This window comes from Brevundimonas sp. Leaf363 (assembly GCF_001424025.1).
In the GTDB taxonomy this organism is placed as follows: Bacteria; Pseudomonadota; Alphaproteobacteria; order Caulobacterales; family Caulobacteraceae; genus Brevundimonas.
On record NZ_LMPZ01000002.1, the window covers coordinates 162169 to 275375 of the forward strand.

Annotated in this window: 104 protein-coding genes (1 of these 104 running past the window's edge); 47 read left to right on the forward strand and 57 right to left on the reverse strand. The window is 69.5% G+C overall.

The window, feature by feature from the left end; genetic code table 11:
- Positions 1-74 precede the first annotated feature (74 nt).
- The 3 genes from ASG17_RS03945 to ASG17_RS03955 are packed head-to-tail and all read left to right on the forward strand — an operon-like array spanning position 75 to position 1545.
- A complete protein-coding gene (locus tag ASG17_RS03945; protein WP_056099494.1) occupies positions 75-479 on the forward strand; it encodes a pilus assembly protein N-terminal domain-containing protein in 405 nt (134 codons plus the stop codon).
- A gap of 8 nt (positions 480-487) precedes the next feature.
- Complete coding sequence (locus ASG17_RS03950) at positions 488-1018, forward strand: TadE/TadG family type IV pilus assembly protein (protein WP_056099496.1); 531 nt, start codon at positions 488-490, stop codon at positions 1016-1018.
- Positions 1018-1545, forward strand: a complete 528-nt coding sequence (locus ASG17_RS03955) for a TadE/TadG family type IV pilus assembly protein (RefSeq protein WP_056099499.1) — start codon at positions 1018-1020, stop codon at positions 1543-1545. Before ASG17_RS03950 ends, ASG17_RS03955 begins: the two co-directional genes overlap by 1 nt.
- Before the next feature lie 10 nt (positions 1546-1555).
- Here the strand turns inward: ASG17_RS03955 and ASG17_RS03960 are convergent, their stop codons facing one another.
- On the reverse strand, positions 1556-2887 hold the full coding sequence (locus ASG17_RS03960; protein WP_082496102.1) for an anthranilate synthase component I family protein: 1332 nt from the start codon (positions 2885-2887) through the stop codon (positions 1556-1558).
- A gap of 52 nt (positions 2888-2939) precedes the next feature.
- Between ASG17_RS03960 and ASG17_RS03965 the strand changes: the two genes are divergently transcribed.
- Positions 2940-3680: a cyclopropane-fatty-acyl-phospholipid synthase family protein gene (locus ASG17_RS03965; RefSeq protein ID WP_056099502.1), complete on the forward strand. Its 741-nt coding sequence runs from the start codon at positions 2940-2942 to the stop codon at positions 3678-3680.
- A gap of 237 nt (positions 3681-3917) precedes the next feature.
- Here ASG17_RS03965 and ASG17_RS03970 read toward each other — a convergent pair whose 3' ends face one another.
- The 3 genes from ASG17_RS03970 to ASG17_RS03980 form a co-directional block, all read right to left on the reverse strand.
- Positions 3918-5375 (reverse strand): AMP nucleosidase, encoded by a 1458-nt coding sequence (locus ASG17_RS03970; protein WP_056099503.1) that lies wholly within the window; start codon positions 5373-5375, stop codon positions 3918-3920.
- A gap of 41 nt (positions 5376-5416) precedes the next feature.
- Positions 5417-6310 (reverse strand): alpha/beta hydrolase, encoded by an 894-nt coding sequence (locus ASG17_RS03975; RefSeq protein ID WP_056099506.1) that lies wholly within the window; start codon positions 6308-6310, stop codon positions 5417-5419.
- 65 nt (positions 6311-6375) lie between these two features.
- A complete protein-coding gene (locus ASG17_RS03980) occupies positions 6376-8421 on the reverse strand; it encodes an AsmA family protein (protein ID WP_082496103.1) in 2046 nt (681 codons plus the stop codon).
- A gap of 200 nt (positions 8422-8621) precedes the next feature.
- Between ASG17_RS03980 and ASG17_RS03985 the strand changes: the two genes are divergently transcribed.
- The gene (locus ASG17_RS03985) at positions 8622-8957 is read left to right on the forward strand and encodes a hypothetical protein (protein WP_056099510.1); all 336 of its coding nucleotides are present in this window, start codon (positions 8622-8624) and stop codon (positions 8955-8957) included.
- Between the two features lie 182 nt (positions 8958-9139).
- Here ASG17_RS03985 and ASG17_RS03990 read toward each other — a convergent pair whose 3' ends face one another.
- On the reverse strand, positions 9140-11248 hold the full coding sequence (locus ASG17_RS03990) for a S9 family peptidase (protein WP_056099513.1): 2109 nt from the start codon (positions 11246-11248) through the stop codon (positions 9140-9142).
- Positions 11249-11397: 149 nt separating this feature from the next.
- On the opposite strand from ASG17_RS03990, the gene ASG17_RS03995 reads away from it, so the two are divergent.
- The 9 genes from ASG17_RS03995 to ASG17_RS04035 all read left to right on the forward strand — a co-directional run bounded on the left by ASG17_RS03995 (position 11398) and on the right by ASG17_RS04035 (position 23625).
- Positions 11398-12264, forward strand: coding sequence for a GNAT family N-acetyltransferase (locus tag ASG17_RS03995; protein ID WP_056099516.1), 867 nt, complete (start codon positions 11398-11400; stop codon positions 12262-12264).
- Positions 12261-12719, forward strand: coding sequence for a tRNA (adenosine(37)-N6)-threonylcarbamoyltransferase complex ATPase subunit type 1 TsaE (gene tsaE / locus ASG17_RS04000; protein WP_056099519.1), 459 nt, complete (start codon positions 12261-12263; stop codon positions 12717-12719). Before ASG17_RS03995 ends, tsaE begins: the two co-directional genes overlap by 4 nt.
- On the forward strand, positions 12706-13806 hold the full coding sequence (gene amgK, locus ASG17_RS04005; RefSeq protein ID WP_056099521.1) for an N-acetylmuramate/N-acetylglucosamine kinase AmgK: 1101 nt from the start codon (positions 12706-12708) through the stop codon (positions 13804-13806). Before tsaE ends, amgK begins: the two co-directional genes overlap by 14 nt.
- Positions 13807-13832: 26 nt before the next feature.
- Positions 13833-14540 carry an N-acetylmuramate alpha-1-phosphate uridylyltransferase MurU gene (murU, locus tag ASG17_RS04010; RefSeq protein ID WP_082496193.1) on the forward strand — a complete coding sequence of 236 codons (708 nt, stop codon included), beginning with the start codon at positions 13833-13835 and terminating at the stop codon, positions 14538-14540.
- A complete protein-coding gene (gene addB, locus ASG17_RS04015; protein WP_056099528.1) occupies positions 14540-17545 on the forward strand; it encodes a double-strand break repair protein AddB in 3006 nt (1001 codons plus the stop codon). Before murU ends, addB begins: the two co-directional genes overlap by 1 nt.
- Positions 17542-21021, forward strand: a complete 3480-nt coding sequence (gene addA, locus ASG17_RS04020) for a double-strand break repair helicase AddA (RefSeq protein WP_056099530.1) — start codon at positions 17542-17544, stop codon at positions 21019-21021. Before addB ends, addA begins: the two co-directional genes overlap by 4 nt.
- A gap of 114 nt (positions 21022-21135) precedes the next feature.
- Positions 21136-21471, forward strand: coding sequence for a thioredoxin TrxA (gene trxA, locus ASG17_RS04025; RefSeq protein ID WP_056099533.1), 336 nt, complete (start codon positions 21136-21138; stop codon positions 21469-21471).
- Positions 21472-21648: 177 nt separating this feature from the next.
- Entirely contained in the window at positions 21649-22071 is a 423-nt protein-coding gene (locus tag ASG17_RS04030; RefSeq protein WP_056099536.1) for a DUF2141 domain-containing protein, read from the forward strand.
- An 81-nt stretch (positions 22072-22152) separates the two neighbouring features.
- Positions 22153-23625 (forward strand): carotenoid oxygenase family protein, encoded by a 1473-nt coding sequence (locus ASG17_RS04035; RefSeq protein ID WP_056099539.1) that lies wholly within the window; start codon positions 22153-22155, stop codon positions 23623-23625.
- A gap of 39 nt (positions 23626-23664) precedes the next feature.
- On the opposite strand, the gene ASG17_RS04040 is transcribed toward ASG17_RS04035, so the two are convergent.
- On the reverse strand, positions 23665-24420 hold the full coding sequence (locus ASG17_RS04040) for a LytTR family DNA-binding domain-containing protein (RefSeq protein WP_056099544.1): 756 nt from the start codon (positions 24418-24420) through the stop codon (positions 23665-23667).
- Positions 24420-25175: a TetR/AcrR family transcriptional regulator gene (locus ASG17_RS04045; RefSeq protein ID WP_056099547.1), complete on the reverse strand. Its 756-nt coding sequence runs from the start codon at positions 25173-25175 to the stop codon at positions 24420-24422. The genes ASG17_RS04040 and ASG17_RS04045 overlap by 1 nt, the downstream gene beginning before the upstream one ends.
- Positions 25176-25336: 161 nt before the next feature.
- On the opposite strand from ASG17_RS04045, the gene ASG17_RS04050 reads away from it, so the two are divergent.
- The 7 genes from ASG17_RS04050 to sucD all read left to right on the forward strand — a co-directional run bounded on the left by ASG17_RS04050 (position 25337) and on the right by sucD (position 32568).
- On the forward strand, positions 25337-27550 hold the full coding sequence (locus ASG17_RS04050; RefSeq protein WP_056099550.1) for a TonB-dependent receptor: 2214 nt from the start codon (positions 25337-25339) through the stop codon (positions 27548-27550).
- 114 nt (positions 27551-27664) lie between these two features.
- A complete protein-coding gene (locus ASG17_RS04055) occupies positions 27665-29020 on the forward strand; it encodes an MFS transporter (protein WP_056099553.1) in 1356 nt (451 codons plus the stop codon).
- 200 nt (positions 29021-29220) lie between these two features.
- Positions 29221-30411: an ADP-forming succinate--CoA ligase subunit beta gene (gene sucC / locus ASG17_RS04060; RefSeq protein ID WP_056099556.1), complete on the forward strand. Its 1191-nt coding sequence runs from the start codon at positions 29221-29223 to the stop codon at positions 30409-30411.
- Positions 30411-30932, forward strand: a complete 522-nt coding sequence (locus ASG17_RS04065; RefSeq protein ID WP_056099559.1) for a hypothetical protein — start codon at positions 30411-30413, stop codon at positions 30930-30932. Before sucC ends, ASG17_RS04065 begins: the two co-directional genes overlap by 1 nt.
- Before the next feature lie 45 nt (positions 30933-30977).
- Positions 30978-31232: a hypothetical protein gene (locus tag ASG17_RS04070; RefSeq protein WP_056099563.1), complete on the forward strand. Its 255-nt coding sequence runs from the start codon at positions 30978-30980 to the stop codon at positions 31230-31232.
- Entirely contained in the window at positions 31222-31647 is a 426-nt protein-coding gene (locus ASG17_RS04075; protein WP_056099566.1) for a PIN domain-containing protein, read from the forward strand. Before ASG17_RS04070 ends, ASG17_RS04075 begins: the two co-directional genes overlap by 11 nt.
- Positions 31648-31665: 18 nt before the next feature.
- Positions 31666-32568 (forward strand): succinate--CoA ligase subunit alpha, encoded by a 903-nt coding sequence (gene sucD / locus ASG17_RS04080; RefSeq protein WP_056099569.1) that lies wholly within the window; start codon positions 31666-31668, stop codon positions 32566-32568.
- Positions 32569-32668: 100 nt separating this feature from the next.
- On the opposite strand, the gene ASG17_RS04085 is transcribed toward sucD, so the two are convergent.
- Complete coding sequence (locus ASG17_RS04085) at positions 32669-33889, reverse strand: DNA recombination protein RmuC (protein WP_056099571.1); 1221 nt, start codon at positions 33887-33889, stop codon at positions 32669-32671.
- Between the two features lie 168 nt (positions 33890-34057).
- Between ASG17_RS04085 and ASG17_RS04090 the strand changes: the two genes are divergently transcribed.
- Positions 34058-35890 (forward strand): DEAD/DEAH box helicase, encoded by a 1833-nt coding sequence (locus ASG17_RS04090; RefSeq protein ID WP_056099573.1) that lies wholly within the window; start codon positions 34058-34060, stop codon positions 35888-35890.
- Positions 35891-35893: 3 nt separating this feature from the next.
- Here the strand turns inward: ASG17_RS04090 and argF are convergent, their stop codons facing one another.
- From argF to thrC, 4 genes are all read right to left on the reverse strand, one after another.
- A complete protein-coding gene (gene argF, locus ASG17_RS04095) occupies positions 35894-36808 on the reverse strand; it encodes an ornithine carbamoyltransferase (protein ID WP_056099576.1) in 915 nt (304 codons plus the stop codon).
- 147 nt (positions 36809-36955) lie between these two features.
- Positions 36956-38149 (reverse strand): aspartate aminotransferase family protein, encoded by a 1194-nt coding sequence (locus ASG17_RS04100; RefSeq protein WP_255353995.1) that lies wholly within the window; start codon positions 38147-38149, stop codon positions 36956-36958.
- A 270-nt stretch (positions 38150-38419) separates the two neighbouring features.
- The gene (locus tag ASG17_RS04105; RefSeq protein WP_235560352.1) at positions 38420-39832 is read right to left on the reverse strand and encodes a response regulator; all 1413 of its coding nucleotides are present in this window, start codon (positions 39830-39832) and stop codon (positions 38420-38422) included.
- A gap of 26 nt (positions 39833-39858) precedes the next feature.
- The gene (gene thrC, locus ASG17_RS04110) at positions 39859-41250 is read right to left on the reverse strand and encodes a threonine synthase (protein WP_235560353.1); all 1392 of its coding nucleotides are present in this window, start codon (positions 41248-41250) and stop codon (positions 39859-39861) included.
- Between the two features lie 113 nt (positions 41251-41363).
- Between thrC and ASG17_RS04115 the strand changes: the two genes are divergently transcribed.
- Positions 41364-42329 (forward strand): aspartyl protease family protein, encoded by a 966-nt coding sequence (locus tag ASG17_RS04115; protein WP_056099585.1) that lies wholly within the window; start codon positions 41364-41366, stop codon positions 42327-42329.
- A 160-nt stretch (positions 42330-42489) separates the two neighbouring features.
- Here the strand turns inward: ASG17_RS04115 and ASG17_RS04120 are convergent, their stop codons facing one another.
- Complete coding sequence (locus ASG17_RS04120; RefSeq protein ID WP_056099587.1) at positions 42490-43338, reverse strand: neutral zinc metallopeptidase; 849 nt, start codon at positions 43336-43338, stop codon at positions 42490-42492.
- A 78-nt stretch (positions 43339-43416) separates the two neighbouring features.
- A complete protein-coding gene (locus ASG17_RS04125) occupies positions 43417-43779 on the reverse strand; it encodes a hypothetical protein (protein WP_162238769.1) in 363 nt (120 codons plus the stop codon).
- Positions 43780-43889: 110 nt separating this feature from the next.
- Between ASG17_RS04125 and ASG17_RS04130 the strand changes: the two genes are divergently transcribed.
- A complete protein-coding gene (locus tag ASG17_RS04130; RefSeq protein ID WP_056099593.1) occupies positions 43890-44486 on the forward strand; it encodes a type 1 glutamine amidotransferase domain-containing protein in 597 nt (198 codons plus the stop codon).
- A 55-nt stretch (positions 44487-44541) separates the two neighbouring features.
- Here the strand turns inward: ASG17_RS04130 and ASG17_RS04135 are convergent, their stop codons facing one another.
- Positions 44542-45186 (reverse strand): methyltransferase, encoded by a 645-nt coding sequence (locus ASG17_RS04135; RefSeq protein ID WP_200935060.1) that lies wholly within the window; start codon positions 45184-45186, stop codon positions 44542-44544.
- A gap of 175 nt (positions 45187-45361) precedes the next feature.
- Between ASG17_RS04135 and ASG17_RS04140 the strand changes: the two genes are divergently transcribed.
- From ASG17_RS04140 to ASG17_RS04150, 3 genes are read left to right on the forward strand one after another with little or no spacing between them, the layout of a single operon-like run.
- On the forward strand, positions 45362-45763 hold the full coding sequence (locus tag ASG17_RS04140) for a hypothetical protein (protein WP_056099600.1): 402 nt from the start codon (positions 45362-45364) through the stop codon (positions 45761-45763).
- On the forward strand, positions 45763-45960 hold the full coding sequence (locus ASG17_RS04145; RefSeq protein ID WP_056099603.1) for a helix-turn-helix transcriptional regulator: 198 nt from the start codon (positions 45763-45765) through the stop codon (positions 45958-45960). Before ASG17_RS04140 ends, ASG17_RS04145 begins: the two co-directional genes overlap by 1 nt.
- Positions 45961-46007: 47 nt before the next feature.
- Positions 46008-46901, forward strand: a complete 894-nt coding sequence (locus ASG17_RS04150; protein WP_235560354.1) for an alpha/beta fold hydrolase — start codon at positions 46008-46010, stop codon at positions 46899-46901.
- Positions 46902-47089: 188 nt separating this feature from the next.
- Here the strand turns inward: ASG17_RS04150 and ASG17_RS04155 are convergent, their stop codons facing one another.
- The 4 genes from ASG17_RS04155 to ASG17_RS04170 all read right to left on the reverse strand — a co-directional run bounded on the left by ASG17_RS04155 (position 47090) and on the right by ASG17_RS04170 (position 51442).
- Positions 47090-47929: a DUF3298 and DUF4163 domain-containing protein gene (locus tag ASG17_RS04155; protein ID WP_056099608.1), complete on the reverse strand. Its 840-nt coding sequence runs from the start codon at positions 47927-47929 to the stop codon at positions 47090-47092.
- Between the two features lie 23 nt (positions 47930-47952).
- Entirely contained in the window at positions 47953-48975 is a 1023-nt protein-coding gene (locus ASG17_RS04160; protein WP_056099612.1) for a UbiA family prenyltransferase, read from the reverse strand.
- 169 nt (positions 48976-49144) lie between these two features.
- A complete protein-coding gene (locus ASG17_RS04165; protein WP_056099614.1) occupies positions 49145-50257 on the reverse strand; it encodes an acyl-CoA dehydrogenase family protein in 1113 nt (370 codons plus the stop codon).
- A gap of 3 nt (positions 50258-50260) precedes the next feature.
- The gene (locus ASG17_RS04170) at positions 50261-51442 is read right to left on the reverse strand and encodes an acyl-CoA dehydrogenase family protein (RefSeq protein WP_056099617.1); all 1182 of its coding nucleotides are present in this window, start codon (positions 51440-51442) and stop codon (positions 50261-50263) included.
- A gap of 127 nt (positions 51443-51569) precedes the next feature.
- Between ASG17_RS04170 and ASG17_RS04175 the strand changes: the two genes are divergently transcribed.
- A complete protein-coding gene (locus tag ASG17_RS04175) occupies positions 51570-52115 on the forward strand; it encodes a hypothetical protein (RefSeq protein WP_056099619.1) in 546 nt (181 codons plus the stop codon).
- Positions 52116-52135: 20 nt separating this feature from the next.
- On the opposite strand, the gene ASG17_RS04180 is transcribed toward ASG17_RS04175, so the two are convergent.
- Positions 52136-53395 (reverse strand): alpha/beta fold hydrolase, encoded by a 1260-nt coding sequence (locus ASG17_RS04180; protein WP_056099621.1) that lies wholly within the window; start codon positions 53393-53395, stop codon positions 52136-52138.
- A 104-nt stretch (positions 53396-53499) separates the two neighbouring features.
- Positions 53500-53757, reverse strand: a complete 258-nt coding sequence (locus ASG17_RS04185) for an Lrp/AsnC ligand binding domain-containing protein (protein ID WP_056099624.1) — start codon at positions 53755-53757, stop codon at positions 53500-53502.
- Positions 53758-53789: 32 nt separating this feature from the next.
- On the opposite strand from ASG17_RS04185, the gene ASG17_RS04190 reads away from it, so the two are divergent.
- Complete coding sequence (locus ASG17_RS04190; RefSeq protein WP_056099628.1) at positions 53790-54593, forward strand: alpha/beta hydrolase; 804 nt, start codon at positions 53790-53792, stop codon at positions 54591-54593.
- 69 nt (positions 54594-54662) lie between these two features.
- Entirely contained in the window at positions 54663-55334 is a 672-nt protein-coding gene (locus ASG17_RS04195) for a bifunctional 4-hydroxy-2-oxoglutarate aldolase/2-dehydro-3-deoxy-phosphogluconate aldolase (RefSeq protein WP_056099631.1), read from the forward strand.
- Between the two features lie 158 nt (positions 55335-55492).
- Here the strand turns inward: ASG17_RS04195 and ASG17_RS04200 are convergent, their stop codons facing one another.
- The 16 genes from ASG17_RS04200 to ASG17_RS04275 form a co-directional block, all read right to left on the reverse strand.
- The gene (locus ASG17_RS04200) at positions 55493-56002 is read right to left on the reverse strand and encodes a periplasmic heavy metal sensor (RefSeq protein ID WP_056099633.1); all 510 of its coding nucleotides are present in this window, start codon (positions 56000-56002) and stop codon (positions 55493-55495) included.
- On the reverse strand, positions 55999-56421 hold the full coding sequence (locus tag ASG17_RS04205) for a hypothetical protein (RefSeq protein ID WP_056099636.1): 423 nt from the start codon (positions 56419-56421) through the stop codon (positions 55999-56001). Before ASG17_RS04205 ends, ASG17_RS04200 begins: the two co-directional genes overlap by 4 nt.
- The gene (locus ASG17_RS04210; protein ID WP_056103055.1) at positions 56418-56996 is read right to left on the reverse strand and encodes an RNA polymerase sigma factor; all 579 of its coding nucleotides are present in this window, start codon (positions 56994-56996) and stop codon (positions 56418-56420) included. Before ASG17_RS04210 ends, ASG17_RS04205 begins: the two co-directional genes overlap by 4 nt.
- 61 nt (positions 56997-57057) lie before the next feature.
- Positions 57058-57705, reverse strand: a complete 648-nt coding sequence (locus tag ASG17_RS04215) for an EF-hand domain-containing protein (protein ID WP_056099639.1) — start codon at positions 57703-57705, stop codon at positions 57058-57060.
- A gap of 58 nt (positions 57706-57763) precedes the next feature.
- Positions 57764-60673, reverse strand: a complete 2910-nt coding sequence (locus tag ASG17_RS04220) for a bifunctional [glutamine synthetase] adenylyltransferase/[glutamine synthetase]-adenylyl-L-tyrosine phosphorylase (protein WP_056099641.1) — start codon at positions 60671-60673, stop codon at positions 57764-57766.
- Positions 60670-62085, reverse strand: a complete 1416-nt coding sequence (locus tag ASG17_RS04225; protein ID WP_056099643.1) for a HAMP domain-containing sensor histidine kinase — start codon at positions 62083-62085, stop codon at positions 60670-60672. The genes ASG17_RS04220 and ASG17_RS04225 overlap by 4 nt, the downstream gene beginning before the upstream one ends.
- A gap of 199 nt (positions 62086-62284) precedes the next feature.
- On the reverse strand, positions 62285-62956 hold the full coding sequence (locus ASG17_RS04230) for a response regulator transcription factor (RefSeq protein WP_056099647.1): 672 nt from the start codon (positions 62954-62956) through the stop codon (positions 62285-62287).
- Between the two features lie 82 nt (positions 62957-63038).
- The gene (locus ASG17_RS04235) at positions 63039-64625 is read right to left on the reverse strand and encodes a Do family serine endopeptidase (protein ID WP_056099649.1); all 1587 of its coding nucleotides are present in this window, start codon (positions 64623-64625) and stop codon (positions 63039-63041) included.
- Between the two features lie 79 nt (positions 64626-64704).
- Positions 64705-65229 carry a cytochrome c-type biogenesis protein gene (locus ASG17_RS04240; protein ID WP_056099651.1) on the reverse strand — a complete coding sequence of 175 codons (525 nt, stop codon included), beginning with the start codon at positions 65227-65229 and terminating at the stop codon, positions 64705-64707.
- The gene (locus ASG17_RS04245; RefSeq protein WP_056099653.1) at positions 65226-67214 is read right to left on the reverse strand and encodes a heme lyase CcmF/NrfE family subunit; all 1989 of its coding nucleotides are present in this window, start codon (positions 67212-67214) and stop codon (positions 65226-65228) included. The genes ASG17_RS04240 and ASG17_RS04245 overlap by 4 nt, the downstream gene beginning before the upstream one ends.
- A 10-nt stretch (positions 67215-67224) precedes the next feature.
- The gene (ccmE, locus tag ASG17_RS04250) at positions 67225-67707 is read right to left on the reverse strand and encodes a cytochrome c maturation protein CcmE (protein ID WP_056099656.1); all 483 of its coding nucleotides are present in this window, start codon (positions 67705-67707) and stop codon (positions 67225-67227) included.
- Positions 67704-68510, reverse strand: a complete 807-nt coding sequence (gene ccmI / locus ASG17_RS04255; RefSeq protein ID WP_056099659.1) for a c-type cytochrome biogenesis protein CcmI — start codon at positions 68508-68510, stop codon at positions 67704-67706. Before ccmI ends, ccmE begins: the two co-directional genes overlap by 4 nt.
- 20 nt (positions 68511-68530) lie before the next feature.
- Entirely contained in the window at positions 68531-69877 is a 1347-nt protein-coding gene (locus tag ASG17_RS04260; protein WP_056099662.1) for a hypothetical protein, read from the reverse strand.
- A gap of 76 nt (positions 69878-69953) precedes the next feature.
- Complete coding sequence (locus tag ASG17_RS04265) at positions 69954-71390, reverse strand: sensor histidine kinase (RefSeq protein ID WP_369796648.1); 1437 nt, start codon at positions 71388-71390, stop codon at positions 69954-69956.
- The gene (locus ASG17_RS04270) at positions 71387-72067 is read right to left on the reverse strand and encodes a response regulator transcription factor (protein ID WP_056099664.1); all 681 of its coding nucleotides are present in this window, start codon (positions 72065-72067) and stop codon (positions 71387-71389) included. The genes ASG17_RS04265 and ASG17_RS04270 overlap by 4 nt, the downstream gene beginning before the upstream one ends.
- Positions 72067-72387: a hypothetical protein gene (locus ASG17_RS04275; RefSeq protein WP_156367722.1), complete on the reverse strand. Its 321-nt coding sequence runs from the start codon at positions 72385-72387 to the stop codon at positions 72067-72069. Before ASG17_RS04275 ends, ASG17_RS04270 begins: the two co-directional genes overlap by 1 nt.
- Before the next feature lie 210 nt (positions 72388-72597).
- Here ASG17_RS04275 and ASG17_RS04280 point away from each other — a divergent pair, with 210 nt between their 5' ends.
- The 5 genes from ASG17_RS04280 to ASG17_RS04300 all read left to right on the forward strand — a co-directional run bounded on the left by ASG17_RS04280 (position 72598) and on the right by ASG17_RS04300 (position 77103).
- The gene (locus tag ASG17_RS04280) at positions 72598-73029 is read left to right on the forward strand and encodes a hypothetical protein (protein WP_056099667.1); all 432 of its coding nucleotides are present in this window, start codon (positions 72598-72600) and stop codon (positions 73027-73029) included.
- Between the two features lie 159 nt (positions 73030-73188).
- Positions 73189-74016 carry a bifunctional hydroxymethylpyrimidine kinase/phosphomethylpyrimidine kinase gene (gene thiD / locus ASG17_RS04285; protein WP_056103062.1) on the forward strand — a complete coding sequence of 276 codons (828 nt, stop codon included), beginning with the start codon at positions 73189-73191 and terminating at the stop codon, positions 74014-74016.
- Positions 74017-74855: 839 nt separating this feature from the next.
- Positions 74856-76073: an acyltransferase family protein gene (locus ASG17_RS04290; protein ID WP_056099669.1), complete on the forward strand. Its 1218-nt coding sequence runs from the start codon at positions 74856-74858 to the stop codon at positions 76071-76073.
- A 75-nt stretch (positions 76074-76148) separates the two neighbouring features.
- Positions 76149-76793 (forward strand): hypothetical protein, encoded by a 645-nt coding sequence (locus ASG17_RS04295; protein ID WP_056099672.1) that lies wholly within the window; start codon positions 76149-76151, stop codon positions 76791-76793.
- Positions 76794-76797: 4 nt separating this feature from the next.
- Complete coding sequence (locus ASG17_RS04300; protein ID WP_056099675.1) at positions 76798-77103, forward strand: transcriptional regulator; 306 nt, start codon at positions 76798-76800, stop codon at positions 77101-77103.
- A gap of 3 nt (positions 77104-77106) precedes the next feature.
- On the opposite strand, the gene ASG17_RS04305 is transcribed toward ASG17_RS04300, so the two are convergent.
- Entirely contained in the window at positions 77107-77370 is a 264-nt protein-coding gene (locus ASG17_RS04305; RefSeq protein WP_056099678.1) for a hypothetical protein, read from the reverse strand.
- A 9-nt stretch (positions 77371-77379) separates the two neighbouring features.
- On the opposite strand from ASG17_RS04305, the gene folP reads away from it, so the two are divergent.
- Positions 77380-78192 (forward strand): dihydropteroate synthase, encoded by an 813-nt coding sequence (folP, locus tag ASG17_RS04310; RefSeq protein WP_056099681.1) that lies wholly within the window; start codon positions 77380-77382, stop codon positions 78190-78192.
- Between the two features lie 36 nt (positions 78193-78228).
- A complete protein-coding gene (locus ASG17_RS04315) occupies positions 78229-79356 on the forward strand; it encodes an acyltransferase family protein (protein ID WP_056099684.1) in 1128 nt (375 codons plus the stop codon).
- Positions 79357-79463: 107 nt separating this feature from the next.
- Here ASG17_RS04315 and ftsH read toward each other — a convergent pair whose 3' ends face one another.
- The 10 genes from ftsH to ASG17_RS04365 all read right to left on the reverse strand — a co-directional run bounded on the left by ftsH (position 79464) and on the right by ASG17_RS04365 (position 88881).
- Positions 79464-81401, reverse strand: a complete 1938-nt coding sequence (gene ftsH, locus ASG17_RS04320; protein WP_056099687.1) for an ATP-dependent zinc metalloprotease FtsH — start codon at positions 81399-81401, stop codon at positions 79464-79466.
- On the reverse strand, positions 81388-82692 hold the full coding sequence (tilS, locus tag ASG17_RS04325; RefSeq protein WP_235560355.1) for a tRNA lysidine(34) synthetase TilS: 1305 nt from the start codon (positions 82690-82692) through the stop codon (positions 81388-81390). The genes ftsH and tilS overlap by 14 nt, the downstream gene beginning before the upstream one ends.
- Positions 82680-83531 (reverse strand): tol-pal system protein, encoded by an 852-nt coding sequence (locus ASG17_RS04330; protein ID WP_156367723.1) that lies wholly within the window; start codon positions 83529-83531, stop codon positions 82680-82682. Before ASG17_RS04330 ends, tilS begins: the two co-directional genes overlap by 13 nt.
- Before the next feature lie 116 nt (positions 83532-83647).
- Positions 83648-84196, reverse strand: coding sequence for a peptidoglycan-associated lipoprotein Pal (gene pal, locus ASG17_RS04335; RefSeq protein WP_056099688.1), 549 nt, complete (start codon positions 84194-84196; stop codon positions 83648-83650).
- 140 nt (positions 84197-84336) lie between these two features.
- Positions 84337-85704: a Tol-Pal system beta propeller repeat protein TolB gene (gene tolB / locus ASG17_RS04340; protein ID WP_056099691.1), complete on the reverse strand. Its 1368-nt coding sequence runs from the start codon at positions 85702-85704 to the stop codon at positions 84337-84339.
- 112 nt (positions 85705-85816) lie between these two features.
- Positions 85817-86617 carry a TonB C-terminal domain-containing protein gene (locus ASG17_RS04345; RefSeq protein ID WP_056099693.1) on the reverse strand — a complete coding sequence of 267 codons (801 nt, stop codon included), beginning with the start codon at positions 86615-86617 and terminating at the stop codon, positions 85817-85819.
- 3 nt (positions 86618-86620) lie between these two features.
- Entirely contained in the window at positions 86621-87085 is a 465-nt protein-coding gene (locus ASG17_RS04350; protein WP_056099696.1) for an ExbD/TolR family protein, read from the reverse strand.
- The gene (tolQ, locus tag ASG17_RS04355) at positions 87085-87840 is read right to left on the reverse strand and encodes a protein TolQ (protein ID WP_056099699.1); all 756 of its coding nucleotides are present in this window, start codon (positions 87838-87840) and stop codon (positions 87085-87087) included. The genes ASG17_RS04350 and tolQ overlap by 1 nt, the downstream gene beginning before the upstream one ends.
- A gap of 127 nt (positions 87841-87967) precedes the next feature.
- The gene (locus ASG17_RS04360; protein ID WP_056099702.1) at positions 87968-88387 is read right to left on the reverse strand and encodes a hypothetical protein; all 420 of its coding nucleotides are present in this window, start codon (positions 88385-88387) and stop codon (positions 87968-87970) included.
- A gap of 29 nt (positions 88388-88416) precedes the next feature.
- Positions 88417-88881 (reverse strand): YbgC/FadM family acyl-CoA thioesterase, encoded by a 465-nt coding sequence (locus tag ASG17_RS04365; RefSeq protein ID WP_056103070.1) that lies wholly within the window; start codon positions 88879-88881, stop codon positions 88417-88419.
- A 93-nt stretch (positions 88882-88974) separates the two neighbouring features.
- Between ASG17_RS04365 and ASG17_RS04370 the strand changes: the two genes are divergently transcribed.
- The 3 genes from ASG17_RS04370 to ASG17_RS04380 all read left to right on the forward strand — a co-directional run bounded on the left by ASG17_RS04370 (position 88975) and on the right by ASG17_RS04380 (position 90997).
- Positions 88975-89643, forward strand: coding sequence for a DNA-3-methyladenine glycosylase (locus ASG17_RS04370; RefSeq protein WP_056099705.1), 669 nt, complete (start codon positions 88975-88977; stop codon positions 89641-89643).
- On the forward strand, positions 89640-90302 hold the full coding sequence (locus tag ASG17_RS04375; protein WP_056099710.1) for a trimeric intracellular cation channel family protein: 663 nt from the start codon (positions 89640-89642) through the stop codon (positions 90300-90302). The genes ASG17_RS04370 and ASG17_RS04375 overlap by 4 nt, the downstream gene beginning before the upstream one ends.
- Positions 90303-90436: 134 nt before the next feature.
- Positions 90437-90997 carry an HNH endonuclease gene (locus ASG17_RS04380; RefSeq protein ID WP_056099713.1) on the forward strand — a complete coding sequence of 187 codons (561 nt, stop codon included), beginning with the start codon at positions 90437-90439 and terminating at the stop codon, positions 90995-90997.
- Here the strand turns inward: ASG17_RS04380 and ASG17_RS04385 are convergent.
- On the reverse strand, positions 90994-91746 hold the full coding sequence (locus ASG17_RS04385) for an energy transducer TonB (protein ID WP_162238770.1): 753 nt from the start codon (positions 91744-91746) through the stop codon (positions 90994-90996). The genes ASG17_RS04380 and ASG17_RS04385 overlap by 4 nt on opposite strands.
- 396 nt (positions 91747-92142) lie before the next feature.
- Positions 92143-93573 (reverse strand): metalloprotease TldD, encoded by a 1431-nt coding sequence (tldD, locus tag ASG17_RS04390; RefSeq protein ID WP_056099718.1) that lies wholly within the window; start codon positions 93571-93573, stop codon positions 92143-92145.
- Between the two features lie 156 nt (positions 93574-93729).
- Between tldD and ASG17_RS04395 the strand changes: the two genes are divergently transcribed.
- Positions 93730-94638: a DMT family transporter gene (locus ASG17_RS04395; RefSeq protein WP_056099721.1), complete on the forward strand. Its 909-nt coding sequence runs from the start codon at positions 93730-93732 to the stop codon at positions 94636-94638.
- 22 nt (positions 94639-94660) lie between these two features.
- Here the strand turns inward: ASG17_RS04395 and ASG17_RS04400 are convergent, their stop codons facing one another.
- The 3 genes from ASG17_RS04400 to ASG17_RS04410 form a co-directional block, all read right to left on the reverse strand.
- On the reverse strand, positions 94661-94864 hold the full coding sequence (locus ASG17_RS04400; protein ID WP_056099723.1) for a cold-shock protein: 204 nt from the start codon (positions 94862-94864) through the stop codon (positions 94661-94663).
- Positions 94865-95061: 197 nt separating this feature from the next.
- A complete protein-coding gene (locus ASG17_RS04405) occupies positions 95062-95841 on the reverse strand; it encodes an extensin family protein (protein WP_056099725.1) in 780 nt (259 codons plus the stop codon).
- Between the two features lie 66 nt (positions 95842-95907).
- On the reverse strand, positions 95908-97017 hold the full coding sequence (locus ASG17_RS04410; protein WP_056099727.1) for a serine hydrolase: 1110 nt from the start codon (positions 97015-97017) through the stop codon (positions 95908-95910).
- 70 nt (positions 97018-97087) lie between these two features.
- Between ASG17_RS04410 and ppk2 the strand changes: the two genes are divergently transcribed.
- Positions 97088-97834 carry a polyphosphate kinase 2 gene (ppk2, locus tag ASG17_RS04415; protein WP_056099730.1) on the forward strand — a complete coding sequence of 249 codons (747 nt, stop codon included), beginning with the start codon at positions 97088-97090 and terminating at the stop codon, positions 97832-97834.
- Positions 97835-97982: 148 nt separating this feature from the next.
- The gene (gene acs / locus ASG17_RS04420; RefSeq protein ID WP_156367815.1) at positions 97983-99902 is read left to right on the forward strand and encodes an acetate--CoA ligase; all 1920 of its coding nucleotides are present in this window, start codon (positions 97983-97985) and stop codon (positions 99900-99902) included.
- A 160-nt stretch (positions 99903-100062) separates the two neighbouring features.
- On the opposite strand, the gene ASG17_RS04425 is transcribed toward acs, so the two are convergent.
- On the reverse strand, positions 100063-102030 hold the full coding sequence (locus ASG17_RS04425) for a glycoside hydrolase family 97 protein (RefSeq protein WP_056099733.1): 1968 nt from the start codon (positions 102028-102030) through the stop codon (positions 100063-100065).
- Between the two features lie 195 nt (positions 102031-102225).
- On the opposite strand from ASG17_RS04425, the gene ASG17_RS04430 reads away from it, so the two are divergent.
- The 3 genes from ASG17_RS04430 to ASG17_RS04440 are packed head-to-tail and all read left to right on the forward strand — an operon-like array spanning position 102226 to position 108810.
- A complete protein-coding gene (locus ASG17_RS04430) occupies positions 102226-103860 on the forward strand; it encodes a DUF5597 domain-containing protein (protein ID WP_056099735.1) in 1635 nt (544 codons plus the stop codon).
- Positions 103861-103888: 28 nt separating this feature from the next.
- Positions 103889-106816 (forward strand): TIM-barrel domain-containing protein, encoded by a 2928-nt coding sequence (locus tag ASG17_RS04435; protein ID WP_082496108.1) that lies wholly within the window; start codon positions 103889-103891, stop codon positions 106814-106816.
- The gene (locus ASG17_RS04440; protein ID WP_156367724.1) at positions 106816-108810 is read left to right on the forward strand and encodes a sialate O-acetylesterase; all 1995 of its coding nucleotides are present in this window, start codon (positions 106816-106818) and stop codon (positions 108808-108810) included. Before ASG17_RS04435 ends, ASG17_RS04440 begins: the two co-directional genes overlap by 1 nt.
- Here ASG17_RS04440 and ASG17_RS04445 read toward each other — a convergent pair.
- The 3 genes from ASG17_RS04445 to ASG17_RS04455 are packed head-to-tail and all read right to left on the reverse strand — an operon-like array spanning position 108807 to position 112993.
- The gene (locus ASG17_RS04445; RefSeq protein ID WP_056099738.1) at positions 108807-109103 is read right to left on the reverse strand and encodes a hypothetical protein; all 297 of its coding nucleotides are present in this window, start codon (positions 109101-109103) and stop codon (positions 108807-108809) included. The two genes, ASG17_RS04440 and ASG17_RS04445, sit on opposite strands and share 4 nt — an antisense overlap.
- Entirely contained in the window at positions 109104-110726 is a 1623-nt protein-coding gene (locus ASG17_RS04450) for an alpha-L-fucosidase (RefSeq protein ID WP_056099740.1), read from the reverse strand.
- Between the two features lie 11 nt (positions 110727-110737).
- Positions 110738-112993, reverse strand: a complete 2256-nt coding sequence (locus ASG17_RS04455; RefSeq protein ID WP_200935024.1) for a xyloglucanase — start codon at positions 112991-112993, stop codon at positions 110738-110740.
- Positions 112994-113122: 129 nt separating this feature from the next.
- On the opposite strand from ASG17_RS04455, the gene ASG17_RS04460 reads away from it, so the two are divergent.
- On the forward strand, positions 113123-113207 hold the start of the coding sequence (locus ASG17_RS04460; RefSeq protein ID WP_235560356.1) for a 2-dehydro-3-deoxy-6-phosphogalactonate aldolase. It continues 548 nt past the right edge of the window; the window shows 85 of its 633 coding nt (coding positions 1-85); it begins with the start codon at positions 113123-113125; the stop codon falls past the right edge of the window.

The window sequence follows — 113207 nt, forward strand, 5'->3', positions numbered from 1 at the left end:
CTTTCTTGAGGTTTGCGCGCGACCTTGCGGGCCTCGCGTTCGCGCGCGCCCTCGTTTCAAGGTCGACGATGTCCATGACCCGCCTGATCGCCGCCGCCCTCGCCGTTGCGGCCATCGCCACGCCCGCCTTCGCCCAGTCCGGCACGCTGTCGGTCGAGATCGACCACACCCAGCGCGTGCAGTTGCGCGGCGCGGCGGCCTCGGTGATCGTCGGCAATCCTCAGATCGCCGACGTCCAGGTGGTGGACGCCAACACCCTGTACATCGTCGGCAAGGGTTACGGCGTCACCGACATCGCGGTGGTCGACTCGATCGGCCGCACCCTGTTCCAGAACCAGGTCGTGGTCACCGGCGGCGCCACGGGCGCGGTGCGGGTTTGGCGCGGCGGGCAGATGACAGAGATGGCCTGCGCCGCTTCGTGCGCGCCCAGCGTTCGTTCCGCCGGGGGCGACGCCGCTCCCGCCACGCCGACCCCCTGATCCGGCCCATGCAGTCGCGCCGCTTCTTTCGTGTGATCAAACGTCGTCGCGGCGCCGAGGAAGGCTCGGCGGCGGTCGAGTTCGCGATCGTCGCCCTGCCGTTCTGCTTCATGATGTTCGCCGTGCTCGAGCTGGGCCTGGTGTTCGTGATCGACTCGGTGCTCGAGAACGCGGTGATCTCGACCGGGCGCCTGATCCGTACGGGCCAGGCGGAACAGCAGGGGCTGACCGCCTCGACGTTCAAGACCAAGCTGTGCGCCAACATGAGCATCTTCTCGGGCGACTGCTCCAGCCGCGCCTATGTCGACGTTCGCACCATCACCCAGTTCAACACCACCCTGCCGGACCCGATGGCGACCGGGACGTTCAACAACGCGTCGCTGACCTACAACCAAGGCGGCACGGGCACGATCACCGTGGTGCGGGTCTGGTACAAGCAGCCGCTGCTGACCCCCTTCCTGTCGCAGGGCCTGTCGCGGCTGAACGACGGGTCGGCCATGCTGATGGCCGTGACCGCCTTCAAGAACGAGCCGTGGTGATGGGCCTGCTGACACGGCTCGGCCGCGACCGGCGCGGCGTTTCGGCGGTGGAGTTCGCCCTGCTGGCGCCCGTCATGATCGCCTTCTATTTCGGCATGGCCGAGTTCTGTCAGGGCTATATGGCCCAGAAGCGGATGGGCCACGTGGCCGCGACGGTGGCCGACCTGGTGGCGCAAAGCTCGACCCTCAGCGGGTCCAACGTCGACGACTTCTTCACGGTCGGGGCGCTGGTGATGAAGCCCTTCTCCGCCAATCCGCTGAAGCAGCGGGTCAGCAATATCACGGTCAACAGCTCGGGCGTGGCCAAGGTCATCTGGTCGCGCGGAACGGGCCTGACCGCGCGTCCCGTCGGGTCGAACGTGACCCTGCCGACGGGCCTGCTGGCCAATGGCGAGAGCGTCGTCATGGCCGAGGCGACCTACGACTACGATTCGCCGGTAGACTATCTGATGCCGTCGATCACCAAGTTCTCGCACAGCTATTACCTGAGGCCGCGGAACGTGGAGACGGTGGCCTACACCAACTAGCGGCCAGGGCTCAGGCGCCCGAGAGCGCCTCCCGCAGCGCCCGGATCTTGGCGTCTACCTCCAGCCGCTCGGCTTCGGGATCGCTGTCGGCGGTGATGCCCGCGCCGGCGAGCGCGCGAAAGCGCCAAAGTCCTTGGGACATCCGGAAGCTGGCTGTGCGGATCAGGACCGAGGCGGTCAGGCGGCGGTCGTCGTCGATGTGGAACAGGGCTCCGCACCAGGCGCCGCGCGGCGGTTCGTGCGCGGCGATCACCTTCATGGCCTGACGCTTGGGGGCGCCGGTGATCGAGCCGGGCGGGAAGGCGGCGGCCAACAGATCGGCGGCGTCGACGCCCGGCGCGGCGCGCCCGGAGACCGTCGAGACCAGATGGTGGACGGTCGGCAAGGTCTCGATCTCGAACAGTCGATCGACCCGCACGGAACCGGGCTGGGCGACGCGCGCCAGGTCGTTGCGCATCAGATCGACGATCATCAGGTTTTCGGCCCGATCCTTGGCGCTGAGCCGCAGGGTCTCGGCCTCACGCGCATCGCTGATCGGATCGGCGCCGCGCGGACGGGTGCCCTTGATCGGCCGCGTCTCGATGCGGCCGGTCGCGGCGTCATATGTCAGGAACAGCTCAGGCGAGTTTGACACTAGCGACCGGTCGCCCAGTCGCCAGCAGGCGCCGAACGCCGACGCCCGCCCGGCCTGCAGGCGCAGCATCACGTCGAATGGGTCGCCCCCGGGGTTCAGCGCGCCCGACCACGCGCGGGCGATATTGGCCTGGAACAGTTCGCCTGAGCCGATGCGGGCCACCACGTCGCGGACGGCGGCGCGATAGGACGCGTCCGAGCTCTCGGCGACGAAGGCGCGGGCGGGCGGGGCCGGCGTGGTCGCGGCTGCGGCCGCGGCCGCTTCGGCGAAGGCGACCGCGCGCTCCAGGGCGGCGTGGGCCGAGGCCGCATCGACGCCGCGCCCGACGGCGGTCAGCCGCTGCTCGGCGTGGTCGAAGCGCAGGCGGGCCGGATAGCGGGCCAAGGTCAGGTCGGGCCAGCCGTCACCGGCCGGCGGGCGTGGTCCGGTGGCCGCCCGCGCCCCGCCGTCGTAGGCAGCCAGGCCGACGACGCCTTGGCGCCAGCCCGGCCGGGCCAGCGATGCGAAACCCTCGCCGCCTTCCCAGACCGCATCCGGTTCCGCCGCGACATGGGAGCGCCCTGCCGCGCCGTCGGACAGCAGGGCGACGGCGCCTGGCGCATCGCGCAGCCCCGCCGCGACCGCCAGCGGGTCGCGCCACGGCAGGACCGCCTCGGCCTTGGCGGCGAAGGGGGCGGGATCGGGATCGATCGGCAGGGCCGGCGTCATGCGCGTCTCTTAACCCACTGACGGCGTCCGCGCGAACGGCTAGACCTCGGCCGTGCGCACCAGTTTTCACCGCATCGCCTATGAGGCGCTCGACGTCTGCAACGCGCTGGAGATGGCGGCGGTGGACCGCGCCGTGACGCTGAGCGGCCTGCGGCCCGGTGCGCGGGCGCTGGACATCGGAACCGGCAACGGCGCCGTCGCCGGGCGGCTGGCCCAGCGCTTCGGCATGGCGGTGACGGCGGTCGAGCGCGATCCGGCCATGGCCGATCTGGCGCGTGAGCGGACCGCCGGGCTGGACGTGCGGGTCGCCGAGATGACTTCGACGGCCGCGATGGACGCCGAGGGGCCGTTCGACCTGATGGTCGTGATCGGCGCCACCGATCCGGCCGGACCGGGCTCGCGCGAGCCGGAGGCGGCGATGGAGCGGCTGCGCGAACATCTGACTCCGGGCGGCTTCATCCTGTGGGGCGACCTGGTCTGGACCGACACGCCGCCCGAGCCGCTGCGTCTGATCGTCGAGGGATCCAACACCTATCATACCGACGCGGGATACCGCCGAGCGGCCGAGGGCGCCGGGCTGGAGGTCGTGTCGGCTGAGATGTCGTCCGACGCGACCTGGGACCGCTATGTCGCGACCATGGACGGCGCGGCGCAGGCCTGGCTGTCGGCGCACCCGGATGCGCCCGAGGCCGGGGCGGTGCGAACCTCGGCGGACCGGGTGAAGGCGATGTTCGACTTCGGCCGCGAGTTCATCGGGTTCGGGCTGTACCTGTTGCGGCGGCCGCAGGAGTAGTGGCGGACGCCTCGTCCCACTCCCGTCATCCTCGGACTTGATCCGAGGATCAGGCGTTGGTCGTGCGGACCTTCGAATGGCTTGAAGCGCGGCGTCTGAGCCTGCCCCGATTGCCCACCGGACAACCCGATCCTCGGATCAAGTCCGAGGATGACGGGAGTAAAGGGGACAGGGCTGACCCCGCTCCCTGTCGCTCAGGCAGCGAGCCGCCGCGCGGCGAGCGGTAGCGACCCCTGCTTATCTGAAAGGCGGCTCGTCGAAGGCGCGTAGCTTGCGGGAGTGCAAACGCGGGCCTTCCTGGCGCAGCAGGTCCACCGCCTGGATGCCGATCTGCAGATGCTCCGAGATCGAGCCCTCGTAGAAGCGATTGGCCTGGCCCGGCAGCTTGATCTCGCCGTGCAGCGGCTTGTCGGAGACGCACAGCAGCGTTCCGTAGGGGACGCGGAACCGGTACCCCTGGGCCGCGATGGTGGCGCTTTCCATGTCGATGGCAACGGCGCGCGACTGGTTGAAGCGCAGGGCCGATTTGGAGTAGCGCAGCTCCCAGTTCCGGTCGTCGGTGGTGACCACGGTGCCGGTGCGCAGGCGCAGCTTGACCAGATCGCCCGGCATGCCGCTGACCGACTTGGTGGCGTCGTAGAGGGCGCGCTGGACCTCGGCGATCGACGGGATCGGGATGTCCGGCGGCAGCACCGCGTCCAGCACGTGGTCGTCCCGCAGATAGGCGTGGGCCAGGACGTAGTCGCCGATGGACTGGCTGGCGCGCAGGCCGCCGCAGTGGCCGATCATCATCCAGGCGTGCGGCCGGGTAACGGCCAGGTGGTCGCAGATGGTCTTGGCGTTGGACGGGCCGACGCCGATGTTGACCAGGGTGATGCCCGTATGGTCCGGCGCCGTCAGGTGGAAGGCCGGCATCTGGTGCTTCTTCCAGGCGTCGTTGCCGATGGCGTTCTGGGGATCGGGGGTGTCCTTGTCGATGACCACGCCGCCGGCGCAGGACAGGGTCTTGTAAGGGCTATCCGGCCGCTTCAGCTGCTCGATGGCCCAACGCACGAACTCATCGACGTAGCGGTTGTAGTTGGTGAACAGGACGTAGGACTGGACGTCGTCCACCGGCGTGCCGGTGTAGTGGCGCAGCCGGGCCAGCGAGAAGTCGGTCCGCAGGCCGTCGAAGTGGCTCAGCGGCAGGTCGCCGGCAGGGTCGAACAGGCCATCGGCGATCTCGTCCCCGATGTTCGCCAGGTCGGTCGTCGGGAACCAGCGCGCCAGCGCCGCCGTCAGCGACCTGTCTGGCGCGATCTCCAGCTGGTCCAGCACATAGGGGAAGGGAATTTCCTGTTTGGAAGGCGCCACCTCGAACACCGCGCCGTATTCGGCGGCCAGCAAGTTCAGCTGTTCCGTGAGATAAGGACGAAACAGGTCGGGGCGGGTGACGGTGGTCGCATAGCTGCCGCGCTTGGACAGGCGGGCATAGGCGCGGGGCGCCAGATCCTCGGGCCGATCGCCGTGCCACGACAGGCGCAACTCGGGATAGGCGAACAGGCCGTCGGCGCGGGCGCTGGGGTCGGGGCGTTCGCCCGTGTCGATGAACCGGCGCACCGCCTCGCGAAGATTGTCGACGGCGGCGGTGTAAAGGGTCTGGATGAGATCGAGCGCTTCGGACGCGCTCAGGTTTTGCGTTTCTTGTTCTGTCATGGCCTCAGATAGCGAAGCTTCATGGCATTGGCGAGACAGCGCTACCCCAGAACGCGGTGCAGGAAGCCCGTAACGTCGTCCAGCACCGGCGCCTTCTTGCGGAACAGGGGCGAGAAGGTCGCGATCAAGTCGGCGTGGCTGAGGCCGGGGTAGAGCTTGGCCTCGACGGGGGCGCCCACGGCCGTCAGGCGGTCCGACAGGATGACGGTGTCGTCGTCGTGGACAACGGTGTCGGCCGTGCCGTGACCCAGCCAGATCGGCGGGGCGTCGGGCCGCACGAAGGTGACCGGCTGGGTCAGCGTGGGGTCGGGCGCCCGGCCAAAGGCGTTCTTTGAGGCGTCCACGTCGAACGGGAGGAAGTCGTACGGCCCGGCCAGGCCGAAGGCGGCCTTGATCCGGTCGCGGTCGCCGACGGCCGTCATGTAGCGACGGTCCAGGGTGATCATCAGCGCCAGATGGGCGCCGGCCGAGTGGCCGCCCACAGCGACGCGGTTGGGATCGCCGCCGTACTGGGCCGCGATCCTCGCCGCATGGGCGGTGGCGGCGGCGGCGTCCTCGATGAAGGCGGGGAAGACTACCTGTGGCACCAGTCGGTAGTCGGGCAGGGCGACGACGAAGCCGCGCGCGGCCAGCGCCTGGGCGGCCCAGCCATAGAGGTTCTTGGACCCCTCGTCCCAGCCGCCGCCATAGAAGAAGACCACAAGCGGCACGGGCCGCTGCATTCCGCCTTCCTGGGCGCCGTCAGGGGCGTAGATGTCCATCGTCTGGCGGGGATCGGGTCCATAGGGGACGTCACGGGCGACCCGGCGCGCCATGCGATCGCGCGGCCCGACCGCGTTCAGAAGGCCCAGAGGCGTGCAGGCGGCCAAGAGGGTGCCGGCGGCCGGAATCAGCAGCCCCCTGCGCGTCATGCTCGCCGTCCAGTCGATCGCCATCCGGCCAGCTTCAGCATGGTTCGTATCCGCCTCTCAACATCCGTCTGAAGCGGATACGATTCAAATCAGCGGGCGGAGGCGATCAGGGCGCCGCAGTTGGCGTCCTTGGCCAGGCCGGGATCGACGAAGGCGAACAGGGCGCCGATCGGACTGATGACCGCGCCCAGCGCGGCGGCCAGACCGCCCTGGGCCACCACCTGGCCGACATCCACGCCGATGCGCGGGGAGGTAAATCCGCCGGCGACCGTGATCGGGGCCCAGACCCGCAGCAGACGCGGTTTCTTGGTTTCGCCGTCGATGCGCAGGGCGAACGTCTCGGCCCCCAGGTTTATCGTGCCCGTGCCCTTGGCCAGCACCACACCGGTGTCGATGGTCAGGGTCTGGGCCCGCGCGACGCCGCCCGAGACATTGAAATCGGCGACGGCGCAGCGGATTTCGGTTGTCGATTCGTCGCCGGAGAGCAGCTTTCTGAGACCTGCGCTGGCGTTGATGCCCAGAAGCTCGGCGAAGGCGGCGCGCATCTGGCCCTGTGGCACCACCAGGCTGAGTGAGCCCTTGGAGGCGCCGGCGAAGTCGTGGATCGAGGCGCCGGGCCCTTCCAGACGCGCCCGGCCGAGCGCCCGCCCGCTGAGCGGGACCGAACCGTTGGCGGCCGGGATGATCGACTCCAGCGGATAGCCGGCCAGGCGGAAGTCGATGGTGCTGTAGGGCGTATCCTTCTGGGCGTTGATCCGGGCCGTGCCGTTCAGCTCGCCGCGGTTGAAGTTGAACGAAACGGGGGCGAGGTTGAGGATGCCGTTCTCAAGCTCCGCGCCCAGATTGACCTGACGGATATCCAGGTCGTTGGCCTTGACCGACTGGGCCCGGTAGGTCAGCGAGCCGTCCATGGCGCGCAGGCGCTCGACCTGCAGGGGCGCGTCGGGCAGCAGCTTGCCGGGCACGCCGGAACTGACAGTGGTTGTGTCGCCCGCCGCCGTCGTGCGGGTGCGGGCGCCGAAGATGGCCAGCATGTCGTCCAGGTCCAGGCGGCGCGAAACCAGTTGGGCCTCGACCCGCATGCGGTCGTTGACCTTGCCCACCTTCAGGTCGCCGGACAGATCCGAGGCGCCCACGCGGCCGGAGAAGTCGTTGAAGGTCCAAAGCGCGTCATCGCGGCTGAGCGCGCCTGACAGACGGTAGGGCGGGGTGTTCGGCGTCGCGATGCCGGTCAGGGTGTAGAGGTCGGCCAGATCCTGGCCTTCCAGCGTCAGAGTGGCCTGAAACCGACCCAGGTCGAACGGCCGCGTCACCGAGCCGTCGGCCGCGAGATGCGAGCGCGAGCCGCGCAGGTCGGCGGTGAAATGATAGGGCGTGTCGCGGCGGATGTTGACGAAGGCCCCGCCCTCGATCCGCAGCGTCAGGGGCGCGCCGTTCAGAGCGCCGCGACCGTCCAGCAGAAAGCCCGCCTGGTCATCCTGTGCGCCCACGGCGTCGCGGGCGGTGACGGTGGCGTCCAGCGTCATGCCGCGCTTCTGCTCGTCCAGGGTGACGTGGCCCTCGGTGATCAGCAGCTGATTGATCACGGGCAGGCGGGCCGGAGAGCCGGTCGCGGGCTTGTCGGGCTCGAGCTCCCAGCTTTGGCGGCCGGTCTTGTCCGCGATCAGGGTGACGTCGGGCCGGGTGATGGCCAGACGCGGAATCTCGATCTGGCCCGCGAACAGTTTGCGCAGCCGCACTGAGGCCTCAATCTTCTCGACGTTCGCGGTGTCCTTTTCGCGCGCCCAGGTCGGGCCGCCGAACTTCAGGCCGTTGACGGTGGCCGACGGCGTCCAGCTGAACAGATTGACGTCCAGATCGCCCTGGATCGCGACCTCGCGGTCGTACTTGGCCGAGGCCCAGCGGCCGATCGGGCCGCGCAGCCAGTTCCAGTTGAACAGGGCCAGGAAGATCACCACCGCCGCGATCAGCAGGATGGCGCCGACGCCGGCCCCGATCTCCAGTCGGCCCGGGCGGCGCGCGGCCTTGTAGACCGGGTCGTTATCGTTGAGCCAGCCGCCCCACTGGACAGCGCGACCCCTGAGGGCGGGCCACGAAAGGTTTTCGGTCAGGCCGTTGGGGAGAGCGATCCGCATAGGGGCTGACAACGCGCGACCGCCGAATTGGAGCCCGAAGCCCCTGGAATCGCTTCACCGGGCATCAAGAATATCGTCAGAAAACGGACCATTAGTCGTGTTCGTGTCACGAAGTTGTCGCGACCGCTTTACAAACCGCCGGTTCGGCGCATTATTCGTCCTAACCCTGACGTTTTTCGGGGACTGGAGGATTTAGAAAGATGAACAAGACCGCCTTGATCGCTTGCGCCGCCCTGATGGCCGCGACGACCGCGCCCGCCTTCGCCGGCGACGCCAACCGTGCGACCTCGGCCTCGCAAGAGCCGATCCGCGTGCAGCTGTGCGACGTGGACGCCCTCAGCCAGCCGGCCTTCCGCTCGGTTGACGGTTCGCGCCCCGCCTTCGTCACCGCCGATGAAGTGCTGGCCGCCCGCGCCTCGGGCGCTCGCTGGGACGGCGCCCGCTGCATGAACGCGGTGCAGCACCAGCGTCTGACCAATGCGCTGCGCGAACGCGTCGTCTATCGCGCCGAAGCCCCGGCCGCGCGCTACCGCTAAGCCGGCCTCACCGGCCAAAGAAAAAGGGCGCGGCCAGCGATGGCCGCGCCCTTTGTCGTTTCGGTCCGTCCGCTCATCCCCTCGGACGAGGGGATTAAGTCCTTTGGCCAAGGTCGCAATGGCCGACCGTGCGCGCGGGGTTCTCACTGGATCCCCGCGCCCGCGGGGATGAGCGGAGGGGGTTACTGGCCCGCCGCGTCGTCCCCGATGTAGCGGTTCAGCCAGCCGAACACCTCATTGTGCCATTGCAGGCTATTGGCCGGCCGCAGCACCCAGTGGTTCTCGTTCGGGAAGAATAGCAGGCGGCTGTCGATGCCGCGCCGTTGCAGGGCGTTGAAGGTCGACAGGCCCTGCGCGGTCGGGATGCGGAAGTCCTTGTCGCCCTGGACCACCAGCATCGGCACGCGCCAATCCTGGACGTGGTTGGCCGGGTTGAATTCTTGATAGCCGCGCGGGTTCTGCCAGGGCGTGCCGCCGTTCTCCCACTCGGTGAACCACAGCTCCTCGGTCTCGTGGCCCATGGCGAAGGTGTCGAAGACGCCGTCGTGATTGACCAGGCACTTCCAGGGCTGGTTCCAGTTCCCGGCGATCCAGTTGACCATATAGCCGCCATACGAGGCGCCGAGGGCGCAGGCCTTATCGCCGTCCAGGAAGTCGTAGGCCGAAAGCGCATGCGCCCAGCCCTTCTGCAGGTCTTCCAGCGGGCGATCGCCCCAGTGCTGGCTGATCGCGTCGGTGAAGGCCTGGCCGTAGCCGGTCGAGCCATGGAAATCGATCATCACCACCGCGAAGCCCGCGCCCGCATAGGTCTCGGGGTTCCAGCGATAGGACCAGCCGTTGCCGAACGAGCCCTGCGGTCCACCGTGGATCAGGAAGGCGACCGGATATTTGCGGCCTTCCTCATAGCCGGCCGGCTTGATGACATAGCCGTGGACCTCTTCGCCGTTCCAGCCGGCGAAGGTGAACTGCTCGGCCTCGCCGAAGACCTTGTCGTCGAAGGACGGGTTCACGTCGGTCAGCTGGCGCGGCATCTCGCGGCCCAGATACGTCTTGAACCACAGATCCGACGACGTGGTCAGGGTGTCCTGCGCGAAAACGAAGCCGCCCTCGGCTTGGACGAAGGCCGAGACGTGGCCCGGGCCGGTGATCGGCACGACCATGCCGTTGCGGACGTCCACGCTGAACAGGCGGGTCTGACCGACGTCGCCGGCGGTGGTGTAGAGCTTCGAGCCGTCCTTCGACCATTGCAGGGTGTCGGCCGAGCGGTCCCAGTTGGCGGCGACTTCGCGGACTTCGCCCGTGGCCATGTCGCGCAGACGGATCTGATAGCGGTCGGCCTCGAAGCCCGGGCGGGCCATGGCGCGGTAAGCCAGGGTCTTGCCGTCCGGAGAAAAGACCGGACCGGCGTCCCAGGCGTCATTGTCGTCGGTAAGGTTGGTGAACTGGCCCGAGCCGGACAGGTCGGCGCGGTAGAGGTCGAAGTTGGTGCTCCACGGCTCGGTCTTGCCGGCCTCGCGGGCCGAGAAGACGATGCCGTCACTGCCGGGCGTGAAGACGAAGTCGGCCTCGTCACCGAACGGCTTGGAGGGGGTGTCGCCGTCGAAGCCCTTGGTGACCCACACGGGATCGCCCGAGGCCGCGCCGTCTGCCCCGAGGGTGACGACGAAGAGGTGGTTCTGGGTGTGGTCGTTCCAGGTATCCCAGTGGCGCACGAAGGTGCGGTCATAGACCTGGCCGGTCGTGGCGACGCCCGCGACCTCGGCCTTGCGCGCGACGGAGGCGGCCAGGTCGGCGGCGTCCGGATAGACCGCCAGCGACACGGCCAGCTTGCTGCCGTTTGGGCTGATGCGGAAGGCGCTCACGTCCAGCGGCAGGGTGGTGATCGCCCGGGCGCCCGTGCCATCGGCGGCGGCGCGCCACACCTGCGAGGTTCCGTCCACTGCGGCCAGGAACAGCAGCGAACCGTCCGGCGCGAAACGGGCGGTGTTGGCGCCGGCCGGCAGGGCCAGCTGGGTGGCTTCACCCTCGCCCACGGGCCGCGACCAGATCGTCGAGGCCCGCTTGTTGGCGGCGACGTCGGTGGTGGTCAGGGAATAGAGCACCGTCTTGCCGTCCGGCGAGACCTGCGGATCGCCCAGCCGGTTGGCGGCGATCATGTCCTGATAGGTGAAGGCGTTGGCGGTCGCGGGACCGGGCGGCTGGGGCGCCGGCGGGGTCTGGGCCAGCGCCGGGGCGGCGACGGCCAGAACGAGGGCGGATACGGCGGCGGACAAGGTCGCGCGTTGACGCATGGAAGCGATCCTTCACTGAAACTGGCGAGGGCGTAGCACCGGGCAGGGGTGGGGAAAAGGCGGCGTCCCGGTGACGCCCCTTCCAACCCACCGCCGTCATCCTCGGATCAAGACCGAGGATGACGGCGCGTGTGAGGGCGCCACGCGGCATGCCGCCCCTTGCCGCGCAGCCGCCGAGCGGCGACAAGCGGGCGATGCACATCGTCGACGAACTGATCGCCGAGCGCGCGCCGCGCCTGACCGGTTCGGCGGTCTGGCCGCTGGTCCGGCCGGGGCTCTACAAGCTGCTGAACTACGGCCGGGCGCGCCGGATGGCCGACGCGGTGGCGCCGCTCAGCGGGGCGGATGCGCTGAATCATGTGTCGGAACTGCTGGATCTCAAGGTCTCGACGCTGAACCTGGATCGGCTGCCGGAGACGGGGCGCTGTCTGGTGATCTGCAACCATCCGACCGGCATCGCCGACGGCCTGGCCGTCTATGATGCGATCCGCAAGCGCCGGGGCGACGCCATCTTCTTCGCCAACGCGGACGCCCTGCGGGTCGCGCCGCGGCTGGCCGAGAGCATCATTCCGGTCGAGTGGGTCCACGACAAGCGCACCCGCGAGAAGACCCGCGCCACGCTGGCGGCCGCAAAACAGGCCTTCGAGGCCGAACGCTGCGTCGTCATGTTCCCGGCCGGACGGCTGGCGCGCATGGAGAACAAGACCCTGACCGATCCGGAGTGGGCACCGACCGCCGCCTCTCTGGCCCGGAAGTACGGCGCGCCGATCGTGCCGATCCATGTGACGGGGCCGCACAGCCGGCTGTTCCACTGGTTCGACCGGATCTCGCCAGAGCTGCGGGACATCACCCTGTTCCATGAGATGCTGAACAAGCGGAAGCAGGCCTTCCGCCTGACCGTGGGCCTGCCGATCCCGCCGTCGCGGCTGGATATCGACGCCGCCCGCGCGACCTATGCGCTGAAGGCGTTCACCGAGCGGGTGCTGCCCGGCCAGCCGGACGCGGTCTTCGCATGAGGATCGCGCTGGAGGACACCGAAGAGACCGGGCGACTGGGCGCCGTGATCGCGCCCCTGCTGGCCCCCGGCGACGCCGTGCTGCTGCTGGGTCCGCTGGGCATGGGCAAGTCGACGCTGGCGCGCGGGCTGATCCGGGCCCTGACGCGGCCGGACGAGGATGTGCCGTCGCCCACCTTCACCCTGGTGCAGTTCTACGAGACCGCGCCGCCCGTGGCGCACTTCGACCTCTACCGCCTGACGCGGCCGCAGGAGGCGTTCGAGATCGGGCTGGACGAGGTGCTGGACGCCGGCGCCGCCCTGATCGAATGGCCCGAGCGGTTGGGCGACGATCAGGACGACATCCTGGGTCCGAATCGCCTGACCATCACGCTGGAAGAAGCGGGCGACGGACGCGTTGCGACCGTTTCCGGCGCAGGCTCCTGGGAAACCCGACTGAACCATGTCCGTCTCTGACGCCCACCGCGAAGCCCTGCGCCTGGACCTGCTCGAGCGGGCGGGGCTGAAGGACGCCGACCGCGCGTCCCTGCCGGGCGACGCCTCGACGCGCCGCTATGAGCGGGTGACGGCGGCGGACGGCCGCAGCTTCATGCTGATGGACCAGGCCCCGGCGGCCGAGAGCCCGCCGTGCGATCCGGCCTGGTCGCCGGAGGAGCGCAAGGCCAAGGGCTGGAACGCCGTCGCCCGCCTGTCGGCGGGACGGGTCGACGCTTTCGCGGCTGTGGCGGGCCAGCTGCGCGCGGCCGGTCTGTCGGCCCCGGACATTCCAGCGCTGGACGCGCCGCAGGGACTGGCGGTGCTGGAGGACTTCGGCGACGACCTGTTCGCCCGGGTGATCGAGGCGGGGCAGGACGAGACGCCGCTGTATCTGGCTGCCGTCGAGGCGCTGGCGCGGCTGCATCAGACGCCGACGCCGGACGTGCTGGAAGGGCCGGCCGGGGACTGGCCGCTGCTGGTCTATGACGAGACGGCGCTGCAGGGCGGCGCGGATCTGTTCGTCGAATGGCTGCCCAAGCTAGAGCCGCGCCTGTCGTTCGATGATGCGGCCATCACGGACTGGCGCAAGGCCTGGGCGCCCGTGGTGGCGTCGGGCGTGGCCGGGGCCTCGGTGATGGCGCACCGCGACTATCACGCCGAGAACCTGATCTGGCTGCCGGAGCGGGACGGCGCGGCGCAGGTCGGGATGATCGACTTCCAGGACGCGGTGCGGGCGCATCCGTCGTGGGACCTGCACTCCCTGCTTCAGGACGCGCGTCGCGACGTGCCGGGCGACGTGGAGGCCGAGGCGCTGGAGCACTATTTCAGCCTGCGCCCCGACCTGGATCGCGCCGCCTTCCTGCGCGACTACGCCGGCCTCGCGGCCCTGAACGAGGCGCGCATCCTGGGCATCTTCGCCCGGCTGGTGTCGCGCGACGGCAAGCCGCGCTACCTGAATTTCATGCCCCGCATGTGGGCGCATCTGAACGCCAACCTGACGAAGCCGGGGCTCGAGACAGTGGCCCGCTGGTTCGACCGCCACGTTCCGCCTGAGGTGCGCGCATGACGGCCTATCCGACGCCGAAGACCGCCATGGTGCTGGCCGCCGGCCTGGGCACTCGCATGCGGCCCCTGACCGACGACCGGCCCAAGGCGCTGGTGGAAGTCGGCGGCCGGGCCCTGATCGACCATGTGCTGGACCGGCTGGCCGAGGCGGGCGTCGAGGAGGCGGTGGTCAATGTCCACTGGTTCGCCGACCGTCTGGAGAGCCATCTGGCCGGGCGGATGACGCCCCGCATCGTCATCTCCGACGAGCGCGAGGAACTGCTGGAGACCGGCGGCGGGCTGAAGAAGGCGCGCGAGCTGGTCGGCGATCAGCCGGTGTGGGTCGCCAATATCGATAGCGTGTGGATCGACCGGGCCAATGCCCTGGCCGACCTCGCCGAAGCCTGGGACCCGGCCAGGATGGACGCCATCCTGCTGCTGGCGCGGCGCGAGGGGTCGATCGGTTTCGAGGGGGCGGGCGACTTCTTCCTGGAGGAGACCGGTCGTCTGCGCTTCCGGGGCGACGCCGACAGCGCGCCCTATGCCTATATGGGGGTGCATATCACCCGACCTCAGGTCGTGGACGGCGGGCCGGACGGGCCCTTCTCGCTCAGCCCCATCTGGCGGCGACTGGCCGAGGAAGGCCGGCTGTTCGGCCGGGTCCTGGACGGCGACTGGATGCACGTCGGCGATCCGCAGGCGCGTGACGAGGCCGAAGCGCGCCTGAAGTCCGGCACGTCCTCGACAGGGGCCTGATGGCCGGCTGGTTCACCATTCCGGCGCATCGGCCGTTCCTGGCCGATCTGGCGCGCGGCGTGCTGGCCGGTCTGGACCCGGCGGCGCCCGAGCGGCTGGCCGACGGGGTGATCCTGCTGCCCAACCGCCGCGCGGCGCGGGCCCTGTCGGACGCCTTCGCCGAGATCGGCGCGGACCGGCCGCTGCTGCTGCCGCAGATCCGGCCGCTGGGCGACATCGAGGAGGACGAGCCGCCCTTCGCGCCTGGCGACATCGGCCTGGACCTGGCGCCGGCCATCGCACCCCTGGCCCGGCGGTTCGAACTGGCGAAGCTGGTGATGGCGCATCACGCCCCCGCCCACGGCCGCCCACGCCTGGCGCTTGAGATGGCTGAGGCGCTGGGGCGCTTTCTCGACAGTTGCTGGATCGAGGAGGTGAAGGATCCATCGCGTGTCGCCGATCTGGTCGACGCCGATCTGGCCGAGCACTGGCAGGCGACCGCCGCCTTCCTGGCCATCGCCGTCGAGACCTGGCCGAAGCGGCTGGCCGAACTGGGCCTGATGGACCCGCAGGCCAGGAAGGTCGCCCTGCTGAGCCGTCTGGCCGAGCAGTGGGACGCCCGCCCGCCCGCAGGCCCCGTGCTGGCGGCCGGATCGACCGGGACGGTCCCCGCCGCCGGACGCGTGCTGGCCGCCGTCGGTCGGGCGCCGGAAGGGGCCGTGGTGCTGCCGGGTCTTGATCTGGGTCTGGACGACCGCGCCTGGGACGCAGTGGACGACCAGCATCCGCAAGGGGCGATGAAGCGTCTGCTGATCCGGTCCGGCGTGATTCGCGACCGGGTCGCCGTCTGGGGCGGCGCTGCGCCGGACACGGCCCGCGTGCGGCTGATCTCCCAGGCGCTGAAGCCGCCGGAGGTCACGGATGACTGGCGCGACACCATCGACCGGATGGGCCGCGCCGGGCTGGACGAGGGGCTGGCCGGGCTGACGGCCGTTTCCGCCCGCACCGAGGACGCGGCCGCCGCGACCGCCGCCGTCCTGATGCGCCAGACGCTGGAGACGCCGGGCGCCACCGCGGCGCTGGTGACGCCCGATCCGGTGTTCGCCCGACGGGTGCAGGCGCGGCTGTCGCGCTGGGGATTGACGGCCGATTCCTCGGCCGGGACCGTGCTGACCGAACTGCCGGTCGGCGTGCTGATGGGGCAGGCGGCGGCCCTGATGGGACGCGGCTTCAGCGCCGTGGCGCTGCTGGCGCTGATCAAGCATCCACGGGTCGAGCTGGGGCTGGAGCCCGGCGATCTGGCCGGACGACGGCGCGATCTGGAACGCTGGGGCCTGCGCGGCCCGCGCCTGACCGGATGGGCCGCGCTGGAAGCCCGCTTGATCGAGGCGCGCGACGGCAGGGGCGAGCGGGACGACGGCCGCCGCCGCGTCGAGCCGGAGCGGGCGGCGGCGGTCTTCGATCTGATCGCGCGCGTGCGTGACGCGCTGGCGCCCCTTGAGCGCGCGCCGTCGCAGGCGTCGCCGGACGTTCTGGCCCGCGCCCTGGTCGAGGCGCTGGAGCGGCTGGCGCCCGCCGACAGCCTGTGGCGCGGCCCGGACGGCGAGGCGGCGGCGGGACTGCTGGCCCAGATCATCGAGGACGGCGCGGCGCTCGGCCCCGTCGACGCCGACTGTTTCCGGGATCTTCTGGAGCGGCTCGCGGGCGCAGTCGTGGTGCGGACCGGCGGCGACGTGCATCCGCGGCTGCGCATCCTGGGCGCCATCGAGGCGCGGCTGGTGCGGGCCGACCGGATGATCCTGGCGGGACTGGAGGAAGGCGTCTGGCCGGGCGGCTCCGGCGTCGATCCCTTCCTGTCGCGGCCGATGCGGACGAAGCTGGAACTGCCGCCGCCCGAACGCCGCATCGGCCTGTCGGCCCACGACTTCGCCCAGGCCGCGTCAGGGCCCGAAGTGATCCTGCTGCACGCCGAACGGCGCGGCGGTCAGCCGTCGGTGAAGTCACGCTGGCTGTGGCGGCTGGAGACCCTGGCCAGGGGCGCGGGCCTGGACGGCCTGCCCGGACGCGAGGGTCTGGAGGCCTGGACCGCCGCGCTGGACGCGCCCGATCCGGCGCCGCCGATGAGCCTGAAGCCCGCGCCGCGCCCGGCGCCGACGCCGCCCGTGGAGGCCCGGCCGCTGCAGTTGTCGGTCACCGGCGTCGAGACCTGGGTGCGTGACCCCTACGCCATCTACGCGCGGCGCATCCTGGGCCTCAGCGTCCTCAACCGCCCCGACGAACAGGTCGACGCCATGCTGCGGGGCCAGGCCATCCATAAGGCGCTGGAGCTGTTCGCCGAGGGCTGGGACGCGCGCGCCATCAAAGCCGCGCCGGCCCGGTTCGCGGACCTCTATCGCACCGAACTTCTGAAGGCCGGTCTGCCCGAGGCGGCGCTGGCGCGCGAGGCGACCCTGGGCTCCGCCATCGGCGTCTGGGCCACCGACTTCGAGACCCAGCGGCGGGCCGGCGGGGCCCATGTCTATCAGGAGCGCGAGGGCCGGATGACCCTGGCGACGACGCGCGGCGACTTCGTCCTGACCGCCCGCGCGGACCGGCTGGAGGTCGATGACGGCCGCATCTCGGTGATCGACTTCAAGACCGGCGCGGCGCCGAGCTGGAAACAGGTCAACAGCGGCTTCTCGCCCCAGCTGTCGCTGACCGCCGCCATCGCGCGGGCGGGCGGGTTCGCCGAGCTGGGGTCGGTCCAGCCCAAGGACCTGCTCTACATCTCCGTCACCGGCCGCAATCCGCCCGCGCGCATCACCGACGTCGGCGGGCCCGGCCAGCGCGAACCGCAGCCGGTCGAGCAGACGGTGGACGAGGCGCTGGAGGGGCTGAACCGTCTGATCGGCGACTATGAGAGGCGCGAGCGGGCCTATGTCTCGCGCTCGGCCCCGCCGTTCGCCCAGCGCGCCTACAGCGACTACGACCACCTGGCCCGCGTGCGCGAATGGTCGGTCGCCGACGAGGCGGAGGGCGAGGGATGAGCGCGCCCAATCCGCAGGCCACCGCCGCCGATCCCGGCGTCAACGCCTTCGTCATGGCCAATGCCGGGTCCGGCAAGACCACGACCCTGGTGTCGCGGGTGGCGCGCCTGCTGCTGCGCGGATCGCCGCCGTCGGCGGTGCTGTGCCTGACCTTCACCAAAGCCGCCGCCGCCGAGATGCAACGCCGTCTCTATCAGCGTCTCGGTCAGTGGGCGGTGGCCGAGGACGCCGAGCTTCGCGGCGAACTCGGTCGGCTGGAGCACCGCGATCCGGCCGGGTATGCGGCGAAGGAACTGTCGCGCGCCCGCACCCTGTTCGCCCGCGCGCTGGAGACGCCGGGCGGGCTGAAGATCCAGACCATCCACGCCTTCTGCGAACAGCTGCTGCGCCGCTTCCCGATCGAGGCGGGGGTGTCGCCCAGCTTCCGTGTCATCGACGACGCCGAGGCCGCCGCCATCCGCGTGACGGCGCGCGAGGCGGTGGCGCGGGCGGCGCTGGCGGGCGACCCGCCCATCGTGGCGGATGCCTATGCGGCCCTGTCCGGCGCCCTGGCCCATTCTGATTTCGAGGGCCTGTTCGACCGGTTCGAGGCGCGGCGCGATGCGCTGGACGCCTATGTCGCCTCGGTCGGCGGCGCGGCGGGCCTGCCGGGCGCGCTGGCCGAGGCGGTCGGTCTGGACGGCTGGGTCGATCCCGAAGCGGTCGAGGCCGAGATGGTCTCGCCGCCGCATCTGGATCCCGCTGCCTGGTTCGCCGCCGCCGGCTCCCTGTCGCGCGGCTCGGTCACCGACCAGAAGCGCGGCGTCGCCATGCAGGCGGTGGCCGAAGCGGTCGCGGGTGGCCAAGGCGATGTGGTCGAGGCGGTGCGAGCCATCTTCTTCACGGCCGATGGCGAGCCGCGCAAGTCGATGGCGACCAAACAGATCGACGCCGACACAACTTTCTGGCTGATCGAGGAACAGACCCGGCTTGCCGAGGCGGTGCACGTCGCCCGCGCCGCGCGCGTGGCGGCCAATACGCTGAGCGTCCTGGTGCTGGCAGAAGTCTACGGGCGCGCCTATGCGACGGCCAAGACGGCGACGGGCGCGCTGGACTTCGCCGATCTGATCGCCCGCACACGCGACCTGCTGACCGACGGGCCGGGCGCCGCCTGGGTGCTGTTCAAGCTGGACGGCGGGGTCGATCACCTGCTGGTCGACGAGGCGCAGGACACCTCGCCCGAGCAGTGGGACATCGTGCGCGCCCTGACCGAGGAATTCTTCCGCGGCGACGGCGCCCATGAGGCCGGGCGGCGCGGCGAGATCGAACGCACCGTTTTCGTCGTCGGCGACGAGAAGCAGTCGATCTTCTCCTTCCAGGGCGCGGCGCCGGAACGGCTGCTGAAGGAGAGCCAGCTCTATCGCCAGATCATCGAGGGGGCCGGGCGGCGGTTCGAGACGGTCAAACTGCTGCAATCCTGGCGCTCGACGCCCGAGGTGCTCCAGTTCGTGGACGCCGTCTTCGCCACGCAGGCGCGTGCCGAGGCGCTCAGCCCTGGTCGCGGCGGGCTGGAGGACCGGGTCGATGCGGTCATTCGCCACGACGCCGCGCGCACCGACGGCCTGCCTGGGACCGTGGACGTCTGGGAGGTCGAGGTCGATGCGCCGGCGGCCGACCGCCGGGCCTGGGACGAGCCGATGGATGCGGCCGAGCGCGGCGGCGCGCGGCGGCGGCTGGCCGAAAAGCTGACGGCCGAGATCGGCGAGATGGTCAGGCGTGGCGAGGCGGTGCACGATCCGAAGACCCGCTCCCTGCGCGCCATGGACTGGGGCGACGTGCTGGTGCTGGTCAAGAAGCGCGGCCCGATGTTCGAGGAGATGCTGCGTTCGCTGAAGCGCTCCGGCGCGCCGGTGGCGGGGGCGGACCGGCTGAAGCTGGCGGCGCACCCGGTGTTCGAGGATTTGCGGGCCCTGGCGCGCACGGCCCTGTTCCCCACTGACGACCTATCGCTGGCCGGGGTGCTGCGCAGCCCGCTATGCGACGTGTCGGAAGAGCGGTTGTTCGAGCTGGCGTACAAGCGCTCGGGCCGCCTGTGGCCGGCGCTGCGGGACCGGGCGGGCGAGGCGGATTTGGGCGATGCGGCCGATCTGATCGGCGGCTTCCGCGCGGCGGCAGGCAGGGCGACGCCGTTCGACCTGTTCTCCGGCCTGATGGAGCGGCGCGATCGGCGGGGCCTGACGGTGCGCCAGCGGTTCCTGACGCGGCTGGGGTCCGAGGCGGCCGACGCCATCGACGCCTTTTTGGCCCAGGCCCTGGCGGCGGAACAGCGCGGCTCGCGCGATCTGGAACGGTTCGCCGCCGATCTGGACCGGCTGGACCAGACGGTGAAGCGCGAGATGGACGAGCCGCGCGGCGAGGTCCGTGTAATGACCGCCCACTCGTCCAAGGGGCTGGAGGCGCCGGTGGTGATCCTGCCGGACACCATCTTCCAGGACCCGCTGGGCGACGCCCTGCTGGAGATCGAGGGTGGCGGCTTCCTGTGGTGCGGCTCCAAAAAGGACGACTGCGCTGTCACCGCCACGGCGCGGGAGGCCCGCAAGAAGAAGGGCGAGGAGGAGAGCCTGCGTCTGCTCTATGTCGGCCTGACGCGGGCGCGCGACCGACTGATTCTGGGCGGGCGGATCGCCGCCAACCGCAAGCTGGACGGCGTCGAGGCCTGGTGGGGTCCGGCGACCCAGGCGATGCAGACGCTGGGCCGCGAAGTCCAGAAGGGCGACATGACGATCCGGCGGTTCGGGCCCGATCCGGACACAGCGCCGCGTGCGGAGACGCGAGCGGCGGATACGGCCGCGCCGCCGGGCTGGCTGCTGGCTCCGCCCGAGGCGGAGGCGGGCGTGCGCCTGCTGGCCCCGTCGCAGGCTGAGGCCGAAAGCACCGGCCGCGCCCGTCCACCCGCCCTGTCGCCCCTGGCGCGTCAGGCGACCCAGGCGGGCGCCGCCATGGGCCGGTTCCGGCGCGGCGACCTGATCCACCGGCTGCTGGAGCGGCTGCCCGACCTGCCGCCCGCCGACTGGGACAGCGCCGCCGTCCGCCTGCTGGCGCGAGAGCGCGACCTGTCGGACGACCAGCGCGCGGAGATGATCGCCGCCGCCCTGTCGGTGCTGCGCGACGACCGCTTCGCGCCGGTGTTCGGCCCCGGCTCGCGCGCCGAGGCGGGGGTGGTCGGGCCGTTCCGGGGACGCACCGTCTCGGGCCGGATCGACCGGCTGGTGGCGACGCCGGACCGGGTGCTGATCGTCGACTACAAGACGAACCGTCCCGCGCCCGATCGGCTGGAGGACGTGGACCCCGCCTACATCATCCAGCTGGCCGTATACGCCGAGGTGCTGAAGGGCGCCTGGCCCGGTCGCGCGGTCGAGGCGGCCCTGGTCTGGACCGACGGGCCGAAGCTGACGCACGTGCCGGCCGACGCGATGACGGCGTCGCTGCTGCAGTAAATCTGCGCCGTGGGCGTAGAAATCCCGGCGTTGATTTCGCTCTGGGGGTCGCCCACATGGAGCATCGAATGGCGAGGAATCAGCGCGGCTGATCCGCCGATAGGAGACATCGAAATGGCCACCGTGAAGGTCACCGACGAAAGCTTCGACGCCGACGTCCTGAAATCGTCCACCCCCGTGCTGGTGGACTTCTGGGCCGAGTGGTGCGGCCCCTGCAAGCAGATCGGCCCGGCCCTGGAGCAGATCGCCGACGAGTACGCCGGCCAGGTCACCATCGCCAAGGTCAACATCGACGACAGCCCCCTGACCCCGTCCAAGCTGGGCGTGAAGGGCATCCCGACCTTGATGCTGTTCAAGGACGGCCAGCTTGCCTCGCTGAAGGTCGGCGCCATGCCCAAGGGCAAGATCGTCGAGTGGCTGGCCGAGTCCGGCGTGTCCCCGACCGTCTGATCACGAAACCCGCGAACGGCCACGTGGTCGTTCACGCTTCGCCAATGACAAACGGCCGCCGTTCGCGAAGGACAGGCGGCCGTTTCCGTATCCGGGCTGGAACGGCGGCGGCGTGAGGTCGAGGGTCTGGTCATCGAGGCCCGGTCGTCGGGTCCTCACAGACCCGAAGAGCCCGCCATGAAAATCCTGATCCCCGCCGTCCTCGTCGCCGCCCTGATCGCCGGCCCGGCCTTCGCCCAATCGGCCGACAACAGCGTGACCGTCCAGTTCGAGACCGGCGCCGCGACCGGCGCCGTCATGGTCGGCCTGTATGACAGCGCCGATGCATACAACGGCCATCGCACCTTCCGCGGGGGACGCATCGCAGCGACCGGCGGCGTGGTCACGGTGACCTTCGATCAGCTGCCGGCCGGCGAGTACGCCGTCAGCGCCTTCCACGACGTCAACGGCGACGGGACGATGAACGCCAACCCCTTCGGCATGCCGACCGAGCCCTACGCCTTTTCGAACAACGCCAAGGGCAACATGGGCCCCGCCTCCTGGGATGCGGCGAAGTTCGCCGTGTCGGGCGCGGTCACCCAGACGATCACCATTCGCTGACGCGGGGGCCTAAAAGGCCGCGACGCGGTCGCTGCCTGCTTGAGGCCTGATCCCTGAACCTCCTCCAGATCCGAGTTCACCATGACCCCCTCCCGCCGTTCCTTCCTGATGGGCGCCGCCGCCTTGTCGGCCGCCGTGGCCACGCCCGAGCTGGCCTTCGCCCGCGCCGCCAATGACGCCGCCGCCGGAAACGCCGACTGGGCGCTGGCGACGCAGGACCTGCCGGGCGACATCGCGCCCACCGCCATGCGTCTGGTTCACGGCCGGGCGCCGGCGGGGCTGGAGGGGGCGCTGTTCCGCAACGGGCCGGGCCAGTTCCGGCGGCCAGGCGGGTCGGCGACGCACTGGTTCGACGGCGACGGCCTGATGCGCGCCTTCCGCATCCGGGACGGTCAGGCCACGCTGGAGGCGCGGTTCGCCGATACGCCCAAGCGGCGATACGAGAGCGAGATCGGCGCGGTAGTCACCCCCGGCTTCGGCACGGCGGGCGACGGCCGGGCGCGGCTGGGTTCGCCCGACGACGCCAACGCCGCGAACACGGCGGTGATGACGGCCGGCGATCAGGTCTGGGCCCTGTGGGAGGCCGGATCGCCGATGGCGATGGATCGCGGGGACCTGTCGACCAGGGGCTTCGTCACCCTGCGCGACGATCTGAAGGGGATGCCGTTCCAGGCCCACCCGCGCTATGCGCCGGACGGCTCGATCTGGAACATCGGCCTGCACGGCGACCGGATGATCGTCTGGGCGCTGAACCCCGACCGGTCGCTGCGGGACGCCCAGGTCGTGGACCTGCCGCGCGCCAGCTACATGCACGACTTCACCGCCACCGACCGGCATATGGTGATCGTCATGCAGCCTTGGGTCTTCGACCATTCGGGCCTGCCCTACGCCAGTCAGTTCGCTTGGAAGCCCGAGATGGGGACGCAGGTGATGGTGCTGGACAAGGCGGACCTGAGCCGGCGGCGGATCTATGAGCTGCCGGCCTTCTCCTACTTCCATTTGGGGGACGCCTGGGCGGACGCGGGCGGGACGATCCGCTTCGACGTGGCGGCGGGCAAAGACGTGGCCTTCGCGGTGGAGGGCGCGCGGGTGCTGGTCGAGCAGCGCGGGACGGTGCCGGGCACGCCGGCCGAACTGACGCTGGTCACCCTGCACGCCGACGGCCGGGCTGAGATGACCGGCACGAGCGTCACCGCCGAGTTCCCGCGCGCGGATCCGCGCCGGACGGGGGCCCAGCGGCGGCTGAGCGTGCACGTCACCGGCGAGACCGGCGGACGACCGCTGGCGACCGGCATCGGTGTGCAAGACTGGGAAAGCGGCCGGCATCAGGCCTTCGACTTCGGCGACCGCCAGGTGATGGAGGAGGCGGTCTTCGTGCCCAGGCCGGGACGGTCGGAAGAGGACGCGGCCTGGCTGGTGGCGCCGTCGATCAGCCTGCAGGCCGGGGTGACGGAGCTGCATGTGTTCGAGGCGTCGCGGGTGGCGGACGGGCCGGTGGCGACCTGGCGGGCGGACGTGGCGTTGCCCGCGGGTTTCCACGGGATCTGGGCTTAGGGGCGACGACCCTCTCCCTCTGGGAGAGGGATGGCGTTCTCAGTACCAGCCCGCGTCCCTTAGCGCCCGCGCGTACCGGCGGCTGACCGGGGCGACGAGCCCGCCGTCCAGGGTCAGCAGCGCCCGGCCATCTCCGCGCTCCACGTCGCGCACCGCATCCTTCGCCACCCACCAGCTGCGGTGGGTCTGGGCGCCTTCCAGGCCCTCCAACTCGTCCAGGGCGTCCGACAGGCGCATCAGGATCAGGTCCGATCCCCGGTCGGTATGGACGCGCAGATAGTGGTCCTCGGACTGGACGGCGCGGATGGCGGCGCCCCTCAGCTTGATCGGAAGGCGGTCGGGGAAGCGCGCCCTGGCCTGGCCGACGGCGGGGGCGTGGGTCTGGATCGGGCGGGCGCGCGTGACGAAGACGTTGATGGCGCAGATGACGGCGGTGACCAGCACCACATATCCGGAGATCGTCGGCAGCAGGCTCAGCGGCATCCAGCGACCGTTCAGCGCCGGCCCCGTGAACGCCCAGACGGCGACCGCCAGCGGGCCGGAGATGGCGGTGGTCAGCAGGCCCACGTTCAGCCAGGGCTTCTCGTCCAGGGCCACGAACCGGTCCAGCAGCACCGAACACGCGTGCCCCCAGACGCCGCCCAGGATCATCATCGGCACCCAGTAGGCGAAGCGCACGTCCAGCGGCGCGCGATAGGTCTCGAAGGCCCCGGTGATGGCCAGAACGACGCCGCCCAGGCCGGCGACGACCAGCCCGCGTCCGAACTCGCGCGGCTTCCAGTCTCCCAGTCGCATCAGCCGCGCTCGGGCTGACAGACGGCGCGGAAGCCGGCGGCGGCGAAGCGGACCATGTAGTCGCCCGCCGTCTCCAGATCGCCGGAGCGGCACAGGCCGTTCGACAGCCGGTCCAGCCGCCCGGTCTCGCCCAGGGTCAGGGTCAGGGCGCCGGACAGGTTGTGATAGGCCCAGTAGAGATCGACCTCGCGCGACCCCGGCAGGACCTGCGCGATCAGTTCGATCAGGCGGCGAATCGCGGGATCGAAGTAGCGGGCCATGGTCTCGCCGCCGAAGGTCGGGCTGGCGTTCGTCTGGGCGACCAGGGCGGCGTAGTGTTTCCACCCGGGACCGCCCTTCAGCGACCATTCGAACGGTGGGCGCAGGAACGCCTCCAGCACGCCTTCCAGCGTCATCGCTTCGCCCATCTGCTCGGCGTAGCGGTTGATGGCGTCGACCCGTTCGCTGTTCCAGACCTCTGCCCGGCGCAGGAAGACGGCGTCGAACAGTTCGCGCTTGGCCCCGAAGTAATAGTGCACAAGGGCCGTATCGACCCCCGCCTCGCGCGCCACCTCGCGGATCGTGACGCCATAGAAGCCGTGCTTGGAGAACAGGTCCTCCGCCGCGTCCAGGATGGTCTCGCGGGTGTTGCCGGCATCGCGGACGCGGCTTTTGGGCGGGCGTCCCCGGCGGGCGGGGGCGCCGTCGCGCGCCGCGCCGGCACGATTGGTCTGCGCGGGGTTCGGCGCTGGGGTCGGCTTGGGCGCGAGCGTCATGGTCGCAACTAGTCATGACCGGGCCGCCGGTGCAACGGCGCCACAGGGGCCGCCTAACCCAGCGTCACCGTTTGACAGCCAGGTGATTACCGGTCAGGTTCCGGGAAAATCATTGAACGCTGAATAAAAGCGTCATCGGCAGGAAATCTGGAGGGCTACCTATGAACCGCTTTGTGAAAACCGCCTTGCTGGCGGGGGCCGCCTCGTGCGCGCTTTCGACCGGCGCCATGGCTCAGAACGCCAGCGTCAATGCGACCGCCGGCGAATCGTCGCTGGGCGACGTCATCGTCACCGCGCGTCGCCGCGACGAACAGCTAAAGGACGTCCCTGTCGCCGTCTCGGCCATCTCGGCTGAGACGCTGCAACAGACCGGCGCCACCGACATCACCGCCCTGCAGCAGCAGACGCCGAACGCCACGGTCCAGATCGCCCGCGGCTCCAACTCGACCCTGATCTCCTTCATCCGCGGCGTCGGCCAACAGGATCCGCTGTGGGGCTTCGAGCCCGGCGTCGGCCTCTATGTCGACGACGTCTACATCGCCCGTCCGCAGGGTGCGGTGCTGGACATCTTCGACATCCAGCGCATCGAAGTGCTGCGCGGCCCGCAAGGCACGCTGTACGGCCGCAACACCATCGGCGGCGCGATCAAATATGTGACCAGCCGTCTGGCTGCCGAGCCGGAGTTCATGATCCGCGGCACGGTCGGCTCCTATGACGAGCGCAACTTCCTCGGACAGGCCTCGCTGCCGATCGGCGACACCTTCGCCATCGGCGGGGCGATCGCCACCTATGACCACGACGGCTACGGCACGAACCTGAACACGGGCCAGGATCAGTACGACAAGGACGTCACCGCCTACCGCGCCAGCGCCGAGTGGACCCCTTCGGACAACCTGTTCGTCCGGCTGGCATGGGACAAGGTGGAGGACAACTCCAGCCCCCGCCACGGTCACCGCGAAGTCGTCTCCAGCACCGGCAACTACCGTCCGCCGGCCAATGTCTATGACACCAACGCCGGCATCGTAGGCGAGCAGAAGGTGACGACCGAGGGCGTATCGCTGACCGGCGAATACCGCCTGAACGACACCATCACCCTGAAGTCGATCACCGCCTATCGCGAAGGCGACACGGCGACCGTCATCGACTTCGACGAGACGCCGCTGCCGACGCTGGACGTTCCCGCCCTCTATTCGGACGACCAGTTCACGCAAGAACTGCAGATCCTGTTCGAGGGCGATCGCTGGTCGGGCGTCGCCGGCCTGTTCTACCTAGACGGCACCTCGTCGGGCGTGTTCGACACCATCGCGGGCAACCTGGGCCTGTCCATCGCGGCGGCCGGTTCGGTCGACACCAAGTCGTTCTCGGCCTTCGCCGACTTCAGCTACGACATCACCGACCGTCTGCACGCGTCGATCGGCGGCCGCTATACCTCGGACGACAAGGAAGCCTCGGTCTACCGCGCCTTCTTCCTGGGCGCGACGCGATCGCCGCTGACCGGCGGCGTCGACCGTGCGCCCCTGCTGGTGCGCACCAACTACACGGCGTCCGACACCTTCGATAAGTTCACGCCGCGCGCCAGCCTGTCCTACGACTTCTCGGACGACGTGACCGGCTATGTCTCCGTCAGCCAGGGCTTCAAGTCCGGCGGCTGGGACATGCGCGGCGACGCGGCACTGACGCCGCAGACGGTGGATGGCTATCAGCCGGAAACCGTCACCGCCTACGAACTGGGCCTGAAGGGCACGGCCCTGGACGGCCGCGTCCAGTTCGCCTCCGCCGCCTTCTACTCGGACTACCAGGACCAGCAGATCACGGTGCAGCAGGTGGCCACGCCGCCGGCCGTCGGCATCGCCTCGATCGTCGACAACGTCGGTTCATCCAGCATCTACGGCGTGGAACTGGAAGGCACCGCCTTCCTGACGGACGCCCTGACCGCGCGGGCGTCGATCGGCTACCTGAAGAACGAGTTCGACGAGTACGTCACCTTCATCACCGGTTCGCCGGTCGACATCTCCGACACCAAGGAGCCCCAGAACTCGCCCGAGCTCTCGGCCTTCTTCGCGGTGAGCTACACGGCCCCGGTCCTGGGCGGCGAGCTGGTGGTGACGCCGTCGGTGTCCTACCGCTCGGACTATCACCTATTCGACCAGCCCGACCCGGTGCTGGACCAGGACGCCTACACCCTGCTGGACGTCGGCGCGGTGTGGACCTCGCCCAGCGGCCACTTCGAGGTGGGCGTCTTCGGCAAGAACCTGACGGACGAACAGTACCGCGTGGGCGGCTACAACTTCCCGGGCGCGACCTACAACAACTCGATCTCCGCCTTCTACGGTCCGCCGCGGACCTGGTCGGTGCAGCTGACGGCCCGCTACTAGGGCTGAGACAATCCTTCCTTGAGGGCGGCGGTTCGACAGGGCCGCCGCCCTTTTTCTCTCTGGCGCGGATGATCTAGGCTGCGCGCCGATCAAGAAGACGCATCGAGGACCGCCATGGACGCCGCCGCACAGACCTCGCGACCCGCCGCATCCGGCTACCGCTTCTACGTCCTGGCGGTGCTGATCCTGATCTACATGCTGAACTTCCTGGATCGGCAGATCATCGGCATCCTGGCCACGCCGCTGAAGGCGCACTTCGGTCTGTCGGATACGCAGTTCGGCCTGCTGGGCGGCCTGGCCTTCGCCTCCGTCTATTCGACCCTGGCCATTCCCCTGGCCTGGGTGGCCGACCGGTTCAGCCGCGTCTGGGTGATGACCGGCGCCCTGGCGGTGTGGTCGGGCTTCACCGCCCTGTGCGGCGTCGCCGGCTCCTTCACCCAGCTGTTCCTGTTCCGCATGGGCGTGGGCGTGGGCGAGGCGGGCGGCGTGGCCCCGGCCTATTCGCTGATCGCCGACTACTTCCCCAAGGAACAGCGTGCCCGCGCCCTGGCCGCCTACGCCTTCGGCATCCCCTTGGGCACCGCCGCCGGCACGCTGGTCGGCGGGGTTCTGGCCGCCAAGTTCGGCTGGCAGACCGCCTTCATCGTCGTGGGCCTGCTGGGCGTGCTGGTCGCGCCCCTGCTGCGCCTGACCGTCAAGGATCCCAAGCGCGGCGGTCTGGATGCCCCCGTCATTGCCCAGCCCGTCGCGGCTCCTGCAGCGACTGAGAAACCCAAGGCGCCCAGCTTCGGCGCCGTGTGCAAGCTGCTGTTCGCCAAGCGCAGCTTCTGGCTGCTGTCGTTCGGCGCGGCCGCGTCCTCGGTCTGCGGTTACGGCGTCGCCGGCTGGCTGCCCAGCTTCTTCATGCGCAGCTTCGACCTCAGCCTGATCCAGACCAGCTGGTATTATTCCGGCATCGCCCTGGTCGGCGGCATCACCGGCATCTGGGGCGGCGGCATGATCGCCGATCGCCTGGGCAAGAAGAACAAGGGCGCCTATCCGCTGGTGCCGGCCATCGCCTTCCTGATCTCGGCGCCCTGTTTCATCCTGGCGATGAACTCGGCTTGGCTGATCGGCCAGATCATCCCCGGCGGCGGCACCCAGGGTCAGGCCTTGACGGTCGCCTTCCTGATCTTCCTGATCCCGACGGGCCTGAACCTGACTTGGCTGGGGCCGATCACCGCCGCGGTCCAGCATCTGGTGCCGCCGCCGATGCGGACCACGGCCTCGGCCCTGTTCCTGCTGATCAACAACCTGCTGGGGATCGCCGTTGGCTTCTACTATTTCGGGGCCGTGTCCGACCTGCTGGCGCCCACCTTCGGCGAGGAGAGCCTGCGCTGGGCGATCTATACGGGCATGGGTTTCTACGTGCTGTCGTCCTTCCTGCTGATCGGCGCCTCGCGCACGCTGAAGCGGGATTGGGTGGAGTAGTCTCCCTCCCCTTCATGGGGAGGGACGGCGAGCCCGAGAGCCCGGGTGGGGAAGTTCGCGAGCGGATGCCTCTACGAACCCCACCGCGTCGGCTGCGCCGACACCCCTCCCCATAAAGGGGAGGGAGAAGCGGTTGCACCTGCGAAGGTGGCGGTCCTATAAGCCCCCACCTCCCTCTTCGCAGGCATCCGGCGGCGTCCATGAACATTCACGAATATCAGGCCAAGCAGGTTCTGAAGGGCTTCGGCGCCCCCGTCGCGGCGGGCGTGGCCGTCACCTCGGTCGATCAGGTCGAGGCCGCCGCCCGGTCTTTGCCCGGCCCGCTCTATGTCGTGAAATCGCAGATCCACGCCGGCGGGCGCGGCAAAGGCAAGTTCAAGGAACTGGGCCCCGACGCCAAGGGCGGCGTGCGCCTGGCCTTCTCGGTCGAGGAAGCCGTCAAGCACGCCGGCGAGATGCTGGGCAACACCTTGGTCACCGCGCAGACCGGCGACGCCGGCAAGCAGGTCAATCGCCTCTACATCGAGGACGGCGCCGACATCGAGCGCGAGCTGTACTGCTCGCTGTTGGTCGACCGCGCCCACGGCCGCATCGCCTATGTCGTTTCGACCGAAGGCGGCATGGACATCGAGGCCGTCGCCCACGACACGCCCGACAAGATCCACACCATCGTCATCGACCCTGAAGCGGGCGTGACCGACGCCGACGTCGCCGCCATCAACGTCGCCTACGGCCTGACGGGCGTGGCCGCCGAGGACGGCAAGTCGCTGTTCCCCATCCTGTACAAAGCCTTCACCGAGAAGGACATGGACATGCTGGAGGTGAACCCCCTCATCGTCATGAAGGACGGCCACCTGCGCGTCCTGGACGCCAAGGTCTCGTTCGACGGCAACGCCCTGTTCCGCCATGAGGACATGAAGGCCCTGCGCGACGAGACCGAGGAAGACGCCAAGGAGATCGAGGCGTCCGAATGGGACCTGGCCTACGTCGCCCTGGACGGCAACATCGGCTGCATGGTCAACGGCGCGGGCCTGGCCATGGCGACGATGGACATCATCAAGCTGTACGGCAAGGAGCCCGCCAACTTCTGTGACGTCGGCGGCGGCGCCGGCAAGGAGAAGGTCGCGGCGGCCTTCAAGATCATCACCGCCGACCCGGCTGTCCAGGGCATCCTGGTCAACATCTTCGGCGGCATCATGAAGTGCGACGTCATCGCCGAGGGTGTGGTCGCGGCTGTGAAGGAAGTGGGCCTGAAGGTGCCGCTGGTCGTCCGTCTGGAAGGCACCAACGCCGAGCTGGGCAAGAAAATCCTGAACGAGTCGGGCCTGACCATCCAGGCCGCCGACGACCTCGACGACGCCGCCCAGAAGATCGTCAAGGCGGTCGGCTGATGTTCGGGGCCATCGCCGCAGCGTTGGCCCTGGTTGCTCCGCAAGCCGTGCCCGGAGCGTCTTTCGATACAGCCTTGAACATGCTTCGGGCTGGGTGCCTTGACGTGCGAGGCGACCGCGATGCGTTCAATGCGGTCGCGCGCGCGCGAGGTTGGCGATCGCTGCCTTTGAGCGCCCGCTCGCCAAACGATTGGATAGACGCCTATCAGGTTGACACGCTCATCGTGCGCCTCTCGCACAGGCCTGCGCAGGACGGTCCCTTGCCCATCCCGGAGCAACTCATCTGCACGGTAGATTATGCGCCTTACGTCACGGATTGGCGGCAGCGCATGGCCTCCGTCACTGTCGATGGGGTAGCGCTTGGAGAGTCAGGCGATGTGCCCTCATCCTATCGACTGCCTCCTGGCTTCAATTTAGGCATCTGGGACTTCGCGAACGGTGATCGATTACACGTAACCGCGATTACGGCGGAGCGGCGGATCGAACTCTCCGTCAACTACGACTACCCTACGGCTCAGTAGGTCACGCGGGTTGTGTGCTCCACATAACCCGTGTAACTCCTCCGCGTGACCCGCAACCTGACCCTCGCAATCGACGACGACCTTCTCGACAAGGTGCGGGTGCTGGCGGCTATGAAGCGGACGACGGTCAATGAGGCGGTGCGCGGCTTCCTGACCCAATGGGTCCAACAGGAGACGTCCAAGGACGAGGCACGCGAGGCGCTGCTCAAGCTCATCGACGAATCCAAGGGCCGGATGGGCGATTGGAGACCCGGTAAGCGCGACGAAATCTACAGCGGGGACCGTCGGTTTGATCGCTGATCCCGAGGTCTTTCTCGACACCAACATCCTGCTCTACGCCGCGCTTGGCCAGGACCATGCGGGGTATCGGTGGGACCGTGCGCGCGAGATCGCGCTGACCGAGGACTACTGCACTTCGGGGCAGGTTCTGGCGGAGTTCTACAACGTCGCCACGCGCAAGGGCGCGCCCCCGCTGACATCAGATGAAGCGCGCGAATGGGTTCGCGTTATCGCCCTGAAGCCGTGTCAGCCCGTGACGCCGGACGTGGTCGTAGCCGGCATCGACAACGCCCGGCGCTATCAGCTGTCCTATTGGGACGGCGCCATCATCGCCGCTGCCGAGAAGATCGGCGCGCGCGTCCTCTATTCCGAAGACCTCAATCACGGCCAGACCTATGGGTCCGTCCGCGTCGAAAACCCCTTCCTTCCCGCCTGACTTAACAAGCGAGCCTTTATGTCCATCCTCGTCGACAAGAACACCAAGATCATCGTCCAGGGCCTGACCGGCAAGACGGGCGGGTTCCATACCGAGCAGGCGCTGGCCTATCACGGCACCCAGATGGTCGCGGGCGTGCACCCGACCAAGGGCGGGACCAACTGGACCGGCTCGCACGGCGAGAGCCTGCCGATCTACGCCTCGGTCGCCGAAGCCAAGGACGCCACGGGCGCCGACGCAAGCGTGATCTATGTGCCGCCGTCGGGCGCCGCGGCCGCCATCATCGAGGCCATAGACGCCGAGATCCCCTTCATCACCTGCATCACCGAGGGCATCCCGGTCTTGGACATGGTCAAGGTGAAGCGTCACCTCGAAGGCTCCAAGTCGCGCCTGCTGGGCCCCAACTGCCCGGGCATCATGACGCCGGACGAGTGCAAGATTGGCATCATGCCGGGCTCCATCTTCAAGAAGGGCAACGTCGGCATCGTGTCGCGTTCCGGCACCCTGACCTATGAGGCGGTGTTCCAGACAACCAACGAGGGTCTGGGCCAGACCACGGCCGTCGGCATCGGCGGCGATCCCGTCAAGGGCACCGAGTTCATCGATGTGCTGGAGATGTTCCTGGCCGACGATGAAACCACCTCGATCATCATGATCGGCGAGATCGGCGGCGGCGCCGAGGAAGACGCGGCCCAGTTCCTGATCGACGAGGCCAAGAAGGGCCGCTCCAAGCCGATGGCCGGTTTCATCGCGGGCCGCACCGCTCCGAAGGGCCGCACCATGGGCCACGCCGGCGCGGTGGTCTCGGGCGGCAAGGGCGATGCGGAATCCAAGATCGCGGCCATGGAAGCGGCCGGCATCAAGGTCTCCCCCTCGCCGGCGCGCCTGGGCAAGACCTTGGTCGAAGTGCTGAAGGGCTAAGCCCTTCAGGGCGCTATGCTCGCCGCGCGGCGGCTCGCGACTTGAGCGCCTTCTGAACACTGAGCCCCGTCGCCGTCTGGCGGTGGGGCTTTTTGCTGGCCTAGTTGCCGCCGTCGATGGCGATCAACTCGGGCTTGCTGAGGCTGCGCGGCGTCTGTTCGACCGGCGGCAGCTCGGGCAGCTGCTTGCCCTCGTGATCGACCTGCAAATCCTCGAAGCGGCGGGCCTGGGTCATGACCTGCGTCTCCAGCGAGCCGACGAACTTGTTGTAGTGATCGACCGCCTGTCCCAGCGTCCGGCCGACCGAGGCGGCGTGACCGCCCATGACCGCCAGGCGCTTGTAGAGCTCCTTGCCCAGCCGGGCGACGTCCTCGGCGTTGCGGGCCTGCTCCTCGGCGCGCCAGCCATAGGCGACGGCCTTGCACAGGGCGAACAGGGTGGTGGGGGTGACGATGACGACGCGTGACGCCATGGCCTGGGTCATCAGCTCGGGCTCATGATCCAGGGCGGCCGCCAGGAAGGCGTCGCCCGGCACGAACATGACGACGAAGTCCGGGCTGGGCTTGAACTGGTCCTGATAACCCTTGGCCGACAGGCCACGCACGTGGGTCTTCAGGCTGGCGGCGGTTCGCAGCGACATGGCCAGCGCCTGCGCCGCCTCGTCGCCGTCGGTAGCATCGGCGAAGGCCAGCGGGACCTTGGCGTCGATCACGAACATGCCGCCGCCGGGCAGTTTGACGATAAAGTCCGGTCGCGACTGGCGGCCTTCGTCATTGGCCTCGGACGTCTGTTCGGTGAAGTCGAAGCGGCCCGCCATGCCGGCGGCCTCCAGCACATTGCGGCAGGTCTGTTCGCCCCAGCGACCGCGCCGGCCGGTATTGCCCTTCAGCGCCTCGGTCAGGCGGCGCGCCTCGTCGCGCGTGGCGGTAGAGGCGGTCATCAGAAGAGTGAGCTGTTCCTTCAGCCCGCCGGTCTCCTCGGCGCGCGTCTTCTCAAGCGCCGCAACCTGGGCCTCGAACTTGGCCAGGGTCTCGCTGACCGGCTTCAGCTGGGCGTCCAGCCGCTCGCGGTTGGCGCGGTCCTGAGCCTGGAAGGTCTCGGTGGCGCGGGTAACCAGCTGGCTGGCCACCGCCTCGGCCGACTGGGCCGCCTGAGCCCGCAGCAACTCCGTCATCGTGCCGCGGCTGTCCTCGATCAGGACGATCCGCTCCTCGGCCAGAGCCAGACGCCCCAGCGCCGACTGGCGGCCCAACAGGGCCCAGACGAAGCCGCCGGCGCTGACGATGGCGATGACGGCCAAGATGAAGGCGATGGTGTTCATGCTCCGTTCCTAGCGGCAATTGGCGATGGAATGAAGCGGGCCACGCGCTTTATCGACAACCCACGTTACGGCTGCCCCACGTCCGCCTTGATCGGTCTGTAAAGCCCGCGTCCCATTCCGCCCGGCCGGGTCTTCCACCCGCCGGGCGCTGCTGTTTTCAGGTTTTCAATGCCCTTTCCCGCCGTCCATCCCGCGCTCGATCGCGCCCTTGCCGCACGCGGCTATGCCGAGCCGACGCCGGTTCAGGCCGCCGTGCTGGAAGAGGGGCTGAGCGATCAGGACCTGCTGGTTTCGGCCCAGACGGGGTCGGGCAAGACGGTCGCTTTCGGTCTGGCGGCGGCGCCGACGTTGCTGCCGGACAGCGAGGCGTTCGGCATGGCCGACGCGCCGTTCGCCCTGGTCATCGCCCCGACGCGCGAACTGGCGATGCAGGTCTCGACCGAGCTGACGTGGCTCTATGCCGAAACGAAGGCCAAGATCGCCACCTGCGTCGGCGGCACCGACGCCCGCCAGGAAGCGCGCAAGCTGAACGCCGGCGTCCACATCGTCGTCGGCACGCCCGGCCGCCTGAAGGACCATATCGACCGGGGCAACCTGGACCTGTCGGCCATCCGCGTCATCGTTCTGGACGAGGCGGACGAGATGCTGGACATGGGTTTCCGCGAGGACCTGGAATACATCCTCGAGCAGGCGCCGGCCGAGCGCCGGACGCTGCTGTTCAGCGCCACCATCGCGCGTGAGATCGCGGCGTTGGCCAAGCGCTACCAGAAGGACGCGGTGCGCATCGACACCACGGACCGCACCCGCGCCCACGCCGATATCGAATACCGCGCCATGCGGATCGCGCCGAACGAGATCGAGCACGCGGTCGTCAATGTGCTGCGCTATTTCGAGGCGCCGGGCGCGCTGGTGTTCTGCTCCACCCGCGAGTCGGTGAAGCATCTGCAGGCGGCCCTGCGCGAGCGCGGCTTCTCCTCGGTCGGCCTGTCGGGTGAACTGAGCCAGCGTGAGCGCACCGATGCGCTGCAGGCCCTGCGCGACGGCCACGCGCGGGTCTGCGTCGCCACCGACGTCGCCGCGCGCGGGCTGGATCTGCCGGACCTGGGTCTAGTGCTTCACGCCGAACTGCCGGTCAACCGCGCAACCCTGCTGCACCGTTCGGGCCGAACAGGTCGGGCGGGCAAGAAGGGCGTCTCTGTCCTGCTGGTGCCGAACCCCAAGCGCCGGCGCGCCGAGATGCTGCTGTCCTCCGCCGGGGTCGAGGCGACCTGGGAAGGCGCGCCGACCGCCGACGCCATCCGGGCCCAGGACGACGCCCGTCTGCTGGCCGCAGACATCTTCTCTGGCGAGACCAGCGACGAGGACATGGCGCTGGCCCGCAAGCTGCTGGGCGAACGCAGCGCCGACGAGATGGCCGTCGCCCTGGTCCGCATGCTGCGCGCCAAGATGCCGGCGCCCGAAGACCTGACCGATCCCGGCGATCGCCCGCTGCGCAAGGAGCGCGGCGATGCGGCCACCGCCTGGCCGACCGAGCGTCTGCAGGCGCACGAGGTGACCTGGTTCCGCGCCAGCGTCGGCCGCCAGCAGAACGCCGATCCCAAGTGGCTGATCCCGCTGATCTGCCGCCTGGGCGGGGTGACCAAGCGCGACATCGGCTCGATCCGCGTGCTGCCGGACGAGACCCGCTTCGAGATCTCGCTGGAGGCGTCGGAGAAGTTCCAGGCGGCCCTGGGCAACGCCGCCAAGGGCGAGCCGGTGACGATCACGCCGTCCAGCGCTCCGGACGGCGCCTACAAGACCAAGCGCGCCTTCACGCCGCGTCGCGAGGAAGGCGGCGAGGACCGTCCGCGCAGCTTCGACCGCAAGCCCGGCGGCAAGCCGCCCTATGCTGGCAAGCCGAACGCCGCCAAGCCGCCCTACGCCGGTAAGAAGCCGTTCCAGGGCAAGCCCGGCGGAAAGCCCCCTTTCAAGGGCAAGCCGTTCAAGAAGGCGGCGAAGTAGGCCTCAGCCCGCGAAGCACCAGGCCAGCACGGCCTTCTGGGCGTGGATGCGGTTCTCCGCCTCGTCCCAGACCAGCGACTTCGGCCCGTCGATGACGGCGTCCGTCACCTCTTCGCCCCTGTGCGCCGGCAGGCAGTGCAGGAAGGCCGCGTCGGGGGCCGCCAGGGCCATCAGGGCGTCATCGACGCCGTAGGCCTCGAACGCTTCCAGCCGCTCTTCGTAATCCTGATCGCCCATCGACACCCAGGTGTCGGTGACCACGACGTCGGCGCCGGCGACGGCCTCGCGCGGGTCGCTGGTCAGGGTGGCGTTGTTCCCGGCGCGGGCCAGGTCATGCAGGTCGGGGTGATACTCGGCCGGGCAGGCGACGTTCAGGTGGAAGCCGAACTTGGGCGCCGCATGCAGGAAGCTGTGGCAGACGTTGTTGCCGTCGCCGATCCAGGCGATCGTCTTGCCGGCGACCGGGCCGCGATGCTCCTCGATGGTCATCAGGTCGGCCAGGATCTGGCACGGGTGGCTGCGGTCCGTCAGGCCGTTGATGACCGGCACGGTGGAGACACGGGCGAACCGCTCGACATCCTCGTGGTCGTTAGCCCGGATCATCACCGCATCGACCATGCGCGACAGCACCTTGGCGGTGTCCTCGACCGGCTCTCCGCGTCCCAGCTGCATGTCCGTGGAGTTGGCGATGATGGCCGAGCCGCCCAGCTGGCGGATGGCGGCGTCGAAGCTGAAGCGGGTCCGCGTCGAGTTCTTCTCGAAGATCATCGCCAGCACGCGATCCTTTGCCGGCGCATCGGCGTCGGCGCGACCCTTGGGCCAGCCCTTGCGGGCGGCCTTGCGGGCGTGGGCGTCGTCCAGAATGGCGCGCAGCTCGGTCGCGTCCAGCCGGTGGATGTCGAGGAAGTGGCGAACCATAGCCCGTCCTTATCCCACCCCGGAACGGGGAGGGTGGTCCCGCAGGGACCGGGTGGGGACGGCCCTGAGACACCGGAAAAGAGTTGGGTCGCCCCCACCCGGCCGCTGACGCGACCTGCCCTCCCCGCCGGGGGAAGGAGCTCAGTCTTACGCCGCCGCCTTAGCGCGCACCGCTTCGCACGCGCCTTCGAAGCGGCGGATGGCTTCCTGGGCCTCTTCCAGCGTCAGGTTCAGCGGCGGCAGCATCCGCACGCAGTTGTCGCCGCCGCCGGCGATCAGCAGCTGCTGCGTATCGCGCGCCGTCGCCATGAACTCGCGATTGTTCGGGATCAGCTTCACGCCGACCAGCAAGCCCTTGCCGCGCACATCGGCGATCACGTCGGGGAAGCGCTCCTGCAACCCGACCAGTTGCTGCTTCAGATAACCGGCGATGGCGTTGACGTTGTCCAGGATCGCCGGGGTGTTGATCGTGGTGAAGGCCGCAAGGCCGACCGCCATGGCCAGCGGATTGCCGCCGAAGGTCGAGCCGTGGACGCCCACCACCATGCCCTTGGCCGCATTGGTCGTGGCCAGGCAGGCGCCGATGGGGAAGCCACCGCCCAGGGCCTTTGCCACCGCCATGATGTCGGGCGCCATGCCGGCCCATTCGTGGGCCCAAAGCTTGCCGGTCCGGCCCATGCCGCACTGGACCTCGTCGAAGATGATCAGCACGCCGTACTGGTCGCACAGCTCGCGCAGCCCGCGCAGGCAGTGTTCGGGCATGGCGCGGCAGCCGCCCTCGCCCTGGACCGGCTCGACGATGATGGCGGCGGTGGTCGGCTGGGCGATGGCCGCCTTGATGGCGTCGTGGTCGCCCCACTTCAGCTGATGGAAGCCCTCCATCGGCGGGCCGAAGCCTTCGGTGTAGCTGGGGTTGGCGGCGGCGTTGATCGCGCCATAGGTCCGGCCGTGGAACGAGCCGTCGAAGCCGTAGATGTCGATGCGCTCAGGCTGGCCATTGGCCACGTGATGCTTGCGCGCCGTCTTCAGCGCGCACTCGACCGCCTCGGTGCCCGAGTTGGTGAAGAAGACCACGTCGGCGAAGGAGTTAGCGCACAGCTCGTCGGCCAGTGCTTCCTGGCCCGGAATGCGGAAGATGTTGGAGACGTGCCACAGCTTCTCGGCCTGGGTCTTCACCGCCTCGACCAGCACGGGGTGGGCGTGGCCCAGGCCGTTGGTCGAGATGCCGGCGACGCAGTCCAGATACTCGGTCCCATCGGTCGACCACAGTCGGGCGCCCTTGCCACGATCCACTTCCAGCGGCGCGCGGTTGTAGACTCCCATCAGGTGTTCGGTGGACACGTCGACCTCCAAAAGCACGAAGCCCCGGCGGGGTTCGCCGGGGTTTTGAAAGCGTGACTTGTCGGGCTGGAGCGGCGGTTAGTCAACACCGAGGCCGGGCCTTCGCCACACCCGGTTCTACCCCACTGCCGTCATCCTCGGACTTGATCCGAGGATCCGGTTGTCCAGTGGGCCATCGAGGCAAGCTGAGACGCCGCGCCATGCGCCATCCTTCCTCGCGCACGATCCACACCTGATCCTCGGATCAAGTCCGAGGATGACGGTCGAGAACTACGCGGCCACCGCGCCGGCATTGGGATCGGTGATGGCCCAGACGGCGACCGTCTCCATCAGCTGGGCGATATTCACCGGCTTGGCCAGGCAGTCGTTCATGCCGACCGAGGCGTAGAGATCGCGCTGCGCGCCCAGGGTGTTGGCGGTGACGGCGACGATGGGAACGCACCCGCGCAGGCCGGGCAGGGCGCGGATAGCGCGCGTCGCTTCGACCCCGTCCATGACGGGCATCTGGATGTCCATCAGGATCAGGTCCCAGTCCGCGCCGGCGGCGGCCTCCAGCCCTTGCGCGCCGTCCTCGGCGGTCTCGCAGACCACGCCTTGCGAGCCCAGAATGGTGGTGACCAGCAGACGGTTGCTGTCGTTGTCGTCGACATAGAGAACGCGCACGGCGCCGGCGGCGGCCTCGGGCATGGCGACGGCGGGCACGGCCGGGCAGGGCGCCGCCACAGTGGGCAGGTCGCCCTCGTTGCGGTCGATCATCTGGTTCACGACCGTGAGCAGACGCTGGCCGGCCGCATGAATGCGCGCCGCCTGGCTGGTGGCCGCGCCGGGCAGATCCGAGCCCTGCAGCAGCTCCGAGAACCCCAGCACGGCGTTCAGGGGGGTGCGCAGTTCGTGCGACATCTCGGTCAGGAAGTGTTCGCGGGCGCGGGCGACGGCGGCTTCGCGCTCGGCGGCGACCTGGGCCTGCTGGGCCTCGACCCGCTCGGTCACGTCGCGCTCGTTCAACAGAACGCCCAAGGCGCCCGTGACCGGATCGGTCACAGGTCGCGCGTCCATGTTGTGCCAGCGCCGACCGTGGACGGTGACCGCCTCGACCAGCTCGGAGGCGACCTGTCCGCCCAGCGCCCGCTTCAGAATCGGCTGGCTGAGTTCCGGTCGGGCGAAACGCGCTTCAAACGGGTGACTGGGCGAGCCGTATGCGGCGAAGGCGGCGGGGTTGCAGAAGACCGGCGCGCCCTCGGCGTCGAACAGAGTGATCAGTGTCGAGGTATGCCTCAGCGCCTCGGCGGCCCTGCGCTCTTCGGCGTCCACGTCGGCGGGGGCCGCCTCGAACATCAGCACCGGACGGCCGTCCTCCAACCGGTAGGTGGATATCAGGGCCTGGACGGTGACCGGCTGGCCGTTGGGATAGAAGGTCCAGCGCTCGTAGACCTCCTCGCCGTTCGCCGTGACCTTGGCGAGGCGGTCGGTGCGCGCCTTCACGGCCTCGGACAGCTGCGAAAAGTCGCGCGCCAGCAAATCCTCAAGCGTCCGCGCGCCCCACAGCGCCAGCGCCGGGGCGTTGGCGTAGACGCCCGTCAGATTGATCGGATCGAACAGCCAGATGGGTCGCTTCAACGCGTCCCACGCCCGCATCCGCGTGGCGCTTTCCGTCTGGTCGAAGCCTGTCCCCATGCGCCCCATGTGCCACGGCGGCGCTTAAGCCATCGCTAAGTCGGCGATCCGGTGAACGCCTTTATCGACGACAGCGCCGCCTCGACGGTCCCGTCGATGACGCTCAGGCGTTCCGGCCGATCGCCGAGCGCTTTGATGACCGGCGCGGGCTCGGGCTCGAACCCAAGCACCTCCGACACCACGTCGCCGAACTTCGATGGATGGGCGGTGGACAGGGCGACGATGGGGCCGGCGCTGCGGTCGAGGGTGCGCGCGACGCCCAGGGCTACGGCGGTGTGCGGACAGACGACGCGGTTCCAGGTCTTCCAGGCGTAGGCGATTTCTTCGCGCGTCCGGGCCTCGTCGATGGAGTGCGCGGAGACCTGGGCGCGTAAGGAGCGCAGCAGGCCGGCGTCGAAGGTTACTTCGCCGTCGCGGGCGAAGGCTTCGAACAGGTCGCGGGTGCGGTCCGCGTCGCGGCCGGTCGCCTCGAAGATCAGGCGCTCGAAGTTCGACGGCGCCTGCACGTCCATCGACACGCTGGCGCTCTCGCGAGCGGGCTTCCTGGCGTAAACGCCGTTGTTGATGGCGCGGGCCAGGGCGTCGTTCTGGTTCACGGCGGCGACGAAGCCGTTCGCCGGCAGGCCCATCCTCTGGGCCGCGATGCCGGCGAAGGCATCGCCGAAGTTGCCGGTCGGAACGACGAACGTCGCCGCCTGACCCAGCTGGGCGGTCGCCGAGACATAGTAGGGGATCTGGCCCGCCAGCCGTGCCCAGTTGATCGAGTTGACCGAGCTGAGGCGGCCCTGCGCGCGCAGGTCTTCGTGCGCCAGCAGCGCCTTCACCAGTCGCTGGCAGTCGTCGAAGTCGCCGCGCACGGCCAGGTTCAGGACGTTGTCGGCCTGGGTGGTCGTCATCTGCCTGCGCTGCACCGGCGAAACGCGATCCAGCGGATGCAGCACGACCAGCCGCACCCGGTCCTTGCCGGCGCAGGCGTTGACGGCCGCGGCGCCGGTGTCGCCCGAGGTGGCGGTCAGGATGGTCAGCCGCTCGCCCGATGCGGTCAGCGCCGCGTCGGTCAGGCTGCCGACCAACTGCATGGCCAGGTCCTTGAACGCCGCCGTCGGCCCGCGGAACAGCTCCAGCACGAACAGGCCGGGCTCCAGCTCGACCAGCGGCGTCACCAGGGGATCGTCAAAGCCGCCCGCCAGATGATCCAGCGCCGCATCCAGCGCGGATGCGGGCAGGGCGCCGCCGATGAAGGGCGCCAGTACCGCCCGCCCGATGGCGCGATAATCGGTCGTCCCTTGCGCCGCCTCGGAAAGGCAGGGCCACGCCTGCGGCATATAGAGGCCGCCGTCCGGCGCGATGCCGCGCAGCAGGGCGTCGGAGAAGTCGGCGCTGGAAGCGTCGCCACGGGTGCTCAGATATTGGTCGGCGGTCGTCATGATGGTCAAGCTCGTAGCCAGACGGCGCCGCATCGTCATCCGCAAACTGCGGTTCGCAGGCCCGCGACAACGCAGATGTGGCGCCGGGGACCGATCCAGCGCATTGCTAGAGGGTGAGGCGGCGCGACATCCTGATCCGATTGGGCCTGCTGGGCGCCGGCCTGGGCGGCGCCTGGTGGCTCCGCGACCGGGTGCTGTGGCGCGAGCCGGACCTGGCGTTTCCGGCCGGGGGCATGACCGACTGGCTGCCCTTTGCCGAGCGGCGCGCCGCGACGCCGACCGTTGATGTGACCCTGAACGGCCGGACCGTCCGCGCCCTGATCGACAGCGGCGCCCAGTATTCCGTCATCGACCGGGCGCTTTTCCAGGACTTGGGCCTGACCCAGGCGTTCGACATGCCGCTGGTGGCCTATGGCGTCGGCGGCGGGGCGCAGGTCGGACGCGGCACGACGCTGGATCTGGATGTCGGCGGCGTAGCGATCACAGGCCTGCGCGCCGCGATTCTGGGCCTGGGCCCCTTGGCCGATGCACGCGGGCTGGGGGCGCCGGTAATCCTGGGTCAGGATGTGCTGGGGCGGCTGGTGCTGGAAGTGGACGCGGGCGAGCGGCGCGTCCGCCTGGTCCGGCCGGACGCCTTTGTCCCCGATCCCGACATGCGCGAGACGCCGGCGAAAAAGGCCGGCCGGGCGCTGGCCGTGATAGTCACTGCCGAGGGGGCGGAAGTCGAGGCGGTGGTCGATACCGGCGCCACCGCCATCCTGGCCCTGACCGAAGGCGCGGCCGAGACCGCGGGCCTGCTGGACGGGCGCGCCACCGATACCGGGACCAGCATCGTCCTGGGCGGTGCGATCGAGGCCCAGACCCTGACGGCGCGGACGGTCACCATCGGCGACGCCCTCTATCGCCAGGTCACGGTCGCCATCTACGGCTCCGCGCCGATCCCCGGCTTTCCCCAGGCGCTGGTCGGGATGGAGGCCTTCGCGGGCCGGCGCGTGGCGCTGGACCTCGCGGGGCCGAAGCTATGGACCTCGCGCACGATGGACGTGCGGGTGGAGCGGCCGAGGCGGCGCGCGGGTTAGGCCCGCCGCCCACCACCCGTCATCCTCGGACTTGATCCGAGGATCAGGTTGTCTGGTGCACTATCCCGCCGGCTGAAGCGCCGCGCTCCGAGCCATCGCAAATCAGCACGATCAACGCCTGATCCTCGGATCCAGTCCGAGGATGACGGAGGGCTGCGCCTTACGCCCCGCTGAACGTATCGCAGCTGGCCGGATCGCCCGACTGGTAGCCGCGTCGCAGCCATTCGACCCGCTGGGCCGACGAGCCGTGGGTGAAGTTCTCGGGCGAGATACGGCCCCCGCCACGCTGCTGCAGCGTGTCGTCGCCGATGGCGTTGGCGGTCTTCAGGCCCTCCTCAAGGTCGCCGGCCTCCAGCGCCACTTCGCCGTTCGACACCTGGGCCGCGTGGGCCGCCCAGACGCCGGCATAGCAGTCGGCTTGAAGCTCCAGCGCCACGGAATATTGGTTGGCCTCGGCCTCGCCGCGGGCGCGCTGCTGGGCCTGCTGCACCTCCTGCGACGCGCCCGTCAGGGTCTGGACGTGGTGGCCGAACTCGTGGGCGATGACATAAGCGCGGGCGAAGTCGGCGCCCGAGGCGCCCAGCTTGCTCTCCATCTCCTGCCAGAAGGCCAAATCCAGATAGACGGTGGAATCGGTCGGGCAATAGAACGGCCCCATCGCGGCCTGACCGAACCCGCAGCCCGTGCCCGTACCCTGAGAATAGATGACGACCTTGGGCGGCGTATAGCCTTGCAGCTGGGTCTTCCACACGTCGTTGATGTTGGTGCCGACCACGTCGACGAAGCGACCGGCCTGATCCTCCGGCGTGCCGACCTGCCCCTGTTCCTGGGTCCCCGCGCCGCCAAACTGGCTGGCCAGCTGGGTCGTGGTGTTCGGATCTATTCCGAAGACGAAATAGCCGATCGCCGCCAGCACCAGCGTGCCGATCCCGCCGCCGGCGAGCACGCCGCCGCTCATCCCGCGCCGATCCTCGACGCCGCCGCCCGTCCGTCCACCTTGCCAGCGCATGGTCGCCTCCCAGTCCCTTTGAAGCCAAGCTAGGCCGGAACGCGGTCCGGAGGGAAGGGATGCAGTCCGCCCGCTCGTCTACTGCGGGGCCCGGTCCAGCCAGCGGTCGATCTGGGACGTGGAGGCGGCCTGGGTTTCGCGCCGCACCGTCGCGGCCTCGCGCGACTGACGCTCGATCTCGGGCGTGTAGAGCGGACGGTAGGACGGCTGCGCCGGGACGGCTTGCGACTGCCGCCTGGCGTCGAGCTCCATCAAGGTGATGCGGGCGTTCAGCGCCTGGTTCTGGGCGAAGGCGGCGCGCTGGTCCGACTGGATGCGCATCCGCTCATTGGCCAGGCGGTGGCGCTCGGCCGTCAGGGCCGGATCGTTAAGGCCCGAATAGACCTGAGCCTGCGCGACCGCAGGCATGGCAGCGGAGAGGGCGATAAGGGCGGCGAGCATGCGCATGATCAAGATATGGGCGTGCGGCGACGCAGCCTCAAGCGTGGCCGCAACCGCTCGGCGTGCCAGCGGTTCTTGCTGCACATCCCCACACCCGTAAGGAGACACCCATGGCCCAGACCCTGGCCGGAAAGACCATCGCCGTCCTCGCCACCGACGGCGTCGAACTTGTCGAACTACAGAAGCCTGTCGCGGCCCTGAAAGAGGCCGGCGCGACGGTTGAGATCCTGTCCATCAAGTCCGGAGAGATCCAGGGCTTCAACCACCTGACCCCCGGCGACAAGATCCCCGTGGACCGTGAGGTCAAGGCGGCAGACGCCTCGGCCTATCAGGCCCTGCTGCTGCCCGGCGGCGTGGCCAATCCCGACCAGCTGCGGGTCGATCAGGACGCCCTGGCCTTCGTTCGCGCCTTCTTCGACGCCGGCAAGCCCGTCGCCGCCATCTGCCACGCGCCCTGGATTCTGATCGATGCGGGCGTGGTCGAGGGGCGCACTCTGACGTCCTACAAGACCCTGCGCACCGACCTGCGCAACGCCGGCGCCAATGTCGTGGACGAAGAGGTCGTCGTCGATGACGGCCTGGTCACCAGCCGCTGCCCGGACGACATCCCGGCTTTCAACGCCAAGATGATCGAGGCGTTCGCCGAGGGTCGTCACGCGGATCAGGCCCACAAGGCCGAGGACGCGCCGCGCCCGCCGGCGCACTGATCGCCCCGTCCTCTGTGAATGGCGCCGGGCCCCGTCCGGCGTCGTTTCGCTCAAGCTAGGGCAGCCGCCAAACCGACGTCCGCTTGACCGTCTGGTCCTCCAGTTCGCGCGTGGTCGGCACCGTGTATTCGGCCAGGAGCTCTAGCCCAAGGCGTGGGAAATAGGTCCGGTGCGGGTCGCCGATCCGCACCTCGATGCCCCGGCTGCGCGCCTCGCCCAGCCAGGCCAGCACCCGCCCGCTCATCGGCTGTTCGTAGCAGACGTCCCCCGCCAGGATCAGGTCGACGTCGGGCGCCGGCGCCTCCAGCAGGTCTGCGCCCGTGAAAATCGACTCCACTTTGTTCGCTTCGCAGTTCAGCGCCACGGCCGCGCCGGCGAATGGATCGATGTCGGCGGCCAGCACGCTCGCCGCCCCCGCCTTCATCGCCGCGACGGCGACCAGGCCCGAGCCGGTGGCGAAATCCAGCACGCGCCGCCCGGCCACTTCGTCCGGATGGTCCAGCACCCACCGCGCCAGCGCCTGACCGCCCGCCCAGGCGAAGGCCCAGAAGGGTGGCGGCACGCCCATCTCGCCCAGTTCCGCCTCCGTCAACCGCCAGATCGGCGTGACCTCGTCCGCCAGCCACAGCGATATCTCCGGCGTGTGCGAGACCGGCTGAAGGCGGGTGTTGGCGAGGATGAATGAGCGAGGGTCGGTGATCACCGGCGACGTCTATCAGCGAGGCTCGGCGCTGTAAGCCCGACCGCCCGGATGAGTGCGTCATCAAAGCAGAGCGCCAAGGGTGACCCAGTCACGGCGACCTTACGAAAAGTCAGCTTGACCTGACATAATCAACATGTCATGTTGTCCTTACATTAAGTCAGGAGAACTGGACATGGGCCGCTGGAGCGAGGGTACCGAAGCCGACCGCAAATACGTCATTCGAACCATGGCGTTCACAATCCCCTATGTAGCCGTGAACGTCGCCGCCATCTTCGGCGTGTTCGACCAGATCATCGGCAAGCCCGCCGCCTGGGTGCTGGCCGCTGCTGTTGCCGCGCCGATCGTCGGGTGGATCTGGGCCATCCTGAGCCTGATGCAGGCGTCCGACGAGTTCGTGCGTGCGCTGATGGCGAAGCGGTTCATCGTCTCGGCCGGTCTGGCCATGGCCATCGCCAGCTTCTGGGGCTTCGGCGAGAGTTACGCCAATGCGCCGCACCTGCCCAACTGGCTGATCTTCCCGCTGTTCTGGGCCTGCATGGGCGTGATGACGCCGCTGATCCGGACGTCGCGCTGATGAAGAACCGGCTGAAGCTGCTGCGCGTCGAGCGCGGCTGGACCCAGGAACAGCTGGGCCAGGCGCTGGGCGTCTCGCGCCAGGCGGTCAACGCGCTCGAGACCGAGAAGCACGACCCGTCGCTGGACCTCGCCTACCGCATCGCCGTGCTGTTCTCTCAGCCGGTCGAGGCGATCTTCGAAAACCCACACGCCTGAAAGGCTCCGACATGCGCCCCTTGAACTCTTGCGCCAAACGCCCGCCGATGTGGCTGATCATCTTCGCCGTCCTGACCGCCTGCGGCGTGTTCGGCGGTGTTGCCCGCGCCGAGGCGCCGGCCGTCGCCGCGCCGGCCTTCGCCTCGGACCGGCTGTCGGTCGAGGTCGTAGGGCAGGGGCCGGACGTCATCCTGATCCCCGGCTTCGGTTCATCACGAGAGGTCTGGCGCGCCACGGCCGACCGGCTGAGGGCCACGCACCGCGTGCATCTGGTCCAGCTGGCGGGCTTCGCCGGGGAGCCCTGGACCCACGGCGACGGCGCCTTCGTCCAGCCCGTGGTGGATGAGCTGCATCGCTACATCGCGGAGAATCATCTGGGATCGCCCGCCGTGGTGGGTCATTCCATGGGCGCCTTGGTCGGCCTGATGCTGGCCCAGCAACACCCAGCCGACGTCGGCAAGCTGATGAGCGTCGATAGCCTGCCCTTCTTTTCGGCCCTCTACGGCCCGACCGCGACGGCCGAGACCGCCGCGCCGTTCGCCGAACAGGCCGCCGCCGGCATCCTGAACACGCCGGACGAAGCCTTCCGCACCGGCCAGGCCCGCACCGCCGAGGGCTACTCCCGCGACCCGGCCACCCGCGTCGCCATGATCGAATGGACGATCGCCTCGGATCGCCGGGCCATGGCGTCCGCGATCAAGGATGTGATGACCACCGACACGCGCCCGGGTCTGCCCGCGATGACCACGCCTGTGACGGCCCTCTATGCGGCTGATGCGAATGGCGGCGCCCCGGCGGCGATGGCCGACGCGATGTGGACCCGCGAATATGCGACCTTGCCGGGCGTCACCCTGATCCGCGTCGACGACAGCCGCCACTTCATCATGGCGGACCAGCCGACGCGCTTCGCCGAGTTGCTGGACGCCTTCCTGGCGGAGTGAACCCTCGCCCATCACCGAAGGCCGCCTCCTCTTTCGTCATCCTCCGGCCGCGCAGCGGACCGGGGGACAAGGCGGCGCGCGAGAGCGCGAAACTGTCGAGGACTGCCGGCGGCAACATCGCCTTCGGCGCCGCCTGGTCCCCCGATCAAGTCGGGGGATGACGAAAGAAAGTGAGAGCGACCCGCGCCTCAGTTCATCGGCGTCGTATCGCCCACCTTCACCGGCTCCCCGGCGAACTCGTCCGCGTAGGCAGGATTGAGCAAGCCATGGAAGACGGAGTGGGGCAGGGTGATCTCGAACGGGCCGACCGCATAGGCCGCGACCTGATAGGGGTTGATCAGGAAGGTCAGGCCGCCCGCCTTGCCCGGCGTCTTGCTGGGGGCCAGGACGAAGGCGGTTGCCGCGGCCTTGGGACAGCTGAAGCCGCTGTCGCCGTCGCCCAGGGTAACCGGCTCGTCCGAGCCGCGCACCTTCTTGGCCCGGTTGATCGCCTCACACAGATAGCGGTCCAGCGCCGACATATCCGCGCCGGTTCGGAACAGGGTCGCCGCCGTCACGTCGCGCTTCAGCGCCTTGTCCCACAGCACCGAGCCGTAGGTGGTGTTGGGGTGCGCCCCCCCGGTGAATTCGTACGACGTCTGGCGCAGGCTCAGCAGCTTGCCGGTCTCGGCGGCGGTGGTCAGATCGACGTCCTTGGAATAGGCCGGAATACCGGAATCGTCGCCGAACTCGGACCGGTCGGCCTGGGCGCCTTCGGTGAATTGGCGCAGATCGCGAACGGCGGCGGCGTAGAGGCGGGCGTGGAGATCCGGCTGGCCCTTCACCGCCTCGGGCAGGGTCAGTGCGACCTCGGCGTACTGGTTCTTGCTCTCGTACTTCAGAGGCGCTGCGGCGTCGGCCGGGGTGACGGCGGGCGCTGGCGCGGCGGCCGGAACGGGCGGCTGGGCGTCCTCCTTGCGCTTGCAGCCGGCGAGCGCGGCCAGGGTCAGCAGGACGACGATGGCCGGCGCAGCGACGGAACGGATCATGGGAGGGTCTCCGGTGGTCTTCGTCAGAACTTTAGGGCGCCGAGCGCTATCGCTGCCAGCAGGATCAGCCCCGCCTCACGATTGGACTTGAATAGGCGCAGCGCCAGCACCGGGTCGTCGGCGCGTACCTCGCGCACCTGCCGCGCCAGATGCAGACCATAGACCAACAGCCCTACCCAGAAGACCGGCCCCAACCCGGCCGCCCATCCGGCCGCCCCGGCCATGACGACCGCCAGCGAATAGAAGATCGCCACGCCCCGCTGGACGCCGGCGCCGAGCCGCCGCGCCGAGGACTTCACGCCCGCCAGCGCGTCGTCCTCGATGTCCTGGAGGGCGTAGATGGTGTCGTAGCCCAGGGTCCAGAACACGCCGCCGAGGTATAGCAGCAGCGCCGGCAGGCCAACGTGGCCCAGCCGGTCCAGCTCCGGCGCCATCCAGACCTGGTCGCCCACAGCGCGGGCCTGCAGCACATAGAGCCAGGCCACGGCGGGCAGCCCGCCCACCGCCGCCGCATAGCCCAGCAGCGCGCCCCAGTTGAAGGTGAAACCCAGCCACGCCTGCGGCCACCAGGTGATCCGCTTCATGAACGGATAGGCCGCCACCAGCGCCAGCGACGCGACGCCCAAGATCAGGCAGGCCAGGTTCAGGGTCAGCAGATAGAGCAGGCTGATCAGGCTGCAGCCGATCAGGAAGGCGAAGGCCTGCTTCGCGCTGATCCGGCCGGACGGGATGGGTCGCCCGGCGGTGCGCGAGACCTTGGCGTCGATGTCGCGGTCCACGATGTCGTTGAAGGCGCACCCCGCCGCCCGCATCAGCGCGGCGCCCACGGCGAACCCCGCGATCAGCCAGAGGAAGAAGGCGTCGGGTGAGCGCTGCGCTTGCGCATAGTACAGCACGGTCCCCTGCCACCCGGGCAGCAGCAGCAACCAGATCCCCACCGGCCGGTCGAACCGCCCCAGCTTCAGCCACGGCTTCAGACCCTCCGGCGCATACCGATCGACCCAGTTGGCGCCGGCGTCGGGGAGGGGGGCGGAGGGGGCAGGCATATGCGGCTTGTAGCGACCTTCTCCCTCCCCGTCCCGGGGAGGGTGGCTGGCGCATCGACCGGGTGGGGGCGGCCGAGCTGAGCACCCGCAGTGCTTGAGTTGCCAAGCCGCCCCCACCCGACGCCTTCGGCGTCTGCCCTCCCCGCGACGGGGAGGGAGAGGCGTCGCTCTAGTATCCCCCCGCCCGCGCCAAGCGCTCCGCCTGGAACCCGGCGTCGCCCAGCAACTCGTTCAGCACCCGCACCCGCTTCATGAACAGGCCGACGTCGAACTCGTCGGTCATGCCGACGCCGCCGTGCATCTGCACCGCCTCCTGCACCGCCAGTTCGGCGACGCGCCCCGCCTTGGCCTTGGCGACCGAGGCGGCCAGACCGGCGTCATCCCGTCCGGCGTCGATGGCCTGAAGCGCGCCGATCACCGCCGCTTTGGCCAGCTCCAGCTCGGTGAACAGATGCGCCGCCCGGTGCTGCAGGGCCTGGAACTCGCCGATCAGCTTGCCGAACTGCTTGCGGGTCCGCAGGTACTCCAGCGTAATCTGGAACGCCTGATCCCCGGCCCCGGTCAGGGACGCGGCCGCGCAGGCCCGGCCAAGCGCCAGCGCGCCGTCCAGCGCCGGCGCCGCATCGCCCGCCCCGATCCGCGCATCGGCGTCGACCTGCACGTCGCTCAGCGTCACACGCGCCGCGTTGTGCGCATCCACCATGACCGTCCGCTCGACCGCCACGCCATGGGCCGCAGGATCGACCAGGAACAGGCCGAGGCCGTCGTCGGTCTTCGCCGCCACGATCAGGACGTCGGCCACATGGCCGTCCAGCACCATCGCCTTGGCGCCGTCCAGCCGATAGCCGTTGCCCGCCCGCGCGGCCGTCGTGGCGATGCGCTCCGGCGCGTGCTTGGCGCCTTCGTCCAGGGCCACGGCGACAATGGCCTCGCCCGCCGCGATCTTCGCCAACCAGGCCTGCTGATCGCCGGACCCGCCCTTGAGCAAGGTCGCGCCCAGCACCGCCGAACCGAAGAAGGGCGAGGGCGTCAGCGTCCGCCCCAGGCTTTCGGCGATCACCCCCGCCTCGACCGCGCCGAGGCCGGAACCGCCATGCGCCTCATCGATCAAGACGCCAGCAAAGCCCATCTCGCCAAAGGCCCGCCACAGCTCGCGCGACACGCCGTCCGGGTCCCGCTCGTCCCGCAGTTTGCGGAAATGCGCGATCGGCGCGTGCTCGCTCAGGAAGCCGTCGGCGGCCTCCTTCAGCATCGCCTGTTCGTCGGTCAGGATCAGGGGCATGCGTCAGGCTCCCGGCAACTGGAGCAGGTGTTTGGCGATGATGTTCAGCTGGATCTCGCTGGTGCCGCCCTCGATGGAGTTGGCCTTGGTGCGCAGCCAGTCGCGCGCGGCGGCGCCGCCGTGCGAGCGCTCGCCCTCCCACTCCAGGGCGTCTATCCCGCCCGCCGCCATCGCCAGTTCGTGCCGCCGCTTGTTCAGCTCGGACCCATAGTATTTCAGCATCGAGGCCAGCGCCGGATGGGCCTGCCCCGCCTTGTGCAGGTCGCCGGTGCGCTCCATCGACAGGCGGAAGGCGGCCTGGTCGATCTCCAGCTCGGCGATCCGCGCGCGCAGCATCGGCTCGTCCAGACGGCCGGTCTCGTCCAGGCCCAGCGCGTCCGTCGCCACCGCCGACAGCGGCCGTCCGCCGCCCGCGTCGCCCATGGCGCCGATCATGGTCCGCTCATGCGCCAACAGGTGTTTGGCCACGTCCCAGCCGCGGTTCAGCGTCCCGACCAGGTTCGCCTTCTCGACCCGCACATCGTCGAAAAAGGTCTCGCAGAAGGGGCTCTTGCCGCTGATCAGGGTGATCGGCCGTGTCGTCACGCCCGGCGTCGCCATGTCGAACAGGACGAAGGAAATGCCCAGATGCTTGGGCGCTTCAGGATCCGTGCGAACCAGACAGAAGATCCAGTCGGCCTGATCGGCATAGGAGGTCCAGATCTTCTGGCCGTTGACGATCCAGTGATCGCCCCGGTCTTCCGCACGTGTCTGCACAGACGCCAGGTCCGACCCCGCGCCCGGCTCGGAATAGCCCTGACACCAGCGCACCTCGCCTCGCACGATGGGCGGCAGGAATTTCAGCTTCTGCTCTTCGGTCCCGAAGGCCAGCAGGGCCGGGCCCAGCATCCAGACGCCGAAGCTGTTCAGCGGCGACTGCGCTCCGATGCGCCGAAGTTCGGACGCCAGCACCTTGGCCTCCTCGCGGCTCAGGCCCCCGCCGCCGTATTCGGTCGGCCACTCCGGCGCCGTCCAGCCCTTGGCGCCCATCCGCTCCAGCCACAGCTTGTGCCCCGGCGTGGCGAAGGTCGCGTTGCGCCCGCCCCAGATCCATTCCGCCTCGGTCGCGGGCCCGCGCACATCCGCCGGACAGTTCGCCTCCAGCCACGCGCGCGCCTCGGCGCGGAAGGTCTCCAGATCGCTCATGTCGCGTATTCCCGCGCTTCCTCTGCCGCCGACGTTAGCAGATGGGTTTCGATTGGCCACGGTCACCTAAGGGAAGGGCAACAGCTTGCTGCGCCGAGCGTTGGTCACGGTCTGACGGAGCGATTTCATGACCTATCTCACCCGCGCGGTGTTCGCCGGAGCCAGCCTGCTGCTGATGCTGGCGGCCACGGCCTTGATTGGATTCGGGGTGAAGGAGGCGCTCGACAGCATCGGAGCGCCAGAGGTGTCGGGCGCCGACGCGGTGCTGGACGTCCTGGGGTATGTGATCGTGGCCATCGCCGTGTTCGACGTGGCCAAATACATCTTCGAAGACGAGGTGCGGCGCGGCAACGAGCGGCGCAGCGCGGCCGAGGCCCGCCGCAGCCTGACCAAATTCCTGTCCACCATCGTCATCGCCCTGTTCCTGGAAGCTCTGGTGGTGGTCTTCAAGACGGCTCGTGAGGACGTGTCCCAACTCATCTACCCGACCGCCCTGCTGGTCGCCGCCGTACTGGTGCTGGTGGGGCTGGGCGTCTTCCAGCGCCTGTCTGCGACCGTCGAGGAAAAGGTCGGCGATGACGACGAGGCGGAGGACCGCGCGGATCAGGCTGAGCACAGGGCGGCGCATGGTGCGAAGGGCCCGGCCCGGCGCGCCTCTGGTCCGAAGCGCTAGACCGGCCAGCCAGACAGGGTTCAGATCGCGTCGGGCAGGGGTCTCCCTTCGATGAAGGCGGTCATGATGGCGGGCATCAGGTCGCGCTCGGCCAGATGCTGCACCACGCCGTGCTCGTTCAGGCCGGGGATCATGTGCAGGGTGACGCCCGGCGTGTCGGCCAGGTTTTCGGCGTGGAAGCGATCCTTGCCCATGTCTGCGCCGAAGTAGAGATCGACCGCCATCGGCGGATCACGCTCGCGCAGCCAGTCCGCGCAGTCGCCCAGTTCTTCGCGGGCTTCCGCCATCAGGCGGTCCGCCATGCCCGGCGCGCGGCCGTCGGCGCGCTGCGAGGTCCGCTCCGCCGACAGGGTGGTCAGCGCGCCGAAGCCGACGGTTCGCGTCGCCCCCGCCAGCTGCCCGTAACGCAGCGCGGCGAACCCGCCGGACGAGTTTCCCATGCACAGGATCTCGTCGGCCCCCAGCCGCTTCGCCAGCCGCCGCATCCCCTCAGTCGTCGAACGCACATCCGAGCCCAGGGTCGATACGCCCTTGAGATAGATCAGCCGCTCTGGGTCCTTCAGCACCACCACATGGGTGTCCAGCGCCGCTGTCCAGGTCAGCATCTGCTCGATGGAGACGCCCAGCCGGTTCGACAGGCCGGAGAAGGTGAAGACGACCCGCCGCGACCCCGGCCGCTCATGCACCTGCATGATGCTTTCGTCCGATCCGTCGCGCGGCATATGGCGGGCCAGATCCTCGAACATCCGTCGCGCGCCGTCCCGGGCGCCCTCGAAATCCGATGCCTGCTCCACCGCTTCGATCCAGGCCATCACCGGTTCGCGGTGGCCCATGTTCAGCATCTGCTTGGCCATGACCATGTGGTGCCGCGTGATCGGCCGCATGCTCAGAAGCTCGCTGCCGATGGCGTGAACCGCATCGCGGTTCAGGGCGCGCGCCTCGGCCTCGATCGCCAGGCGGACCACCAGCGGCTGGCGATCGCCGTCGGCATAGGCCGCCCGTCCGGCCGCCAGGGCGGCTTGGCGCGCCCGCTTCGACAAGTCCAGGATCGCCTTGTCGTCGGCCGTCTTGTCTCGCAGGCTCTCGAACACCCGGCGGAAGGTCTCGGTGATCAGATCGGGCGCCTCGATCCCGCTCTCGATCAGAGCGCCCAGCAGTTGCTTCTGGTCCCGCAGCGTCGACGCTGATGCGGCCACGGCGCGAACGGTTGCCTCGTCACCCTCTGCGATCGCCCCGTTCAGGGCCTCGAGCGAGAAGGGCGCGGGGGTCTCGTCACTCATACGAAGGCTCACAGGCGTCGCGGGGAGGCACGACACCTAGTGCCTAACGCATTCCGGCGTTCGCGCACCAGTGACGAAAGCCCGCATGCACAGCCCTGCGCCCGCTACTTCCCCGTCGGCATGAAGGGCGAGAAGGTGATGACGGTGAAAGTGTCGCGGATGTGCGGCCGGGTCTGCACCTGGGTGGTGACGAAGGCGCCGATGTCGGCGTCGCGCGCCAGCGTAAACTTGGCCAGCAGGTCATGCTGGCCCGAGGTGGAATAGACCTCCGAGACGTTCTCGACATTGTCCACGATGTCGGCGGCGACCTCGTGCGCGAACCCCAGCTCGCATTTGATGAAGACGAAGATGGCGGTCATCATGGCGGCTCTCCGAGGCGATCTGGCGGTGATGGGTGACGGTTAGAAGCGACCTCGAAGCTGATTACAACAACCGCGCCCGCGTGCCCGATCATCCGCAGGTCATGGCCCGCTGGAAGGCGGCGTCGCAGGCGGCCCGCGACGCTCACCCACCGCGCCACATCGCACACGGTGCGAGCGCGCGCGAGCGGCTGGACTGGTTTGGAGCGGGGCCGGGCGCGCCGGTCGTCGTCTTCATCCACGGCGGCTACTGGCAAGCGCTGGACGGCGACTGGGTCAGCTTTGTCGCGCCGCCGCTGCTGGCGCACGGGGTCAGCGTGGTCGTCCCGACCTATGACCTGTGCCCCGCCGTGCGGCTGGGCCGGATCGTGGATCAGATGCGCGCCGTGACCGACGTCGTGCGGGCCGAGACGGGCCGCCGACCGCTCGTGGCGGGTCACTCCGCCGGCGGCCACCTGGCGGCCTGTCTGCTCAGCGAGGGCCGCGCCTCGGCGGCTCTGGCCATCTCCGGCGTCTTCGACCTGCGGCCGCTGGTCGAGACGTCTCTGAACGAGGCCCTGGACCTGCAACCGCTTGAGGCGGCGGCCTTGTCGCCCCTGTTCTGGCCCGCGCCGAACGGCGGCGCGCCCGGCGGAACGGCGCTGGATTGCTGGGTCGGCGCGGCCGAAAGCGACGCCTTCCGAGCCCAGAGCCGGACCATGGCCGAAACCTGGGCCGCCGCCGGCGCCGACACCCGCTGCATAGAGGTCGAGGGCGCAGACCACTTCACCGTGCTGGATCCGCTATTTGACGAGAAGAGCGCGATGGTGCGGCGGCTTGTCGAAATGGCGGAGGCCTAAACTTTTCGAGCACAGCTTGACCTTGGCCGCCGCCCGCCCGAGTGAACCGGCGACACCGGAGACAAGACCATGCGCCATTCCCGCCTGACCGTGCTGACCTCGCTGGAGGCGCAGGGCGTATGCCCGGTCTTCTATCATCCGGACCCCGAGGTCTGCCTGAACGTCATCCGCGCCAGCGCGCGCGGCGGGGCGAAGGCGGTGGAGTTCACCAACCGGGGCGACTTCGCCGTCGATCTATTCGGCGATATCGCGCGCGAGCTGCAGAAGACCGACCCGGAGATCATCCTGGGCATCGGCTCCATCGTCGATGCGGGTACGGCGGCGCTGTATCTGAACCGGGGTGCGCGCTTCGTGGTCAGCCCCTGTCTGGTGCCCGAGGTGGCGCGGGTCTGCAATCGCCGGATGACCGCCTACTTCCCCGGCTGCGGCTCGGTCACCGACATCGGCGAGGCGCACGAGCTGGGCTGCGAGATCGTCAAGCTGTTCCCCGGCGCCAGCGTCGGCGGCCCGGACTTCGTCAAGGCGGTGACGGGCCCCATGCCCTGGACCAAGATCATGCCGACCGGCGGGGTCGAGCCGGACGAGGCGTCGATCGCCAAATGGTTCGGCGCCGGCATCGTCGCCTGCGGCATGGGCTCGAAGCTCGTCACCGACGCCGCGCTGAAGTCGGGCGACTGGGCCTCGATCGAGGCCAATACGAAGAAGGCGGTCGACGCCATCGCCGCCTTCCGCGCGAAGTAAGAAGACCGTCTCCCCTCGGGGGAGAAGGTGGGCCGCGATAGCGGCTCGGATGAGGGGGACGCCGGCCTCTTTCAGAACGATTGACGGTGAGCGTGCTTCCACCCGCCCCCTCAACCGTCAGGCTTCGCCTGCCATCGTCTCCCCCGAGGGGAGAAGGCTCACTCAGCAGGCGGGGGCGGACCGGCGTCGCGGCCGCCGCGACGGCCGCCGCGCTCGCCCTTGCCGTGGCGGATCAGAATGGGCGCCAGCGCCTTGCGGTCCGCAGGGCTCAGGTCGCTGAAGATCGCCAGGGCGCCGCTTTCCAGGCGGGCGCGTCCGCGCATTTCCGCCAGGCGCGACTGTTCCAGCAAGCCCTGCACCCGCGCCTGATCGAACGGATCGGCGCCGGCCGCCTCCATCGCCTGACGCCGGGCCGCGCGCGCGGCGTCGAAGTCAGGGCGTGCGGCCAGGGCCGAGGCGCGCAGGGCCTCGCGCACCTGATCGCGCTTGGCGGGATCCATCTGGTCCACCACCTGCAGAATGGGCGGGCCCCGGTCGGGGCGGCGCTGCTCGGCGATCTGGGCCTCCGCCCGTCGCGCGCCGACATAGGCCGTCGCGCCCGCCACCACCGCGAACAGGTTCAGCGCCACCGAGATGGCCAGGGCGATCTTCAGCCAGCGGTCGCTCATCCCAGCACCTCCACGTCATCCACGCCCGTCGCCGAGGCCTGGTACAGCACCGCATCGGCGCGCACGGACTGGGTCAGTTCGCTGCTCAGGCCCACGCCCGCGACGGCGCCGGCGAAGGCGGCGGCGGCCCAGCCGCCGGCCAGGGCCCAGCCCAGCTTATTCAGATGCGGCCGGATCATCCAGCCGCGACCGGCCGTCGGCGCCTGGGCGATGATCCGGTCGCGCAGGGCGGCCGAGACGTGCGGGCGCGGCGCGGCGTCCAGCCAGGCGTCGGCGGCGTCGGCCTCGGCCAGGGCGTCGGCGAACGCCGTGGGCTGGGCGGCGATCAGCGCGCGCGCGGCTTCCCGCTCGCTCTCGGGCCAGCGCCGGTGGTCGGCGCCGTAGGCCTCGATCAGACTGTGCACTCTCTGGACGTTCATCGTCCTGTTCCTCCAACCCCCTCGGCGCCGGGCTTCAAATCCCCCAACGCCTGCCGCAGCGCCCGACGGCCCCGCGACAGCAAACTCTCCAGCGCCTCGACGCTGACGTCCATCAGGGCGGCCGCGTCGATATTGCTCATCTCCTGATAATGGCACAGGACGATGGCCTCCCGCTGCCGTTCCGGCAGGGCCGCCAGCGCCGCGTTGACGCGTGCGCCTGTCTCGGCCGCCAGCAGGCCCCGGTCCGGGGCCGGACCCTCGTCCGGCCGCTCGGGCGGCGCGTCGGTGACCACTTCGCGCTTTCGCCTCAGCCGGTCGTAGCAGAGATTCAGCGCCACACGGTGCAGCCAGGTGTCGAACTTGGCCTGGCCCGGCCGCCATTTCGGCGCCTGCTTCCAGGCCCGCAACATGGCCTCCTGGGCCACGTCTTCGGCCTCGACGGGATCGTTCAGCATCCGCTGCGCCAGGCCCAAGACGCGCGGCAGCTTGCGCGCGACCAGGGCTTGGATCGCCGCGGGGTCGCCTCGACCCACGCGGCGAACCAGATCCTCGTCGGGGTCGGCGGTTCCAACCAAGCCGGCTTCTTTCGTCAACGGAAAGGGCCATGCGATGAGAACCGCCGCGCCCGACATCATCCTACTCCGAAGGCGCCGTCGAAGGCGACGCCGGTTGTTGCGCCTGGCGGGCGGCCCGGCGTTCGGCGCGACGTTCCTGACGGTGCTCGCGCATTTCGGCGTGGCTGGCCTGACGTTCCGCCTGGCTCAGATAGCCGTCGCGGTCCGCGTCGGCCTTGGTGAACTGTTCGGTCAGCTTGGCGCTGACGTCCGAGATCACGACAGGACCGCGTTCGCCGCGGGGGCCGCCGGGACCGCCCATGCCGCCGTGACGGCCGGGGCCGCCGCGATGACCGCCGTGGCCCACACGATGACCGGCGCGTTCGGCGCGCGGGCCCTCACGCTCGGGGCGGGTGGTGAACTCCGCCCGGCTGATGGAACCATCCCGGTTGGTGTCCAGCCGGTCGAACATGGCCGCCTGTCGCTCGGCGCGCTGGGCCTGCCGGCCGGCCTGGACCTCCTCGACAGAAACGGTTCCGTCGCGGTTGGCGTCCTGCGCCGTCAGCCGGGCGATGCGCCCGTCGACGAACTCGGCGCGGCTGATCCGGCCGTCGTTGTCGGCGTCCGGGCCGCGGTGTTGGGCCGCCGGCGCCTGCTGGGCTGTGGCCACACCGACCGCCGCCGCCAGCGAGAGAGCAGCTACGCCGCCCAGGATGAAGGTCTTCCTCATGGTCTCGAAAACTCCTGATGGCGCGCAAGACGCGCCGGTTCTGTCCCTGTCAGGAAGTTCAACGGAGGAAGTCGCGTTGTCCGTCGCCGCTTGTTTTCCCTTGGGACAGGGTGCTTTTCAGCGCCGCCCTGGCTCGCACTCGCAACGTCGCCAGCCGCGTCTTCAGCGTCGGGTAGTCCGGCGCGCCGACCGCCTCCGCCAGCCGCGCCTGCAAGGCGGCCGGCTCCTCATCGGGATCGACCCCGCCGTCGAACGCCGCCTTCAACACCTGGCTCAGCGCCTGCTGGTTCGACCAGGCGTCCTGCAGCACGGGCTGGCCCTTCAGCGCCTCCAGCGTCGAGACCGTCAGGGGCTCGTCCGCCGCCGCCGCCAGAAGCTGGCCGTACTGGGCGGCGAACTCGGCATCCACTTGTCCGCCGGGGACCAGCTTCATGTCCCAGAAGCCGCGCCCAGGGCGTTCGCGGTCCATCAGGGCACGCATCTTCTTCACGTCGTCGGCGATATCCGCGCCCGGGCGCGGACGGCGCAGGGCGGCCTCGATGGACGTCTCGACCTTGCGGCCGAAGTCCGGACGGCTGGCCCAGACGACGCGGGCGCGGGTCAGGACCATGAACTCCCAGGTGTCCGCCTCGGCCTCGTAATAGTGGTCGAACCCCGACAGCCGCACCGACACCGGCCCCTTGGAGCCCGTGGGCCGCAGCCGCATGTCGACTTCGTACAGGCCGCCCTCGGCCGTGTGCGCCGACAGGGCCGCGATCAGTCGCTGCGTGAAGCGGATGTAGAAGACCTCGGCGCTCCAGGCCTTGCCGCTCGTGACGACGTCGGCGGGGGCTTCGTACAGCGTCATCAGGTCCAGGTCAGACCCGGCCGTCATTTCGCGCGACCCGGCCTTGCCCAGCGCCACCACGGCGACCGCGCCGCCGGATAGCCGGCCGCCCTGACGCTGCGCCTCCTTCAAAGCGGCGGGGGCCAGACTCTCGATCGCCGCGTCAGCCAGGGTCGTGTAGGCCCGTCCCGCCGCCGCCGGTTCGGCGCGGCCTGTCAGCAGGTGCAGGCCGATGCGGAAGCTCTGTTCCTTGAAGATGCGGCGCACGGCGTCCAGCGACTTCTCGAAGTCGTCCGCCCCCTCGGCTTCCTGCCGGATCTGTTCGACAAGGCCCGTTTCGGCGTCCAGTTCGGCCTGGAAGCGGGCGTCCAGAATGCTGTCCAGCGCAGCCGGCCGCCGGCCCAGTTGCTGCGCCAGACGCGGCGCATAGGCCATGACGCCGACGATCAGGTCGAACAGCTTGGGCTGGTTCAGGAACAGCGCTTGCACCTGCACACCGGTCAGCAGGTTGGAGAAGAAGACGGCGAACCGGCCGAAGGCGGCGTCGGGCGCGCCGGTCTCGGCCAGCGCCGTCAGCAACCGCGGCGCCAGACGCGTGAACAGCTCGCGGCCCTTTTCAGTGCGCGTCGCGGGGATGCGGCCGTGGTGCCAGGCCCGGATGGTCTCGGCCACGCGCGCCGGGTCCGAGAAGCCCATGCGCGTCAGGGTCGCCAGAGTTTCAGGGTCCGCCTCGACCCCGGTGAAGACCAGACTGCCATAAGGCGACGACAGGTCCTCGCCGCCCTCGAACAGCTCGCCGTAGCGGATGTTGACCGAGCGACGCAGCACTTCGACATCGGCGTCGAAGGCGGCCAGATCGCCGGTCCCGGAAAGTGCGGCGACGGCGGCGCGTTTCTCGTCCGGGACGGGCAGGGCGTGGGTCTGCTCGTCGTCCAGCATCTGCACCCGATGCTCCAGCGCGCGCAGCCGGGCGTAGGCGGCCGCCAGGTCGTCGACCACCGCCTGCGGCAGATGCCCGGCGGCCGCCAGGGCGTTCAGCGCGTCGATGGTGCGGTTGCTGCGCAAGGCGCGGTCGCGGCCGCCCAGGATCAGCTGCTGCGTCTGGGCGTAGAACTCGATCTCGCGGATGCCGCCCTGGCCCAGCTTCAAGTTGGCGCCGGGCGCCGCGAAGCCCTCGCCGGTCTTGTGGACGTGGATCTGTCGCTTGATCGACTGGATGTCGAGAATGGCCGGATAGTCCAGGCTGCGGCGCCAGACGAAAGGCGTCAGTTCGCCCAGGAATTCCTCCGCCGCCGCCCGATCGCCCAGCACCGGTCGCGCCTTGATGAAGGCCGCCCGCTCCCAGTTCTGGCCGACAGATTCATAGTAGGCCAGGGCCATCGGCGTCGCCACGACCGGCGGGGTAGAGGACGGGTCGGGGCGCAGCCGCAGATCGACGCGAAAGACGTATCCGTCCGCCGTCCGGTCCGACAGCAGCGTCGCGATGCCTTGGCCGATCCGGTTGGCGAACCCCTGCAGCTCCACGTGATCGGGCAGCAGCGGCCCCAGCGTCTCCGGCTCGAAGAACAGGCTGATGTCGATGTCGGAGGAGTAGTTCAGCTCGAACGCGCCATGCTTACCCATGGCCAGACCGAACAGGCCGGGCACGGGGCCACGCGGATCATCGGGCGCCGCGGTCAGCCGCCCCCGCGCGCGCTGGTCCTCGGCCACGGACCGCAGCGCGGCCTCGGCCGCCGCATCGGCGAACCGGCTCAGTGCGCCGGTCACTGCATCCAGATCCCAGACCCCGCCCAGATCGGCCAGCGCCGTCAGCAGGTGCAGCTCGGCCTTGAGCACCCGCAGCGGCGCCTTCAGCGCATCGGGCGGCCCGGTCAGCGCCGCCGTCTCGGTCAGGAGGGCGGCCAGCCGATCCTCGGGTCCGCTTTCCAGAATGGTCCGCAACTGCGCCGGCCGCCGCCGCGCCAGACCGGCCAGATAGGGCGAGGCCGCGAACACGGGCGCCAGCGCGGGCCACGCCGCCGCCAGCGTCTCACCCCAACCGCCCTCGGCCGCTGCCTCGATCAGCCGCTCATGCAGCCGCCCCGCCGCCGCCGCGTCCACGACGGGGCCGCACGGGGTCAGGCGGTGGGCGAGATTCGTCACGCCGCCGCCTGCGCCGGCGCCACCACCAGCGCCACGCGTAGCCCCGGCCCGGAGCCCTCATAGGCGCCCGGACCTTCGTCCAGCTGCACCCGACCGCCGTGCGCCTCCAGCACCGCGACGACCAGCGAGAGGCCGAGGCCCGAGCCCGGCTCCGTGCGGCTGTTGTCCAGACGCACGAAGCGCTGGACGACGCGCTCGCGGTCCTCCTCGGGCACGCCCGGCCCGGTGTCTGTGACGGACACCTCGATCTCGCCCGAGGAGCGCCGCCGCGCCCGCAGGGTCACCGCGCCGCCGGCCGGGGTGTATTTGATGGCGTTGTCGATGACGTTGGCCAGGGCCTGGGCCAGGAAGGGCCGGTTGCCCTCGATCAGCAGGCCGCGCTCGATCTCGGCGGCGAAGTCCAGCGTCTTGTCTTCGGCGGCGGGCTCATACAGCTCGGCCATGTCGGCGGCCAGATCGGCGACGTCGAACACGGCCGGATCGGGGGTCCGCCCCGCCGCCGCCTGCAGCCGGGCGATGGCCAGGACGGTGTTGAAGGTCTTCAGCAACTGGTCCGCTTCGTCCAGCGCGATGCCCAGGGCGTCGACGCCGTCGATCTTGCCCGCCTCGGCGTCAATCAGCGCGACTTCCAGCTTGGCGCGCATCCGGGTCAGCGGCGAGCGCAGGTCGTGGGCGATGGCGTCGCCGGCGTGGCGGATCGAGGCCATCGACGCCTCCATCCGGTCCAGCATGGTGTTCAGGCCGGTCGCCAGTTCCTGCAGCTCGTCGCCGCCGCCGCCGCGCATGTCGACACGGGCTTTCAGATCGCCTTCCTGAACCGCCGCAACGGCGCGATTCAGGCGCATCATGGCCCGCTCGACATTGCGGCTGATGAAAAGGCCGCCCGCCAGACCCAGCAGGATGACCAGCGCCATCGCCCCCCACAGGGCCTGGGTGAGGCGCGCCAGATAGGCTTCGGTGTCGCCCATGTCCTGACCGACGAACAGCCGCTCGCCGCCCGCCAGTTGCATCTCCAGGCCGATGGCCTCGCGCCGCCGGACCCGGCCGTTCACATCGGTGTCGGTCAGGCGGAAGGTGATCCACTGGCCGCGCTTGGCCGGGTCGACGGGCGAGGCGTCCAGGCTGCCGGTGATCTTGGAGCCATCGGCCCGCATCAGGATGTAGAGGTAAGCGTCGCCGCGCAGGATGCGGTCCACCAGCGCCTGGTTCAGCGCATCGACGCCGCGCTGGGAATAGGTCGAGGTCAGCGACCCGAACTCGTTGCGGACGTCCGCCTCCGCCCGCGTCCGCGCCTCCGACGCCGAGGCCAGGTAGACATAAGCCAGGATCGCCCCCGCCGCCGCCACGAACAGGGCGAGGAACAGCAGCGTCAGCCGGAAGGGCGTGCGGCGGAGGAGGGAGGGGAGGCGCATCTAGAACTCTCTCCCTCCCCGAGACGGGGAGGGCAGGCTGCGAAGCAGCCGGGTGGGGGCGGGCCAGCCTTCGTCTTCGGTTGGGGTATTGATCAATCCCATCTTCGCCCGATCCCCAGAGGCCGCCCCCACCCGGTCGCTGCGCGACCTGCCCTCCCCCGCAGGGGGAGGGAGAGGCGAAGCCTCTTCTCTCTGTCGCTCATGCCTCCAGCCGATACCCCGCGCCCCGGACCGTCTGCAGCATCGCCTTGTCGAAGCCCTTGTCGATCTTGGCGCGCAGGCGACTGATGTGGACGTCGATGACGTTGGTCTGGGGGTCGAAGTGATATTCCCAGACCTTTTCCAGCAGCATGGTGCGCGTGACCGACTGGTTGGCGTGGCGCATCAGGAATTCCAGCAGCTGGAACTCGCGCGGCTGCAGGTCGATCTCCTGGCCGGCGCGATGCACCTCGCGGCTGATCAGGTTCATCTCCAGGTCGCCGACTTTCAGCACCGTCTGCACCCCGCCGGTCTCGCGGCGGCGCGCCAGGGCCTCGACCCGCGCAATCAGCTCGGCGAAGGCGTAGGGCTTGACCAGATAATCGTCGGCGCCGGCCTTCAGGCCCGTGACCCGGTCCTCGACCTCGCCCAGGGCGGACAGGAACAGCACCGGCGTCTGGTCGCCGCCCTTACGGACCGTCTCCACCATGCCGACGCCGTCCAGGCGCGGCATCATGCGGTCGACCACATAGACGTCGTAGCCGCCCTTCTGGCTTTCCAGCAGGCCGAAGGCGCCGTCCACCGCATGGGTGACGTCGTGCCCGGCTTCGCTCAGGCCGCGCACCATCGCCGCCGCGGCCTCAGCATCGTCCTCGACCACCAGAATGCGCATCGAACCAGCCCCCAAAACAAGAATCGCCGCCGATGTTAGCGCATCGGCGGCGACCCCGTGAGTTAAGGCTTGTTCAGGTCCGTTACTTCGGCGGCGTGGCGCCGTCGCGCGGCAGTTCCAGCACCACCGGGCGGTTCCCCGCCGGCGTGCGGACCAGCAGGAAGATGTTGGTCCGGTTGGCGGCGCGAGCGGCGGCCTCGGCGGCGCGCACGTCGGCCACGCTGTTCACCGGCGAGTTGCCGGCGCGCAGGATGACGAAGCCGGGCTGGAAGCCGATGCCGCGTGCGCTGGCGCTGACGGCCTCGGTCACCACCACGCCGCTCTGCACCGTCGCCGGCACCGCATAGCGCTCGCGCGTGGCGGCGTTCAGCGGCGCCAGCGTCAGGCCGGCGACGGTCTCGCCTGCCTGGTTCTGTTCGCCGCGCGGCGTCTGACCTTCGTCGTCGCTTCCATTATCGCCGCCGCGCAGCGTCGCTTCCGACGGGCGCGTGCCGGAGCGGACGGTCAGGGTCTGCGAGCGTCCGTCACGCAGCACCTGCAGACGGATGGTGTCGCCCGGACGCGCCTGGCCGACCAGACGGGTCAGTTCGGTGGAGCTGTCGATCGTCTCGTCGCCCAGACGGGTGACGATGTCGCCGGCCTGCAGGCCACCGCGTTCGGCCGGACCGCCCGGCGTGACGTTGTTGATGAAGGCGCCCTTGGTGTCGGCCGGCAGGCCCATGGTCTCGCGGTACTCGCGGGTGAGGTTGCCGATCTCGACGCCCAGATAGCCGCGCTCGATCGTCTCGCCGCGCATCAGCCGGTCGGTGATGGGCTTGGCGACGCCGGCCGGGATGGCGAAGCCGATGCCGACCGAGCCGCCGGTGGGCGAATAGATGGCCGAGTTCACGCCGATGACGCGGCCGTAGATGTCGAAGGTCGGGCCGCCCGAGTTGCCCCGGTTGATGGCGGCGTCGATCTGCAGATAGTCGGTGTAGGGCGTCGAGGCGTCGACCGAGCCGCGCGCGCTGGCCGAGACGATGCCGGCCGTGGCTGTGCCGCCCAGGCCGAACGGGTTGCCCACGGCGATGACCCAGTCGCCGACGCGGGGCTGGGCCTGTTCTTCGAACGAGACGAACGGGAAGTCGCCGCCGTCCACCTTGATGACGGCCAGGTCGGTAGCCTCGTCACGGCCCACCAGACGCGCGGTCAGTTCGCGCTCGTCCGACAGGATGACGGTGATTTCTTCGGCGTCGGCCACGACGTGGTTGTTGGTGACTATGTAGCCGTCGGCCGAGATGAAGAAGCCCGAGCCGGCGCCCATGGCGGTCTCGCCTTCGCCCTCCGCGCCGTCCTCGCCGGGCTGGCCCTGGCCTTGGCCCTGCGGCACCTGAAATTGGAAGGGCAGGCCGGGGATCTGCATGGTGCGCGGGCGGTTGACCCGCGTCTTGACGTCGATCTGTACGACCGCCGGGGCGACCTGCTGGAAGATGTCGGCGAACGACAGGGGCGCGCCCTGCGGCGGCGCGAACAATCCGGCGGCGCCGGCCGAGGGGACCAGGCGGCCCGACATGCCGCTGACCGGCTCGGCGTGCGCGCCCGGCCAGCTGATGACGCCCCCGGCGGTCGCGGCCGCCGCGATCGTCAGGCCGGCCGTGGCCCCCAGAATGAACTCCTTGCGCTTCAGCATGGTGGTCTAGCGATCCTCTATCGGCGACTCTGCGACGCCGTTTCGCGTTGGAATATAGGCCGGTTACGGCGTTCGCCAATCAGGCCGGGGGAATGGTTGTTCCTGCGGAGCGCCCGTCGTGTGGCGCAGTTGCGGCGGGATCGCGGCGGACGTCATCGTATTGGAGAAGTTCGGCCAGACGGGCTTCCTCAACGGGTGAAAGCGGCTCCGGTTCGATGCGCCGCCGCCGCGCGATCCCCAGCATCGACGCCCCGCCCACGACGACGATCAGCAGTGGGGCCAGCCATAGCAGCCACGTCGCCGGATTGAACGGCGGCTTGAACAGGATGTAGTCGCCCCAGCGGTTGACCAGATCGCCCCGCACCTGATCGTCGGTGGCGCCCGAGGCGATCTCGCTGCGGACCAGTTGGCGCATGTCGGCGGCGATGCCGGCGGGGCTGTCGGCGATGCTCTCGTGCTGGCAGACGACGCAGCGCACCTCTTCGAACAGGGTCTGTGCGCGGGCCTCGGCGGCCGGGTCGGTCAGCGGCTGATCAGCCCGCGGCGCCGGCTCGGCCGCCAGCAGAACCGGCGCGATCAGCAAGGCAAGCAGCGCGCGCCTCATGCCGCGACCTTCCGGCGGCCCGGCGCCGCCAGCCGCAGCCGCCGGTCCAGCAGCGACAGCAGGGCGCCGATGGCCATGATCAACGGCCCCAGGAAGATCAGCCGCGCCCACGGATTCCAGTACACCCGCACCCGCCAGGCCGGCTGGCCGGCCGGCGTCGCGCCGCGCTCGCCGAGCACCACATAGACGTCGTCCAGTCCCCGGAAATCGAGCCCGACCTCGGTGGTGGTCTGGCCGCCGGCGGGGAAGAAGCGGCGCTCGGCCGTGATGGTCTCGCCCGCCGATCCGTCCTGCCGCCGCACGGTCAGTTGGCCCTGCTCGGCCAGATAGTTCGGCCCCTCGACGGTGCGCACCTGGTCCAGGGTCACCGCATAGGGGCCTGACCGGACCACCCCGCCTATGGGCAGGACGGCCGCCGCCTCGGTCTTGAAGCCGACCTCGACCACGGCCCCCAGAACGAAGACGCCCAGGCCTGCGTGCGCCAGCATCGTGCCCCACGCCGCCAGCGGCAGAGCCTTGGCCCGGCGCGCGCTCTCGGGGCCCGGCGCCCGGAACAGCCGCACCCGGTCGGCGATCTCGGCCACGGCCCCGGCGATCAGCCAGGCGCCCAGCGTCAGCCCCAGCGCCGCGAACGCCTTCCTCGGCGCGACGAAGGCGTAGGAGGCGACGCCGACCAGCAGCGCGAACCCCGCCGCCCACGTCATGCGCTGGGCCGCCCCTTTAAGGTCCGCCCGCTTCCACGACAGCAGCGGCCCGAACGGCAGCACCACAAAGGCCAGCGCCATCAACGGCGTGAAGGTCAGGGCGAAGAACGGCGGACCCACCGAAATCGTCTGACCCGTCGCCGCCTGCAGCAGCAGCGGATAGAGGGTGCCCAGCAGCACGGTCGCCGCCGCCGCCGTCAGGAACAGATTGTTCAAGACCAGGCCGCTCTCGCGGCTGATCGGCGCGAACAGGCCGCCGCCGGTGAGGCGCGGCGCGCGCCAGGCGAAGAGGGCGAAGGCCGCGCCCGCCGCCACGCCCAGAATGCCCAGCAGCATCAGCCCCCGCTTCGGATCGACCGCGAAGGCGTGGACGGACGTCAGCACACCGGAGCGCACGAGGAAGGCGCCCAGCATGGAAAAGGTGAAGGCCAGGATGGCCAGGAACACCGTCCATCCAGCCAACGAGCCGCGCCGCTCGGTGACGATGGCGCTGTGCAGCAGGGCGGCGCCGGCCAGCCAAGGCATGAAGCTGGCGTTCTCGACCGGGTCCCAGAACCACCAGCCGCCCCAGCCCAGTTCGTAATAGGCCCAGAAGCTGCCCAGGGTGATGCCGATGGTCAGCAGGCCCCAGCTGGCCAGGGCCCACGGGCGCATCCAGCGACCCCAGGCGGGCCAGAAGGTCGAGCCGGGCCTGCCCTCGATCAGGGCCGCGATGGCCAGCGAGAAGCAGACCGAGAGCCCGACGTAGCCGAGGTAGAGGAAGGGCGGGTGGATCGCCAGCGCCGGGTCCTGCAGCAGCGGGTTCAGCGACTGGCCCTGCACCGGTGCCGGGGCCAGTCGCGCGAACGGATTGGACGTCAGCACGGCGAACGCCAGGAACATGACGCCCAGCCCGCCCTGCGTCGCGACCGCGCTGGCCTTGACCCCGAACGGCAGGCCCCTCGCCCGCGCCAGCACGGCGCCGAACCCGGTCAGCACCAGGCACCATAGGACCAGCGACCCCTCGTGGCTGCCCCAGGCGGCGGCGACCTTGTAGAGCAGCGGCTTGTCGGTGTGGCTGTTGGCCGCGACGTTGGCGACCGAGAAGTCGGACACCACGAACGCCAGGATCAGCGCCCCGAACGCCAGGGCCACCGCGCCCGCCGTGGCCAGCGCCGCGCCCTCGGACGCGCCGGTCAGAACCGGGCTGCGGCGCACCCGTCCGGCGACGGCCAGGCCGGTTTGCAGCACCGACAACGCCAGCGCCAGGATCAGGACGAAACTGCCAAATTCGACAATCATGGCTAGACGATCATGTGCGCGGAACCGGCGGCGGCGCGCCCGCCTCGGGCCGCCATTCGCCGCGCGCCTTCAGCTTCTCGGCCACTTCGCGCGGCATATAGGTCTCGTCGTGCTTGGCCAGCACCTGCTTGGCCTCGAACACGCGGTCAGGGCGGAACACGCCCTCGGCGACGATGCCCTGGCCCTCGCGGAACAGGTCCGGCAGGTCGCCGTGGAAGACCACCGGTGTCGAGGCCTGGTTGTCGGTGACTGAGAAGGAGACGGATCCGTCTCCCTTTTTGGCCACGCTGCCCGTCTCGACCAGCCCGCCCAGCCGCACATGCCGCCCCGCCGGCGCCTTTTCGGCGGTCACCTCGGACGGGGTGAAGAAGAAGGCGACGCTGTCGCGCATGGCCCATAGCGACAGGCCCGCCGCCAGCGCCAGCACAGGCGCGACCGCCAGCACGACATAGAGGCGCCGCCGCGCCTTGGGGGATTTGGGAAGCAGGCTCATCGGGGAAGCCGCCGTTCCAGGTCGGTCCTGCGCGGATCGTTGGGCTCAAGCGCCGCGATCAACGGCAGCCAGTAGCCGCGCACCGCCGCCGCATCGCCGCGCGTCAGCGCGGCCTCGCCCAGAAAGTAGCGCGCGCCCAGTTGGCCCGGATCGCGCTTCAGCGCCTCGAAGAAGGCCGCTTCGGCGTCGCCGCCGACCGCGCCCTGATTGGCGCGCACCAGACTTTCGCCCAGACGCGCCCAGCTCTGCGCATCGTCCGGCTGGCGCTCCAGAATGCGGCGGAAGGCCTGGGCCGCACCGATCGGATCGCCGGCCTCGAAGCGGGCGGCGCCCAGCATCCGCTGCGCCGTCATATCCTCGGGATTGCGCCGCGCCACGCGGTCGGCCACGGCGGCCAGCTGCGCCGGCTCCAGCGTCTCCAGCCGCGTCGACCAGTCGTCGACCCGCCTGGCGTATGGCTGGTCGCCATAGCCCGGAAAGCCGACCGCGACGTACAGCCCCAACGCCCCCGCCACGGCGACGCCGAGCCCGCCCAGAACGATCATGCGGTCTTTCGGGCGGATGCGCAGCTCGCTCGGCTCAGGCGCATCGGCGAGCGCCCGCCGCGCCGCCTCGGCCCGGGCGGCCTGATAGGCCTCGGGCTCGATCAGACCGCGATCCCGCAACCGCTCCAGTTCTTCGAGTTCGCGCTCGGCGCGCTCGGCCGGCGCGGGTCCGACCACCGCAGGGCGGCGGGCGCCGAAGAGGACCGAATACCCGGCCAGGGCGGCGGCCAGGGCCGTCAAAATCCAGAACGCCGTCATTGCCGGCGCCTTCTAGCCTATCAGGCGGCGCTCTGCGAGAGGAGGTCCGCGCCAGCGACGGCGGCGCGGCGCCGCACCGTCCTCGCCGCATCCTCGGCGTCGATCAGCGTCAGGAATTCGGCGTCGATCTCGACGATCTCCAGCGCCCGCGCCACATCGGCCGCGGCGCCGGCGTTGATCAGCTCCAGCGCCTGATCGGCGTGGGTGAACAGATAATCTGTCAGCGTCTCGACCACCCGCGTCCGGTCGGCCTCGCAGCCGAACATGACGGTCGCGCCGCGCACGCCGCCGACCATGGTCACCAGCGCCCGCGCCGTCTCCATGTCCGGACTGTCGAGCGCCACATCCAGCTTCGGCGCCGGCCGCGTCATCCGCCCCGTCAGGGCCATGCGGCCCATAGGCAGGGCCTTCTCGACCGCCTTTCGGGTGCTCTTGAGCAGACCCGCGACCTGTCCCGCGACCTTGATCCGCGCATCGCGCAGGGTCTGGCCCCATGCAGTGCCGGCGCCGGGCCGAACAGTCACGTCGATCTCGTTCAGCACCTGGGCGCACCAGACGATGTCGTCGCGCACTTCGGCCGCAACGTCCGCCCCCAACGACGGCTTCCACGCCGAGATCCGGGTGATCCGCTGGTTCAGGCCCGTGATCATCCGCTCGACGAAGGTGGCCAGTTCCGATCCGCTGAGGAAATCGCCACGCGCCGCCGCGCCGGAGGTCCGCGTGATGACCCGAAGCATCGCCGTGGCGTCTTCCAGGTGGGCGAACACCATCTCCAGCATCCGCTGCGCCCCGTCCGGCGACACTGCCGCGGCGTCGCGCATCAACAGGCGCAGGTCCGCGATCTCGTCCTCGGTCGGCCGCCCGGCCCAGGCTCGCAGGTGGTTCAGGTCACGCCGCGCCAGGGGGGCCAGGTCGCAACAGCCCGCCAGTTCGTCCAACGCCTCTGTCCGACCGTCGGCGGCCAGCGTCGGCGGCCACACCTGATCGGCGTTGTCGCGCACCGCGGCGGCGGCGGCGACGCAGATGCGGTCCGCGACCATGGCGCGCAGTTCGTCGTCTTCCAGCTGAGGCAGCAGATTGGGCTCGCGCGTGCTGGCCAGTTTCCACAGGCGGGGCATCACCGAGCGCGGAAACACCAGCCCCGGCAGGCCGTCTGTGCGCGGACGAAACAGCGGGGCCAGAGGCCCAAAGGCATAGGCGCGGCGGCTGCGGTCCTGGGATTCCTGCGCGATCAGACGCGCGAATTCGGCCGCGCCCGCACCGGACAGCGATGCGGCCGCGGCCCCCAGCGGCGCCAGCATCCGATCCGGACAGGCCTCCACCACAGCCGCGAGGGCCAGCCGCTTGGCGACCGTCAACTCACTCATCGAGCCCGCTCCGGGGAAGACATGAGTTTAGGTTAACCGGCGCCGGTTAACGGACCATGTGTCTCGGAAACGGCGCTTACTCCGCCGCCGGCAACTCCAGCATCACCTTCAGGCCGCCCAGGTCGCTGTCGGCCAGGTTCAGCCGACCGCCATAGGCGCGGGTCAGATCGTCGACGATGGCCAGGCCCAGACCGGAACCGGGCGTATCCTCGTCGGCGCGCGCGCCCCGTTTCAGCACCTCGGCGCGACGTTCGGCGGCCACGCCGGGGCCGTCGTCCTCGACCACCACGATCATCTGGCCCAGGCCCGAGGCGCCGGCCGAGACCCGCACCCGCCGTTTCGACCATTTGCAAGCGTTCTCCAGCAGGTTGCCGAGGATCTCCTGCAGGTCCTGCCGCTCGCCGCGAAAGCCCAGTTCGTCCGGCGCCCGCCAGTCGATGACCACACCCTTGTCCGCGAACACCCGCTCCAGCATCACCGCCATCTCGTCCAGCACTTCGGCGATGGCCGTACGTTCGCCCAGCACCTGGGCGCGGGCGGCGGCGCGAGCGCGGCGCAGATGGTGGTCGACCTGGGCCTTCATCACCTCGGTCTGTCGCCGGACCAGATCGGGCAGCTGTCCTTCGCTCGACCCCGCCTCGGCCAGCATGACCGACAGCGGCGTCTTAAGCGCGTGCGCCAGGTTTCCGACGTGGGTGCGCTGGCGCTCCACCACCTCCTGATTGTGGTCCATCAGGCCGTTGACCTGCTCGGCCAGGGGCTGGATTTCCAGCGGATAGCTTCGCTCGATACGGGCGGACTGTCCCTTGCGGACGGCGATGATCTCGTTGCGAAGGCCGTAGAGGGGGCGCAGGCCGATCTGCACCTGGATCAGAACCGCCAGCACCAGACCGACGCCCAGGACCAGCAGCGCGACCCAGGTCAGGGTGGCGAACTGGCGCGCGTCGGCGTCGACGTCGGTGCGGTCGATGGCGGCCATGAAAACGACCGGCTGATCGCGGCCTTCCAGCTCGTTCATGGTGGCGGCGACGCGGATGGGCTCGCCCGCCGGTCCGGTGGCGTTATAGGTGACGGCTTGGCCGAACGCCGCGCGCAGGCGACCGCCCAAGGAGGGCGGAATGGGCATACGCGCGTCCCACAGCGATCGCGAGCGCGCCCTCAGGACCAGCTGGTCGCCCGCCGCCGGTTCGGCCGTGGCCCAGTATTTACCGGAATAGATCCTCAGCGTCTTGGCGTCCTGGATCGGCTGGGTGTTCAGCTCGCCGTCCACCACGCGGGTGGCGACGATCACCTCGTCCAGGGTGTCGTTCAGCGTGACGCTGAGGCGGCGCAGGCTGGCCTCCTCGAACTGCGAGGTCAGCACCCAGCCCGTCAGGATCAGGGCGACCAGGATCCAGCCCGACGCCAGCCAGATCAGCCGCCGCGTCAGCGACCGACCCGGTCGTCCGATCAGGCGGCTCCATCCCTTCAGACTGGGAAGGCGCAGACGGCGCGCCGCGGCCCCGTCGCTCACGCCGCTTCGGCCTCGCCTGGCAGAGGCGTCAGGCGGTAGCCCAGGCCGCGCACCGTCTCGATCCGGTCCGACCCGATCTTCTTGCGCAGTCGCCCGACGAAGACCTCGATGGTGTTGCTGTCGCGGTCGAAGTCCTGGTCGTAAAGGTGCTCGACCAGTTCGGTGCGGCTGATGACACGGCCCTGATGCATCATCAGATAGTGAAGCAGCCGATACTCCAGGCTGGTCAGGCGCAGGGGTTCCCCGTTGACGGTCGCCCGCGCCGCGCGCGGATCCAGCCGCAGGCCGCCGCACGACAGGGTCGAGGACGCGATGCCCGCCGAACGCCGCAGCAGGGCCCGCAGGCGCGCCAGCAGCTCTTCGGTGTGGAAAGGCTTGGTCAGATAGTCGTCGGCGCCGGCGTCGAAGCCCGCCACCTTGTCCGACCAAGCGCCGCGTGCGGTCAGGATCAGCACGGGCGTCGCCTTGCCCTCGCGGCGCCAGCGCTCCAGCACCGAGACGCCGTCGATGCGCGGCAGGCCAAGGTCCAGGATGATGGCGTCATAAGGTTCGGTGTCGCCCAGAAAATGGGCTTCCTCGCCGTCGGCGGCATGATCGACCGCGTACCCCGCATCGCCCAGCGCGCCCTTCAACTGGCGCGACAGGTCGGCGTCGTCTTCGACAAGCAGAACGCGCATCAGTTCCCCCTGGGTCGGCCGGTGCGGCCATCGACGGGTATGCGGCTGACCCGCCCGTCCGGATAGGCCCAGGTCACCACATAGTCGTCGCCGGACGGATTGACGTCCACCCGGCGGCCTGGGCGGCCCTGTTCGACGTTGCGGATGACCTCGCCGACCGAGGCGCGCGGCTGGCGCTGCGATCGGTCGTCGCGTGGCCGCGATTGTTCCTGCGAGCGCATGTCCCGCTCACGCGGTTCGCGCGAGCGGTCCTGCGCCGAGACGGCGTTGGGAAGGCCGATCAGGCAGATCGCCACGAGGGGTAGGAGGTAACGGCGCATGTGACCTTGTCTAGGAGGGCGGCCCTGAACAGCGGCTGAACATGGGATTTACGCTTCGTTTTCGCAGATGCGAGCGGCCCGGTCCAGAACGGGGTCCGCAAGATGAACGTCGCCTGACGCGGCTCGTTCAGATCAGGCTCAGCCGCCGGGGTCTCTTCTGGGTCCAACGCAGCAAGTCCGCTGCTTGAAACGCCTTGAAGGAGACGTTCGATGACCAAGACCCATTTCATCTCCGCCCTGGCCGCCGTCGCCGCCGTCTCGGTCGCCCTGCCGGCCGCCGCGCAGTCCTACGGGCGCCCGTCCCATGCGCAGCCGTCGTACGGCCAACCGCACCGGGGCCCGGTCGCCAGTGACTACGGCTGGATGTCGATCAACGCGCGTCAGGCCAACCTGGACCGCCGGATCGACAACGGCGTCCGCACGGGCCAGCTGAGCCGCTACGAGGCGATGAACGTGCGCAGCCAGTTCAACGGTCTGGTCCGCCTTGAGGCCCAGTACCGTCGCAACGGTCTCAGCAGCTGGGAGCGTGCCGATCTGAACCGCCGCTTCGACCACCTGTCGACCCAGATCCGGGTCGACCGCCACGACCGCAACACGCGCGTTAACGACCGCCGCGATCCCGTCAACGGCCATCGCTGGTAGCAGCGGGCCGTCCGAAGTCCCCGCCTGCAACCGGGGACCGGGGGAGGGGCGCGATCCTGAAAGGGGTCGCGCCCCTTTTTCATGGCGCAGGTCGCCCCGGCTGCTATGCCGGGCCCTGACGAAGGAGCAGGCGTGAGCGATACCGACAGCGGCCCCTGGCTGAGCGAGGCGACGGCCCCGGCATGGCGCGGTCGCGTGCTCATCATCGCCGGCTCTGACTCGGGCGGCGGCGCGGGCATCCAGGCCGACATCAAGACCGTCACCATGCTGGGCGGCTATGCGGCCACGGCGGTCACGGCCATCACGGTTCAGGACACGTTGGGCGTCACCGGCGTCCATCCCATCCCGCTGGACATCATCGAGGCCCAGGCCCGCGCCGTGCTGGACGACATCGGCGCCGACGCCATCAAGACCGGCATGCTGGGCTCGGTCGAGGTGGTCGAGCGCGTCGCCGCCGTCCTGGACACCTCGGGCGCCCCCGCCGTCATCGACCCGGTGATGATCGCCAAGGGCGGCGCGTCCCTGCTGGCCGAGGCCGCCATCGGCGCGGTGCGCTCCCTGATGATCCCGCGCGCCGCGCTCCTGACCCCAAACGCGCCCGAGGCCGAGGCCCTGACCGGCATCGTGGTCGAGGATCTGGACGATCAGTACCGCGCCGGCGAGGCCTTGCTGGAGCTCGGCGCCCGCGCCGTGCTGGTCAAGGGCGGCCACGTCCCGGGCCCGGTGGTCATCGACCTGTTGCTGACGCCCGACGGCGGCCTGCGCCTCGAGGGCCCACGCATCGACACCCGCAACACCCACGGCACCGGCTGCACCTTGGCCAGCGCCTGCGCCGCAGGTCTGGCGCTTGGCAAGCCGCTAGAGACCGCCGTCGCCGAAGCCTGGACCTACGTCGAACAGGCCATCCGCCATGCGCCGGACCTGGGGCGTGGTCACGGTCCGCTGGGGCATGGCTGGCCGCTTATGGCTCGGCTCGGGCACGGCTAGCTCGCTTCTCCGCGAGCAAGCCCTCTCCCTCTGGGAGAGGAGTACGAGTGTTAGGTTTCCGTCGTCTAATAGGCGCGCTGCCGCCCAAAAATCCCAACCCCTTCAACACTCCACCGCGTTCTCGCCCCGACTTCCCCGCCTGGGTCGCCACATGCGCCACCCTAGGCAGGTTCCATCGCATGGGGGCTTGTGAGGCCTGCGACCTTGCGGCGGTGGAAGCGCAGGTAGCGGGGTCTTCGGATCAAGGCAGTGCGTCTCAAGTCCCGCAGTTTGGGCGACCCGAACCAAGGGCGCTGCGGCTCGCTGGATCAGTCGGGTCACACCGGCGGACGCACGGTTCAGAAGAGCCAACGGGCGACCCGGAAAGCCGTCGGCCAAGGCGGAGGGGGATACTCACGCCGGTCCAGGACCAGACGCAGGTCTGGCCTGCCCGCCGCGGGCATCGGTAGTAAGCGGCGAACAACCGCACCCGATCCCGGCTCGTGGAAACCCTGTGCGCGGAGCGTTCAGCGATGCGGAAACACATAACCCACACGGTCATCGGTCCTCGCCCGGGCGTTCCATCACCGACCGGCAGACCGGAGCGGGCGCCCCACCACGCCTGAAGGTGAGCCTGTGATCCCGGAATCCGCAAAGCGGCTGTCCGGGACGATGTGCCTGTCCCCACGCTGGTCCCGGCTCCAGACGGGGACACGGGCGGAGCGCCAAGTCACCATCCCAGATAAGCGCTGGCGCGTTCTCGAAGTGACAACAGATCTCTCAACACGCCCAAGAAGACAAGTTTGCATCTCAAACCAGTCTCTGATATCCCGCTGTCATCAACGGGGAGGGACCCATCGATGACCGACGCGACCGAACGCCTGCACGGGCTCGACGCCTTGCGTGGGGGGATGCTGATGCTGGGCGTGGCCCTGCATGCCTCCATGAGTTTCATGCCGATCCAGGTGTGGGTGGTTCAGGACACCCAGCCGTCGGCGGCGCTGACCGTCTTCTTCTATGCGGTGCACATCTTCCGCATGGTCGTCTTCTTCCTGATCGCCGGCTTCTTCGCCCGGCTGGCGCTGCACCGGCGCGGTACGGGGGGCTTCATCGCCGACCGGCTGAAGCGGATCGCCGCGCCCCTGCTGGTCTTCTGGCCGTTGGTCATGACCGGCATGATCGCCGTGCTCATCTGGATCGGGTCGCGCATGGCGGCCGCCAACGGAGGCGTCGCCCCGCCCGCGCCGCCGCCGCCGACCTTCACGCCCGATAACTTCCCGCTGGGCCACCTGTGGTTCCTGTGGGTGCTGCTGATCTTCTACGCCGCGCTGGTCATCGGCCGGAGCCTGATGGTCGCCGTCGACCGCCAGGGCGGCCTGCGCCGCGCCTTCGACCGACCGGCGCGCCTGATCCTGGGCTTCGCCGCGCCGCTGCTGCTGGCCGCGCCCTTGGCCGTCGCCCTGTTCTACCAGCCCAACTGGCTGCCCTTCTTCGGCGTGCCGACGCCGGACATGGCGCTGATCCCGCACCTGTCGTCGGTGGTCGCCTACGGCGTCGCCTTCGCCGCCGGCTATGGCCTGCACCGCCAGCCCGAGTTGCTGAACGGCGTCGCCGCTCGCTGGCCCCTGAACCTGACACTGGGCGCCATCTGCGCCGTGGTCGGGCTGATGCTGCTGGGTCCAAGCCTGCCGGCCATCACTCCGGTTGAAGAGCCGGTGCAGAAGGCAATGCTGGCCGGCCTTTACGCCGTCGCCTCCTACGGGATCAGCTTCGGCTTGCTGGGCTTCGCCTTGCGCCGCCTGTCCAACCGCAGCGCCCTGCGCCGATACATCGCCGACGCCTCCTACTGGGTCTATCTGATCCACATCCCGATCGTCATGGCGTTGCAGGTGGCGATCGCCGACCTGGCCTGGCCCTGGCCATTCAAGTTCGCGGCCCTGCTGGCGGGCGTCTTCGCCATCACCTTCGGGACCTATCAGATCCTGGTCCGCCACAGCTTCATCGGCACCTGGCTGAACGGCATGCGCGCGCGCAACGAGCGCCGCGCCGCCCGCGCCGAACTCGTCCCCGCCCAATAGTCACCCCACGGCTGGCAACCGGGCCACTTGCTAACCGGCCCGGCGTCGTTCACGCCGGGCCGAACGGAGATCCTGATGACCACGCCCTCGACGCCGGAAGAAGACCTGGCCTTCATGCGTTCCATCGTGGAAGGCGGCGCGCCCAAGGCGTCGTACACGGCGGGCATCGTCTACCTATCCAGCGGGCTGCTCTACGGCGTTGAGTGCCTGTTCCACATCGGCCAGATCCTGGGCCTGATCCGCTGGCCGGGCTGGGCCAGCCTGGCCTTCGTGATCTTCATTCTGGTGGCGACGCTGGGCGCCATCGGCTGGGCCATCGTGTACGACCGGCGCAATCGCGTCGGAAACATCGGCGCCACCAAGTCGATGAACGCGGTCTTCAACGCGACAGGCCTGGCCAATCTGGCCTTCCTGACCATCTTCGCGGTCAACGCCGTGCGGATGGAGAATTTCGCCATCTGGCTGTTTTATCCGGCCGTGGTGTTCGCGGTTCAGGCCGCCGCCTGGTTCGTGGCCTGGCAGCTGAAGCGGCGGACCTGGATGCTGCTGACGGCGCTGGGCGGCATCGTCACCTCCATTACCTTGGGCGTGCTGGTCGAGAACGGCTTCGCCTATCTGTGCGTCTGCGCGGCGGCCTTGTTCGGCCTTTTCGCCCTGCCGGGCTGGATCATGGTCAGGGACGCCCGCGCCTGGAGCGCCCGCTCGGCCGCCCAGGTCTGATCTCATGGCCCTGTCCAATCTGGGCCAGATCGACGAGGTGATCCACGGGCGCCTCCGCCTGGGGATCATGGTCTATCTGGCCGAAGCCGAGCGCGCCGATTTCACCGTGCTGAAGAACGCTTTGGACGCCACCCAGGGCAACCTGTCGATCCATCTGCGCAAGCTGGAGGAGGCCGGCTACATCGAAATCGAAAAGGCCTTCGTGAACCGCAAGCCCCTGACCACCGCCCGGATCACGCCCAAGGGTCGCAAGGCCTTCGCCGCCTATCTGCAGGCCTTGGGTGGGTTGATCGGGAAGGCGGGCGGATGAGAGCTAGACCCAATCGGATTCCCATGCCCCGGCGTCGTAGAGGTACAGCGTGACCTCATCGGCGAAACCTTGGGCCCAGGCGATGGCTTCTGTCACGGAGAGACACACGCGCACGGCGAAGGTGTCCGAGCCGTCAGTGGTCGCCGTCGCATTGTCGTGGTTTGGTGAGTCATTTGCCGCGTTGTCGTGCCACGTCGCTTCCGCGACCGCGTCGATAGAGCGCCAGCGGTGAGGATGGGTGCGGCGGTCGATGATGTTTGTGATCATGATGCCAGCATGACCTCGATCCGTGTTCAGGTCATGGGCATCGTCAACGTCACGCCCGACAGCTTCTCGGACGGCGGGCGCCATGAGGATGCGGCCGCCGCCGTGGCCCATGCGATGCGGCTGGTGGACCAGGGGGCCGACATCCTCGACGTCGGCGGCGAGAGCACCCGGCCCAGCGCCGAGCCTGTGGCCGAGGCCGACGAGATCGCCCGCACCGTCCCCGTCATCGCCGCGATCCGCGAGCAGTGGCTGGGGCCCATCAGCATCGACACCCTGAAGCCCGGCGTGGCCCGCGCGGCCGTCGCGGCCGGGGCGACGATGTGGAACGACGTGTCGGCGCTGACGGGATCGCCCGACAGCCTGGCCGTCGCGGCCGACCTGAACTGCGACGTCTGCCTGATGCACATGAAGGGCGAGCCGCGCACCATGCAGGCCGATCCCCGCTATGACGATGTGGCGGCCGAGGTCGCCCGGTATCTGGCCGATCGCGCCGAGGCGGCGATGGCGGCCGGCGTGGCCCGCAACCGCATCTGGCTCGACCCCGGCCTCGGCTTCGGCAAGACGGCGGCGCACAATCTCAGTCTGACGAAGCACCTGGATCGGCTGGTCGCGCTCGGCTTTCCGGTCCTCTACGGAGTCAGCCGCAAGCGTACGATCCAGGCGGTCGATCCCACCGCCACCGAGGCGTTGGACCGCCTCGGCGGCTCGCTGGCGCTGGCGCTGGAGGCGACCCGGCGCGGGGCGGCCATCGTCCGCGTTCACGATGTCCGCGAGACGGTCCAAGCCCTGAGCCTTCAGAGCGCGGTTGCCGACGCGAGCTGAGCCGCTAAGCTCCCCGCAAAACGGGGGCGGAAAACAATGACCAGGACCTTGGCCGACGACATGGGCCAGACAAGACTGCTGTCGCTGGACGTGCTGCGAGGGATCACCGTCATGGGGATGATCCTGGTCAATGCGACCGCCGGACTGGCCAGTCCGCAGCTGGAGGTGTTCCCGCTGCTGCTGCACGCCCGCTGGGACGGGCTGACCATCGCCGATGTCGTCTTCCCCGGCTTTCTGATGATGATGGGCGTCGCCGTGCCTATGGCTCTGAAGGGCCGCACCGGCCTTGGTGGCGGGACCGGCGGCAAGATCTTCTGGCGCGCCGCGCGCCTGATCCTGATTGGCTTCATCCTGTCCAACATGTGGTGGGCGATGGACCCGGCCTCCAGCGAATGGCGCCTCTGGGGTGTGCTGCAGCGGATCGGCATCGTCTACGGCGTCTGCTCCATCCTCTTCCTGACGCTGGGCCCGAAAGTCCGACTGGGCCTGATCGCGGCGATCCTGCTGCTCTACTGGCCGCTGACCCTGATCCCGGCGCTGGATGGCCTGCCCAACGACATCTGGGAGCGCGGGCATAACTTCGTCGCCTCGGTCGACCGCGTCCTGACCGCCCCGCACAACTACGTCAAAGGCCCGGAAGGCTATGACCCCGAGGGTCTGCTCGGACACCTGCCGGCCATCGCCCACGGCCTGATCGGCGTGGCCATCGGCGAGTTCCTGCTCAAGCGGCCCGAGACCAAGTCGGCGGGCAAGCTGGCCATCGCCGGCGCCGTCATGCTGGTCGCGGGCATCGCCTTTGGTTTCATCTTCCCCGTCGTGAAGGACATCTGGTCGTCCAGCTTCGTGCTGGTCACCTGCGGCATCACCACCCTGGCCCTGGCCGGCCTGCACGCCACCATCGACAAGCCGGGGACCAATGCCAATGCCGTCTGGATCGCCGTGCCCATGGCCTTCGGCATCAACGCCATCGCCGCCTATGTCTGGCACGAACTGCTGGCCGTCATGGGCATGCCCGCGTGGGGCGCGATGACGGCGCCGTATCGCTGGCTGGAACCGGTCGTCGGCTCGCCGATCGCGGCCCTGGTCCCAGTCATCATCTTCATCGCCCTGGTCTGGCTGCCGATGGACTACCTCCGCCGCAAGCGGTGGATCATCAAGGTCTGAGGCCAAAGATCCTTCCCGTTCCTGGACGGGCGAGGATCTGGAGCGGCAAAGAAAAAGGGCGGCGTCCGCGTGGACGCCGCCCTTGTCGTTTCCGGTCTGCGGTTCGGTCAGTGAACCGTCGGCTGCTCCACCGTCGTGCCGTCCGACACGGGCGTGATCGGCACCGAGACCGAGGGGCCGGCGTTGGGGAAGTTGTTCTCGTCGCGGTTCGGGGCGAGGCCCTTCTCCAGCAGATCCTTGATCTCCTGCCCCGACAGGGTCTCGTACTCCAGCAGCGCCTGGGCCAGGGTCTCCAGGTCGCCGGCCTTGTCGGTCAGGATCTGGCGCGCCTCGTCCCATCCTGCGGTGACCAGGCGCTTGACCTCGCTGTCGATGGTGCGCGCGGTTTCTTCGGAGATGTTCTGGCTGCGCGCGACCGAGTGGCCCAGGAAGACCTCCTGCTCGTTCTCGCCGTAGGCCACGGTGCCCAGCACTTCCGAAAAGCCCCACTGCGTGACCATGCGCCGCGCCAGCTTCGTGGCCTGCTGGATGTCCGAACTGGCGCCCGACGTGATGTTCTCCTTGCCGAAGATGATCTCCTCGGCCACGCGGCCGCCGGCCATGATGGCGATGCGATCGACCATCTGCTGGTACTTCATGGAATAGCGGTCGCCTTCCGGCAGCTGCATGACCATGCCCAGGGCCTGGCCGCGCGGAACGATCGTCGCCTTGTGCACCGGGTCCGCCATCTTGACGTTGATGGCGACGATGGCGTGACCGCCCTCGTGATAGGCGGTCAGGCGCTTCTCTTCCTCGTTCATGGCCATCGACTTGCGCTCGGCGCCCATCATGACCTTGTCCTTGGCGTCCTCGAAGTCGCGGTGGGTCACCATGCGGCGATCCTTGCGGGCCGCCATCAGGGCGGCTTCGTTGACCAGATTGGCCAGGTCGGCGCCCGAGAAGCCCGGCGTGCCGCGGGCGATGGTCTTGGTGTTGACGTCGCTGGCCAGAGGCACGTCCTTCATGTGGACGCGCAGGATCTTTTCGCGGCCGTTCACATCGGGGTTCGGCACCACGACCTGACGGTCGAAACGGCCGGGACGCAGCAGGGCGGGGTCCAGGACGTCGGGACGGTTGGTCGCGGCGATCAGGATGATGCCTTCGTTGGATTCAAAGCCGTCCATCTCGACCAGCAGCTGGTTCAGCGTCTGTTCGCGCTCGTCATTGCCGCCGCCCAGACCGGCCCCGCGATGGCGACCGACGGCGTCGATCTCGTCGATGAAGATGATGCAGGGCGCGTTCTTCTTGGCCTGTTCGAACATGTCGCGCACGCGGCTGGCGCCGACGCCCACGAACATCTCCACGAAGTCGGAGCCCGAGATGGAGAAGAAGGGCACGCCCGCCTCGCCCGCCACGGCCCGGGCCAGCAGCGTCTTGCCGGTGCCGGGAGGGCCGACCAACAGGGCGCCCTTGGGGATCTTGCCGCCCAGCTTCTGGAACTTGCCGGGATCCTTCAGGAAGTCGACGACCTCCTGCAGTTCTTCCTTGGCCTCGTCCACGCCGGCGACGTCCTCAAACATCTTGCGGCCCTTGTGCTCGGTCAGCAGCTTGGCCTTGGACTTGCCGAAGCCCATCGCCCCGCGCGCGCCGCCCTGCATCTGGCGCATAACGAACAGCCATAAGGCCACGATCACCACGATCGGCAGCAGCAGGCCGAGCAGGCCCATCCACCACGGCTGGCGGGTGGACTTGGCGTCGACGCTGACCCCGTTCTGCATCATCGAGGCGATCAGCTCGGAGTTGGGATAGGGCGTGGTGGCCGTGAAGCGGGTGTTGTTCTTGTAGACGCCCTCGACCTGTTCGCCGCGCACGACCACCGACTTGATCTCGCCGGCGGCGGTCTGCTGGACCAGCTGGGAATAGGTCACGGGCTGGGGACGGCCGGTGGGCGCTCCGGCCGCCGCGCCGGGCATGACGGGCGAGCCGCCGTTCTGGGCGAAGGCCGCCCAGACGACCAGAACGGCCAGGATGGCGACGCCGCCAAGGGCAAGGTTACGCAGGTTCATTCCGTCTCTCGATCTCCCGGTCGGGGCCGTCCGGCGCCCGCCGTGTGTCTAGTCCCCGCCAAGATAGGCCTTCATGCGGCGTTCCGCCATCGGACGGACGGGCCAGAGCGCTCTCCTGCGACAACCGGCCCTGAGCGAGCGCCAGGCGGTCGGCGACGAGGGCGCGAAGACCCATCCGTTCTCCTGCAAGAATCGGGGCGCCGCTTTCGTTCCGGATCAGGACGGGCATGGTCGGGCGTACGCCGGCCGGCAGGGCCGCCAGCCGGGCCCTGTCGGCGTCCGACAGCCGCGACAGGACGCCTGCGGCCGGCGCGACGCTGAAGCCTTTCGGTGGATTGAGTTCAAACCGCCCGTCCCAGACGCCGTCGATCAGGCCGGGCGGGCGGCGGGCGAACTCCCCAGCCTCGCGATACACGGTCAGATCATCACCCGTCGCCTCGATCCGCGCACCGCCCAGCACGGCGACCACATCGCCCGGCGCCGCCAGTCGGTCGGACAAGGACGCCAGCGCGCGGCCACGCGGCGGCCGCTCGCCCCCCGCCGCGCAGACGACGGCCAACGCCAGGTCACGCAGGCCGAGGCGACGCGAGCCCCGGATCACTCCGAATGCGTCCACGGTCATCTCGGCTGGAATGAGCGGGGTCGTCCCGGCGAGCGGCGCGATCGTCCCAGCCAGCGACTGCCTTGCGCGGGCCCGGGCGAAGCGGAGATCGTCATTGGCCGGGTCATCGATCCACGGGAGGCCGCGCGTCGTCAGATGATCCCGCAAGGCTGCGCGCGATACGCCCAGCAGAGGCCTCAACAGCGCCAGGCTGCGTCCCTCCGGCCAGACCGGGCTTGGGCCCCATTCGGCCAAGCGGCCCAGCGTCGAACCGCGCGCCCGCATCCAGTCGGCCTCCGCGATGTCGTCAGCGGTGTGGCCCAGCAGGATGACGTGAGCGCCGGCCTGACGGGCCGCCTGCGCCAACAATCTGTGCCGGGCGGCGCGGGCGGCGGCGGGCAGGCCGGTCAGGGGTTTGTCGCCCGTCCAGGACAGGGCGCGGAAAGGGGCGCCGGCGCGCCCAGCGGCCTCGGCGGCGAAGTCGGTCCAGTCGCCGCTCTGGGGCGACAGGCCGTGGTCGACGGTCAAGACGATCAGGCGACGGCCGCGCGCCTCGGCCCAGGTCGTCGCCAGATCCAGCAAGGCGAGGGAATCGCCGCCGCCTGACAGAGCGATGGCGACGGGACGTTCGACATCCGTCTCAAGCCGCGCGTCGAGCCGCGCGAAGACCGCCTCGATCAGGCCGCGCACTCGGCGCGGGTGCGGATCGCCCCGGCGCGTGTGCGCAGGTTCGGCGCCGCCGCCTCGGCATACCGACGATTGAACTCGCCCAGCGCGCCGCAGGCCTGGGTCTTGCGATCCGTGGCGACTAGGTTCTCGGCCAGCTTCAGCGTCGTCTCGCCGGCCCAGGTGATGCGCGGCCAGCCCTGCAGGGCGGCGGCGTAGGCCGCGACGGCGCCGGCGCGGTCGTTCTGCGCTACCCGCAAATCGCCCAGGCGGGAGTTGGCTTCGCGCGCCTCGTTGGTGTCGGGCCAGGTGACGGCCACGGTCTGGAAGGCGCGATCGGCGCGGGCTGGGTCGCTCTTTACCAGTTCGATGGCGGCGGCCAGATCGCCGGTGGCGCTGTTCGTGGCGCTGTCCGCCGTGATCGGCGCATTCAGCTCGTTGGCGCGCTCCAGCGCGGCGATGCGGTTGTCGGTGTCGGTGATGCGGGCGCGCAGGGCCGCGTTGTCGCGGTTGGCCTCTTCAAGCTCGAAGGTCGAACGTTCGAGGTCGCCGTTCATCCGCTGCAGGCTGTCTTCCAAGTCTCCCAGGCGCCGCGTCAGGTCCGAGACGCTGCCTTGCAGGGCGACAACCTCGGGGTCCGGCTCGACCAGCACGGGCTGGCCGGCGGCGTTGCGCTGCGTCACCGCGCGCTCCAGCCGGCGGACGTTGCGATCCAGCTGATCCAGGCGGCGCTTGTCCCACTGAATGGCGTCCGGCGGCAGCTGCGTAGCGGTCTGGGCCGCCACGGCGCCGGCGATCAGGGTCAGGCCGACGGCCGTCGACAGAACGGCGCGCGAGCGGAGGGAAGGAAGCTTCGGCATCATGGTCGGACGGTTCCACCGTTTTGCGGCGACGGCAAGGCGTGAAGCCTGACAACGGGTCAAGAGAAGGCCGGCGGAACCTTCGTCCCGCCGGCCCAACTCATGCGTTCACTGCGCTGTTAGCGCACCGCGCCCGAGACGATGGCGGTGTGGGCGTTGCGGTTGCGCGCGAAGGCGTCCTCGTTCGAACCGGCGGCGATCGGCCGCTCCTTGCCGAAGCTGATGGTGTCGATCCGGCCGGCGGGGATGCCGCGGTTGACCAGATAGGTCCGCACGGCCTCGGCGCGGCGCGCGCCCAGGGCCAGGTTGTATTCGCGGGTGCCGCGTTCGTCGGCGTTACCCTCGATCCGGACGGTCACGCCCGGGTAGCGCTGCAGCCACTGCGCCTGAGCGTCCAGGCGCGGGAAGGCTTCGGAGCGCACTTCGTAGCTGTCCAGGTCGAAGTAGACACGGTCGCCGATGTTGACGACGAAGTCCTGCTCCGAGCCCGGGACGGCGGCGCCCATCTGGCCGCCGGTGACCGGTCCGGTCGGGGCGGTCGGATAGGCGGGGGTCGAGGGGCCGGCCGGGGTCACATCGACAGGCGGCTTCTTGGTGCAGGCGGCCATGGCGATGACGGCGAGGCTGACGGCGCCCAGGCGGGCGATGGTTGTCTTGTTCAGGGTCATTGGGTCGTCTCCTTTGACATCATTGAGGACGGCGGCCTCAAGCTTGGCTGTTCGAAACTGCTACCGGCGTGGACCGGGCTTGGCTATCGGCGATAACGCACTGTTGAGCCGGTTGGCTCCCGCGCTGCCGGGAACCGGCCTCAGGCGGGGCAGGCGTCCGGCCCGCGCGAGGGGCCGATGTCGATGGCGGGCGCGTCCAGCAGGGGCGACCACGCCGGATCCTCGCCGCCGCCGAAGTAGCCGGCCTGCGAGATGACGCGGCCCGACAGATCCACGGTCCACAAGCGAGTGTCCCCGCCCGGCGAGCGCCGCGCGAACATAACGTAGCGGCCATTCGGAGCCCACGACGGACCTTCCTCGAAATAGCTGGACGACAGCGCGCGCTCGCCCGAGCCGTCGGCGTTCATGACGCCGATGCTGAACCGGCCGCCGCCCTGTTTGACGAAGGCGATCAGGTCGCCGCGCGGGCTCCACACCGGGTTAGTATAAAGGCCGCCGCCGCGCGAAATCGGCCGCTGGCCCGAGCCGTCGGCGTTCATCACGTACAGACGCGGATTGCCCGAGCGGTCGGAGTTGAACACGATGCGCGAGCCGTCCGGGCTGAACGACGGCGAGGTGTCGATGCCGGGATCGCTGGTCAGGCGGCGCAGGTCACGTGTGCGCAGGTCCATCGTATAGACGTCGGTGTTGCCGCGCCGGATGATGGAGAAGGCTACCTTGGACCCGTCGTTCGAGAAACGCGGCGCCAGCACCTGGCCGTCGAACTCGCCCAGGCTTTCGCGCCGGCCGGTCGACAGATTGTACAGGTAGATGCGGCTGTAATCCTTGCCCAGCGCCACATAGACGATCTCGTCCGGGCTGTTGGCGGCGAAGCGCGGCGACATGATCACCTCTTCGCCCTGGGTCAGATAGACCGGGCTGTCGCCGTCGGAATCGACGATGGCCAAGCGGCTGAGGCGGTTCAGCTGGGTGCCGCTCTCGGCGACGTACAGCACGCGGGTGTCGAAGAAGCCGCTCTCGCCCGTCATCCGCGCATAGACGACGTCCGCGATCTTGTGCGCGATCCGGCGCCATTGTTCTGGCGTGGCGGTGAACTGATAGCTGACCAGCTCGCACTGGCGGTACGGGTCATAGAGGCGGAAGCCGACGTCGTTGCGGCCGTCGGGCCGCGGCGTGACCGAGCCGTACAGCAGCGCCTGGGCGCCGATGCCGGTCCACTGCGGGAAGTTCGGCGCGTTGGCCACCGTCATCCCTGTCTCGGTGAAGCGCGCCGGATCCAGCGGTTCGAAGAAACCCGAGCGGCGCAGGTCGGAGCGGATCACGCCGGACAGGGCGTCGCCGTTCTGGCCGCTGAACGGAGCGACGGCGATCTGCAGGGCGCTTAGAACACCCTGATCGACGATGACTTCTTGTCCACCACCGTTTGGCGGCGCGGCGGTCGTCGTCTGGGCTTGCGACGCCAGTGGTGCGGTGGCGACGGCGAGAGCCAGCAGGGCGGCGAGACGCATCGAGAATCTCCGGATCGGGTGTCTGGGAGGGCCTATTGGCAGTGGCCGACGGTAAAGATCAGCTTCACGGTGAATGCGGCGACTTTACGGATCGTTCCTGTATGGACCGCCCTTACCGGCCCGTGCACATGGTTGCCGTGCGGAAAGAGAACGCCACTTCCTGTTCGTCATAGCCTGCGGGCATGTCGAAGGGGGCGGTCGCTCTCAATGCCCGCATCATACTGTCCGCCGAGGCGCGCCAGGTGGGGTCCGACCGCGTCTGGGTCAGTTGGGGTGAGCCGACAATCCGCCCATCTGCGGCCAATCGCACGCGAACTCCGATGGTCAAATTGTCGGCGCCCGGTAGCTCGCAGTTGATGTTCCAGTTCGGCCTGATCTGAGCGGCGAGCGCCTGCAAGCTGGCGCGGCCGATGGCCTGGGGCGCGGTTCCGCGACCCTGTTGTCCGGCGGCGGGGCGGCCCTGGGTCGTGCCCGGGCGGCGCGGGCCGGCCAGGGCGTCCAGGTCCAGCGTCGGCTCCTGACGCGGTGGGGCCGGCTGGGGACGGGGCGGGCTGGGCCGAGGCGGGGTCGGGCGGGGCGGCGTCGGACGCGGCGGCTGCGGCCGGGGCGGAACCGGGCGCGGCGTGGGCGTCGGCACAGGCTTGGGCGGCGTCGGCGCGGGCGGCGTCGGCGGGGTGGGCTGCGGCGGCGTCGGATCGGGGGTCGCCGGCGCGGTGGCGGCGTTGTCCGGGCTGGGCTCGGGCTGGGGATTGTCCGCCGGTCCTGCCTCGACGATCTGGTCCGAAACGATCGACACCGGCACTGAGGACGGCAGCGGCTTGGGTTCGGTGCGCGGCCAGGACACGAAGGCGAGCGCGACCACCCCGGCGTGCAGGGCGATGGATCCCAGAATGGCGGGGCTGGGGCGACGCAAGATCTAGCCGCCCGCCTCGTCGGGAGCCGTGTCAGTGATCAGGTTCATCTTGGTGAAGCCGTTGGCCGACAGTCGCGCCATCACCCGCGCCACCGCCTGATAGGGGGCCTGGCCGTCGGCGCGCACGAACACCGGGCGTTCCGTAGCGTCGGGACCGCCGCCGGCCGCCTCTGTCACGCGCTGGGCCAGGGCGTCGAAGGCGACGTTGTCCTGATCCAGATAGATGTCGCCGCGCCGGTCGATCGAGATCGAGATCGGCTCATTCTTCATCTCGACCGCACTGGCCTCGGTCTTGGGCAATTCGACCGGCACGCCTACCGTCAGCAGCGGCGCCGAGATCATGAAGATGATCAGCAGCACCAGCATGACGTCCACCAGCGGCGTGACGTTGATCTCGGTCAGCGGGCCCTTGCGGCGACCGCCTCTGCGCCCGCGGCCACCACCGCCGCCTCCACCGCCCAGGGCCATCAGATCCCCCGGCGCAGGCTGAAGTCGCTGGTCGGCGGCGGGGGCGCGGGCGGGGCCGAGCCGGGCGTGCCCAGACGGCGCGCGACCGAGGCCTGCAGGTCGTCGGCGAAGCTCTCCAGACGGCCGGTGAACTTGCCCGCGTCGATCGAGAACTTGTTGTAGGCGATGTAGGCCGGGATGGCGGCGGCCAGGCCGATGGCGGTGGCGAACAGGGCCTCGGCGATGGCCGGGGCCACGGTCGTCAGGTTGGTGTTGCCCGCCTCGGCGATGCGGCCGAAGGCGTTCATGATGCCCCAGACCGTGCCGAACAGGCCGATAAAGGGCGAGGCTGTGGCCACCACCGACAGCACGCCCAGGCCGTTCTCGATCCGCTGGCCTTCACGCGCGATCAGGCTGTCCAGCGACCGGTCGATCCGGGTCATCAGCAGCCCGCCCTGATGCTCGTTCAGCGACCCGCGCGACCGCGCTTCGCGCCAGTCGGTCATGGCCAGCACCAGCATCCGGGGCAGGGCGTGGGTCGGCGCCGAGCCGGCCTGTTGCGCCAGATCCTCCAGCGTCCTGCCCGAGGCGATGGCGCCCTCGAACTGGTTGGCCTGCTTGTTCAAGGCGGCGAAACGGAAAGCCTTGTCGATGATGATCGTCCACGACCACAGCGACGCCGCCGCCAGCCCGATCATCACCGCCTTCACGACCCAGTCGGCGGTCATGAACAGGGTGACGGGGTTCATCATGGAGGCGTCGGCGGCAACGGTCATTCGGGCGCTCCGAAAGGCGAGAGGTCGCGAAAGCCCCTATTCAGCGGGCGCAGACGACCTTTGTGTGGCGATGCAGCGAAACTTAGCCGGGCGGCGCGGCGACGTCACCCGGCTTCGCCCGCCAAGGCTATTCGGATCGGTTGGTCGACGGCTGGACCGCGACGGTCGCCGGGGCGCCCACGCTGACGATCACGCCCTCGTGGCCCTCCTTGGCGATCGAATAGGTCGCCGCGTCGCGCAGCAGGGCGTCCTGGCAGGCCTGGTCGTTCGGGCGGCCCAGGTCGGCGCAACCCTGACGCGCCGCATCGGCCCAGCCGCGCACCCGCCGCGTCGCCGCCTCGGCCCGCTTGATCGATGCCTCGTCCTCAGCCGCCGCCTGGGCGATCAGCGCCTGGCGCGCGCCCTGCTGGTATTGCAGCTCGGCCTGGCCGGCCATCTTGCGCTCCCAAACCTTATAATAGGGGCAGCCGACCAGGCCGCCGCCGAACAGGATCAGAGCCAGCAGGCACAGAACGCCCAGGATGCTCCAGGACTGACGGTCGGACATCGGCTTTCCCCTCCGGTGAGGCGATGAATCTAACCGGCGGTGGCGCCCGACGCCAGCCACGGCGTCGTCTTGGCCTGCATGTCGCGACTGGGCCGGCGGGGGCGGCCGTCCATGTGGATGAAGACGGCGACCACTTCGGCGGTGCACAGCACTTCGCCGTCCCGCTCGACCGACTGGCGGATCATGAGGCGCGCGCCCTTCGCGCCCGTGAAGCGGGTCCGCACGATCAGGGCCTCATCGATCCGTGCGGGCTTGAGGTACTTCAGGTCCAGGCTGGACAGGGCGAAGGCGGCCGGCTCGGGATCCGCGGCAAGATCCCAGTGGCCGACCCCGATCACGCGCAGGAAGTCGCTGCGCCCGCGCTCGAAGAAACGCACGTAGCTGCCGTGATAGACCAGACCAGTGAAGTCCGTGTCCTCGTAATAGACCCGCACCGGCAGCAGGTGATCGAGGCCCTCGGTGCGGCCGGCGGTCGGTTGGTCGGTGGCGCTCATCGTCGACATATCGGCCCGAGCGGCGCGGGCGACAACAGCCGTTTCCCGCGGCCGTTCGGCTTGTTCGACGGGCGACGCGCGCTAGGCTGGCGTATGGCCGTCCCTCCGACCCCCGACCAGATCGCCCAGGCGCGTCTTGCGCTGGTCGCCGCCGATCCGGCGCTGGCGCGGGCCGACGCCCAGACGCCGGCGTTCGAATGGCGCGCGCGCACAGGCGGGTTCGAGGGTCTGTTCCGCATGATCGTGGAGCAGCAGGTCTCCGTCGTCGCCGCCGCCGCCATCTGGAAGCGGGTGGTCGAGGGGTTGGACGGGGCGGTGGCCGCCGACGCGGTGCTGGGCAAGGACATCGAGACGCTGCGCGGGTTCGGCCTGTCCATCCAGAAGGCCAGGTATGGCCATGAGATCGCCCGCGCCCAGCTCGAGGGCGGCGTCGATTTCGACCATCTCGAGCGACTGGACGACGTTGAGGCGACGGCCGCGCTGGTCTCCATCAAGGGCGTAGGCCTGTGGACCGCTGAGACCTTCTTGATGTTCTGCGAGGGTCGCACCGACGTCTTCCCCGCCGGTGACATCGCCTTGCAGGAGGCGCTGCGCTGGGCCGATCGGATGGAGGCGCGGCCGTCGACCAAGGCCACATACGCCCGCGCCGAAGCCTGGGCCCCGCATCGCAGCGTGGCGGCGCATCTGCTGTGGGGCTGGTACGGCGGCGTGAAGCGCGGCGACGTCCAGCTCGAAGCCGCCGAGACCCAGGCGGCGGCATGACCCCCTTGGTCGATCCCGAAACCGCTCGCGTCCTGACCGATCCGGTCACGGTTCTGGGCGCCCTGGACTTCCTGGGCGTCGCGGTCTTCGCCGCGACCGGCGCTCTGGCCGCCGCGCGGGAGAAGCAGGACCTCGTCACCTTCGCCTTCTTCGGCGCCATCACCGGCGTGGGCGGCGGCACCCTGCGCGACGTCTTGATCGGGGCGCCGGTCTTCTGGGTGCAGGACTGGCGCTACATCGCCGTCTGCCTGGCCGCCTCGCTGGCCATCTGGATGCTCGGGCCGAGGCCGTGGCGGTTTCGGCTGTTGCTGTGGCTCGACGGGTTCGGCCTGGGCGCCTATGGCGTCATGGGCGCGGCCAAGGCCTGGGCCTTTGGCGTGCCGCCGCTGATCTGCATCGTCATGGGCGCATTAACCGCCTGTTTCGGCGGCATCGTTCGCGACCTTTTGGCCGGCCAGCCGTCGATCCTGTTGAGGCGCGAGGTGACGGTGTCCGCCGCGCTTCTGGCCGCGACCGTCTTCGTGGTCCTGCGCGCGTTGAGCGTCGAGCCCTGGCCCGCGGCCTTCGTGGCCGCGCCCTGCGGCTTCGCCCTGCGCGCCGGGGCGCTGTTGTGGGGCTGGAGCCTGCCGGCGTTTCCGGGCGGGCCAGAGGCCCGCTGACTGTCGCCGAACCGACACCGCGTCGTCATGGCGAAGCGTCCGAATCGGGGCTAGGCTGGAGCCACTGACTAGGGAAGGAGACGCGTCTTCAGTCCTGTCGCCTCCATATCCCTTCGCGTTCGCGGGAGGGCCTGATGCAGGTCCTGACCCGTCCCCCCAGCGGCTGGCCGGCGCTGGTGCTGAACGCTGATTTCCGGCCCCTCAGCTATTACCCCCTGTCTATCTGGCCCTGGGAAGAGGCGGTGAAGGCCGTCTATCAGGAGCGGGTCGAGGTGGTGTCGCTGTACGACAAGGTCGTGCGCAGCCCGTCAGTCGAGATCCAGCTGCCCAGCGTCATCGCGCTGAAGAGCTATATCGATCAGGACCGCCAGCCGGCCTTTACGCGCTTCAACGTCTTCCTGCGCGACGGCTTCACCTGCCAATATTGCGGCGACCACACCGAGCTGACATTCGACCACGTCATCCCGCGCAGCCGGGGCGGTCGCACCACGTGGGAGAACATCGTCGCCGCCTGCGGGCCGTGCAACCTGCGCAAGGGCGGCCGCACGCCGGAGCAGGCCTCCATGCCGATCCGTCGCCGGCCTGACCGACCCAGCGCCTGGCAGCTGCAACACGCCGGCCGCCGCTTCCCGCCGCACTACCTGCACCAGAGCTGGCTCGACTACCTCTACTGGGACATCGAGCTGGAGCCTTAGGGCGTGGGTGTCGTCGCGGCGGGCGGAGCCGGGGCGTCGGAGATTTCGCAGGCGTAGATGGCGCAGTAGCGGCCACGCACGCCGGTCGTGGGGTCGTCTTCCGGCACGAAGTCGCTGAGCAGCGTCTTCATGTCGGTGATCGTGGGCTCGGGGGCCAACGGCGGCTCTCCCATCCTGATCCGTTCGAGGTCCGCCTCGTCGAGATATCGGCTCAGGAAGGCTACGGTCATCCGGCGAAACGGAAGGGCTTCGCGCAGCCAGGGCGTCACCGTTTCAATCCGATCCAGAGCCAATCCACCGACGGGCGTGATGCTGGCCTCCATCGGTATCTCGCCCATCTGCGCGGCGATGATCTCGGCCAGCTCCTTGGCGCGAGCGGACGGCTCCGGCCCGCGGTAGGGCGTCCGTTTCGGCATCCGGTCGGCGTAGTCAGCCATCCGGAAGTTGATGCGAAATTGAGTTCGCCGCGCCACCGGCTCGCCATCCAGCACGGCGGGTCGCATCCGTGCTCCCGCCATCGACTCCAGAGCCAGCTGTTCGAAACCGAGGCCGTCAGGTGAGGCGGCGACGACCTCACACTGGTCCATCGTGCCGTCGACTTCCGCGACACAGCGGAGCGTCACCCGACTGTCCACGCGGATGAAGGCGGCGAAGTCCGGATATTGGGGCTGGGGACGCTGCACCCAGTCCGGCGGCGTGAAGTTGGCTTCCTGCTGCAGGGCCAGCGCCAGAAGGGCGGTCACGATCATGATGAAGCCCCGGCCGACGAACGTCGGCAAAAGACCATCGAAAAACGACTTTGGCGAGAGAAAGTGTGAGCGGCCCGACCGTTCTGTCGGGGGGGGGCGTATGGGCCGGGCCGCTGCTAGCGGCTTCCGCATGAAGCAGGGGGCCGCGCGTTATCAATCGCCGGGCGTGCGATCGGTTCCGACGGGCGCGCGGATTTGCGGGTATAAGCGAAGCGCCTTTCTGTCACCGTCATCCTCGGACTTGATCCGAGGATCAGGCGCCGATCGTGCTGGACAAGTGGCGGCTCACAGCGCGGCGTTTCAGCCTTTCCTGATTGCGCACCGACAACTTGATCCTCGGACCAAGTCCGAGGATGACGGGCGGGAAGGAAGTGCCCGCCTCCCCGCAACGGCCCTCTAAACCGCCGTGCCGCCCACCGTCAGGCCGCCCATCTTCAGGCTGGGCTGGCCGATGCCGACCGGGACGCCTTGCCCCGCCTTCCCGCAGGTGCCGACGCCGGGGTCGAAGGCGAAGTCGTCGCCGATCATTTCGATCTTGGTCAGCACCGTCGCGCCGTCGCCGATCAGGGTCGCCCCGCGCACCGGGGCGGTGATGCGGCCGTCCTCGATCAGATAGGCCTCGGTGCACTGGAAGACGAACTTGCCGTTGGTGATGTCCACCTGGCCGCCGCCGAAGTTGGCGGCGAACAGGCCACGCTTCGTGTTGGCGATCATGTCGGCCTGGCTGTCCTTGCCCGCCTCCATGAAGGTGTTTGTCATGCGCGGCATGGGCATGTGGGCAAAGGACTGGCGCCGGCCGTTGCCGGTGGCCTGGGTGCTCAGCTGACGGGCCGACAGGCGGTCGTGCATCAGCCCGACCATGATCCCGTCCTCGATCAGGACGGTGCGCGACGTCGGCGTGCCCTCGTCGTCGATGCTGAGCGAACCCCGGCGACCCGCGATGGAGCCGTCGTCAACCACGGTCACGCCCGGCGCGGCGACACGCTTGCCCATCATGCCGGTGAAGACCGACGAGCCCTTGCGGTGGAAGTCGCCCTCGAAGCCGTGGCCGATGGCCTCGTGCAGCAGGACGCCGGGCCAGCCGGCGCCCAGGACCACGTCCATCTCGCCTGCCGGACAGTCGACGGCGTCCAGATTGATCAGGGCCTGACGCAGCGCCTCGTCGACCTGTCCCTGCCAGCGGTCGGGCGCGATCCACGCCTCGAAACCCGAGCGGCCGCCGACGCCCGTCGAGGCGGTTTCCCGGCGGCCGTCCTTCTCGACGGTGACCGAGATGTTCAGGCGAACGAGCGGTCGGACGTCGCGCAGCAGGCGGCCGTCCTCTCGCAGGATCTCGATGGCCCGGCGCTCGCCCATCAGGGAGGCGGAGACCTGGACCACGCGCGGATCGCGCGCGCGGGCGAAGGCGTCGATCTCGCCGAGCAGGGTGATCTTGTCCGAGAAGGCCGGCGCGGCCAGCGGATCGACCTCGTCGTAGAGCTTCTGGTTGGTGGCGCGGGGGGCCTGGGCGACAAGGGCCGCGTGACCCGACTTGGCCAGGGCGGCGCTGTCGGCGGCGCGCTTCAGGGCCGCGCCGGAAATCTCGTTGGCGTGGGAGTAGCCGGCCGTCTCGCCCGCCACGACCCGCAGGCCGAAGCCCTCGCTCGCATCGTACGACGCCGACTTCAGTCGCCCGTCGTCGAACACCAGCGCTTCGCTCTCGGTCCGCTCCAGAAACAGTTCGCCGTCGTCGGCGCCGGTCAGCGCGCCCTTGAGGATGTCGAGCGCCTCGTCGGCGCCGACGCCGGACGCGTCGAGCAGGGAGGGAGGCGAGGTGTGCAGGGTCATGGCTGGAAAGTAGGGCTTGGGGCGCGGTTCGTCACCTGCGGCCCCTCTCTTTCGTCATTCTTCGGCGGGGCGAAGCGGAGACCGGGGGATGACGAAAGAGAAAGGCTATCGGGTGAAGGCAAAGACAGAACCGGCGACTTGGCCTAGAGCGCGCCCATGCGTTTCTCCCCGCGCGCCCTCGCTCTGATCGTCCTGCTGTTATCCGCCTGCGTGCTCGGCCTCGCCCCCATCCTAGTGCGGTTGACCGAGACAGGACCGGCGGCGGCGGGCTTCTGGCGCTTCGCCTTCGCCCTGCCGATCCTGGTCCTGCTCGCGGGTCGGCCGGGCGGCGAGGGGATTGGTCGGCCGGGCAAGTGCATGCTGCTGGCCGGGTTGTTCTTCGCGCTGGATCTCAGCTTCTGGCACTACGGCATCGTCATGACCTCGGTCGCGAACGCGACCGTGCTCTGCAACCTGACGCCGGTGGTGGTGACCCTGTTCGGCTGGTTTGTGCTGAAGGAACGTCCAGGGCCCCTGTTCATCGTGGCGCTGGTGGTGGCCATGGGCGGGGCGTTCGCCATGGCGGCGGGGGCGGCCAAGGGCCAGGGGACCAACCCGCCGCTGGGCGACCTGTTCTCCCTGTCGGTGGCGCTCTGGTACGCCGGCTACTTCCTGGCGGTGAAGGCGGCGCGGGCGACGGCGGGGGCCATGCGGACCACGCTGTGGGCCACGCTGGTGGGAACGCCGCTTTTGCTGACCGTCGCCCTGGTGCTGGGCGAGGACATTCTGCCCGAGACCGGGGCGGGCTGGGCCGCCTGCATCGGAATGGGCGTGATGCACGTGGCGGGTCAGGGCGGGGTGGCCTGGGCGCTGGGACGGCTGCCCGCCTCGCTGACGGCGGTGACCATCCTGGTCCAGCCGATCGTGGTGGCGATCCTGGGCTGGTTCGTCTTCGGCGAGACGCTGGCGCCGGTCCAGGCGCTGGGCGGCGCGCTTGTGCTGGGCGCGGTCGTTCTGGCGCAGGTTTCCGCCGCCAGAACGAAAACGGGCGCGAAAGCCGAAGCATCCGCGCCCGTCGAAACCTGATCCCGAACGGGATCTAAGGGCCTTAGAGGACCTTGAGGTTCACAGCCGAGGTCTTGCCGCGCTGGGATTCCAGCTCGTACTCGACCTTGGCGTTCTCATCGAGACCGGCAAGGCCGGCCTTCTGAACGGCGGTGATGTGAACGAACACATCCGCGCCGCCGCTTTCGGGTTGGATAAATCCAAAGCCCTTGGTGGGGTTGAACCACTTGACCGTACCGGTCGCCATGTCAGCGTCTCCGTAAACGCGCGTTTTCCAGGCAGGCGCCCATTGGGGTCGCCCGTCAGCCCATCTGGATAGCTCGTTCAACGAAGGAGCAAGACACGGGTTTGGACCCCGCGCAAAATCCGGACTGCACAGGTCTTGTCTCGCGCAATTTCGAGGCGGTCAACAGCAAAGCGATTCGCGCCGCAGGCGAGCGGCAGTCAGCCGCCGGCCGGTCCGGTCGCGCACAGGCCGCGCGGGGCGCCGTCGACATGCAGATGGTCGCGGTGGGCGGCGTTGTAGTCGGGCGTCAGGACGGTCGAGAACACGCGGCAGGCGCCGTCGCGCAGGCTGTGCAGGAACCGCTCTCCATCCGCCCCCGCCGGGCCCTGGCCGCTCCAGTCATTGGCGACCGAGACCTGTCGACCGTCGGCCAATCGGATCGCGGCGATGTCCAGCGCATTGGCGCGCGCATGCTCGCTGGGCCGGTCGCCCGTGTCGGTCGATCCATAGATGCGGCGGCAGGAATAGCTGCCGAAGTTCTCCACGGCCGCGGGGGCCGAGCCATAGATGTCTCGCGCGGTGGGGCGCAGCACCTGCCGGTCCCAGATGACATAGCGAACGGCCAGCGGGCATTGCATGACCAGCCCGCCGGGGCGCAGCGGCGTGATGTCGCCGCCGGTGATGCGAACCGCCCCGCGCACCTGACAGAAGCCGCCGTCGTCACGGTCCTCGACCCGCTCGACCTTTACGCCCGCCGCTCGCAGAGCCTGGATGCAGGCGTCGGTGGCGCCGGCGACCTGTTCCGGCGGTGCGGCCACCGGCAGTTCGAAATCCGCCACCTTGGACGCGGTCGCGGCGCCGATGGGATGGTCAAGGCTGAGCGGCCGCCAAGGCAGATCCTGCGGCGGCGCATAGACGTTGAGCAGCACGAACAGGGCGCAGGCCGCCAGGCCGGTCTCCCACAGAAGATTCCAGAAGTCGGCGACGTCACGCTTCATGCCGGCGCAAGATGGAGCGGGCCGGTGATGGGAGCAATCCCCGATCCTGCGGCATCGCCGCTGGATCTAGAGAGTCGCGACCAACCGCTGCATCAGTGCGCTGGGCGCGGGATTGGCCAGCCCCTCGTTCACCACCGTCACCAACGCCTTGCCGGCGTCCGGAGCGACGGCGGCCACGACGTGCCACATCGTGTTCGACCCTTCGTGCACCAGGGGGCGGCCTGCCGCCCACGGCCGCGTCGGCAGGACGATCCAGCCGGCGGCGTAGGCTGGCGGCGGCGTCTCGACCGGTGTGGACAGGCGCGTGACGCTGGCCGGCGTCAGCCAGCCGCCGCCTTCGGTCATGAACACCCTCAGGAACCGTGCATAGTCTTCCAGCGTCGCATGCACCGTCCCGGCGGGACCGAGGGCGGCAGGGTTGTCAGCGGCTGCACCGGGCGCGACGGCCCGGCGCGCTGTGCCTTCGCCGGTGTGCGCCCAGGCGTTGGCGCCGCCGTCGGCGTTTGTTTCGGGCGGACCGAAGCCGGCGCTGGCCATGCCCAGAGGCGTGAACAGCTCTGCCGTCATGGCGGCTTCCCACGTGCCGCCGGTGATCCGTTCGATGGCCGCGCCCGCGATGACATAGTTGCCATTGGCGTAGGCGAAATCCCCAGCCGTGCCGGCCGGCGGTGCGTTCAGGAAGGCGGCGGCCAAGGCGGTGCGCTGGTCCTGCAGGCCGCGCGGATCGGCCCGCGCCGTCATCAGCCAGGGCATCCCCATCGCCGTCGCGTCCGCCAGTCCTGCGCGGTGGTGCAGGAAGGTCTCGATGGTGCAGTTCGCCCAGGCGGCATCGATGACCAGGTCGGGGAACAGTTCATTCAAAGGCGCGTCCCAGCGCGCCCGGCCCTGCTCGACCAATCGGGCGTAGAGGGCGGCGGTCATCGCCTTGGTGTTCGAGCCCAGGTGCCAGCGGTCGCGGATCGAGACGGGATCGCCGCCGCCCGCCTGCCGCAGGCCGCGGACGCCCGACCAGATCACGCCGTCCCGCCCGACGATGGCGGCGCCCAGGCCCACGGGCGTGTGCTCGGCGAAGACGGCGTCCAACGCGGCGTCAGCGGATGCGGCGTCTCGGGCCATGGCGGGCATGGCTGTTGCGGCGAGCGCTCCGGCCATCAGGGTGCGACGGTTCGTGATCATGCCGTCACCCTAACGCCGGCTTCCGCCGCTTTCACGTGACAACGAGGACAGGACCGCGCAGCAATGCGGCATGGGAAAATCCGACGACTACGAAGACGCGCTCGAGGCCCTGCAGGGCCTGCTGGTCACCACCCAGGCCTGGACCATAGAGACCGGGGTGCGAACCCTGATCGTGCTGGAAGGGCGGGACAGCGCCGGCAAGGACGGCGCCATCAAGCGGATCACCGAGTTCATGTCGCCGCGCCAGACCCGCGTCGTCGCCTTGCCGAAACCGACCGAGCGCGAGACGACCCAATGGTATTTTCAGCGCTACGTCCCGCACCTGCCGGCCGGCGGCGAGACGGTGATCTTCAACCGCTCCTGGTACAATCGCGGCGGGGTCGAGCCGGTTATGGGCTTCTGCAAGCCCGGTCAGCATGCCCAGTTCCTGAAGGACGCGCCGCGCTTCGAGAAGATGCTGGCCGGCGACGGGATCAAGCTGATCAAGCTGTGGCTCGACATCTCGAAAGAGGAACAGGCCAAGCGGTTGCAGGATCGCGCGACCGACCCCTTGAAGCGGTTCAAGGTGTCGCCGCTGGATGCGGAAGCGCAGAAGCGCTGGGACAGCTATTCGGCCGCGCGCGACCAGATGCTTGAGGCGACGCACACCGACGCGGCGCCCTGGACCGTCGTCGCCACGGACGACAAAAAGACGGCCCGCCTGAACATCATCCGCCACATCCTGCGCAGCATCGGCGCGCCGGGCGTGGAGGTCGACGCGCCCGACAAGGATGTCCTGTTCCCGGCGGACAAGGCCAAGGGCCGGCTGGCGAAATAGGGGCCCTCTCTGCGAACCACGCGTCGCACGAACGCGTCACCCGCCCGGCCAATTCGCGGTCAGGCCTTGCCCTCGGCCGCGATTGCCGTTTTGGGTCAAGCAAAAGTCTACCAAGGGGAAACGCGTCGTGAGTGAGCACCAGCCTGACATCTATCCGGCCGATCCGGCGTTTGCCGCTCAGGCGCACATGGACAAGGCGGCTTACCAGGCGGCGCGAATGGCGGCGCAGACTGATCCAGACGCCTTCTGGGCCGAACAGGCGAAGCGCCTGGACTGGATGACCTTCCCGACCGGGATCAAGGACGTCTCCTTCCACGCCGACGACTTCCGCATCCGCTGGTTCTGGGACGGGGTGCTGAACGTCTCGGCCAACTGCATCGACCGGCACCTGCCGCACCGGGCCAATGAGACCGCCATCATTTGGGAAGGCGACGACCCGAAGGACAGCGCCGCGATCACCTACGGCCAGCTGCACGCCGAGGTGTGCCGGATGGCCAACGTCTTGAAGGCGCACGGGGTGAAGAAGGGCGACCGCGTCACCCTCTATCTGCCGATGATCCCCGAGGCGGCCTACGCCATGCTGGCCTGCGCGCGCATCGGCGCGGTGCATTCGGTGGTGTTCGGCGGCTTCTCGCCCGACAGCCTGGCCGGACGGATCGAGGACTGCGGCTCGACCGTGGTCATCACTGCCGACGAGGGCCTGCGTGGCGGCAAGACCGTACCGCTGAAGGCCAATGTCGACGCAGCGCTGAAGAAGGTGAAGGTCGAGACGGTGCTGGTCGTCCGCCGTACCGGCGCCGACGTGCCGATGGAGCCGGGCCGCGACCACGACTACGCCCAGGAGGCCGCCAAGGTCGCCGCCGAATGCGCGCCCGAGCCGATGAACGCCGAGGATCCGCTGTTCATCCTCTACACCTCGGGCTCGACCGGAAAGCCCAAGGGCGTGCTACACACCACGGGCGGATACCTGTTCTGGGCCGCCTGGACGCACGAGATCGTCTTCGACTACCGCCCCGGCCAGGTCTTCTGGTGCACCGCCGACGTGGGCTGGGTCACGGGCCACAGCTATCTGGTCTATGGCCCGCTGGCCAATGCGGCTACGACGGTGATGTTCGAGGGCGTGCCCAACTATCCCGACACCAGCCGCTTCTGGCAGGTGGTGGACAAGCATCAGGTCGAGATCTTCTACACGGCGCCGACCGCGCTGCGGGCCCTGATGCGCGAGGGCGACGGGCCGGTGAAGGCGACCAGCCGCAAATCCTTGCGCCTGCTCGGCACGGTAGGCGAGCCGATCAACCCCGAGGCCTGGCGCTGGTATCATGAGGTGGTGGGCGAGGGACGCTGCCCCATCGTCGACACGTGGTGGCAGACCGAGACCGGCGGCCATCTGATCACGCCGCTGCCGGGCGCCACCGACCTGAAGCCGGGCTCGGCCACCCTGCCGCTGCCGGGCGTTGAGCTGGAGATCGTCGACGCCAACGGCGCCGTGCTGGCCGGCGCGACCGAGGGCAATCTGTGCATCACCGACAGCTGGCCCGGCCAGATGCGGACGGTCTATGGCGACCCGCAGCGGTTCTTCGACACCTATTTCTCGACCTATCCGGGCCGGTATTTCACCGGCGACGGCTGCCGCCGGGATGCGGACGGCTATTACTGGATCACCGGCCGGGTCGATGACGTCATCAACGTCTCTGGCCACCGCATGGGCACCGCCGAGGTCGAGAGCGCCCTGGTCTCGCACGACGACGTGGCCGAGGCCGCCGTGGTCGGCTTCCCCCACGACATCAAGGGCCAAGGCATCTACGCCTACGTCACCCTGAACGCCGGCGTCGAGCCGACGGACGACCTGCGCAAGGCCCTGGTCGCCCATGTTCGCAAGGAGATCGGCCCCATCGCCGCGCCGGACGTGATCCAGTGGGCGCCCGGCCTGCCGAAGACGCGCTCCGGCAAGATCATGCGCCGCATCCTGCGCAAGATCGCCGAGAACGAACTGGGCGCACTGGGCGACACCTCGACCCTGGCTGATCCGAGTGTGGTCGACGACTTGGTGAAGAACCGGCCGCAGTGATCCTTCTCTCCTTGCGGGAGAAGGTGGCCGCGTAGCGGACGGATGAGGGGTCTCTCGACCTTTCAACGTCTGCGCCCGGATGCGAACGCGACGGCCGCCGGCCGCAGCGCGACCCCTCATCCCCCTGCCGGGACCTTCTCCCGCAGGGGGAGAAGGGACCTTACCGCCGCGTGATGCGTATGGCGGCGCCGCCGCTGCCGGCCAGCGACAGGGTCAGAGTGTCGGTCGACGCGACGGCGCGCGTCTCGCGGACCGTGTCCGTGGGCTGGGCGCCGTCCGTATAGAGCTGGGCCTGGAAGCGCCCCGCGCCGAGGAAGTCCAGCGGCACAGACACCGTCTTCGCCTCTTCATTGTTCATCGCGCCGACCCACCAGTCGCGGCCCTTGCGGCGGGCCAGGACGATGGACTGGCCGACCTCGCCGGTGATGAAGCGGGTCTCGTCCCAAACGGTCGGGACGGCGTCGATGAAGGGCATCTCCGGCTGGCCCGCATAGACGTCGGGGCTGTCGGCGACGATGGCCAGGGGGCTGTCGTAGACCACGAACATCGCCAGATTATGGGCGCGGGTGGTCATCACCGTCGGGCGCAGGAACCGGTGCTCGAAATCCTGCGGCCGCACGTTGTTGAAGCCGCCGCCGGTGTAGTCCATCGGCCCGACCAGCATGCGGGTGTAGGGCAGGGTGACGTTGTGCGTCGCCGTCACGCGGCTGGACCATTTGTTGTACTCGGCGCCCATGACGCCTTCCTGGGTCAGGAAGTTGGGATAGGTGCGGTACAGGCCCGTCGGGTGATAGGCGCCGTGCAGGTCGACCATCAGATGGTGGTCGGCGGCCTGGCCCAGCAGGCGGTGGAACCAGTCGACCATCGGCTGGTCGTCGCGGTCCATGAAGTCCACCTTGATGCCCGCGATGCCCCACTTCTCGTACTGGTCCAGCGCGTCGTCGAACTGGGCCTCCAGCGCCATCCAGTTCAGCCACAGCCACAGCCGCACGCCCTTCTCGCGGCCATAGGCGACCAGGGCGGGGATATCCATGTCGGGCACGGTGCGGGTGATATCGACGCCCGGGCGCATGATGCCGCCGCCGCCGGCGCCGATGTACCAGCCCTCGTCGATCATGACGTATTCCAGGTGGTGTTCGGCGGCGAAGTCGATGAAGCGCTTGAAGGTCTCGGTGTTCATGCCCGAGTTGGGCAGGCCGTCCAGCTGGCCGCCGTTCCACCAGTCCCAGGCCGAGCGGCCGGGCTTGACCCAGCTGGCGTCGAATTCGGGATCGGGGTTCAGGTTGGCGACCAGGGTCGATTCGATCAGGTCGCCGGGCCGCTCGCCGACCATGACGACGCGCCACGGCGTGGTCAGGGGCGCGCCGAGGCGGGTGCGCACGGCGACGGTCCGGTCGGCCGGATGGGGCGCCAGGCTGATCTCCACGCCCGGCTCGCCGTCGCCGCGTCCCGACAGATACATGCCGGCGTAGTGGGTCAGGTCGGCCTCGGCGATGGCGAAGGCCGGGCCGTCCGGCCGCTGGCACATCAGGGGCGCGTCATAGAGGGCGGTGGCGCGCAGGCGCGCGGCCGGGACCGGGTCGTATTCGCCCTCGTGCGAGCTGTTTACCCGGCCCAGGTTCAGGCCCCAGCAGGTCTCGCCGCCCACGAAGCTGAACTGGGTGTTCTCGGCCCTCAGGCTGATCGGCGCCGGGCCGGGATTGGGCGTCGAGACGCGGAAGGCGACGCCGTCGTCATAGGCGCGGAAGGTCAGGGTCAGCTGGCGCGGCGCGGTCTGGCCGCCCGACGGCTCGCTCATCTCCACGGTGCGCTCGACATAGGCCTGGCGCACCTCGCTGGCCTTGCCCAGCAGGGTGTAATGGTCGTCGCCGCGTCGTTCGGTCGAACCCGCAACCTGCAGGTTGGCGCCGATCTGCCCGCCGGTCTCCAGCGTCAGGCCCAGACCCGAGGGCGCCAGAACCGGCTTGCCGTCAAAAGACACGGCGTAGGTCGGCGCGCCATTTTCCTGCTGCGCGAAGTCCAGACGCACCCGACCATCCGGCGAGACGACCGCAAAGGTCTCGGCCTGGACCGCCGTCGCGGCGGCCGCCGACAGGAGTGCGGTGGAAAGTAGCAGGGCAGTGCGCATCGAATTCTCCCTCGGCCTCTGGCGGGCTGCCTTTGCCTTATGTCAGACTATTGTAAGGCAGGCATGCGGCGTTTCACCGCTTGGCTTGGTGAAAGAGTTTTCACCTGTGAGGTTTTCACAGGCTACCGTCTGTGCTGAATGAGACGGGAATGATCGTGACCGCCTCGGCAGGTCGCGGCGAGGGAGGGTAGGCGTATGAAGATGTTGCTGCGAGCCGTCACGGCTGCGCTGATGAGCGCCGGCATTCTGCTGGGCGCCACGGCGTCGTTCGCCTCCGACATTCCGCGCATGGTTCGCAACGGCGACCGGCATGCCCTGATCGTGGACGGCGCGCCCTGGACCATTCTGGGCGCCCAGGTGAACAACTCGTCCAACTATCCCGCGCCGCTGGCCCAGGCGTGGGAGGCCATCGATTACATCGGCGCCAACACCGTGCAGGTGCCGATCGCCTGGGAGCAGATCGAGCCGGTCGAGGGCCAGTTCGACTTCTCCTTCGTCGATCATGTGATCGAGGAGGCGCGCAAGCACGACCAGCGGCTGGTGCTGCTGTGGTTCGCTACCTGGAAGAACACCGGCCCGGCCTATGCCCCCGCCTGGGTCAAGACCGACCGCGCCCGCTTCCCGCTCCTGGTCCAGAAGGACGGGACCGACAGCTATGCCCTGTCGCCCCACACCGCCGCCGGTGTCGCCGCCGACAGCCGCGCCTTCGCCCGGCTGATGCGCCACATCCGCGAGGTCGACGAGCGCCAGCGCACCGTCATCATGGTGCAGCCGGAAAACGAAGTCGGCACCTACCGCTCCGTCCGGGACTATTCGCCCGCCGCCGAGGCCCTGTTCCAGGGTCAGGTGCCGGCCGCTCTGCTCACCCGCCTGAACCGCCAGCCCGGCACCTGGAGCCAGGTTTTCGGCGAAACTGCCGAAGAGACCTTCATGGCCTGGTCGGTGGCCAGCTACGTCGGCCAGGTCGCGGCCGCCGGCAAGGCCGAGTACCCGCTGCCCATGTACGCCAACGCCTCGCTGGCCGACCCCTTCGATCGCCCGCCGCCGGGGACCTACGCCTCGGGCGGTCCCGTTTGGTCGATGATCGAGGTGTGGCAGGCCGCCGCCCCCGCCATCGATTTCCTGGCACCCGACATCTACGACCGGCCCTCGGCGCGCTTCGAGCGGCATCTGGACCGCTACGCCCGGCCGGACAATGCCCTGTTCCTGGCCGAGGTCGGCAATGATCAGGCCTACGCCCGCATCCTGTTCTCGGTGCTGGGGCGCGGCGGCATCGGCTATTCGCCGTTCGGCATCGACTACACCGGCTACGCCAACTTCCCGCTGGGCGCCAAGGAGATCACCGAGGAGACGCTGACGCCGCTGCGCGACGTCTACCGCCTGATCGCGCCGTGGCAGCGCGTCTGGGCCAAGGCCGCCTATGAAGGCCGCGTCTGGGGCGTCACCGAGCCGGACGACCGCAAAGCCCAGACCCTGGATCTGGGCGACTGGACCGCGACAGTCACCTATCAGCAGTGGCAGTTCGGCGCGACCGGCGCGACCTGGTTCGGCGACCTGCCCAAGCCGGAGGCGACCACCGCCCCCAACGGCGGCGTCCTCATTGCCCAGCTAAACCCCGGCGAGTTCTTCCTCACGGCTCATCACGCGCGGGTCGAGCTGGCGCCCAAGGATCCCGCGTCGCGCCGGATGATCCTGCGCTACGAGGAAGGCCATTTCGACGCCGAGGGCCGCTGGGTCTTCGAGCGCATCTGGAACGGCGACCAGACCGACTACGGCCTCAACTTCACCGACCGACCGCAGCTGTTGCGCGTCGTCACCGCCACCTACTGACCGACCCATCCGGACAAGGACCGACCCCATGTCGACCAAGACCCTGCTCGCGCTGATCGCGGGCCTGTCACTGACGGCGCCGCTGGGCGCCTGCGCCTCGATGATGACCTCGGCGTCGCCGACGGCGGTGGCCGCCGGCGCCGGCTTCGAGCGCATCGCAGACGGCGTCATCGTCACCCCGACCGAGGGTGAGGCGCGCCGCGTCCGCCTGCAGGTCTACGGCCCCGAGACCATCCGCGTCACGGCCGTGCCGGACGCCAGCTTCGACCTGCCGCCGTCCATCATGGTGGTCACCGGCCCGGCGCCGACGCCGTTCGAGGTGACGCAGTCGGGCGAGACCGTCAGCGTGAAGACCGCCGAAACAACCGCCGAGGTCTCGACCGTCACCGGCGCCGTGCGCTTCCTGAACGCCGAGGGACAGGAAGTCCTGGCCGAGCGTCCCGGCCGCGAGATCGACCCGATCACCGTCACCGACCAGCGCGGCGAGCAGTCGTTCGAGACCGTGCGCCAGGTCTGGGAAAGCCCGGCCGACGAGGCCTTCTACGGCCTGGGTCAGCACCAGCAGGGCGTGATGAACTACAAGGGGCGGGACGTTGAGCTGCACCAGCACAACACCGACGTCGGCATCCCGCTGGTCGTCTCCAGCCGCAACTACGGCGTCCTGTGGGACAACAACTCCATCACGCGTTTCGGCGACCCGCGCGAATACACGATGCTGGATGAAACGCTGACGCTGCGCGACCAGACGGGCCGCTTCGGCGGTCTGACCGCCAGCTACTACGTCGACGGCCAGCTGAAGGTTCAGCGCCAGGAACGCGAGATCAACTACGAGTTCATCCGCGACCAGCTGCGCTGGCCCGAGGGCCTGAAGAAGCAGGCGGACCAGCCGGTGCAGGTCGGCGACATGGGCCGCGCCGGCCAGCAGGGCGTGCGCGTCGTCTGGGAAGGCACGGTCGAGGCCTTCGAGGGCGGCGAGCACAAGTTCCGCCTCTACTCCTCGGGCTACGCCAAGGTGTGGATCGACGGCAAGCTGGTGATGGATCGCTGGCGCCAGAACTGGAACCCCTGGAACCACGACTTCGGCGTCGAGATCCCGGCCGACCGTCAGGTCTCGATCAAGGTCGAGTGGACCCCGGAAGACGGCTACATCGCCCTGCGCCACCAGAACCCGCTGCCCGCCGCCGACCAGGGCGCGCTGTCGCTGTGGTCTGAAGTCGGGCACGCGGTCGACTACTACTATATCGGCGGCTCCAACATGGACGAGGTCATCTCCGGCTACCGGACGCTGACCGGCAAGTCGGTCATGCTGCCGCGCTGGGCCTATGGCTTCTGGCAGAGCCGCCAGCGCTATTCGACGCAGGAAGAAGTGGTCGGCGTGGTGCGCCGTTACCGCGAGCTGGGCCTGCCGATCGATAACGTGGTGCAGGACTGGTTCTACTGGCCCGAGAACGCCTGGGGCTCGCACGAGTTCGACGCCGCCCGCTATCCGAACCCGACCCAGATGGTCGCCGACGTTCACGCCATGAACGCCAACATCATCATCTCGGTCTGGCCGAAATTCTATCCGACGACCGAGCACTACAAGCAGCTGGCGGCGATCGGCGGCATGTACACCCGCAACGTCGAGGCTGGCGCGCGCGACTGGGTCGGCCCGGGCTACGCCAACAGCTTCTACGACCCCTATCTGGCGGCGGCGCGCGAGCTTTATTGGAAGCAGATGTCCGATAGCTTCGCGGGCATGAACTTCGACGGCTGGTGGCTGGATTCGGTCGAGCCGGACATGCACTCCAACCTGGACGTGCCGGAGCGGACCTTGCGCATGGGCCCGACGGCGATCGGCCCGGGCGCCCTGGTGTTCAACAGCTATCCGCTGGTCAACGCCGAGAACGTCTACAAGCACTTCCGCGCCGAGAACGACGACGACCGGACCTACATCCTGACGCGGTCGGCCTGGGGCGGTCTGCAACGCACCGGCTCGGTCCTGTGGTCGGGCGACGTGGTCGCGACCTGGGATGACTTCCGCAACCAGATCTCGGCCGGGATCAACACTAACATGTCGGGTCTGTCGAACTGGACCCACGACATCGGCGGCTTCGCGGTCGAGAGCCGCTACAGCAATCCGGCGGGCATGACGCCTGAGAACAAGGCCGAGTGGGACGAGCTGAACCTGCGCTGGTTCCAGTTCGGCGCCTTCTCGCCGGTGTTCCGTTCGCACGGCGAGTTCCCGCTGCGCGAGGTCTACAATCTGGCCCAGCCGGGCACGCCGCTCTACACGGCGTTCGGCGACCAGATGCGTCTGCGCTACCGCCTGATGCCCTATATCTACACCCTGGCGGGCGACCTCTATCACCGCGACGACACCATGATGCGCGGTCTGATCATGGACTTCCCGGGCGATGTGAAGGTCCGGGACATCAACGATCAGTACATGTTCGGCCGCGAGCTGATGGTCGCGCCGGTGCATGAGTACCGGTCGCGCGAACGGTCGGTCTACTTCCCGGCCGGCGCGGACTGGTACGACCTCTACACCGGCCAGAAGTTCGCCGGCGGTCGTGCCCAGACTGTGGCCGTGCCGCTGGAGCGCATCCCGGTCTATGCCCGCGCCGGCGCCATCCTGCCGACCGGCCCGGCCGTGCAGTATACCGCCGAGAACCTGGGCGGGCCGATCACCCTGACGGTCTATGCCGGGGCGAACGGGTCATTCGAACTCTATGACGACGCGGGCACGACCTATGCCTACGAGCGTGGCGAGTTCTCGCGCATTCCGATGCGCTGGGACGAGCGATCGGGCGTGCTGACCATCGGCGCGCGCACCGGTTCCTATCCGGGCATGCCGGCCAGCCGGACGTTCAACATCCGCTGGATCGGCGGGCCGGACGCGGCGGCGGGCGACTTCGGCGCGGCGACGACGAAGACCGTCCAGTACACGGGCGCGGCCGTGACGGTCAGCCGCTGATGCGAGCGGCGGGTGTGGCGGCGGCGGCCTGGCTGGCGCTGTCCGCGCCCGCCTTCGCCCAGACGACGACGGCGCCCCCGATGGCGACCGCTCCGGCCATGGCGCCGGGTCTGTTCGACCCGGTGTTCCAGGACCACGCGGTGCTGCAGCGCGGCCGGCCGGTCCCCATCTGGGGCCGCGCCGCGCCGGGCGAGACGGTGACCGTCCGATTGGCCAGCTGGTCGGTGCAGGCGCGCGCCGACGCGTCCGGCCGCTGGACCGCCCACCTGCCGACCCTGACCCAGGGCGGCCCTTATGAATTGACGGCCGAGGCGTCGGGCGGATCGCACCAGACGCTGAGCGACATTCTGGTCGGCGACGTGTGGCTCTGCTCGGGCCAGTCGAACATGGAGTTCATGGTCCAGCAGTCGACCAACTTCGGCACTGAAATCGCTAACTCCGCCGACCAGGCGCTGCGCCTGCTGAACGTTGGCCGCGCCAACCTGCCGACGCCCGGCCAGACCCTGCCGGACGGCACCGTCTGGGCCGTCGCCGGACCGCAGAGCGCGGCGCGCTTCTCGGCGGCCTGCTTCTTCATGGGCCAGCAGTTGCGCCGCACGCAGGACGTGCCGATCGGCCTGATCGCCGCGTCGTGGGGCGGCTCAGTGATCGAGGACTGGCTGGACGAGCCGTCGCTGCGCACCGCCGGCGACTACGACCAGTCCCTGTCCATCCTGTCCGCCTACGCCCGTGATCCCAGCGAAGGCATAGCCATGTGGTCGGGCATGGCCGACCGCTGGTGGGCCGCCAACGACCCGGCGATCAAGGCCGCCCAGCCCTGGTCGGCCGCCGATTTCGACGACAGCGGCTGGCAGGCCATAACGCCCGAAGGCTTCTGGGAAACCGCCATCCCGGACATGACCGTCTTCGACGGCATCGGCTGGTATCGCACCACCGTCACCCTGACCGAGGCGCAGGCCCGACAGGCGGCGCGGATCGAGCTTGGGCCGGTGGACGACATCGACGCGACCTTCGTCAACGGCCGCAAGATTGGAAACAGCCAGGGCTGGGACACCCCGCGCACCTATGCGCTGCCGGCGGGCAGCCTGCTCGCTGGCGCCAACAGCATCGCGATCAGCGCGCTGGACATCGCCGGTGGCGGCGGCGCCTGGGGCCCGGCGTCGGAGAAACGCATCGTACTTGCCGACGGAACGAGCATCCCCCTGAGCCAACCCTGGCGGTTCAAGGTTTCCGCCGCCATCAACGACGTGGCCCGCCCGCCGATGGCCCCGTGGATCGGCGGCAGCGGCGTGACCACTCTCTACAACGGCATGATCGACCCGCTGGGGCCGTACGCGGTGACCGGCTTCGCCTGGTATCAGGGCGAAGCGAATACGGGCGATCCGGAGGGCTACGCCAGCCTGCTGCCGGCCCTGATGCAGAACTGGCGCGGGCGGTTCGGCGAAGGCCGGCCGCTGCCCTTCCTGGTCGTTCAACTGGCCAACTTCGGCCCGGCGTCGAGCCAGCCCCATCCGTCCGCCTGGGCGCGTCTGCGCGAGGTCCAGCGCGAGGTGGTCGCCGCCGATCCGGCGGCGGGTCTGGCCGTCGCCATAGACATCGGCGACCGCTACGACATCCACCCGACCAACAAGCAGCAGGTTGGTCGCCGGCTGAGCCTTGAGGCGCGGCGTCTGGCCTATGGCGACACCACCGCCGCCCGTACGCCCAGCCCGCTGACCGCCACCCGCGACGGCGACCGTGTGCGGGTCCGCTTCGACCATGCCGGGCCGGGGCTTCTGACGATGGGATCAGGCCAGGCGGTCGGGTTCGAACTGTGCACGGCGGACGACGCCTGCCGCTTCACGCCGGGGGTGGTCGAGGGCGACACGGTTGTGCTTCAGACCGCGGGCGCGGCCGCCTCGATGGTCCGCTTCTGCTGGTCCGAAAGCCCGGTCTGCAACCTCTACGGCCAGGACGACCTGCCAGCCGTGCCGTTCGAGATGGCGATCCGTTAAGGCAGGGTGCAGGGCGTCTGGAAGCGCTGGGCGCCGTCCTTGTCGGACACCGCCATCACACGTCCGCATCTGTCGAATACGACGGACAGCACATCGTACGGCTCGTTCAGGAACCAGAGCCGGATGACGTAGCCGCCCGGCATCTGGACCACGTTTGATGTCGGGCCTAGCCGCCCGAACACCTCTGTCTCGGAGGCGCCGAGCGGGATGATGGCGATGACCTCCTGCTGCGTCTTCCCGTGCGCGCAGCCGCCAGTGATGAAGATCGTCGCCAGCAGAGCGAGGCGGCGCACCTACACCAGCCCGGAGCCCCGGGTCTTCACGCCCGGCGCGAAGTCGACCGGGCGGCCGGAGGGCAGGGTGATGGTCAGCCCGGCGGCGGTCTGCTCGAACCACAGCGCGTCGGCTGAGCCCAGCAGCTCGACCCGGTCCACGCGGCCCGCGCTGTTGCCCAGCGCCGGGATGACCATGCGGCCGTCCTCGGGCCATTCCATCGCATAGGCGTAGAGCGCGCCTCCCTTGGAGGTGAAGCGCACGTCCTGCGCGGTCCAGACCACTCCGCCGCTTTCGCCGTGCATGCCGCCCCCGACCTGCGTCGGGCCTTCGCCGTAGATCTTCCACGGGCGGCTCTCGAACAGGCCTTCGCCGCCGACCGTCATCCACTTGGCGATGCCGTCCAGGATGGCGCGCTCGTCGCTGTCGATCGTGCCGTCGCCGCGCAGGGGGACGTTCAGCATGAGATTGCCGTTCTTGGAGACGGTGTCGATCAGCCGCTGCACCACGGATTTCGCCGGGACATAGTAATGGCTGGTGTAGCGGGCGCGATTGTAGTGCCAATCGCCGATGCAGGTGTCGGTCTGCCACGGCTCGGCACGCAGGGCGTCGGAGAAGCCGCGCTCGACCGTGTCGGTGATGCCCTTGCGCTGGCGTTCGTCCAGTCGCTTGCCGTTCACGACCGGCATCTCGCCGCGCCAGGCCAGGCTGGCGTTGTAGAAGTAGGCGGTCGCGTCCAGGCCCGACTGGCCCAGCGGCAGGCCGTAGTTGTCGAAATAGACCATGTCTGGCTTGTAGCGATCGACCAGATCGCGCTGGCGCAGCTCCCACGAGCGGACGAAGGCCGGATCGTTCGGCGGCGGAGTTTCGATCCACTGGCCGTCGCGCGCGTCGTGCCAGGCGTTCATCGCCGCGATGCTGTCGATGCCGTCCGGCGGGACGAAGCTGGGGCCGACGTAGAGCTCCTGCGGGTCCAGCCCTTCCCAGCCCTTGCCGGCGCCGTCGGCGGTGGTCAGGCCGTAGGCGTCGTAGCGCACGCCCTTCTTCTGCCCCTCGGCGTCATAGCCATAGGCCGTCTGGTACCAGTGCCAGGCGTGGGCAGAGTGGTTGGAGACGGCGAACCGCAGGCCGCGCTCGCGCACCTTCTTCTCGACCGTGCCGACGATGTCGCGTTTCGGCCCGACGCGGGTCGAGTTCCAGGCGTGGTGGCGGCTGTCGAACAGGTCGAGGTTATCGTGGTGGTTGGCCATCACCATGATGTAGCGGGCGCCCGCCGCCTGATAGAGATCGAGCAGGGCGTCGGGATCCCAGTTCTCGCCCTTCCACATATCGATGAAGTCGATGAAGCCGAAGTCGCTGGGGTGGCCGTACGTCTTGACGTGGTGCTCGTAGAACGGGTTGCCCTGGATATACATCTGGCGGCCGTACCAGTCGCCGAACTCGGGCACGCACTGGGGGCCCCAGTGGAACCAGATGCCGAACTTGGCGTCGCGGAACCAGTCGGGCGTTTGGTAGCCGGCGATGAGCGAATCCCACGTCGGCTGGAAGCGCGCGGGCGGCGATGCGGCCGTGGGCAGCGTCGTGCAGCCGGCGGCGCCGAGACCAAGTGATGTGCCCAGAAGGCCGCGTCGGGACAGGGTCATTTCAGTTCCTCTCAGGCCGGTTCGCCGTAGACGACGCCGCGACCGTCGGTGGCGACATAGACGCGTCCGAACACGCGCGGATCGCCGGCGATGGCGCGATAGCGGCGGCCGTATTCGTGGCGGTCGTCGCTGACCCGCACCCAGCTGCGGCCCTCGTCGTCCGAGCGGAAGACGCCGCGCGTCTGACCGCGCCATCCGATGGCGAACAGGGCGGGATAGGTCGATCCTTCTGGCGGCTTGCCGAAGTCCAGCATCTCGACGCCTAGGCCGCCGTCCACCTTGGTCCAGGCGACGCCGCCGTTGGTGGAGCGGTAGAGGCCTGCCTTGGACACCAGCCACAAATGGCCGTCGTGCCCGGGCGTGCCCTTCAGCGGGAAGCTCTGCTCGCGCCATGTCGGCCGGTCGGCGGCGGTCTCGGCAGGCAGGCCGGTCGCGTCGACGGCGAAAAAGCTGACGGCCTTGTCGGTGCTGGCGAACCAGCGGCCGGTCGGGAAGTCCAGCGCGTAGAAGATATCGGGATCGACGCGGTCGGCGACGGGCCGCGCCTTCAGCGGCAGGCCCTGGCACGGCGTCCACGTCCGGCCACGATCCAGCGACCAGGCGGGCGTCGGCGTGCACAGGACGAAGGCCAGGCCGTCGGCCGACACCGTGATCGGCGCGTCGCGGTACAGGTCCATGCGGGGATTGTCGGCAGGGACGGGCGCGCCGGACGGCTGGGGCCGGCCCAGCGGCTTCCAGCTGCGGCCGTGGTCGTCGGACCAGGCGATCGTAGAGCCGTCATGTCCGGCCGAGCCGACACCCTCATGCGGCGTGCCGCTGCGGACCACGATATTCGGCGCAAGGCCGGCGTAGTCAATCTGGTTGCAGTTGGCGAAGACCGGCGTGGTGAACTGCAGACGCGGCGAGACGGTCAGGTCGTCGTGGGCGAAGCCGGAGATGTCGCCGAAGCCGGTCAGCAGCGGCGGTCCCTCCGGCGGGCTGACCAGGGTGATGACGGCGGTCTGTTCGATGCCCTCGACCCACGGCGTCCAGGCGGTGGGCCGGTTGCGGTCGGCGTCGGTCAGGTTATCGGTGGCGTAGAGAGTGGCCCCGGTGCCGTAGACGGCGTGGTTCGCATCGAACGGATCGATGGCCAGGGCCGCGATCCACCAGCCGAACGACGGCTCGGAATTGCCCCAGTACAAATACGGCGTGACGCTGACGTCGCGGGTCGCCTTTTCGCGCAGCGACGTCCAGCGGCGGCCGTCGTCGGTGGTGCGCCATAAGGTGTCGCCGGGCTGCCAGCGGTTCAGGGTCGAGACCAGAACCGTGCCCGGCTGATCCTTCGGAAGGGCGATGCCCATGAAGCCGCCGGAGGGGCGGTCGGGGGTGATGTCGCGCCACTCGTTCGTCCGGGTGTCCAGCCGCCAGACGCCGCCTTCAGCGACGCCGTTGGGGCCGACGCCGATGTTGGCGGTCAAATAAAGGACGCCGCGTCCGTCGATGACGGCCTTGGCGGCGGACCATCCGGTGCGCGGTCCGCCCTCGACGGCGCGCCAGGACGCGCCCGCGTCATCGGAGCGATAGAGCACCGCGCCGCCCGCATCGCCGACGCCGACGAAGAGCGTGCGCGTGCCTTGGCCCGCCACGCCGGTGGTAGGGTCGAAGACGACGAAGGCCAAGCCCGCGTGGGTCGGACCGCTCTCGGGCAGGCCGAGGCCGGGCAGGGGGAAGCTCTCGACCTTGGCCCAGGTGGCGCCCGCGTCGGTCGAGCGCTGCAGGCCGTCGTGGCGAGAGCCGAAATAGACAATGCGGTTGTCGTTCGGATCGATGGCCAGCCGCTCGCCAAGGCCGCGCCCATCCTCGTTGCCGCCCATGCGGAAGGGGGTGTCGGTGCGCCGCCACGTCGTGCCCCGGTCCTGCGAGCGCAGGATGGCGCCGGGGTCGCGCCGGCTGACGCCGACCGCCGCATAGACCACGTCCCGATTGACGGGGTCGGGCGCGATGCTTTCGATGCCGAAATCGCCGCTGATCGGGCTGGCGTCGTTGAGGGGGATCCAGCGGTCCTGTGAGGCGTCGAAGCGATAGGCGCCGCCCATGTCGGAGCGGGCGTAGGCCAAGCCACGCTCGATGGGGCTGAAGACCACGCCGGGAATGAAGCCGCCGGCGCCGACCTTCACATTCTTCCACACGTAGGCCGGATCATCCGCGCGCACGCGCGTGGCGGCCAGCACCGCCGCACCGGCTGTCGAGAAGCCCAAGCCTCTGCGTGTCAGACGAAAATCCAAGCCATCCTCCCAGGGTTCTTGCCGACCCATCGCCGCACCAGAGCCGATTGCCACCTGTGATGCAAGTTAGCACAGGTGAAATGACCTGCGGCGCTTGTGCGCACCGTGATGATGAGCCACTTGGACGCCATGCGCGACACCGTCCTGACCGAACTGAACCGCCTGCCGTTGGTGGCCATCCTGCGGGGCCTGACGCCGGACGAGGCCGTCGATG

What these genes read in the sequence shown, in the direction of transcription:
- ASG17_RS03945 (WP_056099494.1), top strand. Translation starts at nt 75, where the DNA reads ATGACCCGCCTGATCGCCGCCGCCCTCGCCGTTGCGGCCATCGCCACG.
- ASG17_RS03950 (WP_056099496.1), top strand. Translation starts at nt 488, where the DNA reads ATGCAGTCGCGCCGCTTCTTTCGTGTGATCAAACGTCGTCGCGGCGCC.
- ASG17_RS03955 (WP_056099499.1), top strand. Translation starts at nt 1,018, where the DNA reads ATGGGCCTGCTGACACGGCTCGGCCGCGACCGGCGCGGCGTTTCGGCG.
- ASG17_RS03960 (WP_082496102.1), bottom strand. Translation starts at nt 2,887, where the DNA reads ATGACGCCGGCCCTGCCGATCGATCCCGATCCCGCCCCCTTCGCCGCC.
- ASG17_RS03970 (WP_056099503.1), bottom strand. Translation starts at nt 5,375, where the DNA reads ATGACAGAACAAGAAACGCAAAACCTGAGCGCGTCCGAAGCGCTCGAT.
- ASG17_RS03975 (WP_056099506.1), bottom strand. Translation starts at nt 6,310, where the DNA reads ATGGCGATCGACTGGACGGCGAGCATGACGCGCAGGGGGCTGCTGATT.
- ASG17_RS03980 (WP_082496103.1), bottom strand. Translation starts at nt 8,421, where the DNA reads ATGCGGATCGCTCTCCCCAACGGCCTGACCGAAAACCTTTCGTGGCCC.
- ASG17_RS03985 (WP_056099510.1), top strand. Translation starts at nt 8,622, where the DNA reads ATGAACAAGACCGCCTTGATCGCTTGCGCCGCCCTGATGGCCGCGACG.
- ASG17_RS03990 (WP_056099513.1), bottom strand. Translation starts at nt 11,248, where the DNA reads ATGCGTCAACGCGCGACCTTGTCCGCCGCCGTATCCGCCCTCGTTCTG.
- ASG17_RS03995 (WP_056099516.1), top strand. Translation starts at nt 11,398, where the DNA reads ATGCCGCCCCTTGCCGCGCAGCCGCCGAGCGGCGACAAGCGGGCGATG.
- tsaE (WP_056099519.1), top strand. Translation starts at nt 12,261, where the DNA reads ATGAGGATCGCGCTGGAGGACACCGAAGAGACCGGGCGACTGGGCGCC.
- amgK (WP_056099521.1), top strand. Translation starts at nt 12,706, where the DNA reads ATGTCCGTCTCTGACGCCCACCGCGAAGCCCTGCGCCTGGACCTGCTC.
- murU (WP_082496193.1), top strand. Translation starts at nt 13,833, where the DNA reads ATGGTGCTGGCCGCCGGCCTGGGCACTCGCATGCGGCCCCTGACCGAC.
- addB (WP_056099528.1), top strand. Translation starts at nt 14,540, where the DNA reads ATGGCCGGCTGGTTCACCATTCCGGCGCATCGGCCGTTCCTGGCCGAT.
- addA (WP_056099530.1), top strand. Translation starts at nt 17,542, where the DNA reads ATGAGCGCGCCCAATCCGCAGGCCACCGCCGCCGATCCCGGCGTCAAC.
- trxA (WP_056099533.1), top strand. Translation starts at nt 21,136, where the DNA reads ATGGCCACCGTGAAGGTCACCGACGAAAGCTTCGACGCCGACGTCCTG.
- ASG17_RS04030 (WP_056099536.1), top strand. Translation starts at nt 21,649, where the DNA reads ATGAAAATCCTGATCCCCGCCGTCCTCGTCGCCGCCCTGATCGCCGGC.
- ASG17_RS04035 (WP_056099539.1), top strand. Translation starts at nt 22,153, where the DNA reads ATGACCCCCTCCCGCCGTTCCTTCCTGATGGGCGCCGCCGCCTTGTCG.
- ASG17_RS04040 (WP_056099544.1), bottom strand. Translation starts at nt 24,420, where the DNA reads ATGCGACTGGGAGACTGGAAGCCGCGCGAGTTCGGACGCGGGCTGGTC.
- ASG17_RS04045 (WP_056099547.1), bottom strand. Translation starts at nt 25,175, where the DNA reads ATGACGCTCGCGCCCAAGCCGACCCCAGCGCCGAACCCCGCGCAGACC.
- ASG17_RS04050 (WP_056099550.1), top strand. Translation starts at nt 25,337, where the DNA reads ATGAACCGCTTTGTGAAAACCGCCTTGCTGGCGGGGGCCGCCTCGTGC.
- ASG17_RS04055 (WP_056099553.1), top strand. Translation starts at nt 27,665, where the DNA reads ATGGACGCCGCCGCACAGACCTCGCGACCCGCCGCATCCGGCTACCGC.
- sucC (WP_056099556.1), top strand. Translation starts at nt 29,221, where the DNA reads ATGAACATTCACGAATATCAGGCCAAGCAGGTTCTGAAGGGCTTCGGC.
- ASG17_RS04065 (WP_056099559.1), top strand. Translation starts at nt 30,411, where the DNA reads ATGTTCGGGGCCATCGCCGCAGCGTTGGCCCTGGTTGCTCCGCAAGCC.
- sucD (WP_056099569.1), top strand. Translation starts at nt 31,666, where the DNA reads ATGTCCATCCTCGTCGACAAGAACACCAAGATCATCGTCCAGGGCCTG.
- ASG17_RS04085 (WP_056099571.1), bottom strand. Translation starts at nt 33,889, where the DNA reads ATGAACACCATCGCCTTCATCTTGGCCGTCATCGCCATCGTCAGCGCC.
- ASG17_RS04090 (WP_056099573.1), top strand. Translation starts at nt 34,058, where the DNA reads ATGCCCTTTCCCGCCGTCCATCCCGCGCTCGATCGCGCCCTTGCCGCA.
- argF (WP_056099576.1), bottom strand. Translation starts at nt 36,808, where the DNA reads ATGGTTCGCCACTTCCTCGACATCCACCGGCTGGACGCGACCGAGCTG.
- ASG17_RS04105 (WP_235560352.1), bottom strand. Translation starts at nt 39,832, where the DNA reads ATGGGGCGCATGGGGACAGGCTTCGACCAGACGGAAAGCGCCACGCGG.
- thrC (WP_235560353.1), bottom strand. Translation starts at nt 41,250, where the DNA reads ATGACGACCGCCGACCAATATCTGAGCACCCGTGGCGACGCTTCCAGC.
- ASG17_RS04120 (WP_056099587.1), bottom strand. Translation starts at nt 43,338, where the DNA reads ATGCGCTGGCAAGGTGGACGGACGGGCGGCGGCGTCGAGGATCGGCGC.
- ASG17_RS04125 (WP_162238769.1), bottom strand. Translation starts at nt 43,779, where the DNA reads ATGCTCGCCGCCCTTATCGCCCTCTCCGCTGCCATGCCTGCGGTCGCG.
- ASG17_RS04130 (WP_056099593.1), top strand. Translation starts at nt 43,890, where the DNA reads ATGGCCCAGACCCTGGCCGGAAAGACCATCGCCGTCCTCGCCACCGAC.
- ASG17_RS04140 (WP_056099600.1), top strand. Translation starts at nt 45,362, where the DNA reads ATGGGCCGCTGGAGCGAGGGTACCGAAGCCGACCGCAAATACGTCATT.
- ASG17_RS04145 (WP_056099603.1), top strand. Translation starts at nt 45,763, where the DNA reads ATGAAGAACCGGCTGAAGCTGCTGCGCGTCGAGCGCGGCTGGACCCAG.
- ASG17_RS04150 (WP_235560354.1), top strand. Translation starts at nt 46,008, where the DNA reads ATGTGGCTGATCATCTTCGCCGTCCTGACCGCCTGCGGCGTGTTCGGC.
- ASG17_RS04155 (WP_056099608.1), bottom strand. Translation starts at nt 47,929, where the DNA reads ATGATCCGTTCCGTCGCTGCGCCGGCCATCGTCGTCCTGCTGACCCTG.
- ASG17_RS04160 (WP_056099612.1), bottom strand. Translation starts at nt 48,975, where the DNA reads ATGCCTGCCCCCTCCGCCCCCCTCCCCGACGCCGGCGCCAACTGGGTC.
- ASG17_RS04165 (WP_056099614.1), bottom strand. Translation starts at nt 50,257, where the DNA reads ATGCCCCTGATCCTGACCGACGAACAGGCGATGCTGAAGGAGGCCGCC.
- ASG17_RS04170 (WP_056099617.1), bottom strand. Translation starts at nt 51,442, where the DNA reads ATGAGCGATCTGGAGACCTTCCGCGCCGAGGCGCGCGCGTGGCTGGAG.
- ASG17_RS04175 (WP_056099619.1), top strand. Translation starts at nt 51,570, where the DNA reads ATGACCTATCTCACCCGCGCGGTGTTCGCCGGAGCCAGCCTGCTGCTG.
- ASG17_RS04180 (WP_056099621.1), bottom strand. Translation starts at nt 53,395, where the DNA reads ATGAGTGACGAGACCCCCGCGCCCTTCTCGCTCGAGGCCCTGAACGGG.
- ASG17_RS04185 (WP_056099624.1), bottom strand. Translation starts at nt 53,757, where the DNA reads ATGATGACCGCCATCTTCGTCTTCATCAAATGCGAGCTGGGGTTCGCG.
- ASG17_RS04195 (WP_056099631.1), top strand. Translation starts at nt 54,663, where the DNA reads ATGCGCCATTCCCGCCTGACCGTGCTGACCTCGCTGGAGGCGCAGGGC.
- ASG17_RS04200 (WP_056099633.1), bottom strand. Translation starts at nt 56,002, where the DNA reads ATGAGCGACCGCTGGCTGAAGATCGCCCTGGCCATCTCGGTGGCGCTG.
- ASG17_RS04205 (WP_056099636.1), bottom strand. Translation starts at nt 56,421, where the DNA reads ATGAACGTCCAGAGAGTGCACAGTCTGATCGAGGCCTACGGCGCCGAC.
- ASG17_RS04215 (WP_056099639.1), bottom strand. Translation starts at nt 57,705, where the DNA reads ATGAGGAAGACCTTCATCCTGGGCGGCGTAGCTGCTCTCTCGCTGGCG.
- ASG17_RS04225 (WP_056099643.1), bottom strand. Translation starts at nt 62,085, where the DNA reads ATGCGCCTCCCCTCCCTCCTCCGCCGCACGCCCTTCCGGCTGACGCTG.
- ASG17_RS04230 (WP_056099647.1), bottom strand. Translation starts at nt 62,956, where the DNA reads ATGCGCATTCTGGTGGTCGAGGACGATGCTGAGGCCGCGGCGGCGATG.
- ASG17_RS04235 (WP_056099649.1), bottom strand. Translation starts at nt 64,625, where the DNA reads ATGCTGAAGCGCAAGGAGTTCATTCTGGGGGCCACGGCCGGCCTGACG.
- ASG17_RS04240 (WP_056099651.1), bottom strand. Translation starts at nt 65,229, where the DNA reads ATGAGGCGCGCGCTGCTTGCCTTGCTGATCGCGCCGGTTCTGCTGGCG.
- ASG17_RS04245 (WP_056099653.1), bottom strand. Translation starts at nt 67,214, where the DNA reads ATGATTGTCGAATTTGGCAGTTTCGTCCTGATCCTGGCGCTGGCGTTG.
- ccmE (WP_056099656.1), bottom strand. Translation starts at nt 67,707, where the DNA reads ATGAGCCTGCTTCCCAAATCCCCCAAGGCGCGGCGGCGCCTCTATGTC.
- ccmI (WP_056099659.1), bottom strand. Translation starts at nt 68,510, where the DNA reads ATGACGGCGTTCTGGATTTTGACGGCCCTGGCCGCCGCCCTGGCCGGG.
- ASG17_RS04260 (WP_056099662.1), bottom strand. Translation starts at nt 69,877, where the DNA reads ATGAGTGAGTTGACGGTCGCCAAGCGGCTGGCCCTCGCGGCTGTGGTG.
- ASG17_RS04270 (WP_056099664.1), bottom strand. Translation starts at nt 72,067, where the DNA reads ATGCGCGTTCTGCTTGTCGAAGACGACGCCGACCTGTCGCGCCAGTTG.
- ASG17_RS04275 (WP_156367722.1), bottom strand. Translation starts at nt 72,387, where the DNA reads ATGCGCCGTTACCTCCTACCCCTCGTGGCGATCTGCCTGATCGGCCTT.
- ASG17_RS04280 (WP_056099667.1), top strand. Translation starts at nt 72,598, where the DNA reads ATGACCAAGACCCATTTCATCTCCGCCCTGGCCGCCGTCGCCGCCGTC.
- ASG17_RS04290 (WP_056099669.1), top strand. Translation starts at nt 74,856, where the DNA reads ATGACCGACGCGACCGAACGCCTGCACGGGCTCGACGCCTTGCGTGGG.
- ASG17_RS04295 (WP_056099672.1), top strand. Translation starts at nt 76,149, where the DNA reads ATGACCACGCCCTCGACGCCGGAAGAAGACCTGGCCTTCATGCGTTCC.
- ASG17_RS04300 (WP_056099675.1), top strand. Translation starts at nt 76,798, where the DNA reads ATGGCCCTGTCCAATCTGGGCCAGATCGACGAGGTGATCCACGGGCGC.
- ASG17_RS04305 (WP_056099678.1), bottom strand. Translation starts at nt 77,370, where the DNA reads ATGATCACAAACATCATCGACCGCCGCACCCATCCTCACCGCTGGCGC.
- folP (WP_056099681.1), top strand. Translation starts at nt 77,380, where the DNA reads ATGACCTCGATCCGTGTTCAGGTCATGGGCATCGTCAACGTCACGCCC.
- ASG17_RS04315 (WP_056099684.1), top strand. Translation starts at nt 78,229, where the DNA reads ATGACCAGGACCTTGGCCGACGACATGGGCCAGACAAGACTGCTGTCG.
- ftsH (WP_056099687.1), bottom strand. Translation starts at nt 81,401, where the DNA reads ATGAACCTGCGTAACCTTGCCCTTGGCGGCGTCGCCATCCTGGCCGTT.
- ASG17_RS04330 (WP_156367723.1), bottom strand. Translation starts at nt 83,531, where the DNA reads ATGATGCCGAAGCTTCCTTCCCTCCGCTCGCGCGCCGTTCTGTCGACG.
- pal (WP_056099688.1), bottom strand. Translation starts at nt 84,196, where the DNA reads ATGACCCTGAACAAGACAACCATCGCCCGCCTGGGCGCCGTCAGCCTC.
- tolB (WP_056099691.1), bottom strand. Translation starts at nt 85,704, where the DNA reads ATGCGTCTCGCCGCCCTGCTGGCTCTCGCCGTCGCCACCGCACCACTG.
- ASG17_RS04350 (WP_056099696.1), bottom strand. Translation starts at nt 87,085, where the DNA reads ATGGCCCTGGGCGGTGGAGGCGGCGGTGGTGGCCGCGGGCGCAGAGGC.
- tolQ (WP_056099699.1), bottom strand. Translation starts at nt 87,840, where the DNA reads ATGACCGTTGCCGCCGACGCCTCCATGATGAACCCCGTCACCCTGTTC.
- ASG17_RS04360 (WP_056099702.1), bottom strand. Translation starts at nt 88,387, where the DNA reads ATGTCCGACCGTCAGTCCTGGAGCATCCTGGGCGTTCTGTGCCTGCTG.
- ASG17_RS04365 (WP_056103070.1), bottom strand. Translation starts at nt 88,881, where the DNA reads ATGAGCGCCACCGACCAACCGACCGCCGGCCGCACCGAGGGCCTCGAT.
- ASG17_RS04370 (WP_056099705.1), top strand. Translation starts at nt 88,975, where the DNA reads ATGGCCGTCCCTCCGACCCCCGACCAGATCGCCCAGGCGCGTCTTGCG.
- ASG17_RS04375 (WP_056099710.1), top strand. Translation starts at nt 89,640, where the DNA reads ATGACCCCCTTGGTCGATCCCGAAACCGCTCGCGTCCTGACCGATCCG.
- ASG17_RS04380 (WP_056099713.1), top strand. Translation starts at nt 90,437, where the DNA reads ATGCAGGTCCTGACCCGTCCCCCCAGCGGCTGGCCGGCGCTGGTGCTG.
- ASG17_RS04385 (WP_162238770.1), bottom strand. Translation starts at nt 91,746, where the DNA reads ATGATCGTGACCGCCCTTCTGGCGCTGGCCCTGCAGCAGGAAGCCAAC.
- tldD (WP_056099718.1), bottom strand. Translation starts at nt 93,573, where the DNA reads ATGACCCTGCACACCTCGCCTCCCTCCCTGCTCGACGCGTCCGGCGTC.
- ASG17_RS04395 (WP_056099721.1), top strand. Translation starts at nt 93,730, where the DNA reads ATGCGTTTCTCCCCGCGCGCCCTCGCTCTGATCGTCCTGCTGTTATCC.
- ASG17_RS04400 (WP_056099723.1), bottom strand. Translation starts at nt 94,864, where the DNA reads ATGGCGACCGGTACGGTCAAGTGGTTCAACCCCACCAAGGGCTTTGGA.
- ASG17_RS04405 (WP_056099725.1), bottom strand. Translation starts at nt 95,841, where the DNA reads ATGAAGCGTGACGTCGCCGACTTCTGGAATCTTCTGTGGGAGACCGGC.
- ASG17_RS04410 (WP_056099727.1), bottom strand. Translation starts at nt 97,017, where the DNA reads ATGATCACGAACCGTCGCACCCTGATGGCCGGAGCGCTCGCCGCAACA.
- ppk2 (WP_056099730.1), top strand. Translation starts at nt 97,088, where the DNA reads ATGGGAAAATCCGACGACTACGAAGACGCGCTCGAGGCCCTGCAGGGC.
- ASG17_RS04425 (WP_056099733.1), bottom strand. Translation starts at nt 102,030, where the DNA reads ATGCGCACTGCCCTGCTACTTTCCACCGCACTCCTGTCGGCGGCCGCC.
- ASG17_RS04430 (WP_056099735.1), top strand. Translation starts at nt 102,226, where the DNA reads ATGAAGATGTTGCTGCGAGCCGTCACGGCTGCGCTGATGAGCGCCGGC.
- ASG17_RS04435 (WP_082496108.1), top strand. Translation starts at nt 103,889, where the DNA reads ATGTCGACCAAGACCCTGCTCGCGCTGATCGCGGGCCTGTCACTGACG.
- ASG17_RS04440 (WP_156367724.1), top strand. Translation starts at nt 106,816, where the DNA reads ATGCGAGCGGCGGGTGTGGCGGCGGCGGCCTGGCTGGCGCTGTCCGCG.
- ASG17_RS04450 (WP_056099740.1), bottom strand. Translation starts at nt 110,726, where the DNA reads ATGACCCTGTCCCGACGCGGCCTTCTGGGCACATCACTTGGTCTCGGC.